105 protein-coding genes and 6 tRNA genes (2 of these 111 only partly in view) are annotated in these 110,538 nt (G+C 71.4%); 33 read left to right on the top strand and 78 right to left on the bottom strand.

The features are described from left to right. The 15 genes from ACZ63I_RS30170 to pgsA form a co-directional block, all read right to left on the bottom strand. Positions 1 to 2,175: the 5' portion of a RelA/SpoT family protein gene (locus ACZ63I_RS30170; RefSeq protein ID WP_469342401.1), read on the bottom strand. It extends 480 nt beyond the left edge of the window; 2,175 of the gene's 2,655 nt are visible here — the first part of the coding sequence; its start codon is at positions 2,173 to 2,175; its stop codon lies beyond the left edge, outside the window. 158 nt (positions 2,176 to 2,333) lie between these two features. Beyond that, the gene (locus tag ACZ63I_RS30165) at positions 2,334 to 2,879 is read right to left on the bottom strand and encodes an adenine phosphoribosyltransferase (protein WP_469342400.1); all 546 of its coding nucleotides are present in this window, start codon (positions 2,877 to 2,879) and stop codon (positions 2,334 to 2,336) included. After that, positions 2,876 to 4,006, bottom strand: coding sequence for a protein translocase subunit SecF (gene secF, locus ACZ63I_RS30160; protein WP_469342399.1), 1,131 nt, complete (start codon positions 4,004 to 4,006; stop codon positions 2,876 to 2,878). The genes ACZ63I_RS30165 and secF overlap by 4 nt, the downstream gene beginning before the upstream one ends. A gap of 1 nt (position 4,007) precedes the next feature. Beyond that, complete coding sequence (secD, locus tag ACZ63I_RS30155) at positions 4,008 to 5,786, bottom strand: protein translocase subunit SecD (protein ID WP_469342397.1); 1,779 nt, start codon at positions 5,784 to 5,786, stop codon at positions 4,008 to 4,010. Positions 5,787 to 5,939: 153 nt separating this feature from the next. Continuing rightward, positions 5,940 to 6,449, bottom strand: a complete 510-nt coding sequence (gene yajC, locus ACZ63I_RS30150) for a preprotein translocase subunit YajC (RefSeq protein ID WP_469342395.1) — start codon at positions 6,447 to 6,449, stop codon at positions 5,940 to 5,942. Positions 6,450 to 6,614: 165 nt separating this feature from the next. Beyond that, positions 6,615 to 7,694: a Holliday junction branch migration DNA helicase RuvB gene (gene ruvB, locus ACZ63I_RS30145; RefSeq protein WP_469342394.1), complete on the bottom strand. Its 1,080-nt coding sequence runs from the start codon at positions 7,692 to 7,694 to the stop codon at positions 6,615 to 6,617. Between the two features lie 22 nt (positions 7,695 to 7,716). Continuing rightward, a complete protein-coding gene (gene ruvA / locus ACZ63I_RS30140) occupies positions 7,717 to 8,340 on the bottom strand; it encodes a Holliday junction branch migration protein RuvA (RefSeq protein WP_469342393.1) in 624 nt (207 codons plus the stop codon). After that, a complete protein-coding gene (gene ruvC / locus ACZ63I_RS30135; protein WP_469342392.1) occupies positions 8,337 to 8,888 on the bottom strand; it encodes a crossover junction endodeoxyribonuclease RuvC in 552 nt (183 codons plus the stop codon). Before ruvC ends, ruvA begins: the two co-directional genes overlap by 4 nt. A gap of 110 nt (positions 8,889 to 8,998) precedes the next feature. Beyond that, positions 8,999 to 9,751 carry a YebC/PmpR family DNA-binding transcriptional regulator gene (locus ACZ63I_RS30130; protein WP_469342390.1) on the bottom strand — a complete coding sequence of 251 codons (753 nt, stop codon included), beginning with the start codon at positions 9,749 to 9,751 and terminating at the stop codon, positions 8,999 to 9,001. Between the two features lie 62 nt (positions 9,752 to 9,813). Further along, complete coding sequence (gene pdxT / locus ACZ63I_RS30125) at positions 9,814 to 10,386, bottom strand: pyridoxal 5'-phosphate synthase glutaminase subunit PdxT (RefSeq protein WP_469342445.1); 573 nt, start codon at positions 10,384 to 10,386, stop codon at positions 9,814 to 9,816. Positions 10,387 to 10,396: 10 nt separating this feature from the next. Further along, positions 10,397 to 11,299 (bottom strand): pyridoxal 5'-phosphate synthase lyase subunit PdxS, encoded by a 903-nt coding sequence (gene pdxS, locus ACZ63I_RS30120; RefSeq protein WP_469342389.1) that lies wholly within the window; start codon positions 11,297 to 11,299, stop codon positions 10,397 to 10,399. A 98-nt stretch (positions 11,300 to 11,397) separates the two neighbouring features. Next, positions 11,398 to 11,943: a hypothetical protein gene (locus ACZ63I_RS30115; RefSeq protein ID WP_469342387.1), complete on the bottom strand. Its 546-nt coding sequence runs from the start codon at positions 11,941 to 11,943 to the stop codon at positions 11,398 to 11,400. A 490-nt stretch (positions 11,944 to 12,433) separates the two neighbouring features. Further along, positions 12,434 to 13,600 carry a glycosyltransferase family 4 protein gene (locus ACZ63I_RS30110; protein ID WP_469342385.1) on the bottom strand — a complete coding sequence of 389 codons (1,167 nt, stop codon included), beginning with the start codon at positions 13,598 to 13,600 and terminating at the stop codon, positions 12,434 to 12,436. After that, complete coding sequence (locus ACZ63I_RS30105; protein ID WP_469342384.1) at positions 13,597 to 14,523, bottom strand: phosphatidylinositol mannoside acyltransferase; 927 nt, start codon at positions 14,521 to 14,523, stop codon at positions 13,597 to 13,599. The genes ACZ63I_RS30110 and ACZ63I_RS30105 overlap by 4 nt, the downstream gene beginning before the upstream one ends. Beyond that, the gene (gene pgsA / locus ACZ63I_RS30100; RefSeq protein ID WP_469342382.1) at positions 14,520 to 15,206 is read right to left on the bottom strand and encodes a phosphatidylinositol phosphate synthase; all 687 of its coding nucleotides are present in this window, start codon (positions 15,204 to 15,206) and stop codon (positions 14,520 to 14,522) included. Before pgsA ends, ACZ63I_RS30105 begins: the two co-directional genes overlap by 4 nt. Positions 15,207 to 15,510: 304 nt before the next feature. On the opposite strand from pgsA, the gene ACZ63I_RS30095 reads away from it, so the two are divergent. After that, entirely contained in the window at positions 15,511 to 17,166 is a 1,656-nt protein-coding gene (locus ACZ63I_RS30095; protein WP_469342381.1) for a hypothetical protein, read from the top strand. Positions 17,167 to 17,214: 48 nt separating this feature from the next. On the opposite strand, the gene ACZ63I_RS30090 is transcribed toward ACZ63I_RS30095, so the two are convergent. After that, entirely contained in the window at positions 17,215 to 17,778 is a 564-nt protein-coding gene (locus ACZ63I_RS30090) for an HIT family protein (protein ID WP_469342379.1), read from the bottom strand. Between the two features lie 66 nt (positions 17,779 to 17,844). Here ACZ63I_RS30090 and ACZ63I_RS30085 point away from each other — a divergent pair, with 66 nt between their 5' ends. Then, a complete protein-coding gene (locus tag ACZ63I_RS30085; protein ID WP_469342378.1) occupies positions 17,845 to 18,510 on the top strand; it encodes a potassium channel family protein in 666 nt (221 codons plus the stop codon). Between the two features lie 33 nt (positions 18,511 to 18,543). Here the strand turns inward: ACZ63I_RS30085 and thrS are convergent, their stop codons facing one another. Further along, positions 18,544 to 20,526, bottom strand: a complete 1,983-nt coding sequence (gene thrS, locus ACZ63I_RS30080) for a threonine--tRNA ligase (RefSeq protein ID WP_469342377.1) — start codon at positions 20,524 to 20,526, stop codon at positions 18,544 to 18,546. A 190-nt stretch (positions 20,527 to 20,716) separates the two neighbouring features. Here thrS and ACZ63I_RS30075 point away from each other — a divergent pair, with 190 nt between their 5' ends. Next, complete coding sequence (locus ACZ63I_RS30075) at positions 20,717 to 21,445, top strand: exonuclease domain-containing protein (protein ID WP_469342375.1); 729 nt, start codon at positions 20,717 to 20,719, stop codon at positions 21,443 to 21,445. Between the two features lie 49 nt (positions 21,446 to 21,494). On the opposite strand, the gene ACZ63I_RS30070 is transcribed toward ACZ63I_RS30075, so the two are convergent. The 3 genes from ACZ63I_RS30070 to ACZ63I_RS30060 form a co-directional block, all read right to left on the bottom strand. Continuing rightward, positions 21,495 to 21,566 (bottom strand) — tRNA-Val (locus ACZ63I_RS30070). Positions 21,567 to 21,687: 121 nt separating this feature from the next. Beyond that, positions 21,688 to 21,759 (bottom strand) — tRNA-Val (locus tag ACZ63I_RS30065). A 26-nt stretch (positions 21,760 to 21,785) separates the two neighbouring features. Then, the gene (locus ACZ63I_RS30060) at positions 21,786 to 22,340 is read right to left on the bottom strand and encodes a TIGR02611 family protein (RefSeq protein WP_469342373.1); all 555 of its coding nucleotides are present in this window, start codon (positions 22,338 to 22,340) and stop codon (positions 21,786 to 21,788) included. A gap of 190 nt (positions 22,341 to 22,530) precedes the next feature. Between ACZ63I_RS30060 and ACZ63I_RS30055 the strand changes: the two genes are divergently transcribed. Then, entirely contained in the window at positions 22,531 to 22,944 is a 414-nt protein-coding gene (locus tag ACZ63I_RS30055) for an SsgA family sporulation/cell division regulator (protein ID WP_003959770.1), read from the top strand. A 193-nt stretch (positions 22,945 to 23,137) separates the two neighbouring features. Continuing rightward, positions 23,138 to 23,707 carry a CGNR zinc finger domain-containing protein gene (locus tag ACZ63I_RS30050; RefSeq protein ID WP_469342372.1) on the top strand — a complete coding sequence of 190 codons (570 nt, stop codon included), beginning with the start codon at positions 23,138 to 23,140 and terminating at the stop codon, positions 23,705 to 23,707. 3 nt (positions 23,708 to 23,710) lie between these two features. Here the strand turns inward: ACZ63I_RS30050 and ACZ63I_RS30045 are convergent, their stop codons facing one another. Together ACZ63I_RS30045 and ACZ63I_RS30040 are read right to left on the bottom strand one after the other, a co-directional pair. After that, positions 23,711 to 23,863, bottom strand: a complete 153-nt coding sequence (locus ACZ63I_RS30045) for a hypothetical protein (RefSeq protein WP_198533320.1) — start codon at positions 23,861 to 23,863, stop codon at positions 23,711 to 23,713. A 200-nt stretch (positions 23,864 to 24,063) separates the two neighbouring features. Then, positions 24,064 to 24,507 carry a hypothetical protein gene (locus ACZ63I_RS30040; RefSeq protein WP_469342444.1) on the bottom strand — a complete coding sequence of 148 codons (444 nt, stop codon included), beginning with the start codon at positions 24,505 to 24,507 and terminating at the stop codon, positions 24,064 to 24,066. Positions 24,508 to 24,701: 194 nt separating this feature from the next. Here ACZ63I_RS30040 and ACZ63I_RS30035 point away from each other — a divergent pair, with 194 nt between their 5' ends. Continuing rightward, entirely contained in the window at positions 24,702 to 25,211 is a 510-nt protein-coding gene (locus ACZ63I_RS30035; protein ID WP_469342371.1) for a DsbA family protein, read from the top strand. A gap of 9 nt (positions 25,212 to 25,220) precedes the next feature. On the opposite strand, the gene ACZ63I_RS30030 is transcribed toward ACZ63I_RS30035, so the two are convergent. Then, positions 25,221 to 26,060: a GNAT family N-acetyltransferase gene (locus ACZ63I_RS30030; protein ID WP_469342369.1), complete on the bottom strand. Its 840-nt coding sequence runs from the start codon at positions 26,058 to 26,060 to the stop codon at positions 25,221 to 25,223. 58 nt (positions 26,061 to 26,118) lie between these two features. Next, positions 26,119 to 26,940 (bottom strand): aminotransferase class IV, encoded by an 822-nt coding sequence (locus tag ACZ63I_RS30025; protein ID WP_469342368.1) that lies wholly within the window; start codon positions 26,938 to 26,940, stop codon positions 26,119 to 26,121. A gap of 190 nt (positions 26,941 to 27,130) precedes the next feature. Here ACZ63I_RS30025 and ACZ63I_RS30020 point away from each other — a divergent pair. The 4 genes from ACZ63I_RS30020 (at position 27,131) to ACZ63I_RS30005 (ending at position 27,978) form a co-directional block, all read left to right on the top strand. Beyond that, positions 27,131 to 27,203 (top strand) — tRNA-Gly (locus tag ACZ63I_RS30020). Positions 27,204 to 27,239: 36 nt separating this feature from the next. Beyond that, positions 27,240 to 27,313 (top strand) — tRNA-Cys (locus ACZ63I_RS30015). Position 27,314: 1 nt separating this feature from the next. After that, positions 27,315 to 27,386 (top strand) — tRNA-Val (locus tag ACZ63I_RS30010). Between the two features lie 76 nt (positions 27,387 to 27,462). Then, positions 27,463 to 27,978: a hypothetical protein gene (locus ACZ63I_RS30005; RefSeq protein WP_469342367.1), complete on the top strand. Its 516-nt coding sequence runs from the start codon at positions 27,463 to 27,465 to the stop codon at positions 27,976 to 27,978. 102 nt (positions 27,979 to 28,080) lie between these two features. On the opposite strand, the gene ACZ63I_RS30000 is transcribed toward ACZ63I_RS30005, so the two are convergent. From ACZ63I_RS30000 to ACZ63I_RS29990, 3 genes are all read right to left on the bottom strand, one after another. Then, positions 28,081 to 28,602, bottom strand: a complete 522-nt coding sequence (locus ACZ63I_RS30000; protein ID WP_469342366.1) for a hypothetical protein — start codon at positions 28,600 to 28,602, stop codon at positions 28,081 to 28,083. Positions 28,603 to 28,714: 112 nt separating this feature from the next. Continuing rightward, positions 28,715 to 30,568 carry an FG-GAP-like repeat-containing protein gene (locus ACZ63I_RS29995; protein WP_469342365.1) on the bottom strand — a complete coding sequence of 618 codons (1,854 nt, stop codon included), beginning with the start codon at positions 30,566 to 30,568 and terminating at the stop codon, positions 28,715 to 28,717. A gap of 67 nt (positions 30,569 to 30,635) precedes the next feature. Beyond that, positions 30,636 to 31,355 carry a hypothetical protein gene (locus tag ACZ63I_RS29990; protein ID WP_469342364.1) on the bottom strand — a complete coding sequence of 240 codons (720 nt, stop codon included), beginning with the start codon at positions 31,353 to 31,355 and terminating at the stop codon, positions 30,636 to 30,638. Positions 31,356 to 31,771: 416 nt separating this feature from the next. On the opposite strand from ACZ63I_RS29990, the gene ACZ63I_RS29985 reads away from it, so the two are divergent. From ACZ63I_RS29985 to ACZ63I_RS29970, 4 genes are all read left to right on the top strand, one after another. Then, positions 31,772 to 32,872: a hypothetical protein gene (locus tag ACZ63I_RS29985; protein ID WP_469342362.1), complete on the top strand. Its 1,101-nt coding sequence runs from the start codon at positions 31,772 to 31,774 to the stop codon at positions 32,870 to 32,872. A gap of 40 nt (positions 32,873 to 32,912) precedes the next feature. Continuing rightward, positions 32,913 to 33,395: a hypothetical protein gene (locus ACZ63I_RS29980; protein WP_469342361.1), complete on the top strand. Its 483-nt coding sequence runs from the start codon at positions 32,913 to 32,915 to the stop codon at positions 33,393 to 33,395. 26 nt (positions 33,396 to 33,421) lie between these two features. Next, complete coding sequence (locus ACZ63I_RS29975; RefSeq protein WP_469342360.1) at positions 33,422 to 34,453, top strand: RICIN domain-containing protein; 1,032 nt, start codon at positions 33,422 to 33,424, stop codon at positions 34,451 to 34,453. Between the two features lie 286 nt (positions 34,454 to 34,739). Then, positions 34,740 to 34,811, top strand: a tRNA-Val gene (locus ACZ63I_RS29970). Positions 34,812 to 34,868: 57 nt separating this feature from the next. Here ACZ63I_RS29970 and ACZ63I_RS29965 read toward each other — a convergent pair. The 4 genes from ACZ63I_RS29965 to ACZ63I_RS29950 all read right to left on the bottom strand — a co-directional run bounded on the left by ACZ63I_RS29965 (position 34,869) and on the right by ACZ63I_RS29950 (position 37,141). Then, positions 34,869 to 35,156 carry a TFIIB-type zinc ribbon-containing protein gene (locus ACZ63I_RS29965; protein ID WP_469342359.1) on the bottom strand — a complete coding sequence of 96 codons (288 nt, stop codon included), beginning with the start codon at positions 35,154 to 35,156 and terminating at the stop codon, positions 34,869 to 34,871. A 68-nt stretch (positions 35,157 to 35,224) separates the two neighbouring features. Further along, positions 35,225 to 36,226 carry a phosphotransferase gene (locus ACZ63I_RS29960; RefSeq protein ID WP_469342358.1) on the bottom strand — a complete coding sequence of 334 codons (1,002 nt, stop codon included), beginning with the start codon at positions 36,224 to 36,226 and terminating at the stop codon, positions 35,225 to 35,227. Between the two features lie 184 nt (positions 36,227 to 36,410). Beyond that, complete coding sequence (locus ACZ63I_RS29955) at positions 36,411 to 36,617, bottom strand: hypothetical protein (RefSeq protein ID WP_469342357.1); 207 nt, start codon at positions 36,615 to 36,617, stop codon at positions 36,411 to 36,413. 254 nt (positions 36,618 to 36,871) lie between these two features. Continuing rightward, positions 36,872 to 37,141 (bottom strand): hypothetical protein, encoded by a 270-nt coding sequence (locus ACZ63I_RS29950; RefSeq protein ID WP_469342356.1) that lies wholly within the window; start codon positions 37,139 to 37,141, stop codon positions 36,872 to 36,874. Positions 37,142 to 37,346: 205 nt separating this feature from the next. On the opposite strand from ACZ63I_RS29950, the gene ACZ63I_RS29945 reads away from it, so the two are divergent. Then, positions 37,347 to 38,780 carry a serine/threonine-protein kinase gene (locus tag ACZ63I_RS29945; RefSeq protein ID WP_469342443.1) on the top strand — a complete coding sequence of 478 codons (1,434 nt, stop codon included), beginning with the start codon at positions 37,347 to 37,349 and terminating at the stop codon, positions 38,778 to 38,780. Between the two features lie 71 nt (positions 38,781 to 38,851). On the opposite strand, the gene ACZ63I_RS29940 is transcribed toward ACZ63I_RS29945, so the two are convergent. The 8 genes from ACZ63I_RS29940 to ACZ63I_RS29905 all read right to left on the bottom strand — a co-directional run bounded on the left by ACZ63I_RS29940 (position 38,852) and on the right by ACZ63I_RS29905 (position 50,340). After that, on the bottom strand, positions 38,852 to 39,679 hold the full coding sequence (locus tag ACZ63I_RS29940) for a TrmH family RNA methyltransferase (RefSeq protein WP_469342355.1): 828 nt from the start codon (positions 39,677 to 39,679) through the stop codon (positions 38,852 to 38,854). Positions 39,680 to 39,683: 4 nt separating this feature from the next. Continuing rightward, a complete protein-coding gene (gene cobA / locus ACZ63I_RS29935; RefSeq protein WP_469342354.1) occupies positions 39,684 to 40,934 on the bottom strand; it encodes a uroporphyrinogen-III C-methyltransferase in 1,251 nt (416 codons plus the stop codon). A gap of 1,154 nt (positions 40,935 to 42,088) precedes the next feature. After that, complete coding sequence (gene cobT, locus ACZ63I_RS29930) at positions 42,089 to 45,118, bottom strand: nicotinate-nucleotide--dimethylbenzimidazole phosphoribosyltransferase (RefSeq protein WP_469342353.1); 3,030 nt, start codon at positions 45,116 to 45,118, stop codon at positions 42,089 to 42,091. A gap of 357 nt (positions 45,119 to 45,475) precedes the next feature. Beyond that, positions 45,476 to 46,696, bottom strand: coding sequence for a precorrin-6y C5,15-methyltransferase (decarboxylating) subunit CbiE (cbiE, locus tag ACZ63I_RS29925; RefSeq protein WP_469342351.1), 1,221 nt, complete (start codon positions 46,694 to 46,696; stop codon positions 45,476 to 45,478). A 229-nt stretch (positions 46,697 to 46,925) separates the two neighbouring features. After that, positions 46,926 to 47,603 (bottom strand): GNAT family N-acetyltransferase, encoded by a 678-nt coding sequence (locus ACZ63I_RS29920; protein WP_469342349.1) that lies wholly within the window; start codon positions 47,601 to 47,603, stop codon positions 46,926 to 46,928. 103 nt (positions 47,604 to 47,706) lie between these two features. Further along, a complete protein-coding gene (locus ACZ63I_RS29915; RefSeq protein ID WP_469342348.1) occupies positions 47,707 to 48,567 on the bottom strand; it encodes a MetQ/NlpA family ABC transporter substrate-binding protein in 861 nt (286 codons plus the stop codon). Positions 48,568 to 48,625: 58 nt separating this feature from the next. Then, complete coding sequence (locus ACZ63I_RS29910) at positions 48,626 to 49,297, bottom strand: methionine ABC transporter permease (RefSeq protein ID WP_469342347.1); 672 nt, start codon at positions 49,295 to 49,297, stop codon at positions 48,626 to 48,628. Then, entirely contained in the window at positions 49,294 to 50,340 is a 1,047-nt protein-coding gene (locus ACZ63I_RS29905) for a methionine ABC transporter ATP-binding protein (RefSeq protein WP_469342345.1), read from the bottom strand. Before ACZ63I_RS29905 ends, ACZ63I_RS29910 begins: the two co-directional genes overlap by 4 nt. Before the next feature lie 412 nt (positions 50,341 to 50,752). Between ACZ63I_RS29905 and ACZ63I_RS29900 the strand changes: the two genes are divergently transcribed. After that, positions 50,753 to 51,112, top strand: a complete 360-nt coding sequence (locus ACZ63I_RS29900) for a hypothetical protein (RefSeq protein WP_469342343.1) — start codon at positions 50,753 to 50,755, stop codon at positions 51,110 to 51,112. After that, a complete protein-coding gene (locus ACZ63I_RS29895) occupies positions 51,109 to 51,600 on the top strand; it encodes a hypothetical protein (protein WP_469342442.1) in 492 nt (163 codons plus the stop codon). The genes ACZ63I_RS29900 and ACZ63I_RS29895 overlap by 4 nt, the downstream gene beginning before the upstream one ends. 26 nt (positions 51,601 to 51,626) lie before the next feature. Here ACZ63I_RS29895 and ACZ63I_RS29890 read toward each other — a convergent pair whose 3' ends face one another. The 3 genes from ACZ63I_RS29890 to ACZ63I_RS29880 all read right to left on the bottom strand — a co-directional run bounded on the left by ACZ63I_RS29890 (position 51,627) and on the right by ACZ63I_RS29880 (position 54,062). After that, positions 51,627 to 52,139, bottom strand: coding sequence for a GNAT family N-acetyltransferase (locus tag ACZ63I_RS29890; RefSeq protein WP_469342342.1), 513 nt, complete (start codon positions 52,137 to 52,139; stop codon positions 51,627 to 51,629). A 37-nt stretch (positions 52,140 to 52,176) separates the two neighbouring features. Then, positions 52,177 to 52,743 (bottom strand): sigma-70 RNA polymerase sigma factor region 4 domain-containing protein, encoded by a 567-nt coding sequence (locus ACZ63I_RS29885; RefSeq protein ID WP_469342341.1) that lies wholly within the window; start codon positions 52,741 to 52,743, stop codon positions 52,177 to 52,179. Positions 52,744 to 52,895: 152 nt separating this feature from the next. Next, positions 52,896 to 54,062, bottom strand: a complete 1,167-nt coding sequence (locus tag ACZ63I_RS29880; RefSeq protein ID WP_469342340.1) for a glycerophosphodiester phosphodiesterase — start codon at positions 54,060 to 54,062, stop codon at positions 52,896 to 52,898. 243 nt (positions 54,063 to 54,305) lie between these two features. Between ACZ63I_RS29880 and ACZ63I_RS29875 the strand changes: the two genes are divergently transcribed. Next, entirely contained in the window at positions 54,306 to 54,977 is a 672-nt protein-coding gene (locus ACZ63I_RS29875) for a lysophospholipid acyltransferase family protein (protein WP_469342339.1), read from the top strand. 222 nt (positions 54,978 to 55,199) lie between these two features. Here the strand turns inward: ACZ63I_RS29875 and argH are convergent, their stop codons facing one another. Continuing rightward, the gene (argH, locus tag ACZ63I_RS29870) at positions 55,200 to 56,627 is read right to left on the bottom strand and encodes an argininosuccinate lyase (protein ID WP_469342338.1); all 1,428 of its coding nucleotides are present in this window, start codon (positions 56,625 to 56,627) and stop codon (positions 55,200 to 55,202) included. A gap of 102 nt (positions 56,628 to 56,729) precedes the next feature. After that, the gene (locus tag ACZ63I_RS29865; protein ID WP_469342336.1) at positions 56,730 to 57,923 is read right to left on the bottom strand and encodes an argininosuccinate synthase; all 1,194 of its coding nucleotides are present in this window, start codon (positions 57,921 to 57,923) and stop codon (positions 56,730 to 56,732) included. 117 nt (positions 57,924 to 58,040) lie between these two features. Here ACZ63I_RS29865 and ACZ63I_RS29860 point away from each other — a divergent pair, with 117 nt between their 5' ends. Together ACZ63I_RS29860 and ACZ63I_RS29855 are read left to right on the top strand one after the other, a co-directional pair. Continuing rightward, the gene (locus ACZ63I_RS29860) at positions 58,041 to 58,253 is read left to right on the top strand and encodes a hypothetical protein (RefSeq protein WP_469342335.1); all 213 of its coding nucleotides are present in this window, start codon (positions 58,041 to 58,043) and stop codon (positions 58,251 to 58,253) included. A gap of 37 nt (positions 58,254 to 58,290) precedes the next feature. Further along, positions 58,291 to 59,001, top strand: a complete 711-nt coding sequence (locus ACZ63I_RS29855) for a L,D-transpeptidase family protein (protein ID WP_469342333.1) — start codon at positions 58,291 to 58,293, stop codon at positions 58,999 to 59,001. A 48-nt stretch (positions 59,002 to 59,049) separates the two neighbouring features. On the opposite strand, the gene ACZ63I_RS29850 is transcribed toward ACZ63I_RS29855, so the two are convergent. From ACZ63I_RS29850 to argC, 5 genes are read right to left on the bottom strand one after another with little or no spacing between them, the layout of a single operon-like run. Then, a complete protein-coding gene (locus tag ACZ63I_RS29850; protein WP_041991516.1) occupies positions 59,050 to 59,586 on the bottom strand; it encodes an arginine repressor in 537 nt (178 codons plus the stop codon). Positions 59,587 to 59,593: 7 nt separating this feature from the next. Then, entirely contained in the window at positions 59,594 to 60,793 is a 1,200-nt protein-coding gene (locus ACZ63I_RS29845) for an acetylornithine transaminase (protein ID WP_469342332.1), read from the bottom strand. Next, complete coding sequence (argB, locus tag ACZ63I_RS29840) at positions 60,790 to 61,698, bottom strand: acetylglutamate kinase (RefSeq protein ID WP_469342331.1); 909 nt, start codon at positions 61,696 to 61,698, stop codon at positions 60,790 to 60,792. The genes ACZ63I_RS29845 and argB overlap by 4 nt, the downstream gene beginning before the upstream one ends. Then, positions 61,695 to 62,879, bottom strand: coding sequence for a bifunctional glutamate N-acetyltransferase/amino-acid acetyltransferase ArgJ (gene argJ / locus ACZ63I_RS29835; RefSeq protein WP_469342329.1), 1,185 nt, complete (start codon positions 62,877 to 62,879; stop codon positions 61,695 to 61,697). The genes argB and argJ overlap by 4 nt, the downstream gene beginning before the upstream one ends. Further along, positions 62,876 to 63,904 carry an N-acetyl-gamma-glutamyl-phosphate reductase gene (gene argC, locus ACZ63I_RS29830; protein WP_469342327.1) on the bottom strand — a complete coding sequence of 343 codons (1,029 nt, stop codon included), beginning with the start codon at positions 63,902 to 63,904 and terminating at the stop codon, positions 62,876 to 62,878. Before argC ends, argJ begins: the two co-directional genes overlap by 4 nt. Positions 63,905 to 64,160: 256 nt before the next feature. Here argC and rox point away from each other — a divergent pair, with 256 nt between their 5' ends. Then, entirely contained in the window at positions 64,161 to 65,585 is a 1,425-nt protein-coding gene (rox, locus tag ACZ63I_RS29825; protein WP_469342326.1) for a rifampin monooxygenase, read from the top strand. 173 nt (positions 65,586 to 65,758) lie between these two features. On the opposite strand, the gene ACZ63I_RS29820 is transcribed toward rox, so the two are convergent. Continuing rightward, the gene (locus tag ACZ63I_RS29820; protein ID WP_469342325.1) at positions 65,759 to 66,184 is read right to left on the bottom strand and encodes a VOC family protein; all 426 of its coding nucleotides are present in this window, start codon (positions 66,182 to 66,184) and stop codon (positions 65,759 to 65,761) included. Positions 66,185 to 66,375: 191 nt separating this feature from the next. Here ACZ63I_RS29820 and ACZ63I_RS29815 point away from each other — a divergent pair, with 191 nt between their 5' ends. Continuing rightward, a complete protein-coding gene (locus ACZ63I_RS29815; protein ID WP_469342324.1) occupies positions 66,376 to 66,729 on the top strand; it encodes a YciI family protein in 354 nt (117 codons plus the stop codon). 94 nt (positions 66,730 to 66,823) lie between these two features. Then, positions 66,824 to 68,065 (top strand): RNA polymerase sigma factor, encoded by a 1,242-nt coding sequence (locus ACZ63I_RS29810; protein WP_469342323.1) that lies wholly within the window; start codon positions 66,824 to 66,826, stop codon positions 68,063 to 68,065. A gap of 16 nt (positions 68,066 to 68,081) precedes the next feature. Here ACZ63I_RS29810 and ACZ63I_RS29805 read toward each other — a convergent pair whose 3' ends face one another. Continuing rightward, a complete protein-coding gene (locus ACZ63I_RS29805) occupies positions 68,082 to 68,291 on the bottom strand; it encodes a hypothetical protein (RefSeq protein ID WP_469342322.1) in 210 nt (69 codons plus the stop codon). Between the two features lie 43 nt (positions 68,292 to 68,334). Here ACZ63I_RS29805 and recQ point away from each other — a divergent pair, with 43 nt between their 5' ends. Continuing rightward, entirely contained in the window at positions 68,335 to 70,308 is a 1,974-nt protein-coding gene (recQ, locus tag ACZ63I_RS29800) for a DNA helicase RecQ (RefSeq protein WP_469342320.1), read from the top strand. Positions 70,309 to 70,365: 57 nt separating this feature from the next. Here recQ and ACZ63I_RS29795 read toward each other — a convergent pair whose 3' ends face one another. Continuing rightward, positions 70,366 to 70,941 (bottom strand): histidine phosphatase family protein, encoded by a 576-nt coding sequence (locus tag ACZ63I_RS29795; RefSeq protein WP_469342318.1) that lies wholly within the window; start codon positions 70,939 to 70,941, stop codon positions 70,366 to 70,368. A gap of 129 nt (positions 70,942 to 71,070) precedes the next feature. Then, positions 71,071 to 72,504, bottom strand: coding sequence for an aminotransferase-like domain-containing protein (locus tag ACZ63I_RS29790; RefSeq protein ID WP_469342316.1), 1,434 nt, complete (start codon positions 72,502 to 72,504; stop codon positions 71,071 to 71,073). Here ACZ63I_RS29790 and ACZ63I_RS29785 point away from each other — a divergent pair. Next, the gene (locus ACZ63I_RS29785; protein ID WP_469342314.1) at positions 72,503 to 73,414 is read left to right on the top strand and encodes a DMT family transporter; all 912 of its coding nucleotides are present in this window, start codon (positions 72,503 to 72,505) and stop codon (positions 73,412 to 73,414) included. The two genes, ACZ63I_RS29790 and ACZ63I_RS29785, sit on opposite strands and share 2 nt — an antisense overlap. Positions 73,415 to 73,441: 27 nt before the next feature. Here the strand turns inward: ACZ63I_RS29785 and ACZ63I_RS29780 are convergent, their stop codons facing one another. Next, positions 73,442 to 74,446 carry an Lrp/AsnC family transcriptional regulator gene (locus tag ACZ63I_RS29780; RefSeq protein ID WP_469342312.1) on the bottom strand — a complete coding sequence of 335 codons (1,005 nt, stop codon included), beginning with the start codon at positions 74,444 to 74,446 and terminating at the stop codon, positions 73,442 to 73,444. A 279-nt stretch (positions 74,447 to 74,725) separates the two neighbouring features. Here ACZ63I_RS29780 and ACZ63I_RS29775 point away from each other — a divergent pair, with 279 nt between their 5' ends. Both ACZ63I_RS29775 and ACZ63I_RS29770 read left to right on the top strand, forming a co-directional pair. Further along, the gene (locus tag ACZ63I_RS29775; RefSeq protein WP_469342310.1) at positions 74,726 to 76,156 is read left to right on the top strand and encodes an MFS transporter; all 1,431 of its coding nucleotides are present in this window, start codon (positions 74,726 to 74,728) and stop codon (positions 76,154 to 76,156) included. Positions 76,157 to 76,208: 52 nt separating this feature from the next. Then, the gene (locus ACZ63I_RS29770; RefSeq protein ID WP_469342309.1) at positions 76,209 to 77,453 is read left to right on the top strand and encodes a metal-dependent hydrolase family protein; all 1,245 of its coding nucleotides are present in this window, start codon (positions 76,209 to 76,211) and stop codon (positions 77,451 to 77,453) included. Between the two features lie 61 nt (positions 77,454 to 77,514). Here ACZ63I_RS29770 and ACZ63I_RS29765 read toward each other — a convergent pair whose 3' ends face one another. Genes ACZ63I_RS29765 through ACZ63I_RS29750 form a run of 4 tightly spaced genes read right to left on the bottom strand, consistent with a single transcriptional unit; the run spans position 77,515 to position 82,400 of the window. Continuing rightward, positions 77,515 to 78,675, bottom strand: a complete 1,161-nt coding sequence (locus ACZ63I_RS29765) for an XdhC family protein (protein WP_469342308.1) — start codon at positions 78,673 to 78,675, stop codon at positions 77,515 to 77,517. After that, entirely contained in the window at positions 78,668 to 80,836 is a 2,169-nt protein-coding gene (locus ACZ63I_RS29760) for a xanthine dehydrogenase family protein molybdopterin-binding subunit (RefSeq protein WP_469342306.1), read from the bottom strand. The genes ACZ63I_RS29765 and ACZ63I_RS29760 overlap by 8 nt, the downstream gene beginning before the upstream one ends. Then, positions 80,833 to 81,825: an FAD binding domain-containing protein gene (locus tag ACZ63I_RS29755; protein WP_469342305.1), complete on the bottom strand. Its 993-nt coding sequence runs from the start codon at positions 81,823 to 81,825 to the stop codon at positions 80,833 to 80,835. The genes ACZ63I_RS29760 and ACZ63I_RS29755 overlap by 4 nt, the downstream gene beginning before the upstream one ends. Next, positions 81,822 to 82,400, bottom strand: coding sequence for a (2Fe-2S)-binding protein (locus ACZ63I_RS29750; protein ID WP_469342304.1), 579 nt, complete (start codon positions 82,398 to 82,400; stop codon positions 81,822 to 81,824). The genes ACZ63I_RS29755 and ACZ63I_RS29750 overlap by 4 nt, the downstream gene beginning before the upstream one ends. Positions 82,401 to 82,568: 168 nt before the next feature. Here ACZ63I_RS29750 and ACZ63I_RS29745 point away from each other — a divergent pair, with 168 nt between their 5' ends. Next, positions 82,569 to 83,177, top strand: a complete 609-nt coding sequence (locus ACZ63I_RS29745; protein ID WP_469342303.1) for a TetR/AcrR family transcriptional regulator — start codon at positions 82,569 to 82,571, stop codon at positions 83,175 to 83,177. A gap of 49 nt (positions 83,178 to 83,226) precedes the next feature. On the opposite strand, the gene ACZ63I_RS29740 is transcribed toward ACZ63I_RS29745, so the two are convergent. Beyond that, on the bottom strand, positions 83,227 to 84,480 hold the full coding sequence (locus tag ACZ63I_RS29740) for a glycoside hydrolase family 10-like protein (RefSeq protein ID WP_469342302.1): 1,254 nt from the start codon (positions 84,478 to 84,480) through the stop codon (positions 83,227 to 83,229). Positions 84,481 to 84,667: 187 nt separating this feature from the next. On the opposite strand from ACZ63I_RS29740, the gene ACZ63I_RS29735 reads away from it, so the two are divergent. Continuing rightward, positions 84,668 to 85,525 (top strand): 3-hydroxybutyryl-CoA dehydrogenase, encoded by an 858-nt coding sequence (locus ACZ63I_RS29735; RefSeq protein WP_469342441.1) that lies wholly within the window; start codon positions 84,668 to 84,670, stop codon positions 85,523 to 85,525. 15 nt (positions 85,526 to 85,540) lie between these two features. On the opposite strand, the gene ACZ63I_RS29730 is transcribed toward ACZ63I_RS29735, so the two are convergent. After that, positions 85,541 to 87,052 carry an FAD-dependent monooxygenase gene (locus ACZ63I_RS29730; RefSeq protein ID WP_469342301.1) on the bottom strand — a complete coding sequence of 504 codons (1,512 nt, stop codon included), beginning with the start codon at positions 87,050 to 87,052 and terminating at the stop codon, positions 85,541 to 85,543. Between the two features lie 95 nt (positions 87,053 to 87,147). Here ACZ63I_RS29730 and ACZ63I_RS29725 point away from each other — a divergent pair, with 95 nt between their 5' ends. Then, positions 87,148 to 87,756: a TetR/AcrR family transcriptional regulator gene (locus ACZ63I_RS29725; protein ID WP_469342299.1), complete on the top strand. Its 609-nt coding sequence runs from the start codon at positions 87,148 to 87,150 to the stop codon at positions 87,754 to 87,756. A gap of 7 nt (positions 87,757 to 87,763) precedes the next feature. Here the strand turns inward: ACZ63I_RS29725 and ACZ63I_RS29720 are convergent, their stop codons facing one another. The 12 genes from ACZ63I_RS29720 to infC form a co-directional block, all read right to left on the bottom strand. After that, complete coding sequence (locus ACZ63I_RS29720; protein ID WP_469342297.1) at positions 87,764 to 89,161, bottom strand: amidohydrolase; 1,398 nt, start codon at positions 89,159 to 89,161, stop codon at positions 87,764 to 87,766. Then, complete coding sequence (locus ACZ63I_RS29715; RefSeq protein ID WP_469342295.1) at positions 89,154 to 90,404, bottom strand: threonine synthase; 1,251 nt, start codon at positions 90,402 to 90,404, stop codon at positions 89,154 to 89,156. The genes ACZ63I_RS29720 and ACZ63I_RS29715 overlap by 8 nt, the downstream gene beginning before the upstream one ends. Positions 90,405 to 90,553: 149 nt before the next feature. Next, positions 90,554 to 91,084: an NUDIX hydrolase gene (locus tag ACZ63I_RS29710; RefSeq protein WP_469342293.1), complete on the bottom strand. Its 531-nt coding sequence runs from the start codon at positions 91,082 to 91,084 to the stop codon at positions 90,554 to 90,556. A gap of 51 nt (positions 91,085 to 91,135) precedes the next feature. Continuing rightward, positions 91,136 to 92,476 (bottom strand): transcriptional regulator, encoded by a 1,341-nt coding sequence (locus ACZ63I_RS29705; RefSeq protein ID WP_469342292.1) that lies wholly within the window; start codon positions 92,474 to 92,476, stop codon positions 91,136 to 91,138. A 267-nt stretch (positions 92,477 to 92,743) separates the two neighbouring features. Then, positions 92,744 to 93,841 (bottom strand): PP2C family protein-serine/threonine phosphatase, encoded by a 1,098-nt coding sequence (locus ACZ63I_RS29700; RefSeq protein ID WP_469342290.1) that lies wholly within the window; start codon positions 93,839 to 93,841, stop codon positions 92,744 to 92,746. A gap of 184 nt (positions 93,842 to 94,025) precedes the next feature. Next, positions 94,026 to 96,536, bottom strand: coding sequence for a phenylalanine--tRNA ligase subunit beta (gene pheT, locus ACZ63I_RS29695; RefSeq protein ID WP_469342289.1), 2,511 nt, complete (start codon positions 96,534 to 96,536; stop codon positions 94,026 to 94,028). Then, a complete protein-coding gene (gene pheS, locus ACZ63I_RS29690) occupies positions 96,536 to 97,663 on the bottom strand; it encodes a phenylalanine--tRNA ligase subunit alpha (RefSeq protein ID WP_041991474.1) in 1,128 nt (375 codons plus the stop codon). Before pheS ends, pheT begins: the two co-directional genes overlap by 1 nt. Positions 97,664 to 97,775: 112 nt before the next feature. Further along, positions 97,776 to 98,858, bottom strand: a complete 1,083-nt coding sequence (locus tag ACZ63I_RS29685; RefSeq protein WP_469342287.1) for a sensor histidine kinase — start codon at positions 98,856 to 98,858, stop codon at positions 97,776 to 97,778. A 157-nt stretch (positions 98,859 to 99,015) separates the two neighbouring features. After that, a complete protein-coding gene (locus tag ACZ63I_RS29680) occupies positions 99,016 to 99,858 on the bottom strand; it encodes a TrmH family RNA methyltransferase (protein WP_469342285.1) in 843 nt (280 codons plus the stop codon). A 143-nt stretch (positions 99,859 to 100,001) separates the two neighbouring features. Next, positions 100,002 to 100,388, bottom strand: coding sequence for a 50S ribosomal protein L20 (gene rplT / locus ACZ63I_RS29675; RefSeq protein ID WP_041991468.1), 387 nt, complete (start codon positions 100,386 to 100,388; stop codon positions 100,002 to 100,004). 100 nt (positions 100,389 to 100,488) lie between these two features. Continuing rightward, positions 100,489 to 100,683, bottom strand: a complete 195-nt coding sequence (gene rpmI / locus ACZ63I_RS29670; RefSeq protein ID WP_041991465.1) for a 50S ribosomal protein L35 — start codon at positions 100,681 to 100,683, stop codon at positions 100,489 to 100,491. A 126-nt stretch (positions 100,684 to 100,809) separates the two neighbouring features. Further along, a complete protein-coding gene (gene infC / locus ACZ63I_RS29665; protein WP_078863721.1) occupies positions 100,810 to 101,493 on the bottom strand; it encodes a translation initiation factor IF-3 in 684 nt (227 codons plus the stop codon). Between the two features lie 352 nt (positions 101,494 to 101,845). On the opposite strand from infC, the gene ACZ63I_RS29660 reads away from it, so the two are divergent. Then, complete coding sequence (locus ACZ63I_RS29660; protein WP_469342282.1) at positions 101,846 to 102,247, top strand: DUF1844 domain-containing protein; 402 nt, start codon at positions 101,846 to 101,848, stop codon at positions 102,245 to 102,247. A gap of 21 nt (positions 102,248 to 102,268) precedes the next feature. On the opposite strand, the gene ACZ63I_RS29655 is transcribed toward ACZ63I_RS29660, so the two are convergent. From ACZ63I_RS29655 to ACZ63I_RS29645, 3 genes are all read right to left on the bottom strand, one after another. Continuing rightward, complete coding sequence (locus ACZ63I_RS29655; RefSeq protein WP_469342281.1) at positions 102,269 to 103,000, bottom strand: SseB family protein; 732 nt, start codon at positions 102,998 to 103,000, stop codon at positions 102,269 to 102,271. Positions 103,001 to 103,089: 89 nt separating this feature from the next. Further along, positions 103,090 to 104,250, bottom strand: coding sequence for a type VII secretion-associated serine protease mycosin (gene mycP / locus ACZ63I_RS29650; protein ID WP_469342280.1), 1,161 nt, complete (start codon positions 104,248 to 104,250; stop codon positions 103,090 to 103,092). Continuing rightward, positions 104,247 to 105,410, bottom strand: a complete 1,164-nt coding sequence (locus ACZ63I_RS29645) for a hypothetical protein (protein ID WP_469342278.1) — start codon at positions 105,408 to 105,410, stop codon at positions 104,247 to 104,249. Before ACZ63I_RS29645 ends, mycP begins: the two co-directional genes overlap by 4 nt. A 193-nt stretch (positions 105,411 to 105,603) precedes the next feature. Here ACZ63I_RS29645 and ACZ63I_RS29640 point away from each other — a divergent pair, with 193 nt between their 5' ends. Continuing rightward, positions 105,604 to 106,806, top strand: coding sequence for an amino acid deaminase/aldolase (locus ACZ63I_RS29640; protein ID WP_469342277.1), 1,203 nt, complete (start codon positions 105,604 to 105,606; stop codon positions 106,804 to 106,806). A 39-nt stretch (positions 106,807 to 106,845) separates the two neighbouring features. On the opposite strand, the gene ACZ63I_RS29635 is transcribed toward ACZ63I_RS29640, so the two are convergent. Genes ACZ63I_RS29635 through ACZ63I_RS29625 form a run of 3 tightly spaced genes read right to left on the bottom strand, consistent with a single transcriptional unit; the run spans position 106,846 to position 110,387 of the window. Continuing rightward, a complete protein-coding gene (locus tag ACZ63I_RS29635) occupies positions 106,846 to 107,637 on the bottom strand; it encodes a 3-oxoacyl-ACP reductase (RefSeq protein WP_469342275.1) in 792 nt (263 codons plus the stop codon). A gap of 6 nt (positions 107,638 to 107,643) precedes the next feature. Next, on the bottom strand, positions 107,644 to 109,014 hold the full coding sequence (locus ACZ63I_RS29630) for an aldehyde dehydrogenase family protein (protein ID WP_469342274.1): 1,371 nt from the start codon (positions 109,012 to 109,014) through the stop codon (positions 107,644 to 107,646). 8 nt (positions 109,015 to 109,022) lie between these two features. Continuing rightward, positions 109,023 to 110,387 carry a glutamine synthetase family protein gene (locus tag ACZ63I_RS29625; RefSeq protein ID WP_469342273.1) on the bottom strand — a complete coding sequence of 455 codons (1,365 nt, stop codon included), beginning with the start codon at positions 110,385 to 110,387 and terminating at the stop codon, positions 109,023 to 109,025. A 99-nt stretch (positions 110,388 to 110,486) separates the two neighbouring features. On the opposite strand from ACZ63I_RS29625, the gene ACZ63I_RS29620 reads away from it, so the two are divergent. Beyond that, positions 110,487 to 110,538, top strand: partial view of a FadR/GntR family transcriptional regulator gene (locus tag ACZ63I_RS29620; RefSeq protein WP_469342440.1) — the 5' end (the start) only. Its footprint extends 665 nt past the window's final position; the window shows 52 of its 717 coding nt (coding positions 1-52); its start codon is at positions 110,487 to 110,489; its stop codon lies off the right edge, out of view.

Raw genomic sequence — 110,538 nt, 5'->3', positions numbered from 1 at the left:
GCGGCCGTGCGACGGCGGTTCGCTCTCGGCGAGGTCCTCGTTGGCGGCCTCCTCGCCGCCGAGCGCCTGCACCAGCTTGTGCACGACGCCCTGCGCCGCGACATGGCCCTCGCCGATCGCCGCGTACAGCGACGAGATGTCGGGGTAGCGCATCTCGTGCGCGAGGGTGACCAGCGAGTCGCCGGTGAGGATGCGCTGGATCGGCAGGTTCTGCTTGCGCATCGCCTTGGCGATGGCGTCCTTGCCCTGCTCGATCGCCTCGTCGCGGCGCTCCTTGGAGAACCAGCCGCGGATCTTGTTCCTGGCCCGCGGCGACTTGACGAAGCCCAGCCAGTCGCGCGACGGGCCGGCGCCGGACGCCTTGGAGGTGAAGACCTCCACCAGGTCCCCGTTGTCGAGGGTCGATTCGAGCGGTACGAGCCGTCCGTTGACCCTCGCTCCTATCGTGCGGTGGCCGACCTCCGTGTGCACCGCGTACGCGAAGTCGACGGGCGTCGCGCCCGCGGGCAGCGCTATCACGTCGCCCTTCGGCGTGAACACGAAGACCTCGTTGCGCGACAGGTCGAAGCGCAGCGACTCCAGGAACTCGCTGGGGTCCTCGGTCTCCTTCTGCCAGTCGAGCAACTGGCGCAGCCACGCCATGTCGTTGACGGTGTCCTGGCCGCCGACCTTGCTGGTGGACCTGGGCACGTCGGTGCGCACCTTGGACGCGCCGGCGACGGCCTCCTGCTTGTACTTCCAGTGCGCCGCGATGCCGTACTCGGCGCGGCGGTGCATGTCGAAGGTGCGGATCTGCAGCTCGACGGGCTTGCCGTTGGGGCCGATGACCGTCGTGTGCAGCGACTGGTACATGTTGAACTTCGGCATCGCGATGTAGTCCTTGAACCGCCCCGGCACCGGGTTCCACCGGGCGTGCACGGTGCCGAGCGCCGCGTAGCAGTCGCGGACGGTGTCGACGAGGACGCGGATGCCGACCAGGTCGTAGATCTCCGCGAAGTCCCGGCCGCGGACGATCATCTTCTGGTAGACGCTGTAGTAGTGCTTCGGCCGTCCGGTGACGGTGGCCTTGATCCGGGCGGCGCGCAGGTCCGACTGCACCTCGTCGGTCACTATGGCCAGGTACTCGTCGCGCTTGGGCGCCCGTTCGGCGACGAGCCGGACGATCTCGTCGTACATCTTGGGGTAGAGGATCGCGAAGGCGAGGTCCTCCAGCTCCCACTTGATGGTGTTCATGCCGAGCCGGTGGGCCAGCGGCGCGTAGATCTCCAGCGTCTCGCGGGCCTTCTTCTCCTGCTTCTCCCGCTTGAGATAGCGCATGGTGCGCATGTTGTGCAGCCGGTCGGCGAGCTTGATGACCAGGACCCGGGGGTCCTTGGCCATGGCCACGACCATCTTGCGTACGGTCTCGGCCTGCGCCGCCTCGCCGAACTTGACCCGGTCCAGCTTGGTGACCCCGTCGACGAGGAGGGCGACCTGCTCGCCGAAATCCTTGCGGAGGGTGTCCAGGCCGTACTCGGTGTCCTCGACCGTGTCGTGCAGCAGGCCCGCCATCAGCGTGGCGGGGTCCATGCCCAGCTCGGCGAGGATCGTCGTGACGGCGAGGGGGTGGGTGATGTACGGGTCGCCGCTCTTGCGCTTCTGCCCGCGGTGCCAGCGCTCGGCGACCTGGTAGGCGCTCTCGATCTGGCGCAGCGTGGCGGACTCGATCTTGGGGTCGTTGCCCCGCACGGTGCGCAGCAGCGGCTCCAGCACCGGGTTGTACGGCGACGAGCGCTGCACGCCGAGCCTGGCGAGCCGGGCCCTGACGCGGTTGGACGAGCCGCCGGTACGCGCGGGCGCGGCCGTATCCGGCTTCGGGGCCGTGACGGGCGTGGGCGGGACGGGCGGGGCCTTGGCGGCCGGGGGCGCCGGCGGCTGCGCCTCAGCGGGTTTCGCGGCGGGAGGCGTCTCGGCCGGGGGTGTCGCGGCCGGCGGTGCCGCGCCCTGCGCGGTGGGCGGCTGCGCGGGGTCGGCGGGCGCCGGGGTGTCCGCCGGGGCCCCCTGCGCCGGGTGCTGGGCGCGCTCCGCGTCGGGCGCTGCCGCCGGCTTCTCCTGCGGCGCGTCCGATGCCTTCGTCGCCCGGTTCTCGTGCTCGTCGGGCGTTGCGGCGGCCAGTGGCTGGGCCTCGTCTGGCAAGAGCGCTCCTCGTGCGGATCCGGGTCCCCCGGTCAGGCCCGAACCTCCATGGTATCGACCCTGGGCATTCCGCTCGCCCCGGGACTGGAGGGATTGCACAACACAGGACGGGCGCCCGGTGTTCCCGGGCGCCCGTCCTGGTGTGTGCGAGAGGTCGGTCAGACCGTGATCAGGGCCTCCAGCGGGGCCCCGCGCAGGGCCGGCTCCAGCCGGGCGCGGCCCGCGAGGAAGCCGAGCTCCAGCAGGACGGCGACGCCCACGACCTCGGCGCCCGCCCGCCTGACCAGCTCAAGCGACGCCTCGGCCGTACCGCCGGTGGCGAGGACGTCGTCGATGACGATGACCCGGTCACCCTCGGCCAGGTCCTCGGCGTGCACCTCGATCTCGGCGCTGCCGTACTCCAGCTCGTACGTCTGCGACAGCGTCGCTCCCGGCAGCTTCCCCGCCTTGCGTACGGGGATGAAGCCGAGCCCGGCCCTGACGGCGACCGGGGCGGCGAGGATGAACCCGCGCGCCTCCAGGCCGACGATCTTCGTGGCGCCCTGCCGGGCGCACACCTCGGCCAGCGCGTCGGTGAGCGCGGAGAACGCCTTGGGGTCGGCCAGCAGCGGGGTGATGTCCTTGAACACCACCCCCGGCTTGGGGTAGTCCGAGACGTCACGGATGCGGCTGAGCAGCAGCTCCCGTGTGCTGTCGTCGGTCATCGGCGCCGCCCCGATGGCCGCCCGTTGTTGCGGTTGCGGCTGCGCGGGCCCGTGACCGATCCGGCGGCGGCAGGCGTGGCACCGGCCGGGTCGCCGTCCGCGGGAGCGTCGTCGTCCGTGCCGTAGTCGGTCTGCTCGATCGACTCGCCCTTGGCGGCAGCGGCCGCCCGCTTGGCGAACACCCGCTTCTTCAGGGCCTTCATCTGCGGCTCGCTCTCCTTGAGGTCCGCCACCAGCGGGGTGGCGATGAAGATCGAGGAGTACGCACCGGCGGCGAGGCCGACGAAGAGGGCCAGCGAGATGTCGTTCAGCGTGCCGGCGCCGAGGAGGCCGCCGCCGATGAACAGCAGACCGGCCACCGGGAGCAGGGCGACCACCGTGGTGTTGATGGACCGCACCAGCGTGCCGTTGATCGAGCGGTTGGCGACCTCGCTGAAGGTCCAGCGGGACTGCTTGGTGATCCCCTTCGACTGCTCCTTGAGACTGTCGAAGACGACGACGGTGTCGTAGAGCGAGTAACCGAGAATGGTCAGCAGACCGATCACCGTGCCCGGTGTGACCTCGAAGCCGACGAGGGCGTACACACCCACGGTGATGGTGAGGTCGTGGATCAGCGCGACGAGGGCGGCTACGGCCATCCGCCACTCGAAGGCGATGGCCAGATAGATCACCACCAGGACCAGGAAGATCCCCAGTCCGGTCCACGCCTTGTTGGCGACCGACTCTCCCCAGCTCGGCCCGACCAGGTCGGCGGCGATCTTGCTCTCGGGGACGTTCAGGTCCTTGGAGAGTTCCGTCGTCACGGAGGCGGAGTTCTGCGGGTTCAGGTCGCTGACCTGGATGCGCAGACCGTCGCTGCCGAGCTTCTGGACCACGACCTCATGGCCGGGGGCCGCCGCCTCGGTGTCGGTCTGGGCCTTGGCCACCGAGGTGGTCGTGTGCTGAATGGTGAAGACAGCACCGCCCTTGAACTCGATGCCCATGTTGAGACCGCGCACCGCCAGGCCGACGATGGCCGTGATGGTGATCAGGATCGAGATCCCGTACCAGATCTTGCGCTTCCCGACGAAGTCGTAGCCGACCTCGCCACGGTAGAGCCGGGCGCCGAATGCACCGAGTCGCGACATCTCACGCCTCCTTCGGGTGGTCGGTGGGGCCGCCGGTGCGGCGGGTGCGGCGCAGGGGCGGCTTGGCCCCGAGACGCTTCGGGTCGAGACCCGACCACGGGCTGCCGCCGGAGAAGAACTTGGTGCGGGCGAGGAGCGTCATCACCGGCTTGGTGAAGAAGAACACCACGACCACGTCGAGGATCGTGGTCAGGCCGAGGGTGAACGCGAAGCCCTGCACCTTGCCGACCGTGACGAGGAACAGCACGGCTGCGGCGAGGAACGACACGAAGTCGGAGACCAGGACCGTGCGCCGGGCGCGCGGCCAGGCGCGCTCGACGGCAGGACGCAGGGTCCTGCCCTCTCTGATCTCGTCCCTGATCCGTTCGAAGTACACGATGAACGAGTCCGCCGTGATACCGATGGCGACGATCGCACCGCAGACCGCCGGCAGGTTCAGCGCGAAGCCGATACCCGGGCCGAGCAGCGACATGATCACGTACGTGAGGATGCCGGAGGTCAGCAGGCTGAGCAGCGCGATCAGCGACAGACCCCGGTAGTAGGCCACCAGGTAGATGATGACCAGGGCCAGTCCGATGGCGCCCGCGATCAGCCCCGCCTGGAGCTGCTCGGTGCCGAGCGCGGCGGTGACCGTACTGACGCTCTCCTCCTTGAAGGAGAGCGGCAGCGCGCCGTACGAGAGCACGTTGGCGAGGTCCTGAGCGGACTGCTGGGTGAAGCTGCCGGAGATCTCGGCGCTGGCGCCGAGGGTCTGGCTCACCGAAGGCGCCGAGACGACGTTGCCGTCCAGCACGATGGCGAACTGGTTCATCGGCTGCTGCTGCTTCGAGAGCTTCGTGGTGATCGACTGGAACTTCTTCGTGCCGCCACCGGTGAAGTCGAGGGTGACGATCCACATGCCGCGCTGCGGGTCGAGGACGCCCTTGGACTTGGCGACGTCGGTGCCTTCGAGCTCGGCCGGGCCGAGGACGTACTTGGCCCACTGCTTGTCCGAGTCCTGGCCGCAGGCCACGATCGTGTCCTTGGGCGCGGAGCTCTGGTTGACCGTGGTGCGCTGGGCCTTGCTCGTGCAGTTGAGGTTCTCGAACTTCTTCTGCAGAGCGGCGGTGGCCGGGTCCGGCGGCGTTGTCGCGGCCGGGGCGCTCGGGTCGGCCGCACCCGGGGTGGGGGTCGGCGAGGGCGCCTTCTTCAGGGCGCCCGTGACGGCGCGGCCCTGGGTGGTGGCGCTGGACGACGGCGACGCCGAGGACGACGCCTTGTCGCCCGACGTGCCGGCGGAGGACTCGGCGCTCGGCTTGCCGCTCGGGGAGCCGCTGGGCGATCCGCTCGGTGAGGCGCTGGGCGAGCCGGACGGCTGGGGCGCCGTCGGGGCGCCCGCCGCGACGGTGAGCACCGGCCGGAAGTACAACTGGGCCGTCTGCCCGACCTGGTCGCGGGCCTGCTTCTCGTTCGTCCCCTTGGGGATGTTCACGATGATGTTCTTGGAGCCCTGGGTCTGAACCTCGGCCTCCGAGACCCCAAGACCGTTGACACGCCGGTCGATGATGCTGACCGCCGTGTCCATGTTGGTCTTGTTGATCGCGTTCGGCTTGCCCGGCGTGTTCTTCGCCTCAAGCGTGATGCTCGTGCCGCCCGCGAGGTCGATCCCCAGCCGCGGCGTGACATGACCGGACCAGAACATCCCGCCCGTGAGGGCGACCATGACGATCAGGAACAGTGTCAGGGTGCGGCCCGGCTTGCCCCGCCCCGCCTGCCCTCGGCCCTTATTAGGTGCTGCCACCTTCTCGTTTCTCCCTGTCCAACCGCCCCTCGCCCGGTATGCGCCGGAGCGGCCACGAAGTGTTGTGGGGACCTGCCCCCGCAGTAATCGGCAGGGTCCGTGCACCGCTGAGGGCCGCAGGACGGCCCGCGCTCGCGGTAGTCGCGGACGGGACTACTTCGCGTCGGCCTCGCCGTCGGCCTTGCTGTCCTTGGCGTCCGCCTCGGCCTTCACCTCGGCCTTGGCGGCCTTCGGCTCGGGCTCGGCGTCGGCCGCCTCGTCGTCCTCGGGCTTCTTGCCGAGGTCGATCTTGGCCGTGGCAGGGGTGTCGCCGGCCTCGGTCAGGGAAGAAGCGTCGTCGGGGACGATCGCGCCGTCACCGAGAGCGTCCTGGGAGGGCTCTTCGCCGTGGACGATGCGGTTGTACTCCTCGTCGTCCATGACGGCGCCGATGGCGTTCTTGGCGTACACGGCGTGGACTCCGGGAGCTACCTCAAGGAGGACCATTTCGTCGTGCACCTCCTTGACGGTGGCGTACATGCCCCCGATCGTGCGGACGCCGATGCCGGGCTGCATGTCGTTGCGCATCGACGCGGCCGCCGCTTGCTTCTTCTTGGCGGACCGGGTCATCAGGAACATGGCCCCGATGAGCACGATGAAGGGGAGGATGGTCACGAGACTCACGGGAGGGAACTTCCTTCGCACGACCGCGTTGTCGAACGGCCTTGTATACGGGGGTGGGCACACCGGCCCGGAAGGGCGGCATCGGCGGAGTCTAAGCGAGTCCGCATCATTGGAACAACGCCCAGCATCGCACCGGGGTTCCTCGGTTGGCGAGAGCGATCTCCGTCACGCCCCGAAGAGACCCTGTTGTCCGCTTGCGCCCGGTGCCTGCTGCGGGGGTGTGAGACCCATGTGCGCCCAGGCGGCGGGGGTCGCGACCCGGCCGCGCGGGGTGCGCGCGAGCAGTCCCTCCCGTACGAGGAAGGGCTCGGCGACCTCTTCGACCGTCTCCCGCTCCTCCCCCACGGCGACCGCAAGGGTCGAAAGTCCTACAGGTCCGCCGCCGAACAGCTTCAGCAGCGCCTGGAGCACGGCCCGGTCGAGGCGGTCGAGACCGCGGGCGTCAACCTCGTAGACCTTCAGGGCCACGGCGGCCACCTCACGGGTGATGAAGCCGTCGGCCTTGACCTGGGCGTAGTCCCGTACCCGGCGCAGCAGGCGGTTGGCGATACGGGGGGTGCCCCGGGAGCGGCCGGCGATCTCGGCGGCCCCCGCCGCGTCGATCTCCAGATCGAGCAACTGCGCCGAGCGGTGCAGGACCCGCTCCAGCTCGACGCTCTCGTAGAACTCCATGTGCCCGGTGAAGCCGAACCGGTCGCGCAGCGGCGGCGGCAGCAGCCCGGCCCTGGTGGTGGCGCCGACCAGGGTGAACGGCGGCAGCTCCAGCGGGATGGCGGTGGCGCCTGGGCCCTTGCCGACGATCACGTCGACCCGGTAGTCCTCCATGGCCATGTAGAGCATTTCCTCGGCGGGCCGCGACATCCGGTGGATCTCGTCGAGGAAGAGGACCTCGCCCTCCTGGAGTGAGGAGAGGATCGCGGCGAGATCGCCCGCGTGCTGGATGGCGGGGCCCGAGGTGATCCGGATCGGCGCGTTCATCTCGGCGGCGATGATCATGGACAGCGTCGTCTTGCCGAGCCCAGGCGCCCCGGAGAGCAGCACGTGGTCGGCGGTCGCGCCGCGCGCGAGGGCCGCCTTGAGCACCAGGTCGAGCTGTTCACGGACCCGCTCCTGGCCGACGAACTCGGCGAGCGACTTGGGCCGCAGGGCCGCCTCGACGGCCTGGTCCTCGCCGTCGGCGGACGGGGCGACGAGCCGCTCGGCCTCGTCCGCCGTCGTCTCGCTGCTGCTGTCGTCCCAGCTCACTGAAGTACACCTCGGGGTCGGCTCAACGGGTTCGGTTCAGGCTCTGGAGCGCGGCGCGCAGCAACTGCGGCACGGGCGGCTGCAGTCCTTCGGCGACGGCGGCCTCGGCCTGCGGCGCGACCAGCGCCACCGCCTCGTCGGCCTCGCGGGTGGCGTAGCCGAGGCCGATCAGCGCGGCGTGGAGCTGATCGCTCCAGGACGCGGAGACGGCCGTCCCGATGCCCTGCCCCCTGCCGGAGCCGACCGGCTCGCCGAGCCGGTCCTTCAGTTCGAGCAGCAGCTTCTGGGCGCCCTTCTTGCCGATGCCGGGCACGGCGGTGAGCGTCTTCTCGTCGCCCGTGGCGACCGCGACGCGCAGGGTGTCCGGGGTGTGCACGGCGAGCATCGCCTGGGCGAGCCGGGGCCCGACGCCGCTCGCGGTCTGGAGCAGTTCGAAGGTCTGCCGCTCGTCGTCGTCGGCGAACCCGTACAGCGTCAGGGAGTCCTCCCTGACGACCAGTGAGGTGGCGAGCTTCGCCGGCTGTCCGACGCGCAGTTCGGCGAGGGTGCCGGGGGTGCACTGCACGGCCATGCCGATGCCGCCGACCTCGATCACGGCCGTGGTCGGGGCGAGAGCGGCGACGGGGCCGCTGACGAAGGCGATCATCGGGTGACCTTACGTACGGAGGCGGGGATACGGGACGGGCGGGCCGCCGCGTGCGCCTGCTGGAGGCGGTTCATGGCGGGGGCGCGCCAGATGTGGCAGATGGCGAGCGCCAACGCGTCGGCGGCGTCGGCCGGCTTGGGCGGCGCCGCGAGCCGCAGCAGCCGGGTCACCATCGCGCCGACCTGCGCCTTGTCCGCCCGGCCGCTGCCGGTGACGGCGGCCTTGACCTCGCTGGGGGTGTGCAGGGCGACGGGGATGCCGCGGCGCGAGGCGCACAGCATCGCGACGGCGCTCGCCTGGGCCGTGCCCATGACCGTACGCACATTGTGCTGGGCGAACACCCGCTCCACCGCGACGAGTTCGGGCTTGTGCTCGTCCAGCCAGGCCTCGATGCCCTGCTCGATGGCGACCAGCCGCATCCCGATCTCCGCGTCGGCGGCCGTGCGCACCACGCCGACACCCAGCATCGTCAACGGCCTGCCCGCCACGCCCTCGACCACTCCGACACCGCACCGGGTCAGCCCGGGGTCAACGCCCAGCACCCGCATCGCACGCCTCCCCTTCAGTCGCTGATCAGCACAGTATCTGTCACGACTGACAACGCGACGGGCCGACGGGCGGGCGCGTCCCCCCGTCGGCCCGTCGGCATGAGGCCGCGTCAGGCGTCGACCTTCTCCATGACTTCGTCCGAGACGTCGAAGTTGGCGAAGACGTTCTGCACGTCGTCGCTGTCCTCCAGCGCGTCGATCAGCTTGAAGATCTTGCGGGCGCCCTCTTCGTCCAGCTCGACCTGCATGGTCGGGACGAAGTTGGCGTCGGCCGAGTCGTAGTCGATGCCGGCCTCCTGGAGCGCCGTCCGGACCTGCACCAGGTCGGTGGCCTCGCTGAGCACCTCGTAGGTCTCGCCGAGGTCGTTGACCTCTTCGGCGCCCGCGTCCAGCACGGCGCCGAGCACGTCGTCCTCGCCCAGTTCGCCCTTGGGGACGATGACGACGCCCTTGCGGTTGAAGAGGTACGAGACGGAACCGGGGTCGGCCATCGAGCCGCCGTTGCGGGTCATCGCGACCCGCACGTCCGAAGCGGCGCGGTTGCGGTTGTCGGTGAGGCACTCGATGAGGACGGCGACACCGTTGGGGCCGTAGCCCTCGTACATGATCGTCTCGTAGTCGGCGCCACCGGCCTCAAGGCCGGCGCCGCGCTTGACGGCCGAGTCGATGTTCTTGTTGGGCACCGAGCTCTTCTTCGCCTTCTGGATGGCGTCGAACAGCGTCGGGTTGCCCTCGACATCGGCGCCGCCGGTGCGGGAAGCGACCTCGATGTTCTTGATCAGCTTCGCGAAGAGCTTGCCGCGCTTGGCATCGATCACGGCCTTCTTGTGCTTCGTCGTAGCCCATTTAGAGTGGCCGGACATCTGCCTGTCTCCTTCGCGTAACCAATCCTGCTCCGTTCGGCAGAGATCCTACCGGGACGGCGTCACCGGCAGGCGCGCACCATATCCGCGAAGAACCCGTGCAGCCGGTGATCACCCGTGAGTTCCGGGTGGAACGACGTCGCAAGGGCGTTCCCCTGCCGTACGGCGACGACATGGCCCCCGTGCTCGGCCAGCACCTGGACCTGCGCACCCACCGATTCCACCCACGGCGCGCGGATGAAGACACCCTCCACGGGACCGACCCCTGCGACGTCCACGGCCGCCTCGAACGACTCGTTCTGCCGTCCGAACGCGTTCCTGCGGACGATCATGTCGATACCGCCGATGGTCTCCTGACCCGAGCGCGGGTCGAGGATCTTCTCCGCCAGCATGATCATCCCCGCGCACGTGCCGTAGACCGGCATCCCGGCCCGTACCCGCTCACGCAGCGGCTGAAGCATCCCGAAGAGCACGGCCAGCTTCGACATGGTCGTGGACTCACCGCCCGGCACGATCAGCCCGTCCACCTCGGCCAGCTCCTCCGGCCGCCGCACGGTCCTGGCGACGGCGCCGACCTCCGCCAGCGCCGCCAGATGCTCGCGGACGTCGCCCTGGAGCGCCAGGACCCCGATCAGGGGCGGCTGTTCACCAGCCACGGTTCGCGAAGTGCTCGGCGTCGGACAGGGTGTCGAGGTTGATACCGACCATGGCCTCGCCGAGGTCACGCGAGGCGTCCGCGATGATCTTCGGGTCGTCGAAGAACGTGGTCGCCTTGACGATCGCCGCCGCGCGCTTGGCCGGGTCGCCCGACTTGAAGATGCCGGACCCGACGAAGACGCCCTCGGCACCGAGCTGACGCATCAGCGCCGCGTCCGCCGGGGTCGCCACACCGCCCGCCGAGAACAGCACCACGGGCAGCTTGCCCAGCTCGGCGACCTCCCGGACGATCTCGTACGGCGCGCGCAGCTCCTTGGCCGCCGCGTACAGCTCATGGCTGTCGTACCCGCGCAGCCGGGCGATCTCGTTCTTGATCTGCCGCAGATGCCGCACGGCCTCGACGACGTTGCCGGTCCCGGCCTCGCCCTTCGACCGGATCATGGCCGCGCCCTCGGCGATCCGCCGCAGCGCCTCACCCAGGTTGGTCGCGCCGCACACGAACGGCGTCGTGAACGCCCACTTGTCCGAGTGGTTGACCTCGTCGGCCGGCGTCAGCACCTCCGACTCGTCGATGTAGTCGACGCCGAGCGACTGGAGGACCTGCGCCTCCACGAAGTGCCCGATCCTGGACTTGGCCATGACCGGGATCGACACCGCCCCGATGATCCCCTCGATCATGTCCGGGTCGGACATCCGGGCCACCCCGCCGTCCTTGCGGATGTCGGCGGGCACCCGCTCCAGAGCCATCACGGCCACCGCGCCGGCGTCCTCGGCGATCTTCGCCTGCTCCGGCGTGACGACGTCCATGATCACGCCGCCCTTGAGCTGCTCTGCCATGCCGCGCTTGACGCGTGCGGTGCCGGTTTCGGGGGTCTGGGGGCTGGTGGACACGGAACGACCTCACTGGACTGGGAACAATAGGACTCCCCCAAGAGAACGCCGGGTCACCGGTCCACAGCAAGGGCCACCGGTGAGCCGGTGGATCCTTCTCAGCTTACCGGCCGGGCCGCGAGCGCGATGGGCGGCTCGTCGTCCATCTCGAACGTCGGCGAGAACGGTGCGTGTCCTGCGAGCCGGAACCAGCGCACCTTGCGGTGCCGCCGCAGCGCGCGGGCGGCGCGCACGGCGTCGTTGTGGAACAGCCGCGCCATCGGTACGCGCCGCACAGCGGCGGCGAGTTCGTCGGCCGCCTCCTCGCCACCGGGCGCCGCCCGCACGGCCTCGACCTGCTCGGGCTCCCCGAACACGGCCCGCAACGCCTGACTCAACTCGCTCTCGGCCACCTCCCGCTGCTCCTCCTCGGCCTGCCGGGCGGCGTGCGTGGCCTCGTACAGGACGAGCGAGGCGGCGGGATCGAGCAGCCCGGACGTAGCCAGCTCCTGCGCGACGGACGCCCGCCGCAGCAACTGCGCGTCCAGGGCGGCGCGGGCGGCGTCGATACGAGCATGCAGCCGATCGAGCCGCCCGGCGGTCCAACTCAGGTAGAGCCCGATGGCGATGGCGATACCGACGATCCAGATGATGGTTTGCGTCACGTGCGCAGGCTAGTCGCCGTCCGGGGTGCGGGTGGTGGTTGCGGTTGTCGCCGGGGGCCGTTCCGGGATGGTGTCCTGCGCTGCACGATTTACGGCGCGTGCGCCCGGACGCAGAGCGAACGCCGGGATGCGCCGCAAATCACGCTTTACGCTCCGGACACCACCCCTGCACGACCCCCTTCAGCCCCCGGGCCCGGATGGGGTGCTATCGGCCACCGGCGGCAAGGGGCCGGGCACCCACGACAGGGACGTATCGCCGGCCCGCACGCACCCACAAGCCGCGCCCACGCGGACGAGTGCATGGGACCACCGGCGGGAGGGGGCCGGGGCCGCAGGAGGGGGGTGTCCGGACGTAAAGCGTAGGAGCGCTAGCGATCGAGCAGTCCGGACACCCCCCTCCGGAGGCCCCGGAACCCGGCACCAGACACACGCGGCGCAGCCAAGAACGCAACCCCCGCCGGACGGCGACACCGCAACCAAGACCCGCTACCTAATCCCGCGCCGCCAACCCGAAGCGCGCCCTGAAGCCCGTCGTCCTCTCGTCCGTCGCCACCGACGCCGCGCCGTCCGTCACCGTCTCGTACACGGCCAAAATATCCGCGCCGACCGTCGACCAGTCGAACCGCCGCACATGCGCGCTCCCGCGCTCCCGCAGTTCCGCGCGGCGCGCCGCGTCGCCCAGCAGCCGGATCGCCGCGTCCGCCAGCGCGTCCGCGTCCTCGTTCGCGAACAGTTCGCCCGCCGCGCCCTGGTCCAGGACCTGGGCGAACGCGTCCAGGTCGCTCGCCAGCACCGCCGCGCCCGCGGACAGCGCCTCGACCAGGATGATGCCGAAGCTCTCGCCGCCCGTGTTGGGCGCCACGTACAGGTCGAGGCTGCGCAGCAGGCGCGCCTTGTCCGCGTCGCTCACCATCCCCAGGAACTCGACCTGCCCGCGCAGCGGCTTGGGCAGGGACTCGACGGCTTCCTTCTCGTCGCCGCGCCCCGCCACGAGCAGCCGCGTCTCGGGGTAGGCCGCGAGGATCTTCGGCAGGGCCTTCATCAGGACCGGCATCCCCTTGCGGGGCTCGTCGATGCGGCCGATGAAGCCGATCGTGCCGCCCTGCCACGCCGGGTTGGGCTCGGCGTCGGCGAAGAAGTCGACGTCGACCCCGTTGGGGATGACGACGGCGTCGCCGCCGAGGTGTTCGACCAGCGTCCGCCGCGCGTACTCGCTGACGGCGATGCGCGCGCTGATCTTCTCCAGCGCGTTCTGCAGGATCGGGTACGCCGCGATCATCGCGCGTGAGCGCGGGTTGGACGTGTGGAACGTCGCGACGGTCGGACCCGTCGCCGCCCAGCAGGCGAGCAGGCCGAGGGACGGCGAGGTCGGCTCGTGGATGTGTATGACGTCGAACTCGCCGTCGTGCAGCCAGCGGCGCACGCGGGCGGCCGAGAGGAAGCCGAAGTTCAGCCGGGCGACCGAGCCGTTGTACGGGACGGGGACCGCGCGCCCCGCGGAGACGACGTACGGCGGCAGCGGGGTGTCGTCGTCCGCCGGGGCCAGTACGGACACGCTGTGGCCCAGCCGGATCAGATGCTCCGCCAGGTCCCTGATGTGGAACTGGACGCCGCCGGGCACGTCCCACGAGTACGGGCAGACGATGCCGATCTTCACGCGGGCCGCCCCTCGGCCGAGGCCTCGCGCGGTTCGAGGTCCGCGACCCACAGCCGTTGCAGCATGTGCCAGTCCTCCGGATGGTCGGCGATCCCGCCGGCGAAGACATCGGCCACCGCCTGTGCCATGACAGACGTCTTTTCCGCGCGGGTACCTGTCTCCGGTACGTCCACGGGCGGATGGACCCGGCCCCGCATCACCGGCGATTCGTCGTACCAGAGGGTCACCGGCAGCAGCAGCGCGCCGGTCTGCTGGGCCAGCAGCGCGGGGCCGGCCGGCATCCGGGCCGTGGCGCCGAAGAAGTCGACCTCCACGCCGGACGCCGACAGGTCGCGGTCGGCGACGAGGCAGACCAGGCCGCCGTCGCGCAGCCGCCGGGCGAGCGTGCCGAACGCGGCGCCGCCGGTGTGCGGCAGCACCTCCATGCCGAGGCTTTCGCGGTAGGCGACGAACCTGTCGTACAGCGTCTCCGGTTTGAGCCGTTCGGCGACGGTCGTGAAGGGCACCCCGAGGCAGCGGGTGACCCAGACGCCCGCGAGGTCCCAGTTGGCCAGGTGGGGCAGTGCCAGGACGACGCCCCGGCCTGCGGCCAGGCCGTCCCGCAGGTGGTGGAGTCCCTTGGGGTCGAAGCCGGCGGCGGCGCGCTCGTCGCTCCAGCTCGGCAGCCGGAACGACTCCATCCAGTACCGCATGTACGAGCGCATGCCGGCCTTGGACAGCTCGGCGAGCCGCTCGGGGCCCGCGTCGGGCACGACGCGCGCCAGGTTGGATTCGAGCCGTTGGACGCTTTTGCCGTGCCGCTTCCACGCGGTGTCGGCGATGGTCCTGCCGAGGGCGACGGCGGCGGGCTCGGGGAGTTTCTTGACGGTGCCCCAGCCCAGTCCGTACAGCGCGTCGGTCACCCGGTCGCTCGCGCCGCTCATGACGTGGTCTCACTCCCCCGTCCGGTGCCGGCGGAGGCCGCCGCTGCGGCCGCGTCCGCCTCTTCGGACTCCCTGCGTACGGTGATGACCCGCTGGGCGAGCGTCACGGCGCTGCCCGCCGCGACGATCCACAGCGCGATCGGCAGCAGGATCTCGATCCCGGGGACCCCGAAGGTCCGGTGGAATCCGGCGAGTCCGGCGGCGACCAGGGAGATCACCAGGCGCTCGGCGCGCTCGACGAGGCCGTTGACGGCGACCGGCAGGCCGATGGCCTCGCCGCGCGCCTTCGTGTACGACACGACCTGGCCGCTGGCGAGGCAGAAGATCGCGACGGCGCACAGCATGTTGTTGTCGCCGCTGCCCGCGTACCAGAGCGCGAAGCCGCCGAACACGGCCCCGTCGGCGACCCGGTCGAGGGTCGAGTCGAGGAACGCGCCCCAGCGGCTGGAGATGCCGGCCTGCCGGGCCATGTTGCCGTCGACGAGGTCGGAGAAGACGAAGACGGTGGCGACGATCGTGCCCCAGAAGAACTCTCCACGAGGGAAGAAGACCAGCGCGCCCGCCATCACTCCGGCTGTGCCGATGAGCGTGACCGCGTCGGGGCTGACCCCGCGGCGGAGCAGAAACGCGGCGAACGGTGTGAGGACACGCGTGAAAAATGCACGCGCGTACTTGTTCAGCATGGCCTTCCCGACGGTCGGTGGGCCGCGCGGCCCCGACGGCCACCGGCTGGCCCATCGTAGCCACGACCGGCGGGCTCCACCGCCGGGTACCCGCCCCATGCGTGGCGTCGCCGCGAGGCCGTGCCGGGCGGGTTGGCCGAGAAGCTACGGATACGGGTCGTGAACGGGGCGTAGTCGGGGCCGTACCTGACGCGGGAGCCGTGCCCCCGCTACCCTTGGGGTGCCCAGCTCAGCAGGTGTGCAGGGGCTGCTGGTTGGGAAAAGGCCGCACAGCGGATCCTGGCGGCGGACAGTGGGGGCGGCAGTGGCGAATGACGGTTTCGACTTCAGCCCGGGAGCGCAGGTCCCGCTCACGGGCTCGGCCGGGCAGACGGCGGCCACCCATGCCCTGGCGTCGGCCGCCTACCGGGACAGTCCGGTCGAGGAGATCCTCAAGGCCGACAACGAATGGCACAAGTCGAGCGTGTCGAAGCCCGCGTTCAAGCTCTTCACACCCAATCTCGGCGAGGCGTTCTCCCGGGCCGTCCAGGTCCGGATGCTGGGCGGGGCGCGTGGGGCGCTCATCCAGTCGTTCGGTACGGAGCCGCAGACGGTGGTGGAGCACTGCCTCGCCGCCAACCGGATACGCAAGGAGCGCGACCAGAAACTGACCCTGGTGACGCTGGTGTTCGGGGTGGTCTTCCTGCCGGGGCTGCTGGTGTGGCTCGCGGTGTTCCAGCTCCGCAGGAGCCTGTCGGGGGCGAAGAACAAGGGCGCGGGCGCCATCGGCATGCTGCTGCTGGTGGCGGTGGCCGTGCTGGCGGTGCTCTTCCTGGTGAAGCTGCCCTTCAACGGGGTGGCCGGCTGGTACATACGCGGCGCTGTGCTGGCCCCGGTCATCGGCTGGGTGATCGCCAAGCGGATCTGCGAGGCGACGGCGCAGGACCTGCGGGTGCGCTGGGCGGACCTGCTCTCCGGCGGCGGCATCGGCGCCAAGATCCCCGAGGCGGTGCCGGGGCACCCCAACGAGATATCCCGTGAACAGCTCCGCCAGGGGCTGCAGAAGCTGACGGCCGAGCAGCATTCCAACGTCGTCTTCTACGCGGGGCCCAAGGGCATCCTGGGGATGGGCACCCGGTGGGGAAGCTGGCAGCTCGCCGAGCAGCTCGTGCCCAAGGACCCCACCAAGGAGATCCACGGCTTCCGGAGCTGGGACGTGATACGCGCGATCCATGACCAGATGAAGCTGCTGGAGCGCGGCCCGCTGAACACCGGCGGCTTCCCCACCCCTTCGGTCAAGCACTGGATCGTCTCGCCCGTCGGCGAGGGCGCGGGATCGGTCTCCCGGCCCGAGGGGCAGGATGTCGAGGCCTTCCAGATCAAGGGCCACGAGATACAGCGCATCTGCAACCACCAGCAGTTCGGCAGCGGCAACCGGCACTATCTGGGCGTCCAGTTCACGCTCTGGGACGGCCAGTTGGTGATCACGATGATGATCACCGTGACCGTGCTGCACGAGACGCTGCGCATCGAGGTCACCGGACACGCGCTGGGCCCGGTGCACTCGCTGTTCACCAGCAAGCCGTCGGCGAAGACCGTCACCACCTCCAAGACCGTCAAGTTCTGGGAGACCACGACCAGGAACCTGCCGCTGGTCGACTCGAACGAGGTCGTCAGGCTCGCGGTGCGCGCCCCCCTCGTCTGGTACCCGGCGGTCCTCGACCACCTCGGCGGCAAGCTCACCCTGCCCGAGCCGTTCGGCCCGCGGCACGCCTGGGCCGACCAGCCCTGGCGGCACCGCTTCATGGCGGACGACGCGATGCGCGCGGCCACACCCGTGCTGCGCGTCGCGCACAACGCGGCCATGCGGGTCCTGGAGGAGCACGGTGTGGACACCGCCAACTTCGGCAACCGCGCGGGCTTCCTCAGCGGTGCGGTGCAGGACCCGGCGCCGCGGAAGGTCGACACGTACGACGCGTGAGAGCGGAGCCGGGCTGCCTTCGTACGGGGCGGGCAGCGCCGGCCCGGGTCAGGAGCCGGTCGGCCAGGCTTCCGCGAGCATCGTCCGCGTGTCGGCGAGCAGTTGGGGCAGCACCTTCGTATGCCCGACGACCGGCATGAAGTTGGTGTCGCCGCCCCAGCGCGGCACGACGTGCTGGTGCAGATGCGCGGCGATGCCCGCGCCCGCCGACGCGCCCTGATTCATGCCGATGTTGAAGCCGTGCGCCCCTGAAGCGGTCCGCAGCGCGGTCATCGCCCGCTTGGTGAACGCGCCCAGCTCGGCGGTCTCCGGGTCGTCCAGCTCGGTGTAGTCGGCGACGTGCCGGAAGGGCACCACCATCAGATGGCCGCCGTTGTACGGGTAGAGGTTCAGCACCGCGTACACCCGCTCGCCACGGGCGATGATCAGGCCGTCCTCGTCCGACTTCGCCGGGAGGGAGCAGAACGGGCAGCCGTCGCCGGCCTCGGGCCCGGTGGGCTTGTTCTCACCCTGGATGTAGGCCATCCGGTGGGGCGTCCACAGGCGCTGGAACGCGTCCGGGGTCCCCACTCCGATCTGCTGCTCCGGCTCAGTCGTCATGCAATGCAGCATATGACTTCGCCCCGCCGAGGCGTGTCGTCGGCCCCGCACCCGGCGGCGCACCGCGATGCTGGGCCGATGGATGTCCCGAGCGGCCCCGACCGGCAGCGCCGCTGGGAGCAGCGCATGGAGATTCCGCTGCTCCTGGCCTCGCTGGTGTTTCTCGCCTGCTACGCGGTACGGGTCCTCGCGAACGACGCCGACCGGTTCTGGCGGGCTCTCGCGCTGATCCTCGCCCTGCTGACCTGGGCGCTCTTCCTGGGGGACTATCTGGTGCGGCTGCGGCTCAGCCGCCAGGGCGCCGGATTCCTGCGCACGCACTGGCTGGACACGGTGGTGGTGGTGCCGCCGCTGCTGCGTCCGCTGCGGATCGTGAGCACGTATCTGGCGGTGCAGCAGCGCAGGGACCGACCGCGCTTCAGCCTGTACGGGCGGGTGATGGTGTACGCCGGTCTTTCGGCCCTGCTGCTCACCTTCGCCGCCGCGCTGGCCGTGTTCCAGCAGGAGCGCGGTGCGCCCGGTGCCACGATCCGCACCTTCGGCGACTCGGTGTGGTGGGCGTGCTCGGCGATCACGACGGTGGGGTACGGCGACGTGACGCCGGTGACCCCGTGGGGGCGGGTGATCGCGGTGGGGCTGATGGGCTGCGGTCTGGCGCTGCTGGGGGCGGTGACGGGTTCGTTCTCGTCCTGGCTGATCCAGGTCTTCCGGCGGGAGGACGAGGCCGGGCCCCCGACGGGTTGATCTCCGTCGGGGGCCCGGCCGGGGCCGGCGGGGTCAGACCTGGACCCGGCGCTCCACCACGTCGAGGATCTCGGCGATCGCCTCGTCGCGGGGGATGCCGTTCTTCTGCGTCCCGTCGCGGTAGCGGAAGGACACGGTGCCGCCCGTCATATCGTCGTCACCGACGATGATCATGAAGGGCACCTTCTGCTTCTGGTGGTTGCGGATCTTCTTCTGCATCCGGTCGGACGACGCGTCCACGTCGATCCGCAGGCCCTTCTTCCTGGCCTCGGCGGCGAACTCCTGGAGGTACGGGACGTGCCCGTCGCCGACCGGGATACCGACCGCCTGCACCGGGGCCAGCCAGGCGGGGAAGGCGCCCGCGTAGTGTTCGAGCAGGACGCCGAAGAACCGCTCGATGGAGCCGAACAGGGCGCGGTGCAGCATGACGGGCTGCTGCCGCGAGCCGTCGGCCGCGGTGTATTCGAGGCCGAAGCGCTTGGGCTGGTTGAAGTCGACCTGGAGGGTCGACATCTGCCACGACCTGCCGATCGCGTCCTTCGCCTGCACGGAGATCTTCGGGCCGTAGTACGCGGCGCCGCCCGGGTCGGGGACCAGCGGCAGCCCCTGCTTCTCGGCGGCCTGCCGCAGCGCGTCCGTGGCCTCGGCCCAGTCCTCGTCCGAGCCGATGAACTTGTCCGACTCCGGGTCGCGGGTGGACAGTTCCAGCTCGAACTCGTCGAGGCCGTAGTCGCGCAGCAGGTCGAGGACGAACGTGAGGAGCGTGTCCAGTTCCTGCGGCATCTGCTCCTTGGTGCAGTAGATGTGCGCGTCGTCCTGGGTGAAGCCGCGCGAGCGGGTCAGGCCGTGCACGACGCCGGACTTCTCGTAGCGGTAGACCGTGCCGAACTCGAAGAGCCGCAAGGGCAGTTCGCGGTAGGACCGGCCGCGCGACTTGAAGATCAGGTTGTGCATGGGGCAGTTCATGGCCTTGAGGCGGTAGTTCTGCCCGTCGAACTCGATGGGCGGGAACATGCCTTCCGCGTAGTGCGGCAGGTGCCCGGACGTCTCGAAGAGGTGCTCCTTCGAGATGTGCGGGGTGTTCACGAACTCGTACCCCTCGTCCTCGTGCCGCTTGCGCGAGTAGTTCTCCATCTCCTTGCGGACGATGCCGCCCTTGGGATGGAAGACCGCGAGGCCGGGGCCCAGCTCGTCGGGGAAGGAGAACAGGTCGAGTTCGCTGCCCAGCCTGCGGTGGTCGCGGCGCTCGGCCTCGACGAGGAAGTCGAGATGCGCCTTCAGCTCGTCCTTGGACGGCCACGCCGTGCCGTAGATCCGCTGGAGCTGCGGGTTCTTCTCGCTGCCCCGCCAGTAGGCGGCGGCGGAGCGCATCAGCTTGAACGCCGGGATGTAGCGGGTGGTGGGCAGGTGCGGACCCCGGCAGAGGTCCTTCCAGCACAGCTCGCCGGTCTTGGCGTCGAGGTTGTCGTAGATCGTCAGTTCGCCCGCGCCGACCTCGGCCGAGGCGCCCTCGGCCGCGTCGGCCGCGTTGCCCTTGAGGCCGATCAGCTCGATCTTGTACGGCTCGTCCGCCAGCTCGGTCCTGGCGTCCTCGTCGGTGGTGACCCGCCGGGAGAACCGCTGGCCGCGCTTCTGGATCTCCTGCATCTTCTTCTCGACGCGCTTGAGGTCGTCGGGGGTGAACGGCTCGGCGACGTCGAAGTCGTAGTAGAAGCCGTCCTTGATGGGCGGGCCGATGCCGAGCTTGGCGTCGGGGAACAGCTCCTGCACCGCCTGCGCCATCACGTGCGCCGTCGAGTGCCGCAGGATGTCGAGCCCGTCCTGGGAGGAGATCTCGACAGGTTCGACGACTTCGCCGTCGGCGGGCTCGTACGCGAGGTCCCGCAGCCGGCCTTCGACGCGGGCGGCGACGACGGTGCGCTCGCCGGGGAAGAGGTCGGCCGCCGTAGTGCCCGTCGTCACCACGCGCTCTTCCCGCTCGGAATCGCGTTGGATGATCACACGGACGTCTGACACCGGTCTCTCCTTAACCACGGGGCGCGACAGCGGACACTGCGCTCGTGCCCGATCGTACCGAGCCGGGCGGGCCGCCCGCGCAACGGATGACGGTGGCCGTAAAGGGCGCGTACCGCACGACCTGTCCGGGTATCACCGATCTGTGCAGAGCGGGAACGCCATCTGCCTTTGACGCACGAGGAGTTCAGGAATGACGTGTTGGTACGAAGGGCCGTTGGCCGCATTCGACACCGAGACGACGGGCAGCGACGTCGAAGGTGACCGGATAGTCTCCGCCGCCCTCGTCGTCCAGGACGACGCGCAGGCGGCGCCCCGGGTGACGCGCTGGCTGGTGGACCCGGGCGTGCCCGTGCCCAGGGCCGCCTCCGACATACACGGCCTGACCGACGACTTCCTGCACCGCAACGGCCGTTGGCCGGCCCCCGCGGTCGCGGAGATGGCCGGCTCGCTGGCCGACCAGTGCGCGGCTGGCCGACCGCTGGTGGTGCTGGACGCGCCCTTCGACCTGACGCTGCTCGACCGCGAGCTGCGCCGGCACCGGGCCTCCCGGCTGGCCCGCTATCTGGACAGGACGCCGGTGGCGGTGGTCGATCCGCGCGTCCTCGATCTGCACCTGGACCGCTACCGCAAGGGCCACCGCACGCTCCCCGAGCTGTGCGCCAGGTACGGGATCGCGCTGGACGAGGAGCCGGACGCGGCGGCGGGCGCGCTGGCGGCGCTCCATCTGGCCCGTGCGGTGGGCCGCCGGTTCGCCGTACGCCTTGAGCGGCTGAGCGCTGCCGAACTGCACCGGCTGCAAACGGCCTGGCACGCGACGCAGCAGCGCGGCCTGCGCACCTGGTTCACCCTCACGGGCACCCGGCCCCCGGCGGCCCCCGGCTGGCCGCTACGGCCCGAACTCCCGGCTGCGGCAGCCTGATCCGGACGCAAGAAGGCCGGTCCGCCAATGACGGACCGGCCTTTCCCGGTGGGCGATACTGGGTTCGAACCAGTGACCTCTTCGGTGTGAACGAAGCGCTCTCCCACTGAGCTAATCGCCCGGGAACGGACTGAACCATACAGGCCGCGACGGCTTCCCTCCAAACCGAATCCGGCCCGACGACCACCGGCACGACGAAGGCCCCGAAGACCTGTTGGGGTCTTCGGGGCCTTCATGCCGGGTGGGCGATACTGGGTTCGAACCAGTGACCTCTTCGGTGTGAACGAAGCGCTCTCCCACTGAGCTAATCGCCCCGACGCACGGCACACATTACCCGATGTCACTGCTTGATCTTCCACGGCATGACGACGCCGAACTTCCAGAGGTAGATCCCGACCAGCACGGCGATGATCACGACGCCGACGCTGGTGAGGATGATGTTGCGGCGGCGGACCTCCGGCTCCATCGCGCGGTGTGCCGCCTCCGTCACCTTGCGCCTGGTCCAGCGCAGGACGAGCTGGGCCCAGACGAACTCGGTCGCCCAGATCGCCATGCCGCCGAAGATGACCAGCCAGCCGGGGCCGGGCAGGGGCAGCAGGATGATCCCGCCGACGACGACGGCGAGACCGACGACGAAGACGCCGACCTGCCAGCTCAGGTGGAGCGTGCGGGAGCGCTTGATGAAGTCCGGCGCGCGGGAGCCGAGCCCGGGGTGCTCACCGGCTCCGGCGTCCGCCTCGCCGGCCGTGCCGACCGCCGCGCCGTCGGCCGCGCCGTCGGACGCCGCGCCGTCGGACGCACCGCCCGCCGCGCCGGCCGCCGTTTTGTCGTCCGTGCGCACCGGCTGTGTCTCCTCCGCCACCACGAGCCCCCGTTCGTCACTCTCCGCATGCATGTACGCCAATCTACCCGAACCGGCCGGTTCACTGGAATGGCCGAATGACCCTGGGTAACACACCGCCGAACGGGTTACCTGAAGGGCCACAAAACGGGCAGAGGGGTTTACAACGGCACTGTAGGTGGCATGTCGATTTCGCCGACGTGCGAATCCCCGAGCGCACACTGAGCGAAAGGCCCTGGCGCTTATGAACACCACGGTCAGCTGCGAGCTGCACCTGCGCCTCGTTGTATCGAGCGAGTCCTCACTGCCTGTACCCGCGGGCCTGCGGTATGACACGGCCGATCCCTATGCCGTGCACGCCACCTTCCACACCGGAGCCGAGGAGACGGTCGAGTGGGTCTTCGCCCGCGACCTTCTCGCCGAGGGGCTGCACCGGCCCACCGGCACCGGCGACGTCCGAGTCTGGCCGTCCCGCAGTCACGGTCAAGGCGTCGTCTGCATCGCGCTGAGCTCTCCGGAGGGCGAAGCGCTGCTTGAGGCCCCTGCTCGGGCCCTGGAGTCGTTCCTCAAGCGGACCGACGCCGCTGTGCCACCCGGCACCGAGCATCGCCACTTCGACCTCGACACCGAACTCTCACACATCCTGGCCGAGAGCTGAGCCAGGCCGAGGGCCGCTCGGCGCCGTCCGACTCGGGGAGACGGCGCCGCACGGACAACCGCATACGGAGCACGACGGCGCCGGCGCCGCGGAACCCACCGCGGCGGCGGCGCCGCCGCGTTCCGGGCGGCAGCGGATAGAGTTCTGCGGGTTCGGCGGGCGCACAGGCCCGCAGCCGCCCAGGGAGCGAATCGTGCTCATCCCACACGACACCCGCATCGCCCTCACCACCGTCGTCGACCTGGTGAACAGTGCCCCGCAGGAAACCGCGGACGGCATCCCGGCGGACGGGCTCGCCGACACCGAGGCGCTGTACGCGTTCGTACGGGACCATCTCATCAGCGGGGTCGACGAGCTTCGCGAGAGCGATCTGCGGGCCGTGCAGGACGTACGCACCCGCTTCACGGAGGTCTTCGCGGCACCGGACGCCGCCGTAGCGGCCGAGCTGCTGAACAAGCTCGTGGCGGCCGCCGGGACCACGCCGCAGCTCACCGACCACGACGGCTACGACTGGCACGTCCACTACTTCACGCCGGGTGCGTCGGTCGCCGACCATCTCGCTGCCGACTGCGGCATGGCACTGGCGTTCATCGTGGTGGCCGGTGAGCAGGAGCGGCTGCGCCGCTGCGAGGCCCCGGACTGCGGGCGCGCGTTCGTCGACCTGTCACGCAATCGGTCCCGCCGCTACTGCGACAGCCGCACCTGCGGCAACAGGCTGCATGTCGCCGCTTACCGAGCGCGCCGCAAGGAAGCGGCCGGCTGAGCGTCACAGCAGGAAAAGATCGTGTACAGCCGCGAACAGCAGCAGCGAAGCGATCACCGTGAGGAAGATCATCAGGGGCGGCTGGGAGAGCGCGAAGAGGCAACCGCGCTGCTCATCGGTGGGTGCGGGTGTTTCGTCCCGTGAGGTATCGAGCATCTCGGACCGATAATGACGCAGCCCCAGGGGTGCTCATGACCAACACACCCCATACGAGCGGGAGTTCATCATATCCCGTGGATGCGGTCCGGAATGTGGGCACAATGCCCCATCCCGCGCGGCCCCGCGGCCGCCGTCAGGTCGTCGTCAGGCCGCCGTCCGGCGCTCTTCCCGGGTCGGATTCCGTGCTTCTTCCCGGGTCAGATCCCGTGCTTCTTGAGGATGGCCTCGATGTCACCGAAGTCGTCCTCGCTCGCCGATCGCGGCTTCCCCTTCGGCTGGGCGGCCGGCTTGGCGGCCCCGCCGAGCGAGGGCGCCGACGCCGCCGGCGCGACGGCGTCCCGCTGCGCGGCCCTGGCGGCGGCCTTGCGCTCCTTGCGGGTGCCGCCGGTGCGCCGTTCGATCGCTCTGGTCAGCATGAACAGCAGCCAGGCGACGGCCAGCACCACGAAACCGGACCACGCCGTCACGCTGAAGGCCGTGTGCGCCAGCCATTTGACGACCCCGGTCATCACGAGCCCGACCGGGACCAGCGAGTACGCGGCGATGCGCGTCGCCCTCAGGAAACGCTTGCGGTACGCCGTGATCGCGGCGATGCCCAGGCCCGCCACAGACACCGCGGAACAAATGGTCTCGGCAATCATCCGGTCCTCCAGGCAGCGCCCGCCGCCGTCGGTCATCGAAAAGGCTGGTCGGAAAAACTCGTACTGCCTCCATCCTGCACCTGGTACCCGGTCCGGGGCCACGGGCGGAGCCCCCCTCTCAGGGACATATCGGGGACGCGGTCCTCCCCAGGTCCCGGTCGGAGCGGCTCTCGTCCTGCTGGGAGACTGACCCCATGAGCGACTCCTCCACCCGCCGTCCCGTCGTCCTCGACGTCTGGTGCGACCTCCAGTGCACCGACTGCCACAGCGCCCTGGCGGACATCGCCGCGCTCCGGGCCCGTTACGGGGACGGCATCGAGCCCCGGCTGCGGCACTTCCCGCTGGACAAGCACCGGCACGCCTTCGCCGCCGCGCAGGCCGCGGAGGAGGCGGCCGAGCAGGGGCGCGGCTGGCCGTACGTGGAAGCCGTACTGGCCCGTACGGCGGAGCTGGCGGCCACCGGCGAGCCAATGCTGGTGGAGATCGCCCGCGCTCTTGGCCTGGACGCCGAGGAGTTCGACACGGCGCTGATCGACGGGCGGCACATCTTGGCCGTCGACGCCGACCAGGCGGAGGGCAAGGCGATCGGGGTGACGGGCACTCCGACGTACGAGGTGGGCGGGGAGCTGCTCGACGGCGGCAAGAGCCAGGAGGGGCTGCGCGAGCGGATCGAGGAGATCGTGGACCGGCTCCTGACCGCTTAGAGAAGCCGCCTAGAGAAGCCGCTTGAAGAAGTTGCGGCTGGTCGTGGCGTATCCGAGCGACTCGTAGAGCCGCACCGCCGGGGTGTTGTCGGAGAAGACGTGCAGGCCGATCAGGGACGCCCCGCTCTCCCCCGCGATCCGCTCGGCGACGAGCATCAGCGCGCGGCCGTACCCCTTGCCGCGGCGGTCCTCGGCGACGGCCACGTCGTACACGTACGGCGCGCGCTCACCGGGCCGTACCTCTCGCTCCGCGACCCAGACATGGCCGACGGCCTCGCCGTCGGCGACCAGGACCCACATCGAGACGCCGGGGGTGTCGAGACCTGCGGGCAGGCTCTCGCGGTGGCTCGCCTCCGACTTGGCGCGTGCCTGCTCCGGGGTCGCGCCCCGGGCGATCCATTGCCCGGCGAAGGCCTCGTGCGCCTTGACCAGCCAGTCCTGGAACTCGGCCGGGGTCATCGGGCGCGCCTCGACGCCTGCGGGCAGCTCGGGCGGCTCGGAGGCCAGTTCCTTGACCATGTTGCGGCTGCGTTCGGCGTAGCCGAGGGCGGCCAGCGTACGCAGCGCGGGGACGGCGTCGGCGGGGGCCGCCGCCAGCACCTGCTGGCACCCCCAGCCGCGCAGCACCTCCTCGGCGGCGAGCGCGGCGACCGTACCCCTCCCCCGGCCGCGGTCGGGTTCGTCGATGTGCAGCGCGTGGACGACACCCACGGTGGAGCCGAAGCCCGGGTCGGTGCCGAGTTCGATCAGCCCTACGGGTCTGCTGTTGACGCAGACCTGGTAGGTGCGTGACTGGGCGCCGTCGCCGGTCTGCTGAAGCGGCCCGGTCGGCCGCAGGGTCGTGGTCATCACCGGAGTTCTACCCGCAGCCGAGGCCGACGTCATCTCTTTTGGTGTCCACCGCTTCTTACGGGTCCAGATCGGCACCGGACCGCTCGTCGAACACGCGCATCGCCTTGGCGGTCACCGGGCCGGGGGCGGTGGGCAGTTCGCGGCTGTCCACCCGGTGGACGGCCTGTACGTCGCGCAGGCTCGACGTCACGAAGATCTCGTCCGCGCTGTGCAGGACGTCGAGCGGCAGGTCGGTCTCCCGGGCGCCGGACCATTCGGCGACGAGCGCGCGGGTGATGCCGGCGAGGCAGCCGGAGGCCAGCGGCGGGGTGTGCAGTTCGCCGTCGACCACGACGAAGACGTTGGATCCGGTGCCCTCGCAGAGCTGCCCGACGGTGTTGGCGAACAGCGCTTCGGACGCGCCGTGTTCGTGGGCCACGGCCAGCGCCATCACGTTCTCTGCGTACGAGGTGGTCTTCAGCCCGGCCAGCGCGCCGCGTTCGTTGCGCGTCCAGGGGACGGTGACCACGGCGGTGGTCTCGGCGCGCGGCTCGGACTCGGCGAGCGCGACGACGAGGGACGCGCCCGCGTCGCCCCGCGCGGAGCCGAGCGGCGCGAGTCCGCCGGTGTAGGTGATGCGGAGCCGGCCGAGCGCGGCGGGATTGGCGTCGAGCACGGCCGTACAGGCGGCCCGGACCTCGTCGAGATCGGGCTCCGGCAGCCCGAGGCCGCGGGCGGAGCGGGCGAGCCGGTCGAGGTGGCGGGTCAGCGCGAACGGCCGCCCGTGCGTGGTCTTGACCGACTCGAAGATGCCGTCCCCCACGGTCAGCCCGTGGTCGAGCACCGACACCTGCGCGGACTCCGCGGCCCGCAGCCCGCCGTTGACCCAGATCATCATCTGTCCGGTTCTCCTCACGCTCGCCTCGTACCCCTCCGACGCTACCCCGAGTGGCCCCCACGTGATCGGCGGACCACCCGCGGCTGAACGCGAGCCAGCACGCTGCGTAAACGCGTTTTTGTGCTGGACCGGGAATCCGCTAGAGTTCACCACGTCGCCGGGCCACGCAAAACGGACCGGGAAGCGGCACGCGGACGTAGCTCAGTTGGTAGAGCGCAACCTTGCCAAGGTTGAGGTCGCCAGTTCGAACCTGGTCGTCCGCTCGATTGTGGGGGATCTTTCCCGGGCCCCACACTCCAGGTGGAGTGGCCGAGAGGCGAGGCAACGGCCTGCAAAGCCGTCTACACGGGTTCAAATCCCGTCTCCACCTCCAAGGACGATTAGCTCAGCGGGAGAGCGCTTCCCTGACACGGAAGAGGTCACTGGTTCAATCCCAGTATCGTCCACACAGCTCAGGGGCTGTTTCCCAGCACGGGAGACAGCCCCTGAGGCGTTTTCTCCGCTTGCACCGGCCGGATGCGCATGTCACCCAAGCTCAGCAGCCGGTGGGGAGAGGTTCTAGCCTCTCCTCGCATGGAGTGGATATCGCCAATCAGCACCGCACTTGGCGCGGTGATCGGGATCGGCTCCACCTTGCTCACCGATCGGGCGAGGTGGCGCAGGGAGCGCGCCGGCCAGGACCCCGACGTGCGACGGCAGTTGTACGGCGACTACACCGCGGCGCTCTCCCGGATGCGGACGGCACTCAACGAGTCCACCGTGGCGGACATCCCGGTGGGCGAGCGTCCTGAGCGGATGCGTGAACTGTTCTTGGCGCCCGGTGCGTACGAGATCCGCCACCAGTTGGCCATCATCGCGCCACCGGAGGTCGTGAAGGCCGCACGGTCGGCGTTTGTGGTCCTGAGGGATACCCGGGACCTGCTGGTGGCAGGCCCCGTGCCGGACGCCGCGGCGTACACGGCGTTGGAGGAAAGGTTCGACACCGCGATCGCCGAGCTTCGCAACGTCATGCGCCGAGATCTCGGCGCGGCCACGTGATCACGGGTCGGGCCGTGGCCACGCGCTACGACAAGCTCGGCGTCCGCTATGAGGCGACCGTCCTCGTCGCTGCCATGAGCGAGTGGTTGTGACCCTCGGTCGTCACTCGGCGGGATCCACGTTCCATGCCGTCGGCAGGTCGCTGCCGCAGAAGACGCAGACGAAGTCGTCCTCGCGGACGATGTTGTGCTCATGGCAGTCGGTGCACCGCCGGAACACCACCTCGTGGGTGAAGCCGGAGGGCCGCTGAAGCTCTACAGCATCCAGAGCGCGGGCGACCTCGACCCAGGAGGTGACGTCCGGGCAGTACCCGGTGGATTGGTTACTGACCTCGCACACGGTCCACCGGCCTGCCTCGCGCGTGAAGCTGATCTCGCCGGCACTGAGGACCATGTCTCCGCCGGCGCAGGCCACGTGCTCGCTTCGTCGCGGCGCCAGCCGAAGCGCACCGTCCATACCGACGACGAACGTGAACGGTTCGGCCAGCTCCGTCGCCGATTGCTCCACGATCCAGCCATCGAAGTCAGCCGCCGAGCCGATCCGGTACCCGCCGTCACCAGGCCGGACGGCGGTCTTCAACTCGACCGGCCCCACATATCGATAACTCCGCCCCCGCCCACTCACGTCAGCCAACCTAGAGCACTTCCGACACACGCCCCGGGCCGCGCCTCGGGTCGCGGTGACGGGGTTCGCCCGCCGAGGGAGAGCCACCGGCCGCGAAGGTGTCCTGCGAGGGTTATCGGGTCCTGAAGCGGCGGAAGAGGTTTCGGGCCACGTACACCCCCGGGCCGCCGAAGCCGACGATGTCGACGCGGCCGTCGCCGGTGATGTCGGCCAGGAAACGGGGGTGCCGGTCGACCCGCCAGCCGCCTGCGTCCTCGTTGTGTCCGAAGCCCCGGCATACCAGTTGGGCCTGCTCGAACCGGCCGTCGCCGCGGTTGTGCGACACCCAGACCCCTTCGTTGCCGAAGCCGACGATGTCGGGGGTGCCGTCTCCGGTGACGTCGGCGAGGAACCGCGGGTGCTTTTCGCTCGTCCACCCCTGGGCGGTCCCGAAGTCGTTCAGAACGAGCTTCGGGGGCCCGAACGTGCCGTCGCCGCGCCCGCGTGACACGACGACGCCCAGCGGCCCGAACCCTACGAGGTCCGGCGCCTGGCCACCGGTGGTCCTGAGCAGGAAGCGGGGGTGCTCCTCGACCGAGCTCCACCCTTGGTCGGTCCCGAAGTCGTCGAGGATATAGAGGGGTTCGGCGAAGACGCCTTCCTCGTCCTGGAGCGATACCCACACGCCGTCGTCGTGGCAGCCGATCACGTCCAGCCTGCCGTCACCGGTGGTGTCGGCGAGGAACCGCGGATGCTTGTCGGCGAGCCAGCCACCCGCCTGTTCGCCGTGTCCGAACGCCGTGAGGACCGGCTCGTCGCCGAGTGGTGCGAACTTTCCCTCCTCGTCCTGGAGTGACACCCACACGCCGTCGTCGTGGCAGCCGACCACGTCCAGCCTGCCGTCACCGGAGGTGTCGGCAAGGAACCGCGGATGCCTGTCGGCGAGCCAGCCACCCGCCTGTTCGCCGTGTCCGAACGCCACGAGGACCGGCTCGTCGCCTAGTGGTGCGAACGTCCCGTCCTCGTCCTGGAGCGTTACGCGGACGCCGTCGGCAGCGAGTACGACGACGTCGGGTCTGCCGCTGCCCGTCGTGTCCGCGAGGGTCCACAGGTCCTCGGGGCTCGCGGAGGGTACGGGTGGGTGCAGTACGCGGTCTTCGTCCTCGAACGTACCGTCGCCCCTGCTGGACGACGTCACGGCGCCCTGCGCGGTCTTGAGTCCGACGATGTCCTCGCGCCCCGCTCCCGTGGTGTCGGCGAGGAACCGCGCACCGGTCCCGGCCCACCAGTTCGGCTGCCCGCCGGGCGGGCGGCAGGTCCCTTCGCTCTTCCACTCCCCGGCGTCCTCGTCGCTCCCGAACTGCTCTGCGACGAGCAGCATGTTGCTGAAGGAGGGCGTCGCGCCGGGTGCCGGCCGCAGTGCGGTCGAGGGCGCCGGCCGCCAGGACCGGCGGCCGTTCCAGTGGGACAGCGCTGCCCAGTCCAGCACGGGGTCACTGATGCGCTCGGGCTCGGCCGGCACGAACCGCCACCGTTGGCCCTCCGCGCTGGCGTCGTGCTCGCGCAGGACGACCCGGGTGCCTTCCGCGCCGGGCTCGTCGAGATCGAGATCGAGGACGCTGCCATCGGTCACGCCCTCGATGACGTAGAGGCCCGCTTCGCCCTCGACGGGAACGACGTGCCATCGCTGGCCCTGACTGCCGGTGGCGGCGTCCGACTGCCGGACACCGCGGTCGGTGGCGGCGGGGTTGTCGAGTACCTGGCCGCTGACCGCGTTGCGGATCACGTATGCCGGGTGGTCCTCTGCTTCCTCGCCTTCCGTGTCCTGCACCGGGGCGAGCTGCCACTGCTCCGGGCTCGGGCCGCCCTCGGGGAAGTCACGGACGACGAGCGTCCCCTCCGCGCTCGGCGCGGCCTCGGTGCCGAGGGGCGTCCCCGTGGCGGCGTTGACGATCTCCAGCTTCAGTTCTTCGACGGGCACGGGCATCGTGGTGCCCCCTCCAGGTGGTGCGGGCGTTGGCTCGGGACGGCTTCGGTGCGGCGGTGGGCGCGGATCACGTGAAGACGTGGTGGTAGGGGACGTTCCACTCGCTGGGCAGCCGCGGGTAGAACGTGTTGATGACCGTCCCCGTGAAATCGCCGCCCCAGTTGTAGGTGACGCGCACCTCGCTGTCGGCCGTCACCGCGTGGTCCTTGAACCCGAGGATGACGTCGGGGTGGGTGATCGGCACGAAGGTGATCCCGCCCCAGGGCGTCACCGTGACGACCCAGAGCTGGGTGTCCTCGGGTGCGCCGTTCTTCCCGCGCCACTTGTCGCCGACCTTGTCGGGCAGACCTACCTGGACGGTGTCGGCCGTGCTCTTGGGGGCTTCCTGGTGGACGGTGATGCGCCTGCGGCGCGGCTTCGGCGCACCGTCGTCGCCGCGCCCGGCGTCGGCTTCGGCCGCACCGGCGGGGTCGGGCGGGACCTGGCCAGCGGCGCTCTCGATGAAGTACAGCGGCCGCTGCCCGAAGAAGCCGGCGGGGGTGACGTACCAGAGGTGGCCCTGGGCCTCCTTGGTGTCCGGGTCCAGCGCGGTGGCCAGTTTGACCCCCTTGTCGTGGCTCTCCTCCTTCAGTTCGGCGGGCCGGAGGTAGCCGCCGTTGAAGGCATGGACGAGCATGACCGGCCGATTCTCGAGCAGTGCCGCCACGATCGCGTTGTCGTAGCTGTTCACCGCCACCGGTCCGCCAACCACCAAATTCGACATGGTCGTGCGCTCTTGGGTGTACATCGCGGAAACCTCACCTGTTCCGATGTGGAGAAATACGCGTCGGTCGCTCAGTTCAGTGCTTTATCGCGCGGAATTTCCGCAGGCTCAACCGCCCTATTTCCAGGAGGCTGCGAAAATGATGAGACGGCCGAACCGGATACCTTCACCTGCATCGACACTGACATCGCAGGACCAGCAGGCAGGACGGTCGGAGGGTATTGGACTGTGCCGGATTGCACTTCAACGTACTGGCGTGCCGAGCGAGTTGAGAACCCTTGCCGATCATTGTCACCCGATTGGATGAATGCACCAGAGTCACCGTTTAGGGGGTGGAGTCCACGGTAATTTTCACTGCCGGGACACGCGCAGATTGCAGATTAATGTTGCCGATCTGTCGTTCACCGAGCCCATTTCGACCGACCAGCCGAGGATGGGGAATGCCTTCCAACGCGTACAACCTGGAACGGGCCAAGCGTCAGCCGCTGACGAAGAGGAATTTGCGGGAACTCAATATCGAGCAGACCTGGCAGTCCATCCTTGACCACCCCAACCTGGTCTACGTCGACGACTACGGAGTGCGGCACAAGCCCGTCGGCTTCTCCCTGAACAAGTCGAGCTTCGGCGCTTTCCCCGGCTCCGCGTTCAAACTGGGCTGGCTCGCGTACATGAACCTCGGGGAGCCGCTGATCGAGGAGCGGCGCAACGTCGGCCAGCCCCCGCCCGACACGTTCTCCTCGCGCACGTATGTCAACCGCAGCGAGACCGCCACGATGAAGTTCACCGACTCGGTCCAGTTCACCGTGTCGAACGAGGTGACCTGGACGCTCCAGGGCGAAGCCCAGCTCACCTTCGGCGGAAGCGTCGGCGCGGAACTCCAGCTCCAGCTCCAGAACCATCTCCAACTGGACCTCCAGGCGCAGCTCGGGACACAGCTTGAGAACGGCATGGAGAACAAGGTCACGAACCTCGTGACCAACGAGAACAGCAAGGACGACACCGGGTCCGACACCGAGAACGGTACCGAGAACGGAGTGGCGAACTCGGTGGCGAACTCCGCGTCGAGCTCGGTGACGACCTCAACAGCCTTCACGACCACGGGCAGCGCCACCGGCAGTGCGGAAGTCAACGCCCAGTTGATGCTGGGCATCCTGGCCTCCGTCGGCGGCACTCTGACCACAAGCTGGGCTTCGAACTCGCAGATCGAGGGTGAGGTCCCGCCGGGCTCCCGTGTGGAGACCATCGTCACGCAGCGCCGGACCCGCAAGCAGTACACCTACGAGATCCCGGTGACCTTCTCCGGGTTGCTCGCGGTGAAGTACGACGTACCGGTGGCGGTCCTGTCTCCCCCGCAGTCGGGGGAGTACCCGGGCCTGGAGTACGTGGTCGCCCGGGATCTCGGCGATATCGACCTGGCGGGCGGCAACGGCTTCCGTATGACGGGGCTGGCCGAAGTCGTCTCCGCCCTGGAGGCCCATCACACGATGTTCGACGGCGAGAGCCTGACCGGCAGCGACCGAGAGCTGCACAAGCAGCCGTGAGCAGGCGGTGGTACCGCCACGACGATCAGAGGTGACGACCATGGTGTTCGACAACATCTTCGGTTTCGCGGGCCAGGGCGCGGGGCTGTTCTCAGTGACCACCGACGGGACCAAGCCGCAGCCGGGCGCGGGCGTCGACTTCGAGGACGCCAACGACGACACGTACGACGACACGAGCACAAGCCTGTTCACCAGCTCGATCCATGGAGCCAACTCCCGCGCGAAGGTCGTCCAGGAGCAGTCGCCCGAAGCGCGGGCCATCCTCGGCTTCCTCGGCTCCTTCATCCAGACCACCCAGGCGTCGGCCGGCACGCAGGCCACGTACGCCCAGAACCCCGGTTCGGTGGCCTCCGCGGCTTCCGCCGGCATGCAGGAGTCGAGCGCGACGGTCACAGAGCACAGCGGCCTCAAGAAGAACGAGGACCTGGAGGACATGCCGAAGAAGAGCGACTTCTCCAAGCCCCCCAAGGCAGCCAAACCGACCGCTGAGGACCCGGCGGCCCCCAACGACAACCACGCGTAGAAGCCCCGTCAGTGAACGGTGAAGGGATGACGATGAGCACTGCCCAGCAGACAGCCACCACCGGCGAGGAATCCGCCCCTGCGATCACCACGGCCGCGGGCACCGGGGTGGCAGGGTTCGCAGGAGACAACGGGCGCGCCGTCGCAGCTCAGTTGAGACATCCGTACGAGGTGGCGGTGGACACCGCCGGGGCCCTCTACGTCTCCGAGTACAACAACCACCGGATCCGGAAGGTCGCGCCTGACGGGAAAATCACCACTATTGCCGGCACAGGCGCCAAGGGCTTCAGCGGTGACTGCGGACCCGCTGTCTCGGCCCAGATGAACAACCCGCGGGGGATGACGGTGGACAGCATGGGCGCCGTCTACATCGCCGAGTACAACAACCACCGGATCCGGAAGATTACGCCCGACGGCAAGATCAGTACGTTCGCCGGTACCGGCACAAAGGGCTTCAGCGGGGACGGCGGCCCGGCCGCTTCGGCCCATTTGGACAGCCCGACCGGACTCGCGGTGGACCGCGGCGACAACACCCTTTACATCGCCGACCACGTCGGCCACAGGGTCCGGAAGGTCGCACTGCCCAAGAGGGCCGCCCTGCCCGACTCAGGCACGGTGGTCACCTGGGCCAACGTCCGCAGCAGGCTGCGGATGGCCGTCCACCGCGAGTCCACCAAGGACGGAGCCGAGATCCACCAGGCCCTCGCCATCCCCAGGGAACACCAGCAGTGGCGACTCGTCGCCGCCGGGCAGGAAGACGGCGAAACCCTTTACACCATCGAGAACGTGCGCAGCGGCAAGGTCCTGGAGATCACCGACGAGCACGAGACGCCCGGCGCGATGCTCACGCAACGCACCTACGAGGGCGACGACGCACACCATCAGCAGTGGAAACTGATCCCGGTCAGCTCCGCGAGCGACACCCCGGCGGTGTACGAGATCGCCAACCGGAACAGCGGCCTGCTCCTACGGGTCGACACCAACGCCCGCACAGCGATCAGGCAGCACAAGCCGGAGGGCGACCACCGGGAACGGCAGTGGCAACTGCTCCCCGTGTGACCGGTCGAGGAACGATCGGAACGAAGCAGTCGCGCGGCGGGCAGGATGCACTCCATGACGGAGTACTCGTGACCGACGGCGTTGATGAGCGCCACGGTTGCGGTCAGGCCGGGTGTCGCGCCGGCTGGCGGGGGCACGCCTGTCGGGTGCCGCGAGTGAGTAGCTAACTGCGTGACAACGGGGGCGTACAGCGGCGGACGGGGGCGTACGGGCGGCGGACGATCATGGATTTGCGGTCGGGGGGCGGGGCGTGTCAATATCTCTTCACCGGCCCAAACAGCCGCCCGCGCGATTAGCTCAGCGGGAGAGCGCTTCCCTGACACGGAAGAGGTCACTGGTTCAATCCCAGTATCGCGCACAGCAAGAAGCCCCCGGTCGCCGCTGCGGCCGGGGGTTTCGTTGTGGTGCGGGAGTGTCAGGACGAGAAGAGCATGTGTCCGAAGCTCTTCTTGTGGTGGTGGCCGCCGTAGTGGCCGCCGCCGTGCGGGGCGCCCCAGGCCGGGGCGTGGCCGGCGGCCGGGTAGGGCTGCGGGGGCATCGGCTGCTGCATGGGCGGCTGCTGGGACCACTGGGACTCCAGGCGGGTCAGCGTTTCGAGCTCCCCGTAGTCGAGGAAGATCCCCCGGCAGCCACTGCACTGCTCGATCTGTATGCCATTGCGGTTGTATGTGTGCATCGCTGCATGACACTTGGGACACTGCATCGTCGGCTCAGCTCCTCGCCGTTCGTCGAGTGCCACCGGAACGAGCGCCCGGCGACAATCTGTTCACTTTACGACGACGCCGCTGACCTCAAGTCGGTTGCGAGGGCACTGATCCGGGCGCATGAGTCGATCATCAGCTCCTCCACCTCGTCGAGTTGTCTGCCCTCGTCCTTCGCCCTGACGACGGCCAGCGCCGCGCCCTGGACGGTCAGCGCGCGGGCGGCGGTGTCGAGTTGCGGCCAGGGGTCGCCGTCGGCGGGTACGGCGGGGCCGTCCGCCGCGCGGTAGGCGCCGAGGAAGCGGTGCCAGATGTCGGGCGACAGCAGCCCGGCCGCGTACCAGGCCGCCGGGCGGCCCAAGTCCCAGGCGGGGGCGCCGATACCGAGATCGTCCACGTCGATGAGGAGCCACGGGCCTTCGGCCGGGTGGCGTACGAACTGTCCCAGATGCAGATCGCCGTGGCACAGCGCCCCCGCCCCCGGACCGCCCATCGGGCTCTCGCCGCGCGCCCAGCCGGGCAGCAGCGCCCACGCGCGCTCCACCGGGGCCGCGGCCGGATGCGGTCCGGCCGCCCGCATCCGGGCGACGGCCCTGGCCGCCTTCACGGGGCCGCGCATCGCGGGCAGCGGGCCCGGCAGGGCGGCGGGCGGTACGGAGTGCAGCCGGGCGATCAGCGCCCCCGCCTGCTCCCAGGGGGCGGCGTCCGGGTCGTCGGGGTCCACGGGGGTGCCGTACGGCCAGGCCGTCACGAGTCTGCCCCGTACGGCCTCGGTGCCGGTGGTCAGAGGTGGCAGAGGCAGTAGGGGTGGCAGGGGTGACAGCAGGATTCCCTTCAGCAGCGGGTGCGCCGCCACCGCCAACCGCGCCCGGTGCTCCGCCGGGTCCGTGTCCTCGGCGTGCGCCTTGGCCACGGCCTCCCCGTGGCGTACGACCACACCGTCCGGCCTGTCCGCCAGCACCGCCCCGTCCCGGCCGCCGGCCTCGCACGCCCCGCAGCGCTGCCCGGCGAGCTGCCCGTGGGCGGCCTCGCGGGCGACGCCGGCGAGTTGTGCTGCGACGGACGTGGTCATGGTGTCCCCCCGGAGACGGCTCGTGTCCCGCGCCGAGCGTAGACGGCCGGGCGCGGACAGCGCGATGGCCGGTCAGCTCCCCAGCTAACCGGCCAAACGCTGCCGTCCGCCGCACCCCCGTCCCCACGGGGCTGTTGGCCGGATGTCCCCGACCCGGGCCGCTCTCCCGGGTCCAGGGCGCCGCTCAGCGCCCCAGCATCACGCCCACGGACGACGCTTGTGTGACTACCGCGTCCCAGCCGCCGAAGGCGACCGCGAGCAGAGCCGCCAGGGGAAGCACCATGAGCGTCGCCACCAGCGGGTGGCGCGTACCGGACGGGCGCGTGCCGAACGCGGCGAATGCCTTGCGTCCCTGCGCGCGGATCGGAGTCCGCGCTGCCGTGTCCGCCATGGTCCCTCTCCTGTCGAGATTCAACGGCCTGTGGTGATCCGACAGCCCGTCGTAATCCAACGGCCTGTCGTGATCCAACGGCGGCGGGTGTCTGACCTCGGGGGACGAGTGCTGCACCCGCCGCTTGACCTCAACATTAGGGATCCGGGGACGCCCGGTCGTCATGCCCGCGTACCGATTGGCTGGCCTCCAGGAGGATGAGTGGCCCGGCGGCCGCCTACTCCCCTGGGTGGAGAGGCGGCCCGGGACACCCGCTATCCGTTGGGGTCTTCCCTGAGAGGGCGCTCCAGGGGGCGCTCCGACGAGTCCTCCCTGGGGACCGGCTGCTCGACGAGCGCGAGGACGCGGGTGGCCATGAAGCGGGCCGTACGCACCACGGACCCGTTCCGGGTGACTTCACTCACTTCCACCACCCCTCTGCGCACCGCTGTCTCCACCCTGCGGCCCGCTCTGCTAGCCACCACTTCGTACGTCCGTGTCGTGTCACCCGCGTCCACGACTATCTCCACCCGGTCACCCTTCACGATCCAATCCCCCTTGTGCGACGGACCATTGAGATCTGGCGCGGGCCGTAAGGGGCGTGGATCCGTTGCCCCCTGACCACTCTTCAATTCTCCCACCGGGCACTGACAATCGATCCGGATGCGAGGGCGCGGCCTATGAGCGCACCGGGGTGCGGGTACGTAAGCTGTGCCACGTCACACGGACGACCGGGCAGCGGGGATGGACATGGCGATGATGCGGCTCCGGCGCGAGGACCCGCGTGTCGTCGGTTCGTTCAGGCTGCACCGGCGGCTGGGCGCGGGCGGCATGGGTGTCGTCTATCTGGGTTCGGACCGGCGCGGCCAGCGGGTCGCGCTGAAGGTGATCCGACCGGATCTGGCGGAGGATCAGGAATTCAGATCCCGCTTCGCGCGCGAGGTGTCGGCGGCGAGACGGATCAGGGGCGGCTGTACGGCCCGGCTGGTGGCCGCCGACCTGGACGCCGAGCGTCCGTGGTTCGCGACCCAGTACGTGCCGGGGCCCTCCCTGCACGACAAGGTGGCCGAGGAAGGGCCCCTGTCGGCCGCCGAGGTGGCCTCGGTGGGGGCCGCGCTGTCCGAAGGGCTGGTGGCGGTGCACGAGGCCGGGGTGGTCCACCGCGACCTCAAGCCGTCGAACATCCTGCTGTCCCCGAAGGGCCCGCGCATCATCGACTTCGGCATCGCGTGGGCGACGGGCGCGAGCACGCTGACCCATGTCGGCACGGCGGTCGGCTCCCCCGGCTTCCTGGCGCCCGAGCAGGTGCGGGGCGCGGCGGTGACCCCGGCGACGGACGTGTTCTCGCTGGGCGCCACGTTGGCGTACGCGGCGACCTCCGATTCGCCCTTCGGACACGGCAGTTCGGAGGTCATGCTCTACCGGGTGGTGCACGAGGAGGCGCAGCTCCACGGGATGCCGGACGCGCTGGCTCCGCTGGTGCGGGCCTGTCTGGCGAAGGACCCGGAGGAGCGGCCGAGCACGCTCCAGCTTTCGATGCGGCTCAAGGAGATCGCGTCCAGGGAGGCGCAGGGCCTGTCGGGCGGCCGGCCGCCGGCCCAGCGCGAGCGCTCGGAGCTGGACCAGCCGACGGGGCGGATGCCCCAGCCGTACACGGAGCGCCATCCGCAGCCGGCGCCGGGCCCGGCCCCCGGGCCGCGCCCGCTGTCGCAGCGCGGCCCGGCGCCGCGTACGGGCGGCTCACGCCCGCAGCAGCCCCGTAACGCCGGGCGCGGCGAGGGATCGCGTACGGGTGAGGGGCGGGGCGGCGAGGGCCGGCCGGTGGAGGGGTGGCAGGGCGACGGGCGTGGCAGCGACGGGCGTACCGGCAGCTCGCGTACCGGCGGCTCGCGGGGCGGCGTGCCCCGGACGGGCGATCCTCGGCACGAGCCGCGGCATACCGACTCGCGGCACGGCGATCCGCGTCATGAGCCGAGGCATACCGACTCACGGCACGGCGACTCGCGGCATGGCGACTCGCGGGCCGGTGATTCGCGCGCGGGCAACCGGCACAGCACCGCGCCGCGTTCGACGTCGTCCGGGCGGCGCCCCGCCAATCCTCGGCTGCTGCGCCAGCGGCTGATCGTCTTCGTCGTGGTGACGCTGATCGTCGCGCTGGGGATCTGGGGCGCGCAGCAGCTCTGAGCCGGGGTGAGCGTCCCGAGCGTTCGGGGCCGGGGCTTTTCGGCTCGTTCAGGGCCGGGCTGTCGGCTCGTTCAGGGCCGGGTCGCGTAGAAGACCACCGCCGAGGCGGCCGCCACGTTGAGGGAGTCGACCCCGGCTTCCATCGGGATGCTGACGTGCTCGTCGGCTGCGGCGAGGGCGCCCCTGGTGAGGCCGTCACCTTCCGTGCCGAAGACCAGGGCCAGCTTCTCGGCCTTCCGTGAGACGAGTTCGTCCAGGGTGATCGCCCGGTCGCTCAGGCAGAGCGCGGCGACGAGGAAGCCCGCCGAGCGCAGGATCTCGACGTCCCCCGGCCAGGACTCCAGTCGCGTCCACGGCATCTGGAAGACGGCCCCCATCGAGACCTTCACCGACCTCCGGTAGAGCGGGTCGGCGCAGCGCGGCGTGAGGAGAACCGCGTCGACACCGAGCGCTGCGGCGTTCCTGAAGGCGGCGCCCACGTTGGCGTGGTCGACCAGGTCCTCGAAGACGGCGATACGCCGGGGGGTGGACCGGGGGGCGCGCCCGGGGGTGGGTCCTTCGACCGTTTCGGCCACCGTGGGCAGCGGCTTGCGCTCCATGGAGGCGAGCGCTCCGCGGTGTACGTGGTAGCCGGTGACCTGTTCGGCCAGCTCCGGGCTGACGACGTACACCGGGGCTTCGGTGTCGACGTCCCGCATCACCTCGACCCACTTGGCCGACAGCAGCATCGAGCGCATCGGGTAGCCGGCCTGGACGGCGCGTTTGATGACCTTCTCGCCCTCGGCGATGAAGAGCCCTTCGGCGGGTTCGCGTCTGCGGCGCAGCGCGACGTCGGTGAGCCCGGTGTAGTCGTACAGCCGGGGGTCGTCGGGGTCCTCGACGGTGATCAGCTCGGCCATGGGGTCAGCGGCCTCCGCCGAGCGCGAGGACGTCGCCGAGGGCCACGACGTCGCCGATGACGATGACGGCCGGCGGGCGTACCGCTTCGTCCCGTACGACGTCGGCGACGGTCGCGAGTGTCGCGTCCACCCGGCGCTGGGCGGACGTCGTGCCCTCCTGGACGAGCGCGACGGGGGTCTCGGGCGGCTTGCCGTGCGCGATCAGCGCCTGGGCGATGGCGCCGATCTTGTCGACGGCCATCAGCAGCACGAGCGTGCCGCGGAGCCGGGCGAGCGCCGCCCAGTCGACGAGTGACCGGTCGTCGTCGGGGGTGACATGGCCGCTTACGACGGTGAACTCGTGGGCGACGCCCCGGTGCGTGACGGGGATGCCGGCGGCGGCCGGCACGCTGATGGAGCTGGAGATGCCGGGCACGACGGTGCAGGCGATGCCCGCGTCCGCGAGGGCCTGCACCTCTTCCATGCCCCGGCCGAAGACGAACGGGTCGCCGCCCTTGAGCCGTACGACGGCCTTGCCGGCCTTGGCGTGCTCGATCAGCGCCGCGTTGATCGCCTCCTGGGCCATGGCACGGCCGTACGGGATCTTGGCGGCGTCGATCACCTCGACGTGCGGGGGCAGTTCGTCCAGCAGGTCGCGCGGGCCGAGCCGGTCGGCGATGACGACGTCCGCCTCGGCGAGGAGCCTGCGGCCCCGGACGGTGATCAGGTCAGGGTCGCCGGGACCGCCGCCGACGAGGGCGACGCCGGGGGTGCGGGCGCGGTGGTGGGGCGCGGCGAGGGTGCCGTCGCGCAGCCCCTCGACCACGGCGTCCCGTACGGCGGCGGAGCGGCGCGGGTCGTGCCCGGTGAGCACGGCGACGGTGACGCCTTCGCTGCGGCCCGTGGCCGGCGTCCAGGCGGTGGCGGCGTCGGCGTCGTCGCTGCGGACGCACCAGGTGCGGGTACGTTCGGCCTCGGCGGACGCGGTCCGGTTGGCGGCGGGGTCGCTCGAAGCGACCAGCGCGTACCAGGTGTCGGCGAGGTCGCCCTCGGCGTACCGGCGCCGCTCCCAGCGGATCTCGCCGGCCTCGGCCATCGCCTCGACGGAGGGGGTCGCTGACGGCGATACGAGCACGACGTCGGCGCCGGCCGCGATGAGCGCCGGCAGCCGCCGCTGCGCGACCTGCCCGCCGCCGATGACGACGACGCGCCGCCCGGCCAGGCGGAGTCCGACGGGATAGGCGGGGTGCGTCGCGTGCTCGGCGTGCTCGGCCATGTCGGTAGGGGCTCCTCGGGCGGGGTGCGGTGGTACGGGGTGGTGAACGGGCTGGTGGGACGGGGTCGCCCCCGGCGACAACCTTACGGGCGAGCCGGGCCGTGTCCCCCACCCCGCCCCTCCCCGAAACCGGGGGCAGGCCCCCGGGCCCCCGGGAGGCGGGGCTGCGGCCGCTGCGGCCTGCGGGTGCGGGGCGGCGGAGCCGCGGGTGGCCGGTCCCCTGGTCGACGGGTCATGTCCCCCACCCCGCCCCTTCCCGAAACCGGGGGCAAGCCCCCGGACCCCCGGAGGGAGGCGGCTGACGCCGTCCCTGCGGAAATCTGGTCAAGGCCCGGAACCAACGGGCCGAGGCCCGGGGCCGGCGCCGGTGGGCGGGGCCAGTGCCGGGCTCGGGGACCGGGGCCGGTGAGCGGGTCTTGTGGCCGTCGGCCACGGGGCTGGTGCCCCGAGGTCCCCGTCCCTGCGGAACCTGGCCAAGGCCCGGGTCAACGGGCCGAGGGCCGGGGCCGGAGTCGAGGCTCGGGCCCGGCGCCGGTCCCAGGGCCGGGCCGGGGCCGGTGGGCAGGGCTCCGTGGCCGCTGGCCACGGGGCTGGTGGCCCGAGACCCCCGTCCCTGCGAAACCTGGCCAAGGCCCGGGACCGGGGCCGGTGGGCGGTCCCCATGCCCGTCGGCCACGGGGCTGGTGCCCCCGAGGTCCCCGTCCCTACGGAACCTGGCCAAGGCCCGGAATCGACGGACCGAGGCCCGGGACCGGCGCCGGTCTCAGGGCCTCGGCCGGTGGGCGGGTGTCCTTGGCCGTTGGCCACGGGGCTGGTGGCCAACGGCGCCCGTCCCTGCGGAATCCGGGCCGAGGCCCGAGCCCGGGACAGGTAGGCGGGCCCCCGTGGCCGTTGGCCACCGTGTCGCGGGCCGATGGCCTGCGAGCGGGTGGCCAGGACCGTGACCGACGGCGGGCGTTCGTTGCTCTGGACCGGGTTCCGAGACGAGGCCAGCGGCGGAACCCGGGGGCGGGGCTGGCCCCCGTCAGCCTGGGGCGCCGGCACACGCCGCAGATCGCGAACCTCCCGCCCCCGCGAGAGCCTGCACATCGGCGGAACCCGGGGCCTTGGCCGGGGGCGCCTGTCCCGGAAGCCAGGCGCCCAGCGCCCGGTCGCTACTTTTCCGTTACTCCCGCCGAGTCGAACGTCGCCACCTCGTGCATCGCCCGTGCCGCGCTCTGGATCACCGGGAGGGCCAGTAGCGCGCCCGTGCCTTCGCCCAGGCGGAGGTCCAGGTCGACCAAGGGGCGCAGGCCGAGTTTGTTGAGGGCTGCTACGTGGCCCGGTTCCGCGCTGCGGTGGCCCGCGATGCAGGCTGCCAGGGCTTCCGGGGCGATGGCTCGCGCCACCAGGGCTGCCGCGCCCGCGCTCACTCCGTCCAGGATCACCGGCGTACGCATCGACGCTCCGCCCAGCAGGAAGCCGACCAGGGCCGCGTGTTCCAGGCCGCCGATCGCGGACAGGACGCCGATCGGGTCCGCCGGGTCCGGGCGGTGGAGGTCCAGGCCGTGGCGTACGACGTCGATCTTGCGGGCGTGCGTCTCGTCGTTGATGCCCGTGCCGCGTCCCGTCACCTCCGACGGGTCGCAGCCGGTGTACACGGAGATCAGCGCGGCCGACACCGTGGTGTTCGCTATGCCCATCTCGCCCGTGATCAGCGCCTTGTTGCCCGCCGCCACCAGGTCGCGCGCCGTCTCGATCCCGACCTCGATCGCCTGAAGGACCTCCTCGCGGCTCAGCGCGGGGCCCGTCGTGAAGTCGGCCGTTCCGGCGCGTACCTTGCGCGGCACCAGGCCCGCCGTCGCGGGCAGTTCGCTCGCCACGCCCACGTCGACGACGCACACCTCAGCCCCGACCTGCGTCGCGAACGCGTTGCACACCGCGCCGCCGCCCAGGATGTTGGCGACCATCTGGCCGGTGACCTCCTGCGGCCACGGCGTGACGCCCTGGGCGTGCACCCCGTGGTCCCCCGCGAAGATCGCAACTGCCGCGGGCTCGGGGATCGGCGGCGGGCACATCCGCGACAGCCCGCTGAGCTGCGCGGAGATGATCTCCAGCATGCCGAGCGCGCCGGCCGGCTTCGTCATCCGCTTCTGCCGCTCCCACGCCTCCCCCAGCGCCTTGGCGTCCAGCGGCCTGATCGTGGCGACCGTCTCGGCGAGCAGGTCGTGCGGGGCCTCGCCCGGCAGGGCCCTGCGGCCGTACGTCTCCTCGTGGACGACCCAGGACAGCGGGCGCCGCTTCGACCAGCCCGCCTGCATCAGCTCAGGCTCGTCGGGGAACTCGTCCACGTACCCGACGCACAGATACGCCACGACCTCCAGATGCTCGGGCAGTCCCAGCGCCCGCACCATCTCGCGCTCGTCGAAGAAGCTGACCCAGCCGACCCCGAGTCCCTCGGCGCGCGCCGCGAGCCACAGGTTCTCCACGGCCAGGGCCGAGGAGTACGGCGCCATCTGCGGCTGCGTGTGCCTGCCGAGGGTGTGCCGGCCGCCGCGCGTCGGGTCCGCGGTGACGACGATGTTCACCGGGGTGTCGAGGATCGCCTCGATCTTCATTTCCTTGAACTGCTTCGCCCGCCCCTTGGGCAGCGACTTGGCGTACGCGTCGCGCTGACGCTGCGCCAGCTCGTGCATGGTCCGCCGGGTCTCGGCGGAGCGGATCACGACGAAGTCCCAGGGCTGCGAGTGGCCGACGCTGGGCGCGGTGTGCGCGGCCTCAAGGACGCGCAGCAGCACCTCGTGCGGTACGGGGTCGGAACGGAAGCCGTTGCGGATGTCGCGCCGCTCGCGCATGACGCGGAGCACCGCGTCGCGCTCCACGTCGTCGTAACCGGGCGCCGCGTCCGCCGGTCGCGTCGCTTCCGGCTCCGGCTCCGGCTCCGGTTCTGGTTCCGGTTCTGGTTCCAGCTCGGGCGCCGGCGTCGGCTCGGACGCCGGCTCCGGCTCGGGTGCCAGCTCCAGTTCGGGCTCCGGTACGGGCTGAACTTCGGCCTGAGGTTCCGGTTCCGGCTCGGCCGCCGCTTCGGGTACAGGTTCCGGTTCCGGTTCCGGTACGAGCTGAAGCTCCGGTGCCGGTTCCGGTGCGGGTACGACGTCGGGTGCGGGTTCCGGTTCCGGCTCGGCAGCCTGGGCCACCGGCTCGGGCTCTGGTTCGGGCTCCGGTGTCGCCGTCGGTGTCGGCTCCGGGATCCACGGTGTCCCGCCCTGCGCCGGCAGCGGCTCTTCGCGCGGGATGTCCAGGTACTCCGGGCCCGTGGTGGGCGGGCCCTGCTGCTGGGTCCGTACCGGGGGGGTGTACGCGGGAGCGTTCCCCGCAGGGCCGCGGTCGGCCAGCGAGCGCACCACGCCGCCCGTCGGGGCCGGCAGGGCGGGGCCCATGTGCAGCGGGCGGCGCGGCGGCTGCGGCGTCACCGGGGGCGCCACGGGCGCGGGGGCGGGCTCAGGTGCGGGAGCCGGTACGGGCTCCGGGGCGGGCGCGGGCACCTCCGCCACCGGCTCGGGTGCGATCGTCTCCGGTGCGATCGTCTCCGGTGCGACCGGCTCGGGTGCGATCAGCTCGGGCTCCGGGGCCGCCACCGGCTCCGGCTCGGCCGGCGCCGCCTGCGGGACCCGTACGTCGCTGAGGTCCAGCGAGCCGGAGTGCCGGCCCCCCGCCTCATGCGCGTCCGCCGGTACGTGCGGCTGTACGTGCGTCTGGTACGCGTACTCGGGCTGGTGGAATTCCTGCTGGTGCTGGAACCCCTGCTCAGGATGGACCTGAGGCTGCGTCGGGACCGGCGCCGCGGCCGGCTGTTCTATCTGCGGGGCGACGGGGGCCACCGGCGGCACGGGCACCTGCGGCGCGGCCTGCGCCGCGTACGCGCCGTGGTCGACGGGCATCGCAACCGGGGCCTGGACCTGCACCGGAACCTGGACCTGGACCTGGACCTGCTCGGGCCCGGGGCCCGGCGCCTCCGGCGCCACGGGCTGGGGGTCGCTCCACCCGCCCTGGGCGCTCGGCATCAGCAGCAGGTCTTCGTCCTCGGTGACCGTCTCGGAGGGGGACAGGTAGGTGTACGCGCCAGGAGCAGGGATGCCCTGCTGCTCCACCATGCCTGCGTGCTCCGGCTGTCCCTCGCCCGGAACCTGGCCGGTGTCGGTCATGCGTACCCCTCGCCCATTGGTTGTGCTCCTTCAGCCCTGCACCGGGGCGCCCGAAACGCGGCGCTTCGGCTGCCCGTCAACAACAACGAGCGTGGGCGCCGCGCGGCACGAACGGCCCGCGGCTCTCACGTATTCTCGCGGGCTTTCGCAGCCGTGGGGGGATGATCCGCCACGGCAAACTGTGGACTGCGCCACGTCGCGCGTCCCCCGGTTCGGCTCTACCACATCAGGGTCCAAAACGGGCCCCTTTTCCGGACATTGACGAACGAAGCGACGAACGCCCGGCTGCGGTACAACGGTCGGTCAGCCTACCCCGCGCCGTCCGGGCGCGGGGTCAGGGGGCCGCTGATGGACGTATCAGGAAGTGCCGTCCGGGCGCCGGGCCGCGACCAGGAAGACGACGGTGCGCTCGCGCTCCGACCAGTCGCCGGTGTCGAGGTCGACGGACTGCAGCAAGGTGCAGTCCACTTGGTAGCCGCCCTCGGTCAGCGCGGTGCTGATCGCCTCGGCCTCGTCCCGGGTGGCCGCGTGCGTGACGATACGTTCCGGCCTGCGGTCGGCGCAGGCGACGACGACGTCGAGACCGCCGCCGCCGATCCGTACGACATCGGGTTCGGGCAGCCGCTCCAGGACGTGCGGGGCCGCGCCCTCGACGACCTGGAGCTGGACGCCGGCCCTGCGGGCGGCGGCGGCCGTGCTGGCGCAGGCGCCCGGTTCGGAGTCGACCGCGATGACGGCGGCGCCGAAGCCGGCCGCCTCTGCGGCCACGGCGCCGGTGCCGCAGCCGATGTCCCAGACGAGGTCGCCGGTACGGGCGCCCAGCCGGGCCAGTTGGGCGGCGCGCAGCCAGGTCGACTCGCTCTCGTCGAGGTCGATGCCGTACTCCTCGGCGGGCAGCGCCCAGCCCCGCCGCGCCGGTGGGTAGTTGGGGTCGCGCCCCGCGGCCCAGCCGGCGACCGGGGAGGGCGCGGTGCCGATGCCGCCGATGACGATCACGACGTTGGGGTCGTGCCAGACGTGGTCGGCGACCGTGTCGGAGGTGAGGACGGTGACCGTTTCGCGGGTGGTGCCGAGTTCCTCGCAGATGACGAAGGTGCGGTGCACTCCTTCGAGGAGCAGGGCGAGTTCGGCGGGTCCCGCGCCGGGCGAGGTGAGGACGGCGACCTTGGTGTGCGCCCGGCACACGTTGACGACGCGGCGGAGCGTACGGCTGTGGGCGACGACGACCTGGGCGTCGTCCCACGGCATGCCGGCGCGGGCGAAGGCGGCGGCCACGGCCGAGACGGCGGGGACGACTTCGACCTCTAGTCCGTGTTCGGGGGCGCGCAGGGTGCGGACGACGCCGAAGAACCCGGGGTCGCCGTCGGCGATGACGACGGCGCTGCCGCGGTGTCCGGCGATCCGGCGGGCGGCGAGATCTATGCTGCCGAGTCTGATCCGCTCCGCTTCGGCGGGCACTTCGGGGATGGCCAGGTGGTGGGCGGCTCCGGCCACCAGGGTGGCGGCGGAGAGGGCGGATTCGGCCGCAGGCGTGAGGGGCGAGCCGTCCCAGCCGATCACTGTGACGCGGTCGGCCATCGTTGTCAGTCTCCCGGTAAGTCGTCGTGCGGCGTCATGAGTTGTCGTGAAACGGTGTGCTGCGGTGTACGGCTGCGTGCGGATGTGTGCGGCGGTCCTGGCCGTCGTGCGCCGGAGCGCGACCGGCCTGCGGGCGATCATGCTAGGTGGTGCCCGCCGGGCGGTGCGTACCGGGGCGGTCGGATAGTGCGTGCGGCCCGAGGCGACCCGAAGTGGCTTGCGCGCGCGGTCAGTTCCAGTCGGTGAACGAGGCGTAGCCGCCCGCGTCCGCCATCTGTTCGGCGACCCCTTCGAGATCCTCGGGGAGCAGGCTCCACACGATCAGGTCGGTGCGGATGTCGGCCCAGCCGCCGTCCTCGGTCTGCGTACGCACTATCCAGGCGTTGCGCAGGACCCCTTCGCTGATGCAGCCGATCTTCTGGGCGACCTGCTGGGCCGCCGTGTTGTCGGCGGCGGTGCGCAGTTCGATGCGCTCGAACTTCTGGTCGCGGAACAGCCACTGGGCGACGGCCAGCACCGATTCCGTCGCGTATCCCTCGCCGCGCGCCCAGGGGGCGGTGAGATAGGCCACCTCCGTGGCGCGCAGCCGCCAATCGGTCTCCTGGAGCCGGACGACACCGACGAGCCGCTGCGTGAGGAATTCGGTGACGGCGAACACGATGCCCCGCCCGGCCGTCCGTTCCTCCGGCGCGATCCGGCGCACCCACTCCTCCGCGTCCCCCGCCGTGTACGGATGTGGCACCGACGACCAGGCCGTGACCTGCTCGTCGTTCATCATCTCGATGTGCGCCGGGAGGTCCGCCGTTTCGAAGGAGCGCAGCACCAACCGCTCCGTGCTGATGGAAACGTCCGGAAAGGTGGTAGTCATGCCAGCTCCATGCCTCAGTCCGTCGTAAATGCACAGCATGCAGCATCGGGTGGCGAATGTGCATGGCCGGGTCCGCCCGGATGGGCGCGCCCCGCACACACGGGTGTGTACGGGGCGTCGCCGTCATGCACGGTACGTCGGCTCAGCCCGCCGCGCCGAAGCTCGGGACGACCGAACCGTCGTAGGTGTCGTCTATGAACTTCTTCACCTCGGGGGAGTTGAGCAGTTTCGCGAGCTTGACCACGCGCGGGTCCTTCTCGTTGCCCTCCTTGACGGCGAGGAAGTTGGCGTACGGGTTGCCTTCGCTCTTCTCCAGGGCCAGTGCGTCCTGGGCGGGCTTGAGCTTGGCCTCAAGGGCGTAATTGCCGTTGATGACGGCCGAGTCGACGTCGTTGAGCGCGCGGGGCAGGGTGGCGGCCTCCAGTTCCTTGAACTTCAGCCCCTTGGCGTCCTTGATGTCGGCGAGGTTCCCTTCGGCGCCGACGCCGTCGTTGAGTGTGATCAGACCGTTTTCGGCGAGCAGCTTGAGCGCGCGGCCCTCGTTGGTGGTGTCGTTGGGGATCGCGATGCTCTGCCCCGGCTTGATGGCCTTCAGCCCGTCGAGCTTCGTGGAGTAGAGGCCGAGCGGCTCCAGGTGGACGTTGACGACGGGCACGATGTGGGTGCCGTTCTTCTTGTTGAAGTCGTCCAGATACGGCTTGTGCTGGAAGTAGTTGGCGTCGACCTCGCCCTTTTCGGTGGCGGTGTTGGGCAGGACGTAGTCGGTGAACTCCTTGACCTGGAGCTTCAGTCCGGCCTTCGCCGCCAGGTGGTCCTTGACGAAGTTCAGGATGTCGGCGTGCGGGGTCGGCGAGGCGGCGACGACCAGCGGCTCGGACGTGTCCGGCTTCCCCTCCCCCGCCGTCGTGGAGCCGGGATCGGACGAGGTGCCGCAGGCGCCGAGCGCGAGGGCCAGGGCGGCGGTGGCTGCGACGGCGGTGGTGAGCTTGAGGTTGACGCGCATGGGAGATGCCTCGTTTCTGACAGGTGTCTTATGGATATGGGGATGTGGGGATGTGGGGTCAGGAGGTCGTGCGGACGCGGCGCGCGAGGAGCCGTACGGCGATGTCGCCGATGAGCTGGATGACGGTGACGATCACGATCAGCACCACGACGGTGGCGACCATGAAGCCGTTCTCGAAGCGCTGGAATCCGTAGGTGACGGCCTTGGAGCCGAGTCCTTCGCCGCCGACGGCGCCGGCCATGGCCGAGTAGCCGATGAGCGCGATGACGGTGGTGGTGACGCCGGAGACGAGCGAGGGCAGCGCCTGCGGCAGCAGCACTTTGCGGACGATGGTGGGGATGGACCCGCCCATCGACTGCACGGCCTCGACGAGGCCGTGGTCGACCTCGCGGACCGCCGTCTCGACGAGCCGGGCGAAGAAGGGGATGGCGCCGATCGCCAGCGGCACGATCATGGCCGTGGGTCCGATGAAGGTGCCGACGACGAACGTGGTGAACGGGATCAGCGCGATCAGCAGGATGATGAACGGCAGCGAGCGGCCGATGTTCACGATCACGCCGACCGTCTTGTTCACGGGGGCGTTCTGGAGCAGGCCGCCCTTGTCGGTGAGGACCAGCAGGATGCCGAGCGGCAGTCCGCCCAGGACCGTGACGAGCGTCGACCAGAGCACCATGTAGAGGGTGTCGAGCGTCCCCTGGGTGAGCAGGGGCTGCATCTGCGACCAGGTCATCGGGCACCGTCCTTGACCAACTGGGCGGGGATGCCGGTGACGTTCTCGACGTGCAGTCCCCGCTCGCGCAGGAAGCCGACGGGTACGACGTTGTCCTCGTAGCGGCCGGGCAGCTCGATCCGGATCCGGCCGACCTGCCGGCCGTGCACCGTGCGCAGCGCGGCGCCCAGGATCGCGATGTCGATGTTGTACGTACGGGACAGCCGGGAGACGATGCCGCGCTCGTCGGACTCGCCGTTGAACGTGATGTCGAGGACCGTACGGCCGTCGTCGGAGGCCGGTCCTTCGACCGGGTACAGCTCGCGCGCGAGCTGCGATCCGGTGGTGGCGAGCAGCGCGTCGACCTTGCCGGACTCGACGATCCGGCCGCGGCTCATCAGCGCCGCCGAGTCGCAGATCGTCTTGACGACCTCCATCTCGTGGGTGATGAGCAGCACGGTCAGTCCGAGCTGCTGGTTGAGGTCGCGCAGCAGGGCGAGGATCGAGCGGGTGGTCTCGGGGTCGAGTGCGCTGGTCGCCTCGTCGGAGAGCAGCACCTTCGGCTTGCCCGCCAGGGCGCGGGCGATGCCGACCCGCTGCTTCTGGCCGCCGGAGAGCTGGGCGGGGTACGCCGCGGCCTTGTCGGCGAGGCCGACCAGGTCGAGCAGTTCGCCGGCGCGCCGCTGCCGGTCCTTGCCGGAGTGGCCGAGGATCTCCAGCGGCAGTTCGACGTTGTCCCGCACGGTGCGTGACGACAGCAGGTTGAAGTGCTGGAAGACCATGCCGATCGAACTGCGGGCCCGGCGCAGTTCCTTGCCGGCCCGCCGACCGCGCCCCGCGAGGGCGGTGAGGTCCTGGCCGTCGACGGTGACCGTGCCGGACGTGGGGCGTTCGAGGAGGTTGACGCAGCGGATGAGGGACGACTTCCCGGCGCCGCTCTGGCCGACGACACCGAACACCTCCCCTTCGCTGACATGGAGGTCGACCCCGTCGAGCGCGGTCACCTCACGGCTGCGGGAGGGGCCGGACCGGTAGATTTTGGTCAGACCTGTCGTGGTGATCACAGGAGTTGTCCATCACTGTCCGGTGCGCGGCCGCAGGTCGGCCGGGCACGAGGGGGGTACAGGGAAAAGGGCGCCAGGACACGGCGGAGCCGGGTCGGGCCGGGGGTGGTGCGCGTGCTCGGACGCTCAGGTGCCGCGAGGGAAACCCTCAGGGGCCGGTGGAAATCCTCAGGAGCGGGGGAAATCCTCGGGAGCGGGCGTCACGAAGGGCGCGTCAGAAGGCGCACATTCGACACATACAACGAGCACCGGGCGTAACGATCGCCTCGGTCGCGGAAACGCGGTTGCTCGTCGTGGTCATGGCTCAAGTAAAGCAGACGTCAAGGACAAGGTCAGGGGTGTCCGCATAGCGGACAGTCGGGAGCCAGGGGCGCGCGCCGGGGCCCGGCCGGGCCGTAATACGCTCATGCGCATGCTTGACGTCCTGACGATCGCGGTGTCGGTGGCCGCGCTCGCCCTCGCCGCATGGTGCGGATTCGCCGCATACCGGGATCAGCCGACCAAGGACTGGCACTTCATCGGCATGGCCGTGGTGTCCCTGCTCGCGCTGGTCCAACTCGTGGTGGGAATCGTGCAGTTGGCACGTGGCGAGCATGCGGACGACGGATCCGTGATCTTCGTCTCGTATCTGGTCGGCGCCGCGCTCGCGGTGCCCGCCGCCGGTTTCCTCTCACTGACGGAGCGGACCCGCTGGGGCTCGGTGACGGTCTCGGCGGGCGCGATCGTCCTGGCGGTGCTGGAAGTACGGCTGTACGACATCTGGGGAGGCTGACGGTGACGCTGGAGGATTCCACGAGCGGGGAACCGGGCACCACGAGCGGAGAACCGAGGACCAGGCTGGTCAAGGGGCCCGGACTGCTGCTCGTCTGGTTCTACGGGGTGATGTCCGTCGGGGCCGTCTCGCGGTCGGTCTACCAGATCGCCACGGACTTCGAGCGGGCGCCGCTGGCGTACTCGCTCTCGGCTGTCGCCGCCGTGGTGTACGCGTTCATCACGTACACCCTGGTGCGCGGCGGGGAGACCGCCCGCAGGGCGGCGCTGGTCTGCTGCGGCCTCGAACTCGTCGGGGTGCTGACCGTGGGCACGTGGACGCTGGCCGATCCGTCGGCCTTCCCCGACGCGACGGTCTGGTCGGACTACGGCATGGGGTACGTCTTCATCCCCGTACTGCTGCCGATCACCGGGATCCTGTGGCTGCGCAGGTCCCGTCGGGGCCAGGACCTGTCGGGCCCTGACCCCGTCGACCCCGTTGACGGCTGAGGTGGATGTCGGCGGGCGGAGTGCGCTCAGGCGCTCGCCGCGTACGCGGTGGCGGCGCCCTGTGACGCCTCCTTCTCCAGGGTGACGAGGGTCAGCCGCGGACCGACCAGCTCCCTCGACACCGGCAGGTAGCCGCGGCTGCGGTACAGCCGCAGATTGCCCTCGCTGCGGTGGCCGGTGAAGAGCTGGAAGCGCCTGGCCGCCGGGGCCGTGGCGAACTCGCCCTCGATGGCGTCGAGGAGCCGGCCGCCCAGGCCGTGCCGCTGCATCCTCGGATGGACGATGAGTTTCACGATGCGCACCGTGCCCTGCTCGTCGACCGCTCCGCGCACCGATGCCACGATCTCGTCGCCCAGCCGGGCCACCAGGCCGTGCCCTGCGTCGAGTTCGGCCCGCAGATCCTCAAGGGTCTGGGTGAGCGGTTCGATGGTGTAGTCGCCGTACAGCTCGGCCTCGTTCTGGTAACACAGGTACTGCAGCTTCAGGATCTGCTCCGCGTCCTGTGCTCTCGCCGCTGAGATGGTCACGCTCATGCCCATGTGTGCATGCCTCCCGCTCACCTGTTCCGCCGGTTGTCTACCGCTCCTTTCCCCGTTGTTCAGGAGCTGCAACCTCTGCCGCCAGCATTCTGCGCAGACATCCCAGGCACCGGGAACGCATCGGCCCCAGACTTCCCTGTGAGATAGCCAACTCCCCTGCGATTTCGCGGTAGGTGGGGTCCTTCGGCGACAACATCGCAGTCAGTAGCCCGGGGCAACGCCCTGGTGTGCGGACAACGGCGGAACGAAGTGTTCTGCGCCACTCCGCGCGTAATGCGCTGTGTTCAGGCCCGGCGTCGGGGTCGGTGGCCGGATCCGGCCGCTCCGGCGCGTAGGGCAGCTCGTGCGCCGCCGTACGCCGGGTCCTGCGCGCCTCGGCGCGTACGGCCGACCGTACCCAGCGGGCCGTGTCGGACGGCGGTCCGGCGGCGGCCAGCCGCTCCAGCAGCCGTACCCAGACGGCCTGTTCGAGATCGCGCGGTTCGGTGGCCGCCCAGTTGGCTTCGGCCGTGGCCTCGGCGCTGACCAGCGGGGACAGCGCGCTGACGAGCGCGGCTGCGGCGCGGTGCGGACCGTAGGGGAGGCGGGTGTCGGCGACTGTCATGCCTGGCGGGACGCGGCGGCGGCCGGCGCCGGTTGCCCCCGGTGCGGGCAGTCACCCGACCGGGGGCATCTCGTGGCGCGCGGCTGACGGCCCGGCGCCCCGGCATCGGCGCCCCGGCATCGGCTCAGCGGCTGAGGATCAGCGGCTCAGGCTCAGCGGCTGAGGAAGTCCGCCCTGGCGAGCACGCCGGTGTCGGCGTTGTCGGTGAAGACACCGTCGATGCCGGTCTCGAAGTACCGCTGGAAGGCGCCGAAGGCGTCCCCGTACGCGTTCGGGTCGGTGCCGCGGCGGAAGTCCGCGGGCAGGAAGGTGTTCTCGTTGCGCATCGTGTAGGGGTGCAGGATCAGCCCCTTGGCGTGCGCGTCCCGGACGAGGGTGGTCGGGGACGTCAGCTTGCCCGTCGCGTCCTTGGGGATGATCAGGTCGAGCGTGGGGCCGATGCCCTGCGCGAACGAGGCGATCCACTTGAGCCCCGCCGGCTTGACGAGGTCGTCGACGCCCCGGGGGTCGCCGGTAGCCTTGAAGTCCCACGGCCGGCTGCCCGCCGCGTCGAGCAGTACGACGCGCGGCGCCGAGACCAGCTCGGCCATCCGCTTCATGCTGGTCGGCTCGAACGACTGGAGGAAGACCGGGGCGTTCGCGTGGTCGCGCCCGTACCGGCGCAGCAGCTTCGCGAACCGCTCCTCCAGGCCGAGGCCGATGCCCCGGAAGTAGGTGGGGTGCTTGGTCTCGGTGTACAGCCAGACGGGCCTGCCGCGGCGGCGGCCCGCGTCGTCGGCCCAGCGCAGCACCTCTTCGTAGGTGGGGATCTCCCAGTGGCCGTCGTAGAGGGTGTTGTGCGGCCGGTTGGCGGGGATCCGCTCCTTGGCGCGCAGCGTCTTCAGCTCGGCCAGGGTGAAGTCCACGGTGAACCAGCCGGTGGTGCTGATCCCGTCGATGACCCGGGTGGTCTTGCGGGACGCGAACTCCGGGTGGTCGGCGACGTCCGAAGTGGCCGTGATGTCGGGCTCGTGACGGCAGACCAGATGGCCGTCCTTGGTGGGTACGAGGTCCTGCTCGATCACGTCGGCGCCCATGTCGAGGGCGAGCTGGTACGAGCCGAGGGTGTGCTCCGGGCGGTAGCCGGCGGTTCCCCGGTGGCCGACGATCGTCGGCACGGGCAGCTTCGGCCGGGCGGGCCCGTGGCCGCCGTTGCCGTGCCCGGCCGGCTGCGCGGCGGCCGTACCGGCGACGGCGGGCACCGCCACGGCCGCCGAGCCCAGCACAGCGGCGCCCAGTACGGTCCGCCGTCCGGGTGTGTTGCGCGCACCCTGCGTCATGAATGCTCCCTCGTGTGATGTCCGTGGGGTGCCGTGTGATGTCCGGCACCTGTCAAACGCGCCCGAGCGTAGGCGGATACGTCTTCGGCACGGGGGACCCTGGACGAACACGGCGGAAACAGCCCCCGACACCGCGTATTCGGCACCGGCCCGACGTGCGCCGTGCGGTCCCCCGCGAGTAACGTGCTCACCTGCATAGACTTGGCCGGTTATCCCTGCCCGTTCCCGACACCGGAGGACCCGTTGTCCCGCTTCGCGCTCATCAAGGCAACGCTCGGAACGCTCGTGCGCCTGATGTTCCGTACACGGGTGGAAGGCGCCGAGAACATTCCCGGCAGCGGGCCGGTGATCCTGGCCGGCAACCATCTGACGTTCATCGACTCGATGATCCTGCCGCTGGTCTGCGACCGGCAGGTGTTCTTCATCGGCAAGGACGAGTACGTCACGGGCAAGGGGCTGAAGGGCCGCGTGATGGCTTGGTTCTTCACCGGCACCGGCATGATCCCGGTGGACCGCGACGGCGGCAGGGGCGGCGTCGCCGCGCTGATGACGGGTCAGCGCGTGCTGGAGGAGGGCCGGATCTTCGGCATCTACCCGGAGGGCACCCGCTCCCCCGACGGCCGGCTCTACCGGGGGCGTACGGGTATCGCCCGGCTGACGCTGATGACGGGCGCGCCGGTGGTGCCGTTCGCGATGATCGGCACGGACAAGCTCCAGCCGAGCGGCAAGGGCCTGCCGCGCGCGGGCAAGGTGACGGTGCGCTTCGGCAAGCCGATGGAGTTCTCCCGCTACGACGGCATGGAGCGCGACCGCTATGTGCTGCGCGCGGTGACGGACTCGGTGATGACCGAGGTCATGCGGCTGGGCGGGCAGGAGTACGTGGACATGTACGCGACGAAGGCGAAGGCCGCGTAGCGGCTGTCCGGGGCCCGGACTTCCGGGCCGCGCCCGGCGTCCGGAGCACCGGCGCGGGCATCATCCCGCCGGAGGGCTGACGGGGCGTTTCGGCTACTGGACCGCTGGGCGCCGTGACCGGACGCCGCCCGGACGCGCCGACACGCCGAAACGCCGACCAGTGCGTCTGGTCGGCGTTTCGGCGTCCGGCCGGTATGTCGGCGTCCGGGCGGCGGGCCGCCGTCAGTCCTTGGCTGTCGCCCAGGCGTGCTGGATCACCAGGTCCGCCTTCAGTTCGGAGAGCTGGACGGCCACCGCCGAAGGCGCCGTACCGCCCCTGCCGTTGCGGGACGCGAGCGAGCCCGCGACGTTGAGCACCGAGCGCACGTCGGGCGTGAGGTGTTCGGAGATCTTGGCGAACTGCTCGTCGGTGAGCTGGTCCAGCTCGATGCCGCGCGCCTCGCACTCCTTGACGCACTCCCCCGCGACCTCGTGCGCGACCCGGAACGGCACGCCCTGCTTGACGAGCCATTCGGCGATGTCCGTCGCGAGCGAGAAGCCGGCCGGGGCCAGCTCCTCCATCCGGGTGCGGTTGACCGTCAGCGTCGCCATCATGCCGGTGAACGCGGGCAGCAGGACTTCCAGTTGGTCGCAGGAGTCGAAGACCGGCTCCTTGTCCTCCTGGAGGTCGCGGTTGTACGCGAGCGGCAGGGCCTTCAGCGTGGCGAGCAGCCCGGTGAGATTGCCGATCAGCCGGCCCGACTTGCCCCGCGCCAGCTCGGCGATGTCCGGGTTCTTCTTCTGCGGCATGATCGACGAGCCGGTGGAGAACGCGTCGTGGAGCGTGACGAAGGAGAACTCCTTCGTGTTCCAGAGGATGACTTCCTCGGCGATCCGGGACAGGTTGACACCGATCATCGCCGTGATGAAGGCGAATTCGGCGACGAAGTCGCGTGAGGCCGTGCCGTCGATGGAGTTGCCGACCGAGCCGCGCTCGAAGCCGAGGTCGACGGCGACGGCCTCCGGGTCGAGCCCGAGCGACGAGCCCGCCAGCGCGCCTGAGCCGTACGGGGAGACGGCCGTGCGCTTGTCCCACTGCCGCAGCCGCTGCGCGTCCCTGGACAGCGACTGGACGTGCGCGAGCACATGATGGGCGAACAGGACGGGCTGCGCGTGCTGGAGGTGCGTCCTGCCGGGCATGGCGACGCCGTGGTGCGTCTCGGCGAGTCCGACGAGCGCGTCCTGGAGGTCGGCGATCAGACCGCCGATGATCCGGCCGTGGTCGCGCAGATACATCCGGAAGAGCGTCGCGATCTGGTCGTTGCGCGAGCGGCCGGCGCGCAGCTTGCCGCCGAGGTCGGGGCCGAGCCGCTCCAACAGGCCGCGTTCCAGGGCCGTGTGGACGTCCTCGTCGGCGACGGTACCGACGAACGAGCCGTCGGCGACGTCGTCCTCCAACTGGGCGAGCCCGGCCAGCATGCGGGTCAGTTCGTCCTGGGAGAGCAGCCCCGCCTTGTGCAGCGCGCGGGCGTGGGCGCGCGAGCCCGCGATGTCGTACGGCGCGAGGCGCCAGTCGAAGTGCACCGAGGCGGACAAGGCGGCCAGCGCCTCGGAAGGACCGTCGGCGAACCGGCCGCCCCAGAGCCGGACATCCCCGTTTTTGCTGCTCACTGCTGCTCCTCGGAAGGCGTGGGAAATGAGGCGCCTCCCCGCCGCTGGGACGGGGAGGCGGCTGTCCTGTTCGGTCGCGTCGGCGTCAGGCGCGTACGCGGGTCAGGCGAGGTCGCGCTTGGCGGCGATCTTCGACGAGAGGCCGAAGATCTCGATGAAGCCCTGGGCCTTGGACTGGTCGAAGGTGTCGCCCGAGTCGTAGGTGGCGAGGTTGAAGTCGTAGAGCGACTCGGGGGACTTGCGGCCCGTGACGACGGCGCGGCCGCCGTGCAGCGTCATCCGGATCTCGCCCGTGACGTGCTGGTTGGCCTCCTTGATGAAGCCGTCCAGGGCGCGCTTGAGCGGCGAGAACCACAGGCCGTCGTAGACCAGTTCGCCCCAGCGCTGCTCGACCTGCCGCTTGTAGCGGGCCAGTTCGCGCTCGACCGTCACGCTCTCCAGCTCCTGGTGCGCGGTGATCAGCGCGATGGCGCCCGGCGCCTCGTACACCTCGCGGGACTTGATGCCGACGAGCCGGTCCTCGACCATGTCGATCCGGCCGATGCCCTGGCCGCCGGCCCGCTGGTTGAGCTGCTGGATGGCCTGCAGGACGGTGACGGGCTTGCCGTCGATCGCGACCGGGACGCCCTCCTTGAAGGAGATGACGACCTCGTCGGCCTCGCGCTGCTCGGCAGGGTTCTGCGTGTACTCGTAGATGTCCTCGATCGGACCGTTCCAGATGTCTTCGAGGAACCCCGTCTCCACGGCGCGTCCGAAGACGTTCTGGTCGATGGAGTAAGGGGACTTCTTGGTGGTCGCGATCGGGAGGTTCTTCTCCTCGCAGAAGGCGATCGCCTTGTCCCGGGTCATCGCGTAGTCGCGGACGGGGGCGATGCACTTCAGATCGGGACCGAGCGCGGAGATACCCGCCTCGAACCGCACCTGGTCGTTGCCCTTGCCGGTGCAGCCGTGCGCGACGATGCCCGCGCCGTGCTTGTGGGCGGCGGCCACGAGGTGCTTGACGATGGCCGGCCGGGAAAGGGCCGAGACCAGCGGGTAGCGGTCCATGTAAAGGGCGTTGGCCTGGATCGCCGGGAGGCAGTACTCGTCGGCGAACTCGTCCTTGGCGTCGGCGACCTCGGCCTCGACAGCACCGCAGGCGAGCGCGCGCTTGCGGATGACGTCCAGGTCCTCGCCGCCCTGGCCGACGTCCACGGCAACGGCGATGACCTCGGCGCCCGTCTCCTCGGCGATCCAGCCGATGGCGACGGAGGTGTCCAGGCCGCCCGAGTAGGCGAGTACGACGCGCTCGGTCACGGGTATCTCCTTACGATGCATTCACTGATGGGTATAACTATGCAGTGGTCCGTATGCTTTGTCAAAACCGCCGAAAATGATCGGCGCCCTCAGCTCTGTCCGCCCTGGGCTCCGGCCATGCAGAGCTGGGAAGAACGGGATCTGACCGACGCGGCGACCTGGGTCGATGTCGACCAAGAGGTACGGATCGAGCACGGGTACGAACAACCGCACGCCCGGCCCGCCGCCGTCGACGCGCTGTGCCACCGCGACGGGCGGTCGGCCGCGTACCGTCCGGATCCCACGCTGCGGGCCCGCAGGACCGGGCCTCACCCGTACGGGGTCGGCTGAGGGGCCGTCAGGGGTGTGGCGGGTTACCGTCCTGAGCATGCGTACCGGACTTGTGCTCGGCTCCGTCCTGCTCGCCCTCGCCACCACCACGGGCGTCGGCCCCGCCCCCGTAGCCCCCGAGGCGGCGCTACCCGAGCGGATGGCGGACACCGGCGGCGGCAGCCAGCTCATCACCGCGCAGGCCCCGGACACCGGGTCCACCACCGGCAAGCTGTCCTGGTGGGACCTGCGCGAGGGCCGGTGGGTCGAGGCGGGCTCGGCGGACGCGCGCTTCGGGTCGGGCGGGCTCGTGGACGGCGAGCGGCGCGTCCAGGGCACGTCCACCACGCCGACGGGCCTCTACGACCTGCCGTACGCCTTCGGCATCGCGCCCGCGCCCGCCGGGACGCGGTTCGTCTACCGGCCGGTGGGCGACGACTCCTGGTGGTGCGAGGACAACGAGTCGACCGCGTACAACCGCTGGACCGAAGGGCTGCCCGCCGACTGCCGCGCCGCCGAGGCCGAGCATCTGTCCGAGTACACCGAGCAGTACGCGCGGGCACTGGTCGTCGGCTACAACTACGACACCCCGGTGCACGGCAGGGGCGCCGGGATCTTCCTGCATGTGAACGGCAAGGGGGCGACCGCCGGCTGTGTGTCCGTCCCGGCCGACGCGATGAGCGCGATCCTGGCCTGGGCCGATCCGCGCCGCTCCCCGCACATCGCGATGGGCACCGAGTCGGGTGCGACGGCCCTCACCCGCTACTGACCACCAAGGCCACCAAGGCCGCCCCCGCGCTGTCCGGGGGCGGTGCGGTCAGCGGGGGTTCTGGGCCAGCTTGAGCAGATGGTCGGCGAGCGCCTGGCCGCCCGCCGGGTCCCTGCTGATCAGCATCAGCGTGTCGTCGCCCGCGATCGTGCCGAGTACGTCGCTCAACTCGGCCTGGTCGATGGAGGACGCGAGGAACTGGGCGGCGCCCGGCGGGGTGCGGAGCACGACGAGATTGGCCGAGGCCTCGGCGGAGATGAGCAGTTCGGCGGAGAGCCTGCGCATCCGCTCCTCCTTCGCCGATTCGCCGAGGGGGGCGTGCGGGGTGCGGTAGCCGCCCTCGCTGGGCACGGCGTAGATCAGCTCACCACCGGTGTTGCGGATCTTCACGGCGCCCAGCTCGTCCAGGTCGCGGGAGAGCGTCGCCTGGGTGACGCTCAGTCCGTCGTCGGCGAGGAGCTTGGCCAACTGGCTCTGGGAGCGCACCGGCTGCCGGTTGAGGATGTCCACGATCCGGCGGTGGCGCGCCGTGCGCGTCTGCGGTACGGACTGCCCGCCCTGCTCTGTTTCCGGGGCCTCGGTCATCGTCGTCTCATTCTCCGGCTCTTCCGTTCCCGTACGCGTCGTCGAGGATGCCGGGCAGGGCCCTGAGGAACTCGTCCACCTCTTCGTCGCCGATGATCAGCGGCGGCATCAGCCTGATCACGTCGGGGGCGGGCACGTTGACCAGGAGGCCGGCGTCCTGAGCCGCCCGCTGCACCTGGGGCGCGAGCGGCTCGGTGAGCACGATACCCAGCAGCAGGCCCGCGCCGCGGACATGGGACACCAGCGGGTGGCCGAGCCCTTCGACGCCGTCGCGCAGCCGCTCGCCGAGCCGCTTGACCTGGTCGAGCACCCCGTCGGCCGCGAGGGTGTCCAGCACGGCGAGCCCCGCCGCGCAGGCGACCGGGTTGCCGCCGAACGTCGTCCCGTGCTGGCCGGGCTTGAGCAGGTCCGCCGCCGGGCCGAAGGCGATGGTCGCGCCGAGCGGCAGCCCGCCGCCGAGCCCCTTGGCGAGGGTGACGACATCGGGCTCGACGCCCTGGTGCGCCTGGTGCTCGAACCAGTGGCCCGTCCTGCCGACACCCGTCTGCACCTCGTCCAGGACGAGCAGGGTGCCGGTGGCGCGGGTGATCTCCCTGGCCGCCTCCAGATAGCCCTTCGGCGGCACGACCACGCCGAGTTCGCCCTGGATCGGCTCGATGATCACGAACGCGGTGTCGGTGGTGACGGCGGCGCGCAGCGCCTCGACGTCGCCGAACGGTACGTGGGTGACGTCGCCCGGCAGCGGCAGGAACGGGGCCCGCTTCGGCTGCTGGCCGGTGAGGGCGAGCGAGCCCATCGTGCGGCCGTGGAAGCCGCCTTCGGTGGCGACCATGTGCGTACGGCCCGTCAGCCGGCCGATCTTGAAGGCCGCTTCGTTGGCCTCGGCGCCCGAGTTGCAGAAGAAGACCCGGCCGGGGCGGCCGAACGCCTGGATGAGCCGCTCGGCGAGGGCGATCGGCGGTTCGGCGATGAAGAGGTTGGAGACATGGCCGAGGGCCGCGATCTGCTTCGAGACGGCCTCGACGACGGCGGGGTGGCCGTGGCCCAGCGCGTTGACGGCGAGACCGCCGACGAAGTCGGTGTAGCGGTTGCCGTCCGCGTCCCAGAGGGTGGCCCCTTCGCCGCGTACGAGGGACAGCTTCGGCGTGCCGTAGTTGTCCGTCATCACGCCTTGCCAGCGCTGTACGAGTGCGTCGTTGGCGGTCACTGAACTCCCCCTGTGTCCGGTCCGTCCGGCACGACCATCGTGCCGATTCCCTCGTCGGTGAAGATCTCCAGCAGGATCGAGTGCGGCACCCGCCCGTCGATCACGCGGGCCGTGGAGACGCCGCCCCGCACGGCGTGCAGACAGCCCTCCATCTTGGGCACCATGCCGCTGGAGAGGTCGGGCAGCAGCTTTTCGAGCTGGGTGGCGGTGAGCCTGCTGATCACGTCGTCGCTGTTCGGCCAGTCCTCGTACAGGCCCTCGACGTCGGTGAGGACCATCATCGTCTCGGCGCCGAGCGCCGCGGCGAGCGCGGCCGCCGCGGTGTCGGCGTTGACGTTGTAGACGTGGTTGTCCTCCGCGCTGCGCGCGATCGAGGAGATGACGGGGATCCGGCCGTCGCCGAGCAGCGCCTCGATGGCGCCGGTGTCGATCGCGGTGATCTCGCCGACCCGGCCGATGTCGACCATCTCGCCGTCGATGAGCGGGCGGTGCTGGGTCGCCGTGATGGTGTGCGCGTCCTCGCCCGTCATACCGACGGCGAGCGGGCCGTGCTGGTTGAGCAGCCCGACGAGTTCGCGCTGGACCTGTCCGGCGAGCACCATCCGTACGACGTCCATCGCCTCGGGTGTGGTGACGCGCAGCCCGGCCTTGAACTCGCTGACCAGCCCGTGCCGGTCGAGCTGGGCGCTGATCTGCGGGCCGCCGCCGTGCACGACGACGGGCTTGAGGCCGGCCTGCCGCAGGAAGACGACGTCCTGCGCGAAGGCTGCCTTGAGGTCCTCGTCGACCATGGCGTTGCCGCCGAACTTGATGACGACGACCTTGCCGTGGTGGCGGATCAGCCAGGGCAGGGCCTCGACGAGGATCTGCGCCTTGGGCAGTGCGGTGTGCTGTCGGGTGCTCATGAGCTGTACGCGCTGTTCTCGTGGACGTAGTCGGCGGTGAGGTCGTTGGCCCAGATCACGGCGGAGTCGCCGCCCGCCGCCAGATCGGCGGTGATCTTCACCTCGCGGTAGCGCATGTCGACCAGCTCGCGGTCCTCGCCGACCGCGCCGTTCTTGCAGACCCAGACGCCGTTGATGGCGACGTTGAGCTGGTCGGGCTCGAAGGCGGCGCCCGTCGTGCCGATGGCGGAGAGCACCCGCCCCCAGTTGGGGTCCTCGCCGTGGATGGCGCACTTGAGGAGGTTGTTGCGGGCGATGGAGCGGCCCACCTCGACGGCGTCGTCCTCGGTCGCCGCGTTGATCACTTCGATCCTGATGTCCTTGGAGGCGCCTTCCGCGTCCCCGATGAGCTGCCGCGCGAGATCGGCGCAGACCGTGCGGACGGCCTCGGCGAACTCGTCGTACGGGGGTGTCACCCCCGCGGCGCCCGAGGCGAGCAGCAGCACGGTGTCGTTGGTGGACATGCAGCCGTCGGAGTCGACGCGGTCGAAGGTGGTACGGGTGGCGGCGCGCAGCGCGGTGTCGAGCGCGGACGTCTCCACGTCGGCGTCGGTGGTGAGGACGACCAGCATGGTGGCGAGTCCCGGCGCGAGCATGCCGGCGCCCTTGGCCATGCCGCCGACGGTCCAGCCCTCGCCGCCCGCTACGGCGGTCTTGTGGACCGTGTCGGTGGTCTTGATGGCGATGGCGGCCTTCTCGCCGCCGTGCTCGGAGAGGGCCGCGGCGGCCTTCTCGACGCCGGGCAGCAGCTTGTCCATGGGGAGCGGAATGCCGATCAGGCCGGTGGAGGCGACGGCGATCTCACCCGCGCTGTGCTCGGCCGGGCCGGTGGCGGTCAGCACGTCGGCGGTCAGCACCTCGGCGACCTTCTCGGCCGTGGCGTGGGTGTCCTGGAAGCCCTGGGGTCCCGTACAGGCGTTGGCGCCACCGGAGTTGAGGACGACGGCGGTGATCGCACCGCCCTTGACGACCTGTTCGGTCCAGAGGACAGGCGCCGCCTTGACGCGGTTGGAGGTGAAGACACCGGCCGCCGCTGTGCGCGGCCCGGTGTTGACCACGAGGGCCAGGTCGGGGCCGCCGCTCTCCTTGATTCCCGCGGCGATGCCGGCCGCGGTGAACCCCTGCGCTGCGGTGACGCTCACGGTGCCACTCCGATCGTGGAAAGTCCGGTGTCCTCGGCGAGCCCGAGGGCGATGTTCATGCTCTGCACCGCGCCGCCTGCGGTGCCCTTGGTGAGGTTGTCGATGGCGCTGATCGCGATGACGCGCCCGGCGTCCGGGTCGTGGGCGACCTGGATCTGAACGGCGTTGGAACCGTAGACGGACGCGGTGGCCGGCCATTGGCCTTCGGGCAACAGACGGACGAACGGTTCGTCGGCGAAGGCCTTGGTGTAGGCGTCCCTGATGCCTTGCGCCGTGGTGCCGGGCGTGGCCTTGGCGGAGCAGGTGGCGAGGATGCCGCGCGGCATGGGGGCGAGGGTCGGGGTGAAGGAGACGCTGATCCGCTCCCCCGCGGCGGCGCTGAGGTTCTGGATCATCTCGGGGGTGTGCCGGTGGCCGCCGCCGACGCCGTACGGGGACATGGAGCCCATGACCTCGGAGCCGAGCAGATGGGGTTTGGCCGACTTGCCGGCGCCCGAGGTGCCGGAGGCGGCGGTGATCACGGCTTCCGGCTCGACGAGACCGGCGGCGTACGCGGGGAAGAGCGCGAGCGAGACGGCGGTGGGGTAGCAGCCGGGGACGGCGACGCGCCGGGTCCCGGCGAGCGCCGCGCGGGCCCCGGGCAGCTCGGGCAGCCCGTACGGCCAGGTGCCGGCGTGCGGCGAGCCGTAGAACCGCTCCCAGTCGGCGGCGTCCTTCAGCCTGAAGTCGGCGCCCATGTCGACGACGAGCACGTCGTCGCCGAGCTGCTCGGCGACGGCGGCGGACTGGCCGTGCGGCAGGGCGAGGAAGACCACGTCGTGCCCGGCGAGCGCGTCGGCGGTGGTGGGCAGCAGCACCCGGTCGGCCAGCGGCAGCAGATGCGGCTGGAGCGAACCGAGGCGCTCGCCCGCGCTGGAGTGTCCTGTGACGGCGCCGATCTCGACCTCGGGGTGGCCGAGGAGCAGGCGGAGCAGTTCCCCGCCCGCGTACCCGCTCGCTCCCGCCACCGCTGCACGTACAGCCATCGAAAACCCTCCTCGGTAAGGGCATGACTATACGTTCGACCGCAGCTTTATGCAACGTAGGCCAAAAGCAAAGGCAAGGAGATAAGCCACTCCTTGCCACACCCAAGGTATAGCGCACGGGGGGCCTTGCGGCAAGGCCCCGGGTGTGCCGCAGAATGGCCCGCCTGGGCAGGGAACCTGAGGGAATCTCCCTCTTTACGACTGTCTGCGGGACTTTGCTCCGACCAAGTGCGTGACTTTGCTATGGGGGAATTTCATGATTGACGTGATCATCGCCGGTGCGGGACCGGCCGGGATGATGCTGGCCGGCGAGCTGCGGCTGCACGGCGTGCGGGTGGTCGTGGTGGAGAAGGATGCCGAGCCCGCCGCGTTCATCCGCTCGCTGGGGCTGCATGTGCGCAGCATCGAGGTGATGGACCAGCGCGGGCTGCTGGAGCGGTTCCTCGCGGAGGGCCGGCGGTATCCGCTCGGCGGGTTCTTCGCGGCCATCGCCAAGCCGGCGCCCGAGGGGCTGGACACGGCGCACGGCTATGTCCTCGGCATTCCGCAGCCGATCATCGACCGGCTGCTGGCCGAGCGCGCCGTGGAGCTGGGTGCGGAGGTCCGGCGCGGCTGCGAGCTGGTCGGGCTGAGCCAGTCCGCCGAGGGGGTGAGCGTCGAGCTGGCCGACGGTACGGAGCTGCGCGCGCGGTATCTGGTCGGTTGCGACGGCGGCCGCAGTACGGTGCGCAGGCTGCTCGGCGTCGGCTTTCCCGGCGAGCCGTCCAGGACCGACACCCTGGTGGGCGAGATGGACGTGGCCGCCTCCGCGGAGGAGATCGCCGCCGTGGTGGGTGAGGTCCGCAAGACCCATCTGCGGTTCGGCGTCGGTCCTTTCGGGGAGCACCGGTTCCGTGTCGTCGTACCGGCGGACGGGGTGGCCGGCGACCGCTCGGTCCCGCCGACCCTCGACGACTTCAAGCGGCAGCTACGGGCGTACGGCGGCACCGACTTCGGGGTGCACTCGCCGCGCTGGCTCTCCCGCTTCGGCGACGCCACCCGGCTCGCCGAGCGCTACCGCACCGGCCGGGTACTGCTGGCGGGCGACGCGGCGCACGTCCACCCGCCGGTGGGCGGCCAGGGCCTGAACCTCGGTGTCCAGGACGCGTTCAACCTCGGCTGGAAGCTGGCGGCCGAGATCAACGGCTGGGCGGCCGAGGGGCTGCTGGACAGCTACCACACCGAACGGCACGCGGTCGCCGCCGACGTGCTGGAGAACACCCGCGCGCAGATGCAGCTCATGTCCCCGGACCCCGGCGCGCAGACCGTACGCAGACTGGTCGCCGAGCTGATGGACTTCGACGAGGTGAACCGGCATCTGACCGAGAAGATCATCGCGATCGGGATCCGCTACGACTTCGGCGACGGGCACGAACTGCTCGGCCGGCGGATGCGGGACGTGCCGCTGAAGCGCGGCCGGCTCTACGAGTTGACGCGCGCGGGCCGCGGACTGCTGCTCGACCAGACGGGACGGCTCTCGGTCGAGGGCTGGTCGGACCGGGTCGACCATGTCGTGGACGGCGGGGAGGAGCTGACCGTACCGGCGGTGCTGCTGCGACCGGACGGCCATGTGGCGTGGGTCGGCGACGACCAGCGGGAGCTGACGGACAGCTTGCCGAGGTGGTTCGGCGCCGCCGCGTAGGTCTCTGGTCCCGGTCAGGGCCGAGGTCCCGACCGGCCGATCTTCAGGGATCAGCCTGCGGCGTCCGGCCGGGTGCCAGGCGTTGCGGGCCCGGGTCGGGGGGCGCGTCGGCCGCGCGTACGACACGCGCGGCCAACCCGCCCGCGCTCGTGGCGCGGCCCGCGCGGGGGCGGTCAGGTGACCAGTTCGCCGATGCCCAGCAGGTTTCCCTCGCTGTCGTGGAACCACGCGCCGCGTTCGCCGCGGGCGCCCTTGCTCGGGTAGTTGCCCCCGATCTCGGCGATTCCGTTCCGCGTACGCAGGCCCGGCGCGTCGACCTCCTCGAACGTCACACCGCGCCGCTTCAGTTCCGACACGACCGCTTCCAGGTCGGCTACCTCGAACGCCATCTGCGTGAAGGTGCCGGGCGAGGCTCCCGTCGACTGGAAGAGGACGAAGTCCACTCCCCCGCCGCGGTACAGCAGCCCGCCCGGCCGTTCGTCCACGGGGCGCAGGCCGAGCGTCTCGGCGTAGAAGCGGCGGGCCCGGTCCAGGTCCTGGGCGGGCAGCCGCGTCGCCACGCGTGCGCCGGCCAGCGGATCGTCGTCGTGTGCGGTCATGTCTCCACTGTGCCGCGCGCGGCGGGGCGCCGCACTGCGCCGCCGGGGGCCCGCCGGTGGGGTCCCGGTGGCCCGCCGGGAACATTCGCCGAAGAATTTCCGGTGGGGGTGTCGATCCGGGCCCCGCCCGTTCGACGCAAGGGTGAGAGGCGGGCACAGGTCCCGTCGTCGTTTCCGACCGAGGAGTCGTCATGCCGCGCTTTCTGACACTGGTACGTATCGAGGAGAAGTACTCCCCCGCCGACATGGGCCCCGAGGCCGGGGCGCGGATGGGGGCGCTGTTCGAGGAGATCACCAAGGCCGGCGTCATGCTGGACACGGCCGGGCTCACCTCGTCCGCCGAGGGCACCCGGGTCACCAGGTCCGGCGGGGAGTTCAGCTACACCGACGGGCCGTTCACCGAGACGAAGGAAGTCGTCGGCGGCTACGCCATCCTCCAGGTGAAGGACAAGGCGGAGGCGATGGAGTGGACCAAGCGGTTCCTGGCCTGCCACCCGGACGACTGGACCGTCACCTCCGAGGTCCGCCAGATCGACGAGGGCTGACCGCCGGCAGGCCAACCGCGGGCCCCGCGTACCAGCGCGCATCGCAGGGGCCCGCGGTTGCCCCGTCCCCGCCCTGCTGTTCTGATGGGTTGCCGTGACGGCAGCAAGCGTGGCGGAGACGGTCGAAGCGGTGTTCAGGATCGAGTCCGCGCGGATCATCGCGAGCGTCACCCGGGTGGTACGGGACGTCGGCATCGCCGAGGAGATCGCGCAGGACGCGCTGGTCGCCGCCCTGGAGCAGTGGCCGCAGACGGGCGTGCCGGACCGGCCGGGGGCCTGGCTGACGGCCACGGCCCGGCATCGCGCGATCGATCTCGTACGCCGCAAGGAGACGTACGCGCGCAAGCTGGCCGAGGTCGGCAGGACGCTGGAGGACGCGCCGCCCGCCGAGCCCCCCGACGTGGACGACATCGACGACGACCTGCTGCGGCTGATCTTCACCGCCTGCCATCCCGTGCTGTCGACCCAGGCCAGGATCGCGCTGACCCTGCGGCTGCTCGGCGGGCTCACCACGGAGGAGATCGCCCGCGCCTTCCTCGCCTCCGAACCCGCGGTCGCCCAGCGCATCGTCCGGGCGAAGCGCACCCTCGCCAAGGCCGGGGTGCCCTTCGAGGTCCCCGGCGCCGCCGACCGGCCCGGCCGGGTCTCCTCGGTCTGCGAGGTCATCTACCTGATCTTCAACGAGGGGTACTCGGCGACGGCAGGCGACGATCTCGTACGCCCCGCGCTGTGCGAGGACGCGCTGCGGCTGGCCCGGGTGCTGGCGGGGCTGATGCCCGACGAGCCGGAGGTGCACGGCCTCGCCGCGCTCCTGGAGTTTCAGGCGTCCCGTATCGCGGCCCGTACGAACCATGACGGCGAGCCGGTCCTCCTCGCCGACCAGGACCGCTCCCGGTGGAACCGCGTGCTCATCCGGCGCGGCATCGAGGCGCTGCACCGCGCGGGCGGCGGCCCGTACTCGGTCCAGGCGGCCATCGCCGCCTGCCACGCGCAGGCGGTCCGCTACGAGGACACGGACTGGGACGCGATCGCCGCGCTGTACGGCCGGCTGATGACGCTGACGCCGTCCCCCGTGGTGGAGCTGAACCGGGCGGTCGCCGTGTCGAAGGCGCAGGGGCCCGAGGCGGGCCTCGCACTGGTGGACGCCCTGGCGGCTGGCCCCGACCTGAAGGACTACCACCTGCTGCCGAGCGTCAGGGGCGATCTGCTGGAGCGGCTCGGCCGTACGGACGAGGCGCGCGCCGAGTTCGAGCGGGCGGCTTCGCTGACCCGTAACGCCCCCGAGCGGGCACTGCTGCTGGCGCGGGCCGCGCGGACCGACCCACGCCGTCGCTGACTAGCTGACTAGCTGACTACTCGGGGGACTGCGCGGTGGGCCGCAGGTCCGTCGCCGTACCCGCCGGGGCGAGGCCGTCGCGGGCGAGGAAAGCCAGCGCCTCGTCGGCGAGGTCGCGCCGGCCACTGTCCGCGCCGAACGCGTGGCTGCGCCCCTCGAACAGCTCAAGCGCGTACGGCGGCGGCGTTCGCTCACCCTTTCCACCACGGGATTCGCCGCCGGGCACCGGGCCGTCGGACCGACCGCGCCGACCCTCGTAGAATCGCCGGATGAGCGCTCCCGACACCGGTCCAGAAGCACCCGAGGCACCCGGTCCTTCCCCGGTGCCCGACGAGACGAGCGAGGCGCTGCGGGTCCTGCACCGGGTCTTCGGCTACGACTCCTTCCGGGGCAGCCAGCAGGAGATCATCGACCATGTGGTCGACGGCGGCGACGCGCTCGTCCTCATGCCGACCGGCGGTGGCAAGTCGCTCTGCTACCAGATCCCCGCGCTGGTGCGCAAGGGCGTCGGCGTGGTCGTCTCGCCGCTCATCGCGCTCATGCAGGACCAGGTCGACGCGCTCAGGGCGCTCGGGGTGCGGGCCGGGTTCCTGAACTCCAGCCAGGATCTCGACGAACGGCGGCTGGTGGAGGCCGAGTTCCTCGCCGGTGAGCTGGATCTGCTCTATCTGGCGCCCGAGCGGCTGCGGGTCGACGCGACCGTACGGCTGCTGGAGCGCGGCACGATCTCGCTGTTCGCCATCGACGAGGCGCACTGCGTGGCGCAGTGGGGGCACGACTTCCGGCCCGACTACCTCGCCCTGTCGGCGCTGCACGAACGCTGGCCCGACGTGCCGCGTATCGCGCTGACCGCGACGGCGACCGAGGCCACGCACACGGAGATCGCCTCGCGGCTGAAGCTCCAGGACGCCCGGCACTTCGTCGCCAGCTTCGACCGGCCCAACATCCAGTACCGCGTCGTACCGAAGGACGACCCGAAGCGCCAGTTGCTGCAACTGCTGCGCGCCGAGCACCCCGGCGACGCGGGGATCGTCTACTGCCTGTCGCGCGCCTCGGTGGACAGGACCGCCGAGTTCCTGGTGAAGAACGGGGTCGACGCGCTGCCGTACCATGCGGGTCTCGACGCCCGTACCCGCGCCACGAACCAGTCGCGCTTCCTGCGCGAGGACGGTCTGGTGATGGTCGCGACGATCGCGTTCGGGATGGGCATCGACAAGCCTGACGTCCGGTTCGTCGCCCATCTCGACCTGCCGAAGTCCGTCGAGGGGTACTACCAGGAGACCGGGCGGGCCGGGCGAGACGGGCTGCCGTCGACGGCCTGGCTGGCGTACGGCCTCCAGGACGTGGTCCAGCAGCGGAAGATGATCGACACGTCCGAGGGCGACGCCGCGCACCGGCGGATGCTGAGCGCCCATGTCGACGCGATGCTCGCGCTGTGCGAGACGGTCGAGTGCCGCAGGCGCCAACTCCTCGCCTATTTCGGCCAGCAGAGCGCGGGCGACACCTGCGGCAACTGCGACACGTGCCTGACCCCGCCGGAGTCGTACGACGGGACGGTGCCGGCGCAGAAGCTGCTGTCGACCGTGGTGCGGCTGAAGCGGGAGCGCAACCAGAAGTTCGGCGCGGGGCAGATCACGGACATCCTGCTCGGCAAGAAGACGGCGAAGGTCATCCAGTTCGACCATGACGCGCTCAGTGTCTTCGGTATCGGTACGGAGCTGCGTGAGGCCGAATGGCGCAGTGTGGCGCGGCAGTTGCTGGCGCAGGGGCTGATCGCCGTCGAGGGCGAGTACGGGACGCTGGTGCTCACGGACGACAGCGGCGAGGTGCTGGGCGGCCGCAGGCCCGTCGTGCTGCGGCGCGAGCCCGAGAAGGCGGCGAAGGCGGCCAAGGCGGCGCGTGAGAAGACCCCCAGGCAGCGGGCGGCGCCCGTCGATCTGCCGGCCGGGGCCGTGCCGGTGTTCGAGACGCTGCGGGCCTGGCGCGGTGCGACGGCCAAGGAGCAGGGCGTACCGGCGTACGTGATCTTCCACGACGCCACGCTGCGCGAGATCGCGGTGCTGTCGCCGTCGACGCTGGAGGAGCTGGGCACGGTGAACGGGGTGGGCGAGAACAAGCTGGCGAAGTACGGCCAGCAGCTCCTCGACACGCTGGGCGGGGTGGATGCGGGTCCGGCGGACGACCCCGGCGAGCCCAACGACCCCCGCGAGCCCGACGAGCCTGACGACCCCGAGGCGGGCTGAGCCCCCACGCGGGCTGAGCCCCGAGGCGGGCTGAGCTTCGGGCGCCGCTGGTCCTGGTCAGACGCCCGCGTCGAGCCGTACCACCCAGCGGCCCGGACCGCCGTTCAGCGTGACGGTCGACAGCGGGCGTACGTCGAAGGACCAGTAGGTGTGGGGCGGCGCCTTGAGCGCGTAGACGAGCGCCGCCCGTACGACGGCGGGTTCGGCGACCGCCACGATGGCAACGATGTCATCGGCGGGCCGGGTGTCCAGCCAGTTCCCTATCCGCGCGATGAAGGCGAGCAAGGGTTCGCCGCCGTGCGGCGAGGCGCGCGGGTCGGCCAGCCAGGTCTCGACACCGGCCGGTTCGCGTGCGGCGACCTCGGCCAGGGTGAAGCCGCGCCAGCGGCCCATGTCGCAGTCCCGCAGGGCGGGTTGGGCGAGCGGTGCGTAGCCGAGGGCGTCGCCGGTCGCGCGGCTGCGGAGGGTCGGCGAGCAGTAGCGGAGATCTGCGGCGGCCAGCGGGACCAGGGCGTGTGCGACGAGTTGCATCTCGTGCCAGCCGGCCCGGCTCAGCGGACGGTCGTCGTCGAAGCGCTCGTCGTACAGGTCCGAGTTTCGCGCGGCGGTGACCAACGTGACCCGAACACTCATGGCCAGGATCGTCGATCCGAAAGCCACGCTGGTCAAGGGGGGCTCGATGGACAACCATGGAATGCTTCCGGACGTTTTCCCATGACGTCGGCATATCCCAGGAGATGGCGTTGACGGGATCCTGAACGGTCAGCCGAGCGCCTCGTCGCAGGCGGTGCGCAGCCGCCGTACGCCTTCGGTGATCTCCGCCGTACCGGCCACGCCCGCGAAGCTCACGCGCAGGTGGGGTGCGGGCGGCTCGGCGCTGAAGTAGGGGCGGCCGGGGGCCACGGCGACGCCGGCGCGCAGCGCCGCCGAGACGACGGCCTGCTCGTCGCTGCCGTCCGGGAGGCGGAGCCAGAGGTGGTAGCCGCCGGCCGGGACGTGCGGCAGGGCCAGTTCGGGCACCTCGGTCCTGAGCGCGGCGACCATGGTGTCCCTGCGGAGCTTCAACGCCGTGTGGACGGAGCGCAGATGGCGGCTCCAGGCGGCTGAGCCGACGAGTTCGATGGTGGCTTCCTGCAGTGGCCGCAGTACGAAGAAGGTGTCGACGACATGGATGGCCCGCAGCCGCTCCATCACCGGGCCGCGGGCGGCGAGTACACCGATACGCAGGCTGGGGGCTGTCGCCTTGGTGAGTGAACTGACGTGCACGACCACGCCCTCGGGGTCGTCTGCGGCGAGCGGCCGGGGCAACGGACCTGATTCCTGGACCAGTTGGCGTACGAAGTCGTCCTCGACCACGAAGGCACCCGCGGCCCGCGCGATGCGCAGCACCTCGGGGCGGCGGGCCGCGGAGAGCACGGCGCCGGTGGGGTTCTGGAAGAGCGGCTGGCAGACGAAGAGCCGGGCGCCGGTGGCTTTGAAGGCTGCTTCGAGCAGTTCGGTCCGTACTCCCTCGGCGTCGACCGGGACGGGGACGGGCCGCAGCCCGGCCGCCCTGGCGATGGCCAACATGCCTGGATAGGTGGGGGATTCGACGAGGACGGGCGAGCCGGGCGGCGCGAGCGCGCGGAAGGCGGTGGTCAGCGCGGACTGGCCGCCTGCGGTGACGAGTACGTCGGCTGCGGTGCAGCTCTCGCCGATGCCTCGGGCGAACCAGGCGCGCAGTTCGGGGACGCCTTCGACGGGCGGCCGTCCCCAGGCGCCGGGCCGCCGCCCCGCCCTGGCGAGCGCCGCCGCCATGGCCTGTTCGGGCTGGAGCACGGAGTGCAGATAGCCGCTGTTGAACTCGATGACGCCGGGCGCGGGCGCGGCGAGGGTGACGAGCACGCCGGAGGCGTCGACCGACCGGGGCACGGCGTCGGTCGCCGCGTCGGCGCTGAGGGCGACCTCCTGCCAGGAGGTGTCACCGAGCGGCGGGGGCGCGGCCCTCGGGTGGGCGCGGAAGACCCCGGCGCCCGGACGGCTGACGACGAGCCCCTCGGCGACGAGCCCGGCGAGGGCGCGGGAGACCGTCACCGGGGAGACCCGGTAGCGCTCGACGAGCGCCCTGCTCGATGGCAGTTTTCCACCAGGTGAGTAGCGGTCCAGCTCCTGGCGTAGCGATTTCGTCAATTCGGCCACACTGCTACCCTCATACATGACAACACAGGATAGCGCTACTCGCCCCGCTTCGATAGCAGTCGAGGGCGGTGGCGCCCGCGGCGGCACCCTGCTCGCCGCGCTCGGGGTGATCGCCTTCTCCCTCACCTTCCCCTCCACGGTGTGGGGCCTGGAGAGCTTCGGCCCCTGGTCACTGGTCACGCTGCGCAGCACGCTCGCCGCCCTGGTCGCGGGCGGCTTCCTGCTGGCGCTGCGGGTGCCGCTCCCGGCGCGGGAGCACCGGGGCGGGCTCGCCGTCGTCGCGGGCGGGGTGGTGATCGGCTTTCCCACCCTGACGACGCTGGCGCTCGGGTCGGCCACGTCCGCGCACACCGCTGTCGTGGTGGGACTGCTGCCGCTGACGACCGCCGTGTTCGCCGCGCTGCGCACCGGCCGGCGGCCTTCGCGTACGTTCTGGGCGGCGGCGCTCGTCGGTGCGGCCGTCGTGGTGGCCTTCGCCGTGCAGCAGAGCGGCGGCCGGCTGTCCGTCGCGGATCTGTACACCTTCGGCGCTGTGCTGGTCTGCGCGGCCGGTTACACCGAAGGGGGCAGGCTGGCCCGGGAGATGCCTGGCTGGCAGGTGATCGGCTGGGCCCTGGTCGGCTGTCTGCCGTTCGCCGTGGTGGGCGCCGTCGTCGCGCTGCCCTTCGAGCCGGTGCGGCTGACGGCGCACGGGGTGACAGGGCTGGTGTGGGTCGCGGTGGGCTCGACGTTCTGCGGCCTCTACGTCTGGTACCGGGGCATGGCGGCGATCGGCGTCGCCCGCGCCAGTCAGCTCCAACTGGCGCAGCCGCTGCTGACGTTGGCCTGGTCGGTGCTGCTGCTCGGCGAACACCTCACGGTGGCGGCGCCGGTGGCGGCGGTCGCCGTACTGGCCTGCATCGCGGTCACCCAGCGCGCCAGGGCCTGAAGATGTGACGGCACGTCAGAATCGTTGTCACGCAAGGGCGTTCACGGACACGAAGCCGATCGCCCGGCCCGCCGGATCCAGCAGCCGTCCCATCAGCTTCACCGTGCGCAGCACCACCGCACGGTCGGCGATCCGCAGATGGGGCAGTGCCGTGACCAGGCGCACCTCCAGCGCCTGGGCGTCCATCAGCGAGGAGACCCAGGCCGTGGCGATGAGGTTCTGCGGCCCGGCAAGGCCCAGGCACTGCCTGATCTCCGGAATCTTGGCCAAGTCCCTTGCCGTAGCGTCCAGTTGCTCGGCCGGTACGGTGCCGAAGAACGTGACGGCGACGGGTGAGCCGGAGAGGGAGCGGGCCAGGTCGCAGCGGAGGACCAGCCGGCCCGACTCCAGCAGGCGGTTCAGCCTGCGGCTCACCGTGTTCACCGAGACCCCCAGCAGCGCGGCGAGTTCGCTGAGCGGCATGCGCCCGTTCTCGCCTATCGCCGCGACGAGTTCCGCGTACTGGGGCGGCTGGCGCGCGTCCCCCAGGGCCGACCGGCGGGAGGCGGCCAGCAGGTCCCGCTGCGAGCGGCTCAGACTCGTCAGCCGCCACACACTGCCTTCCGTGTAGCTGCGGGTGGCCATGTGCGCCCGGGTCGACGTGATGCCGGGAATCGCGCCGAGCCGGTCCACGATGTAGCCCGAGAGCGCGCCGAAACTCGTGGCCATGGCTGTGATCAACAGGTCGCGGCCGCCCGCCGTGTGCTCCACCGTCAGCACGTGCGGATCCGCCGAGAGCAGCTCGGCGACCGCCGCCGCCTGGCCCGGCGCGCAGTCGATCTCGATCATGGCACCGGCGTCGGAGCCGCCGTACGGGTACGCCGTCACCCAGGCGTGGCCCGCGGCGCGCAGCCGCTCCCAGCGCCGGGCCACGGTCGCCGCGTCCACGTCGAGGGCCTTCGCCAGCTCCGACCACGGGGCGCGCGGATTGATCTGCAGAGCGTTGACCAGGGCCAGGTCGAGTTCGCTCAGGGAGGGTGGGTTTTCGGTCACCTGGAGTCCGTCCCGAGAACGCGGGCTGGGAAAAAACAGCATTCGATCTCTGGTGATGACAGGGACAAGCAATTCGATGGAGCTTCCTCGGCGGAGATTAGCATCGCCGTACTCCATCAGATCAAGCCACATCCGAGCCTCCGAGGTACCGCGTGCAGCAGCCCGCCGCCTGACCTCAGGCCCGCAGGGACCCGCCACCGCAGGCTCCGCGCAAGCCCACGTCCCACCGAACCGCCGCGCCCGCCCGCGTGTGCGCGGCCATGCCCAAGTGGAGAACCCATGTCGCGTATCCAGCCCACCGCGGGCTCCGGAGCGCCCGGCCTCGGCGGCGTCCGCGTCACCGCGGTCGTCGGTTTCCTGGTCTTCGTCGAGCTGACCAGCGGCATCATCCAGGGGATGATGCCGAGCCTGTTGCCCGAACTCGGCTCCGTCCTGCACGTCGGCGCAGGCGACCTGAACTGGGTCAACGCGGCGCAACTGCTGGCCGCCGCCGTCTCCGTACCGGTGTTCGGCCGCCTCGGTGACATGTACGGCCACCGACGGCTCCTGCGCATCGCCGTTCTCCTGCTCGCCGTCGGGTCCGTCCTGGTCGCCTGGTCGCCGTCCTTCGAGGTGCTGCTGGTCGGCCGGGTCCTCCAGGGTCCGCTCGCCGCGCTGCTGCCGCTGGAGATCGGGCTGGTCCGCGACCGGCTCGACAGCGCGGGCGCCCGCAGCGCGATCGCCATGCTCGTCGGGGCGCTGACCTTCGGCGCCAGCGCCGGGGTGGTGATCGCGGGTCTGCTCCGCGAGGTCGTCCCGTCCGTGCACGCCGTGCTCTGGATCCCGGCCGCCGTCACCGTGCTGTGCGCCGGCGTCGTCTTCTTCCTGGTGCCCGAGTCGACGACCCGCGCGCAGGGCAAGGTCGACTGGGCGGGGGCCGGGCTGCTCAGCGTCGGACTCGCCACCCTGCTGCTCGGCATCTCGCAGGGACCCAAGTGGGGCTGGACCGACACCTTCACGCTGGTCCTGTTCGCGGTCGCCGCTGTCGCCCTCACCGCCTGGGTCCTGGTCGAACTGCGCGTGGCCGAGCCGATCGTCGACATCCGGCTCTCCGTGCGGCGCACCCTGTTCCCCGTGTACGCGGCGAGTTTCCTGCTCGGCACCGCGCTCTTCGGCGCCCAGACCGCCCTGGTCCTCTTCGTCTCGTCCCCCGGCGACAAGCTCGGGTACGGATTCGGCTACGACGCCCTCGGCATCGCCTGGCTGACGCTGCCGTCCGGCGCCGTGGCGTTCATCGCCTCGCTCTTCGCCCCCCGGCTCTTCCGGCTCGTCGGCGGACGCGGCGTCCTCGCGCTCAGCGGGGTCCTCATGGCGATCGGCTATGTCGTCCTGATCCTCAACCACGGCGAACCGTGGCAGTTCGTCGTCGTGAACGTCATCGTCGGCGCGGGCTTCGGCCTGGCGCTCAGCGCCATGCCCGTCCTGATCGTCGACTCCAGCCCGAAGGAGCGCACGTCCGTCGCCACCGGCATCTACAACACCGCCAAGACCGTGGGCGGTTCGGTCGCGGGAGCGGTCTTCGCCGCCATCCTCACGGCCATCACCTTCAAGGGCACCGAGATCCCGACCGTCGACGCCTACGTCACCGTCTGGTGGTGCTGCGCCGCGGTCTCGCTCCTGGTCGCCGTCTCGGCCGCGGTCGTGGCCCGACCCGGCAAAGCCCTCGCCTGACCACGGCTCCGGCCGCCCCGCAACTGTCCGTTCCAGGAAGGAAAACCGACACATGCCTGCCCCCACCACCCCCGTACTCCTGCACAACGGCCTGCTCATCGACGGCACCGGGGGTGAGCCGGTAGGCGACGGCGCCGTGCTCGTCGAGGACGGACTCGTCCGCTGGTCGGGCCGTACGGCGGACTGCTCCGTACCGGCCGGAACCCGGCGCGTGGACGTACGCGGCGACGCGATACTCCCCGGCTTCATCGACTGCCACGTCCATATGGCCGCTCCCGGCACGGCGCTGAGCCACGCCGAGATCGCCACCATGCCGCACAGCCTGCTGACCTTCCTGTCCGGACCCCGGATGCGGCAGACCCTCGAAGCCGGCGTCACCACCGCGCGTGACCTCGGCGGCGCCGACGCCGGGCACCGGCGGGCCGTCGAGTCAGGGCTGCTGGTCGGTCCCCGGCTGGTGATCGCGGTCGCCATGCTCAGCCCGACCGGCGGGCACGGCGACTTCCGTACGGGCAACGACAGCCGCCCCAACGCCAACCCCATGGGGCAGTTGGCCGACGGGATCGCCGAGTGCCGCAACGCCGTCAGGAACGTGCTGCGGCAGGGCGCCGACTGCGTCAAGATCGCGGCGACCGGCGGGGTGTGGAGCCCCACCGACCAGCCCGACGACGACGGCTTCCTGGAGGACGAGATCCGCACGATCACCCAGATCGCCGCCGGTCACCGGGGGAAGAAGGTCGCCGCCCACGCCCAGGGCCGCGACGGGATACTCAACGCCGTACGGGGCGGGGTCGCCAGCATCGAGCACGGCTACGAGATCGACGACGAGGCCATCGACCTGATGCTGGCGAAGGGCACCTTCCTCGTCCCGACCCTCACCACCGCCAACACCGACCCGGACCCCGGGAAGGCGGCGCCCTGGGCGTACGCGAAGAAGAAGCACTGGCAGGAGGTGGCCCGGCGGCACATTCCGCGCGCCGTCGAACGCGGTGTGCGGATCGCGATGGGGACCGACTGCGGCATCGCCGAGCACGGCACCAACCTGCGCGAACTCGGCCACCTGGTGGAGTGCGGCATGACCCCCATGGGCGCGCTGCGGGCAGGGACCGGCGAGGCGGCGGAGCTGCTGGGGCTGGCGGCCGAGATCGGCACCCTGGAGCCCGGCAAACGGGCCGATGTCGTGATCGCCCGCGGCAACCCGCTCGAAGACATCGGCTCCCTCGGCGACCCCGGGAACATCCTGCTGGTCATGAAGGACGGCGTCGCCCACAAGGACGTCACCGGGCTCACCGCCTGAGCCGCCGCCCGCCGGCCTGCGACCCGGCATCCACGTCAACTGACCGGTCCCGGCGGACTGTTCAGGCCGTCGCCCCCCACAGGTCCCGGTGGATGGGCTCCGCCCGGCCGGTCAGCGGCAGGCCCGTGCCGCCCCGCCGGGCCGCGACGATCTCGGCGGCGATGGACAGGGCGGTCTCCTCCGGCGTACGGGCGCCGAGGTCCAGGCCGATGGGCGAGCGCAACCTGTCCAGCTCTGCCTCGCTCAGCCCCGCCTCGCGCAGCCGTCGGACCCGGTCCTCGTGCGTACGGCGTGAGCCCATCGCACCGACGAACGCGAACGGCATCCGCAGCGCTTCCACGAGCAGCGGCACGTCGAACTTGGTCTCGTGCGTGAGGACGCACACCACCGTGCGCCCGTCGGTCGCGGTACGCCGCAGATAGCGGTGCGGCCAGTCCACGACCACCTCGTCGGCCTCGGGGAAGCGGGCCTCGGTGGCGAAGACGGGCCGTGCGTCGCACACGGTCACGTGATGGCCCAGGAACTTTCCCGCCCGCACCAGCGCGGCGGCGAAGTCGACCGCGCCGAAGACGATCATGCGGGGCGGCGGGACGCTGGTCTCGACAAGGAGGGTGATCCCGCCCGGACAGTGCGACCCGTCCTCGGAGACGGTGACGGTGCCGGTGCGGCCGGCCTCCAGCAGGGCCCGGGTCTCGGCCACGGCCGTACGGTCCAGCTCCGGGTGGCCGCCGAGGCCGCCCTCGTCGGCGCTGTCGGCACCGGCGCTGTCGGTATCGGCGCCGTCGGCGCGGACGAGCAGGGCCCGCCCGAGCAGCTCCTCCGGACCGCGCACCACCCGGGCGAGGGCGGCAGGCTCGCCGCCGGCCGCCGCGGCCAGCGCGGCCCGCAGCACCGCCCGCTCGGGCGAGTGGGAGCGGACCGGGGTGACCAGCACGTCGATGGTCCCCCCGCAGGTCAGCCCGACCGCGAAGGCGTCCTCGTCGCTGTAGCCGAACCGTTCGCGCACGGGCCGGTCGTCCTGGAGGGCCCGTTCGCAGAGTTCGTAGACGGCGCCCTCCACGCAGCCGCCGGACACCGAGCCGATCGCCGTGCCCGCGCTGTCGACGGCGAGGGCGGCGCCGGGGCCGCGCGGCGCGCTTCCGCCGACGGAGACGACGGTGCCGACGGCGAACTCCCGGCCCTCCTCCAGCCAGCGGTGCAGCTCGTCGGCGATGTCAAGCATGCGCCGCTCCCCTGCCCGGCGGGGTCGCCCCGGCCGGGTCTTCGACCGACGCCGTCAGTACGCGGTCGGGTCGGATCGGCAGGTTCCGGTGGCGTACGCCGGTGGCGTGCCAGACCGCGTTGGCGACGGCGGCAGCCGCGCCCACGATGCCGATCTCGCCGACGCCTTTGATGCCGACCGGGTCGTCCGGGTCGTCGTCCTCCACCCAGTCCGCCTCGATGTCCGGGACGTCCGCGTGCGTGGCCACGTGGTAGCCGGCGAGGTCGGGGGCGTAGTGGCGGCCGGTGTTCCGGTCACGGACCGCCTCCTCGTGCAGGGCCATGGAGATGCCCCAGGTCATACCGCCGAGGAGCTGGTTGCGGGCGGTGAGCGGATTCACGATCCGGCCGGCGGCGAAGATGCCCAGCATGCGGCGCACCCGGATCTCGCCGGTGGCGACGTCCACGGCGACCTCCGCGAACTGGGCCCCGAAGGAGTGCCGTTCCTTCTTCGCGAGCGCACCGAGGACCTCGGTGGTGTCGGACCGGACGGTGATCCCCTCCGGGGGGATGTCCGGGGCCACCGCGAGCCGTTCCCGCAGCTCGGCGGCTGCGGCTGTGACCGCCCAGGCCCACGAGCGGGTGCCCATCGAACCGCCGGCGATCATCGCGGGGCCGAAGTCGCTGTCCCCGATCCGGACCCGGACCCGTTCGGGCGCGGTCTCCAGCGCGTCGGCGGCGATCAGGGTGAGGGCGGTGCGGGCGCCGGTGCCGATGTCGGCGGCGGAGATCCGTACGGTGAACGAACCGTCCGCCTCCGCCGTCGCCAGGGCGGTGGAGGGCCTGGCCCCGGCACCGAAGGACGCGGCTGCCGTGCCGGTGCCGAGCAGCCAGCGTCCGTCCCTGCGCACGCCGGGACGCGGGTCGCGGTCCGCCCAGCCGAATCTGCGGGCGCCCTCGTGGAAGCAGGCCGCCAGGTTGCGGCTGCTGAACGGGAGCCCGGAGACGGGGCCGGTCTCCGGCTCGTTGCGCAGACGCAGCTCGATCGGGTCGATGCCGCAGCGTTCGGCGAGTTCGTCGAGGGCCGACTCGATCGCGAACGATCCGGGGGCCTCGCCCGGTGCGCGCATCCAGGTCGGGGACGGCACGTCGAGTCGCACGACGTGGTTGGCCGTGCGGTGGGCCTCGGCGTCGTACATCACCCGGGCGACACTCGCGCTGGGCTCGACGAACTCGTACACGGTCGACGTCCGGCTCAGCGAACGGTGCTCAAGGGCGCGCAGCCGGCCGTCCCGGTCGGCGCCGAGCCTGACCCGCTGCGCGGTGGGGCTGCGGTGCCCGGTCAGCGAGAACATCTGACGCCGGGTCATCACCACCCGTACCGGGCGCCGCAGGACGGTGGCGGCCATCACGGCGGACACCTGGTGGGCGCGCAGGCCCTTGCTGCCGAAGCCGCCGCCGATGTGCTCGGAACGCACCCGCACCGAGGACTCGTCGAGCGAGAACATCTTGGCCAGCTCGCCCTGGATCCAACTGGCGCCCTGGTTGGAGTCGACGACCTCCAGCCGGCCGGCGTCCCACAGGGCGGTCGCCGCGTGCGGCTCCATCATGCCGTGCTGCTCTTCGGGGGTGGTGTACTCCGCGTCCATGACGACGGCGGACGCGGCGAGCTGGGCCGCCAGATCCCCCTTCTCCGTCACCGCCGGCATCGGTCCCTCGACGGAGTAGGCGCCGGGGTGGTCGGCGGTGAGCGCGGTGTCGTGCGGCTCCTCGTCGTAGGTGACAAGGAGCGTTTCGGCGGCCTCCCTGGCCTCCTCGGAGGTGGTGGCGACGACGAGCGCGACCGGCCAGCCGGCGCACGGCACCCGATCGTCCTGGAAGACGGCGGCGGTGAGGTCGGGACGTCCCAGCATGCCGACGTAGTCGGTGTTCAGGCGCGGTGCGTTGCCGTGGTGCAGCACGGTGAGCACGCCCGGCATGCCGAGCACCGGGGCGCTCTCGACCGAGCGGATCCGGCCGCGGGCGACGGTCGAGAGGACCAGCCAGCCGTGGGCCAGTTCGGCGAAGGGGATCTCTCCCGCGTAGCGGGCCGCGCCGGTGACCTTGTCCCGGCCCTCCACGCGGGTGTGCGCGACGCCGACAGCCCCTCGCAGCCCGGCGGCTCCTGGTGTGGTGATCGTCATCGGACGTCCCTCTCGGCGAGTTCGGTCAGGACGGTGACCACCAGGTTGCGCATGAGGGTCACCTTGTATCCGTTGTCGGGCAGCGGCCTGGCGGCGGCGAGTTCGGCGTCCGCCGCGGCGGCGAAGGTCTCCCCTTCGGCCGGTGCCCCGGTCAGGACGGATTCGGCCGCGCGGGCCCGCCAGGGCCGGGAGGCGACGGCACCGAAGGCCAGCCGTGCCTCACGTACGAAGCCGTCCTCGATGTCCAGCGCGGCGGCGACGGAGCCGATGGCGAAGGCGTACGAGGCGCGTTCGCGCACCTTGCGGTAGCGGGAGCGGGCGGCGACCGGAGCCGGCGGCAGGCTGACGTGGGTGATCAGCGCACCGGGCGGCAGGGCGGTCTCCAGGTGCGGAGTGTCGCCGACCGGGAGGTAGAAGTCGGTGATCGGCACCTCGCCCGGCCCTTCGGGGGTCTCGTAGGAGACCACGGCGTCGAACGCCGTCAGTGCCACGCCCATGTCGGAGGGGTGCACCGCCACACAGTGGTCGGAGGCGCCGAGGACGGCGTGGTTGTGGTGCTCGCCGCTGACGGCGGGGCAACCGCTGCCCGGGGTGCGCTTGTTGCAGGGTTTGCTCACGTCGGAGAAGTAGCCGCAGCGGGTGCGCTGGAGCAGGTTGCCGCCGACGGTGGCCATGTTGCGCAGTTGCCCGGAGGCGCCGGCCAGTACCGCCTGGGTCAACGCCGGGTAGCTGCGGCGGATTTCGGGGTGGGCGGCGAGGTCGCTGTTGGTGATGGTCGCGCCGATGCGCAGGCCGCCGTCCGCGGTGCGCTCGACCCGGTCCAGCGGTAGTCCGCGGATGTCGACCAGCCGGCCGGGACGTTCGACTCCGGTCTTCATCAGGTCGACGAGGTTGGTGCCGCCGCCGAGGAACCGCGCGTCGGGGGCGGCGGCGAGCAGGGCGACCGCGCCGGCGACGTCGTCGGCGCGCTGGTAGCCGAACTCCTTCATACGGATGCCTCCTTGACTGCTGCCGTCCGGCTTTCCTCGCCCGCCGCTGCCGCGCGGCTGACGGCCTGGACGATCGAGACGTAGGCGCCGCAGCGGCACAGGTTTCCGCTCATGCGCTCGCGTATCTCGGCGGGCGTCAGCGGCGCCGGCCCCGCCTCGGGGCCTACGTCGTCGGTGACGGCGCTCGGCCAGCCGGCGGCGTGCTCCTCGATGACGGCGACGGCAGAGCAGATCTGGCCGGGGGTGCAGTAGCCGCACTGGTAGCCGTCGAGGTCGAGGAACGCCTGCTGGACGGGGTGGAGTTGGTCGCCCTCCGCCATGCCTTCGATGGTGGTGACCTCGCGCCCTTCGGCCGCGACCGCGAGGCTCAGGCAGGAGACGACACGACGCCGGTCGACCAGGACGGTGCAGGCACCGCACTGCCCCTGGTCGCAGCCCTTCTTGGTGCCGGTGAGGTCGAGGCGCTCGCGCAGGACGTCGAGCAGGGTGGTGCGGTGGTCGACGGACAGACGGTGCTTCTCGCCGTTGATGTGCAGAGTGATCTCGCTGGAAGTCGACGAGGGAGCTGGGTCCATGGTCAGCCTTCTCTGTGTCCGGTGACAAGGAACTGGGGGCTGTAGGCAGCAGCACCCGACGCTAAGGTGACAGCTAACCGGACTGCTGTCCTTGTACACGCAAACTAACGGACAATTGTCCGGTTGACAAGGAAGGGATGTCGACCGGGAACTCGCCGAGGAGGACGTGTGCCCCAGCCGAAGAAGGACACTCCTCTGCGTTCGGACGCACAGCGCAACCGCGAACGCATCCTGCGGGTCGCGACGGTCGAACTGACGCTGCGGGCGGACGTCCCGCTGAGCGAGATCGCCAAGAAGGCCGGTGTCGGCCAAGCCACGTTCTACCGCAACTTCCCGCACCGCGAGGCGCTGGTCCTTGAGGTCTACCGCTACGAGATGCAGCAGGTCTCAGAAGCGGCGACCGAACTGCTGGACACGCGCGCACCCGAACAGGCCCTGCGCGAGTGGATGGACCGCCTCGCCGGATTCGCCATGACGAAGGCCGGCCTGGCCAACGCGATCCGGCTGGTCACCGGCGCACCGGGCGGCCCTGCCAAACCGGGCCCCACCCCGATGACGGACGCTGCCCGAATCCTGCTCCGCGCCAACGAGGAGGCCGGCACCGTCCGCCCCGGGGTGACGCTGGAGGACTTCTTCCTGGCCATCGCCGGCCTCTGGCAGATCGATCCGCACGAGGACTGGCAGCCGAGGGCCGCCCGGCTCCTGGACATCGTCACGGACGGACTGCGCGCGGGGGCGCCCGGCCGGGACCGGACCACCGGCGACCGGACCAGGTGAACCCGCCCCTTTACCGCCTTCCGCGGTGCTGGTAGCGCTCGGCTACCGCCTACCGCCTACCGCGATGCTGGTAGCGCTCGGCGACCCGGGTCATCGCGCCGAGGGGGTCACCGGCCACCTGGGCGGCGGAGAAGTAGACGTTCCCCTTGACCTCCGGGTGCCGCGCGCAGAGGTCGAGGTGGCGGGTGAGTTCGGCCGGGTCCTGCCACTGCGCGGGCTGGGCCGGATCCCCCACCTTGTACAGCGCCTCACCGATGTACAGGTCGACGCCCGTGCCCCGTACGGCGGCGGCCCACCAGTCCAGCAGCTTGGCGTAGTCGGCGGCGGCGAAGCCGATGTTCCAGTAGAGCTGCGGGACGATCTGGTCGATCCAGCCCTCCTTGACCCACTTGCGGGTGTCGGCGTGCAGGTCGTCGTAGGTCTGCACGCCGCCGCTGGTGTCCGAGCCGAGCGGATCGCTCGACGCGTTGCGCCACACCCCGAACGGGCTGATGCCGAAGGGCAGTTCCGGCTTGACGGCCTTGATACGCGCAGCCGTCTCGCGCACCAGCGCGTCCGTGTTGTGCCGCCGCCAGGCCGCCCTGTCGGGGAAGCCGCCGCCGTACCGCCGGTACGCGGCGTCGTCGTCGAAGGTCTGCCCGGCGACCGGGTACGGGTAGAAGTAGTCGTCCCAGTGGACGGCGTCGATGTCGTAGCGCCGGACCGCGTCGAGCATCGCGTCCTGGACGAAGCGCCTGACCTCGGGCAGGCCCGGGTTGTAGTAGAGCTTCCCGCCGTACGGCAGCGCCCACTCGGGGTGCACCCGCGCCGGGTGCCGGGGCGCCAGGGCAGCGCGGTCGGTGCTGTTCGCGACGCGGTACGGGTTGAACCAGGCGTGCAGTGCGAGACCGCGCGCGTGCGCCTCGCGCACGGCGGTGCCCAGCGGGTCCCAGCCGGGGTCCTGGCCCTGGGTGCCGGTGAGCACCTGGGACCACGGCTCGTACGGCGAAGGCCACAGCGCGTCGGCCGTGGGCCGCACCTGGAAGATCACGGTGTTGAGCCCGCGCGCCGCCGCCGTGTCCAGCAGGCTGAGCAGTTCGCTCCGCTGCCGGGCGGCCGGCAGTCCCGGCTTCGACGGCCAGTCGGCGTTGGCCACGGTCGCGAGCCACATCCCGCGCATCGGCCGCCGGGGCGCCCGCCGTCCCCGCGGCGCCGCCGCAGGCCGTACGAGCGCGTCCCCCGCGACGGCGTCCCCCGCCGTGAGCAGGGCTCCGGCCGTACCTGCAACGGCCGTCACGAACCCTCGTCTGCCGATTGTGCGCATGTCCTGCCCCTTGTGTGCTTCCGCTTACGTCCGCCGGTCCTCGCTCGTGCCGCTCCCGCAGAGCATGCCCGCCCCGGGCCGCGAGCCCAAGAACACCGCGCGGTAACGTCGTGGCCCGGACAGGCCCGGAACCGTACGGGGACCTGCCGGAACACGGACCAGCGAAAGGCACGACGTGACCGACACCCTGAGCGATATCACCCGCGTCGGAGTGGTGGGCTGCGGCCAGATGGGCGCGGGCATCGCCGAGGTCGCCGCGCGCAGCGGGCTTGAGGTACGGGTCGCCGAGACGACGGGCGAGGCCCTGGAGATCGGCCGCACCCGGCTGCACAACTCGCTGACGAAGGCCGCCGAACGCGGCAAGATCACCGCCCACGAGCGTGACTCGGCGCTCGACAGGATCAGCTACACCACCGATCTCGGCGAGTTCGCCGACCGCGATCTGGTGGTCGAGGCGGTCGTGGAGAACGAGCAGGTGAAGACGGAGATCTTCCAGGTCCTCGACCAGGTGGTGACGCGCCCGGATGCGATCCTGGCCTCCAACACCTCGTCGATCCCGCTGGTCAGGCTGGCCGTGGCGACCTCGCGGCCCGACCAGGTGATCGGGATCCACTTCTTCAACCCGGCGCCGGTGCAGAAGCTGGTCGAACTGATCCCCGCACTCACGACGTCCGACGAAACGATCCGCCGCGCCGAGGCCGTGGTCGGCGGCGTCCTCGGCAAACACGCGATCCGCGCCCAGGACCGCTCGGGCTTCGTGGTCAACGCGCTGCTGATCCCGTATCTGCTCTCCGCGATCCGGATGTTCGAGTCGGGAATCGCGAGCCGCGAGGACATCGACAACGGCATGGAACTGGGCTGCGCCCACCCGATGGGCCCGCTGAAACTCTCCGACCTGATCGGCCTCGACACGGTGGCCTCGGTAGCGGACTCGATGTACGCGGAGTACAAGGAACCCCTGTACGCCGCTCCCCCCCTACTCCAGCGAATGGTCGACGCAGGCCGCCTGGGCCGCAAGTCGGGCGCGGGCTTCTACCCGTACTGACCGACCCGGCGGGGCCTAGGCGCCCAGCCAGCGTTTCAGGGCCGCTGGCAGGCCCGTGGTGCTGCCGTCGGACGATGCCCAGGCCACGAAGCCGTCGGGGCGGATCAGCAGGGCGGTCGCTTCCGTCGCTTCGGAGGGGGTTCTGAGCAGGGTCAGGCGGTCGGCATACGGTTCTGTCAGGGGCGGTAGGCGGTCGTCGCCCGTCAGGTCGACCAGCAGGGTGCGGCCGTGGTGGGTGTGGTCGGCCAGGTGGGTGCCGTCGGCCAGGCGGAGGGCGGGGGCCGTCGCGCCTGCCAGGGGGTGGGTGTCGCCGAGGTCGTAGCGCTGCCAGAGACCGGAGACGCGGCGTGCGTAGTACGTCGCTCCGTCGCGGGTGCCGAGGAAGTCGGTGACCACGCCGCGCAGCGCGCTGCTGTAGGGGTCGCCGCGCATCACGCCCACCTGCGCGCGGGTCCAGTCGAGCACCCAGGCGCCGATCGGGTGCCGTTCGGTGGTGTAGGTGTCGAGCAGTCCTTCGGGGGCCCAGCCGCGTACGGTCGCTGCGAGCTTCCAGCCCAGGTTGACGGCGTCGCCGATGCCCAGGTTGAGGCCCTGGCCGCTGAAGGGTGAGTGCACATGGGCGGCGTCGCCGCACAGGAGCACCCGGCCGCGCTGGTACGTCGTCGCCTGCCGGGCGTTGTCCGTGAAGCGGGTGCCGGCGGTGACGTCCGTGACGCGGACGTCGGCGCCGCTGACGCGCCGCAGGCTGGTCTCCATCTCGGCCGCCGTGACCGGGGCCTCCCGGTCGGCCGGCGGGCCGTCCAGCTCGACGGTGCGTACCCGGCCCGGCTTGGGGCCGTAGACGTAGACGCCGGTGGGCGTGTGCTGCCAGCCCGGCGCCAAGGCCTCCGCGCCCTCGATCGTGCCGACCGCCTGGCGGAAGGTGATCCCCGGGTCGGTGCCGGGGAAGTCGAAGCCGCCCTGCCGGCGGACCAGGCTGCGGCCGCCGTCGCAGCCGACGAGCCATGCCACGCGTACGTCACCGCCGTCCAGATGGACGGTGACACCGGTGTCCGCCGCGTCGAAGCCGCGCACCTCGACGCCGCGCCTGACCTCGACGCCCAGCTCGGCGGCGCGCCGGTCGAGGACCCGCTCCACATCGGCCTGCACGGTCTGCACGTACCAGGCGGGGCCACGGCCGCGCAGGTCGGGATGGGCCAGGTCGACGGGGCCCGCGGGGACCTGGATCCCGCCGAAGTGACCGACGGAGGGCGGCAGTTCGGCCGCCCCCTGGAACGGCTGCGGCGCCGCCGGTGCCGCCACGGCCGCGAGCAGCCCGCGCCGGTCGAAGGCCTCGGCCGACGCGGTGTTGATCGCACCCGCCTTCAGCGCGGTGTCGATCTCCGTCCGCCGCTCCACGACCAGCACCCGGACCCCCGCCAGCCGCAGCTCGGTCGCGAGCATCAGGCCGACGGGCCCGGCGCCCGCCACGAGCACGTCGTACTCCGTGGGCCCGGTGTCGGGGGGCGGCGGCGCGTTGACTGACATCTGATTTCCTTCTCTCTGCCGGGCGGGGTGGCCGAACTGGGGTTACCTCACTAAGTTAAGTCAGTAAGTTAAGTTACGCAACGGAGTGGGGTCACATGCCGAGGACCGGAGAGCGGGGCGGGCCGCTGACGCGGGCGAGGATCTCGGAGGTCGCGACCCGGCTGTTCCTGGAGCGCGGGTACGACACGGTCACGGTCGCCGAGGTCGCGCGGGAGGCCGGGGTGTCGAGCGTGACGGTGTTCAAGCACTTCCCGCGCAAGGAGGACCTGTTCCTGGACCGCGCGGACGACGCCGTGGCGTTCCTGCGCTCGGCGGTGCGCGACCGCGCTCCCGGCGTCGGCGTGGTGACGTCCCTGCGCGACACGACCCTGCGGCTCGTCGACACCCGGCACGCGCTGTCCGGCGTCAAGGACCGGTCCATCCCGTTCTTCCGGACCGTCGCCGCCTCGCCCGCGCTGATCGCGCGGGCCCGGGAGATCGCCTCCGACCTGCAGCGGACCCTCGCCGACGAACTCGCACGCGACCCGGCCTTCGAAGGCGAAGGGGCGCTGTTCGCCGCCTTCTTCATCGCCGGTTACAGCACGGTGATGGTGGAGACCGCGCGCCGCCTGACCGCCGGGGAGCCGGCGGGCCCGGTGATCGACGACCACCGGGCCCGGCTGGAGCTGCTGTTCACCGCCCTGCGCGGCGCCTTCCCCGACTAGGCCCCGACTAGGGGGTGTCCGGCAGGCCGTCCAGCGCGCGGCGGACGAATCCTTCCAGCAGGGTGACGCCGAGCGGCAGCGCCGCCTCGTCGAAGTCGAAGCGCGGCGTGTGGTGGGGTGCGGCCAGGTCCGCTCCTACGCCGACGTAGCTGGCGTACCCGCCGCCGCGCTGGACCTGGCGCATGAAGGCGGTGGCGTCGTCGCTCGCCACCCCGTTCTCGGCGGACGCCGTCACCAGCCGCAGCGCCGCTGCCGCCGCAGCCGCCTCGACGAGTTCGACGGCGGGCCTGTCGGCGCGCGCCGTCGTGACGCCGCCGATCAGCTCGACGTCGACCCGCAGCCCGTACATCTCCGCCGCCCCGCGCAGCGCGGTACGGGCCCGCGCCTCCAGGTCCTCGTTGACGGACCCCTCGTCCGCGCGGGTCTCCAGCAGCATCTCGGCCCGGTCGGGGACGATGTTGCTGGAGGTACCGCCGCTGATCCGGCCGACCCCGACCCGGGTCTCATGGCCGGGGACACGCGGCAGCCCGTGCACGGCGAGCGTGGCGGCGGCGGCGCCGAGCAGGGCGCTGCGGCCCTCGTGCGGGGCGAGCGACGCATGGGCCGAGACGCCGTGGAAGACCGCCCTGAGCTTGGAGTTGGCGAGCAGGCCGTCCAGGGACGAGGCGACGGTGCCGGTGGGCAGGCTGAGGCCGAGATGGGCGGCGATCAGTACGTCGATGCCGTCGGCGGCCCCGGCCGGCACCATGGCGCGCGCTCCTCTGCCGCCCTCCTCGGCCGGCTGGAAGATCAGCGTCACCGACCCTGCGGGCGGCGGGTCGGCGGTCAGCCGCTCGGCGAGTTCGACGGCCATGCCGACATGCCCGTCGTGGCCGCACGCGTGCATGACCCCGTCGTGCACGGAGCGGAACCCCTCGCGTGCGGGGAGATGCGTGTCGTCGGCGGACTCCAGGATCGGCAGGGCGTCGATGTCGGCGCGCAGGGCGACCGCCGGTCCCGGCCGGGCGCCCGGCAGCGTCGCCACCACGGCCGTATGACCACCGCGCAGCGCCGCCAACTGCCGCGTATCCGCGCCCGATTCGGCGGCGCGCCGGTACGCGGCGTCGAGTTCGGCCGGGTCCGGTACACCGAGCCGGTGTCCTGACGAGATGACGTCGGTGCCGGTGCGCACCCGCCAGCCCAGCTCGGTGAGGCGCGCGGCAATCAGACTGGCGGTGCGGAATTCGGTGAAGCCGGTCTCCGGATGCCGGTGGATGTCGCGCCGCCAGCGCACCGCCGTCGAACCGGTCCCGCCCGTCGAACCGGTCCCGGCCGTCAGGTCCCGCGTCGGGTCACTCCCGCCCGTCGAACCGGCCCCGGCCGTCAGGTCACTCGTCGGGTCACTCCCGGCCGTCGGGTCACTCACTGTCGGACCACGGTTCGCCCGCGGCCGGAATGCGTCCGTCGACCGGCAGCGTGGGGACGTCCACCGGCACCGTCTCCGGGTACTTCAGCCCGGCGCCGGTGTTCAGTACGACCACGTCCTCGTCGCCGCGCAGCCAGCCGGACTCGCGCAGCTTGTCCACGGCGGCGAAGCAGGCGGCGCCCTCCGGGCAGATGAACATGCCCTCGGCGCGGGCGAGATCGCCCTGGGCCGCCAGCAGTTCCTCGTCGGTCACGGCGATGGCGGTGCCTTCGGTGGCCCGTACGGCATCCAGGACGAGGAAGTCGCCGAGCGCCTTGGGGACGGTGATGCCGAAGGCGACCGTGTGGGACTTCGCGGGCGCCACACTCTCGGTGTCGCCGCGCTCGTACGCGTCCACGATCGGCGCGCAGCCCGCCGCCTGGACGGCGACCAGGCGCGGCAAGTCACCGGTCAGCCAGCCCAGTTCGCGCATCTCCAGGAGCGCCTTGTAGATGCCGATGATGCCGACACCGCCGCCGGTCGGATAGAGGATCACATCGGGGCAGCGCCAGCCGAGCTGCTCCGCGATCTCGTAGCCCATGGTCTTCTTGCCTTCGAGCCGGTAGGGCTCCTTGAGGGTGGAGACCTCCTGGTAGCCGGTGCGTTCGCGGACGGCGGCGGCGACGATCTTGCCCGCGTCGCCGATCAGCCCGTCGACCAGGTACAGCTCGGCGCCCGCGACGACGCACTCGGTGCGGGTGATCTCCGGGGCGTCCACGGGCATCGCGATCAGGCTGCGCATCCCGGCCCGCGCGGCGTAGACCGCCCAGGCCGCGCCCGCGTTGCCGTTGGTCGGCATGGCGATGCCGGTCACGCCGAGTTCGGCGGCGCGTGAGACGCCGACGGCGGCGCCGCGCGCCTTGAAGGTGCCGGTGGGGATCAGCCCCTCGTCCTTCATCCGCAGTCCGGGTACACCGAGTCGGGCGCCGTAGCGGGGCAGGTCGAGCAGCGGGGTCATCCCCTCGCCGAGGGTGACGACATGGCGCTCGTCCCGTACGGGCAGCAGCTCGCGGTAGCGCCAGAGGTCCGGTGCCCGGTCGGCGATCTCCTCGCGTTTCACGGACGCCTTGACCCGGTCCAGGTCGTAACGGGCCAGCAGCGGGGCCCCCGCTTCGGACGTCCCTTGCAGCACGTCGGCGTCACTGACGGCGCCGGTCCTGGAGCATTCGAGATGGGACAGAGCGGAGAAAAACGCTGCCGACATGGGGGTCCTCCCGGATCAAGACGCAACGGCGGGGCCCGGACACCGTATCCGGCCGTCCGCCGGCGCCGGAGAGGCAGGGCGCCGGCGGACGGTGTCGTGTCGGGTCACCCGCGCTGCTCGGGACACCCGGAGTGGTCAGGCGGTCCGGACTACCCCAGCCGTATGTGATGGAGCATCAGCAGCGCGGCAGCCATGTTGGCCGCCGGGATCTCACCGCGTGCGAGGAGCGCGGGCACCCGGCTGAGCGGCACCCACTCCCGGCGTGAGGACTCGAAGTCGTCCTCGGGGTGCCCGACGTACGTCGCGCTCTCCGACCAGTAGAGATGGTGCCGGGCATCGGTCAGGCCGTTGGACGGCTCGACGGTGAGCAGGTGTTTGAGCGCGCCGGGGCGCCAGCCGGTCTCCTCCTCCATCTCGCGCGCCGCCGCGCTCTCGATGTCCTCGCCGTCCTCCACCACACCCGCTGCCAGCTCCCAGCCCCAACTGTCGGTGATGAAGCGGTGCCGCCAGAGCAGCAGCACCTCGTCGGCCTCGTTGACCGCCGTCGCCACGGCCACCGGGCGCAGCCGGATGAGGAAGTGGTCCAGATGCCGGCCGTCGGGGAGTTCGACGTCCGCCAGATTCACCTCGAACCAGCGGTTTCCATAGACGTGTGTTTCGCTTAGTTTCGTCCACTGCACGTTTCTGCCACCTTTCGACAAGTTGATGGCAGAGTCGCAGCAGTGGCCTTTCTACAGCGGCACGCGCAGTGCGCCGTCGATGAGTTCGGCCGTCTCCTCCGCGTCCGTGCAGCCGCTGGCGACGAGTTGTTCGCGGACCGAGCGCAGCCGGTCGCGCAGCCGCTGCGACTCCATGCCCCTGGCCCGCTCGGTCATTTCGACCGCCGTGCGCGCCGCGCGGTCCGGTTCGCCCTGGCGCAGCTCGATATGGCTGAGCATCGCGAGCCGGTGCACCCGGCCCCGGTCGTGTGCCGGGGTGTCCACGGCCGCAGCCGCGTGCGCGCGGGCGGCCGGCAGATCGCCGAGGCTCAGCAGCGCCTCCGCCACCTGTACGTTGACCAGGCCCGGCTGGACGTAACCGGTCTCGTCCGGCTCGTACCCCGGTCTGATGCGCTCCGCCGCCTGCTCCGCGCGCCTGATCCGTTCCAGGGCGCCGGCGCTGTCGCCCAGACACGCGTACGACTTGGCCTGCATCGCGTACAGGTCGGCGGCGAGCGCGGGCGTGATCTGCCGCCCGGCCGCCCGCAGCGCCGCCTCGGCGAAGGCCACGGCCTGGCGGTACTCGGCCCGGTACAGCGACTGGTTGACGAGCAGCGCGATCACATAGGCGCCGAGGCCCCGGTCGCCGCTGGCCTTGGCGAGGCGCAGCGCCTGGTGGAAGTAGCGCTGGGCGAGGCCGTGCGCGTCCGAGTCGTACGCGCAGATCCCCGCGACGGCGACCAGCCCCCCGGCCGCGCGGTGCAGTTGACGGCCCAGCGCGTCGCTGTACCCGCCGCGCAGCAGCGGCGCCGTCTCGGCGTTGAGGAAGCCGACGATCCTGGCCCGGGTCACCACCCCGCCCGCCCTGCGGTACATCAGTTCGTAGTGGGCCCTGGCCGCCCGCAGCAGCTCTATGTCCTCGGGCGAGACCTTGGTGGGGCCGCTGCGCGAGACGTCGCCGTCCTCCGGCGGGTTCTCCCACTCCCATACCGGCAGCACGGCGGGCGTGCCGGTGACGGCCGGCGCGTCCACGACATGCGGCCGCCGCTGCATGTCGGAGCGCCACAGCGCGGTGGCCCGCTCCACGAACCCGGCCAACGGGGTGGCTTCGGCACCCGGCGGCTCGCCGGGCCGGCCGAACCCGATGTCGTCCAGGGCCAGCGGGCGGCGCAGCCGCTCGCTCAGGACCGCGCAGATCAGGTCCGGCACCTCGCCGCGCGGCCGCTGCCCCTTGAGCCAGCGCCCCACGGCCGTGTGCTCGTACCGCAGGGACAGACCCCTGTCCCGGCCGGCCTGGTTGACCCGCGCGGCGAAGCCGGCATGCGAGACGCCCGCCTCGTCGAGCAGCGATTCCAGCAGAGTGTTGGGCTGCATATCCCCCTCCGGTGGCTCGCAGGACCCCGCCCCCGCACGGCGCCCGCAGGACGGCGTTCACACGGGGTGTGAACGTAACGCCCGGATCCGGACAGTGTGCGCTCTGCCGGTGCCGCGCGGGGGCCGGTTGACTGAATGCCGTCGGCCGGGCCGCCGGCTCCCCCTCGTACCGTGCGGCGGCCTGTGACCGCACCGTCCGTCCTGCCGACCTGCCCGACACTCCGCGGCAGGCGGACGGCGCGGTCGGCCGTGCAGCCAAGTGAGCCACTAGGGATGGGAGGGTGTCGGACGGGTGCGGCGCAGCTCCGACTCAGCGGACTGCGCCGGTACCCGCGCACGGTCGTTGCACAGCACCAGCAGCGCGATGTCGTCGGTGACCTGACCCCCGGTGTGCCGCAGCAGAGCGGTGTGCACCCGCCGTACCAGCGCGGCGGGTGAGAGCGGGGCCTCCCCTGCCGAGGCGGCCAGCACGGCCTCCAGACCGAAGAACCGCCCGGCGTGGTCACGGGCGTCCGTCGCGCCGTCCGTGTGCAGGAACAGCGCCTCGCCCGGCAGCAGCCGGCCGCAGTTCTGCACGGGTACGTCGGCGGGCAGCGGAATGGCGCCGAGCGGCGGCAGCGGCTCACCGGAGGCGAGCGGCGTCACCTCACCGCCGATCCTGCGGGGCCACGGATGACCGCAGTTGACGGCCAGCACCTCGGCGTCCGCGCTGATCTCCAGCAGCAGTACCGTCACGAACTCCTCGGCTGCGGGGCACAGCAGCGCGTCGGCCGCCGTCGGACACTCCTGCCCGGCCCGCCTGCGCACCTGGCGCTGGTGCGCCCGCTCCAGTCTGCGCAGCACCCCGTCGAGCGCCGGTTCGTCGTACGCCGCCTCCCGGAAGCAGCCGAGGACGGCGGCGACCGCACCGACGGCGGGCAGCCCGTGGCCCCGTACGTCCCCGATCACCACCCGCACGCCGAACGGGGTGACCAGCACCTCGTACAGATCGCCGCCGATGTCTGCCCCCCGGGTCGCGGAGAGCTGTCCTGCGGCGAGGGTCAGCCCGTCGAGCTGCTCCGGCAGCGGTCTGAGCAGTACGTCCTGCGCGGCCCGCGCGATCGCGCGTAACTGCCGCAGCTCGCGCACCGGGCCGTGCCGCACCCCGGCCACCACGCACGCGGCGGGGAGCAGGCAGGCCGCGCAGGCCGCGAAGCGCTGGACCAGCCCGCCGTGGTCCTCATCGGTCGGCGGGCCCAGCAGCTCCCAGCCGAACACGGAGGCGAGCCACAGGCCCGGGACGAGGTAGACGAGGGCGCGCCAGAGGGACGACGGTCCGGCGGCGGATTCCCCCGCCGGTCTGGCTGCTGTCCTGGTACGGATCATGGCCCGCCCCTTCGGCTGAGTGGCCGGATCGATTGTGTCGATCACCGGGCCCGGTGCGGGCCCTCCACCAGGAGTTCTCACTCGAACGAGTGAGGAGCGGATCCCTGGCTTGCGGATCCGCTCCTCGGTACTCCGCCCGTCGGCCGTCGGCCGACGGCCGACGGGCGCTGTCAGGCGCGGACCGTCAGGCGCCGCGCAGTACGGCGCCCGTGCGCTCGGCCGCCAGCGCGACCGCGGCGTCACGCGCGGCCGACGCCTCGTCGACGGTCAGCGTCCGGTCGGCCGCCCGGAACCGCAGGGCGTAGGCGAGGGACTTGCGGTCCGCACCGAGCTGCTCGCCGGTGAACACGTCGAACAGCCGGATGCCTTCGAGCAGCGGTCCCGCGCCCTCGCGCAGCGCCCGCTCCACGTCGGCGGCCGGCACCTCACGCCCGACGACCAGCGCCACGTCCTGGGTCGCCACCGGGAAGGTGGAGATCCTGGGCGCCCGCAGCGGTCCCGCCCCGGCCCGCTCCAGCAGGTCGAGATCGACCTCGGCGGCGCTGGTGCGCTCCGGCAGGCCGAGTGCCTTCACGGCGCGCGGATGCAGCTCGCCCGCGTGGCCGACCAGGGTCTCCGTGCCGTCCACCGTCGCGAACAGCGCGGCGCACCGGCCGGGGTGCCAGGGCTCGTGCTGGTCGGCCCGTACGACCAGTTCGGCGCCCGCCTCACGGGCGATCGTGCGGGCCGCCTCCACGGCGTCCGCCCAGCCGGCCGGGTGGCCCTTGCCCCACCAGCCCGCCTGCTCGCGCGCACCGGCCAGCACGACGGCCGCACGGCGCGGCTGGCGCGGCAGCGCGGCGTCGAGCGCGGCGATCTGCTCGTCGGTCGGCCGCCGGTCGACGGGCAGCCGGACCGGCACCGTCTCGTCGCCGGTCGGCCGGAACACCGGACCCGTCTCGAACAGCGCCAGGTCGTGCGAGCCGCGGCCGTCGTTGCGGCGCAGCGCCCCGAGCAGTCCGGGCAGCAGCGTCGTGCGCAGCGCGGGCTCCTCGTCGGAGAGCGGGTTGGCCAGGTGGACCGTACGGCGGCGCGCGTCGTCGGCCGGCAGGCCGAGCTGGTCGAGTACGGCGGCGCCGATGAACGGGTAGCTCAGCGCCTCGACGTAGCCGGCGCCCGCGAGGGCCCGGCCGACGCGGCGGTGCAGCCGCTGCCGCTCGGTGAGGCCGCGGCCCGCCGGCGGGGTGGGCAGCGTGGAGGGCAGGTTCTCGTACCCCTCCAGCCGGATGACCTCTTCGGCGAGGTCGTTGGGCGCGTCGAGGTCGGGCCGCCAGGACGACACGGTCACGACGAGTTCGTCCTGCCCGTAGACGTCGCAGCCGATCTCCTGGAGCCGCCGTACGACGGTCTCCCTGCCGTACTCGACACCCGCGACGCGGTCGGGGTGACGGGCCGGCATGCTGATCGTGTGCGGCGCCGACGGCGCGATGACCTCGGTGACGCCGGCCTCCGCCGTACCGCCGCCGAGCAGCACCAGCAGATCGACGGTCCGCTGCGCCGCCGCCGCGGTGGCCTGCGGGTCGGAGCCGCGTTCGAAGCGCTTGGACGCCTCGGAGGACAGCTTGTGCCTGCGGGCCGTACGGGCGATGGAGATCGCGTCGAAGTGCGCCGCCTCGATGACGACGTCGGTCGTGCCGCCCGTCTCACCGCCGTCGGCGATCTCCGTGTGGGCGCCGCCCATCACCCCGGCGAGCCCGATGGGGCCCCGGTCGTCGGTGATGACCAGGTCCTGCGGGTCGAGCACCCGCTCGGTGTCGTCGAGGGTGGTGATCCGCTCACCGGGCTGCGCGCGGCGCACCCCGATGGGCCCTTCGAGCCGCGAGCGGTCGTAGGCGTGCAGCGGCTGGCCGATCTCCAGCATCACGTAGTTGGTGATGTCGACGGCGAGCGAGATGGGCCGCATCCCGGCCTTCTGCAGCCTGCGCCGCATCCAGATCGGCGACTGCGCCTCGGGGTTGAGCCCGGTGACCGTACGGAGCGTGAGCCGGTCGCAGCCCATCGGGTCGGAGACCTTCGCGCCGTATCCGGACGCGCTCGGCGCCGGTACGTCGATGAGCGCCGGGTCGCGCAGCGGCAGCCCGTACGCGATGGCGGTCTCGCGGGCGATGCCGCGCAGCGAAAGGCAGTAGCCGCGGTCGGGCGTGACGGCGATGTCGAGGACCTCGTCCACCAGCTCCAGCAGCGCGACGGCGTCCGAGCCGACCTCGTGCTCGGGCGACAGCACGATGATGCCGTGCGTGCCGTCGTCGCCCATGTCCAGCTCGTCACTTGAGCAGATCATGCCGTGCGAGGTCTTGCCGTACGTCTTGCGCGCCGAGATGGCGAAGTCGCCGGGCAGCACGGCGCCGGGCAGGACCACGACGACCTTGTCGCCGACGGCGAAGTTGCGGGCGCCGCAGACGATCTCCTGCGGCTCGCCGGTGCCGTTGGCGGTGCCGACGTCGACGGTGCAGAACCTGATGGGCTTCTTGAAGCCCTCCAGCTCCTCGATGGTGAGCACCTTGCCGACGACGAGCGGGCCCTTGAGCCCCGCGCCGAGCTGCTCGACCGCCTCGACCTCAAGCCCTGCGGAGACGAGCCGCGCCTGTACGTCACGGCCGGTCTCCGTCGCCGGCAGGTCGACGTACTCCCGCAGCCAGGAAAGCGGGACGCGCATCAGATCTCCATCCCGAACGGCCGGGTGAACCGGACGTCGCCCTCGACCATGTCTCGCATGTCTTCGACATTGTGGCGGAACATCAGCATCCGCTCGATGCCGAACCCGAAGGCGAATCCGCTGTACTTCTTGGGGTCGACACCGCAGGCGACGAGCACCTTGGGGTTGACCATGCCGCAGCCGCCCAGCTCGATCCAGCCCTCGCTGCCGCAGGTGCGGCAGGGCCGGTCGGGGTTGCCGACGGAGTCGCCGTGGCAGACGTAGCAGACCATGTCCATCTCGGCGGACGGCTCGGTGAACGGGAAGTAGTTCGGCCGCAGCCGGGTCGTCACCTCGGGCCCGAAGAGCGCCTGCACCATGTGGTCGAGGGTGCCCTTGAGGTCGGCCATGGTCAGGCCCTCGTCGACGGCGAGCAGCTCGATCTGGTGGAAGACCGGGGTGTGCGTGGCGTCCAGCTCGTCCGTGCGGTAGACCCGCCCGGGGCAGACGACGTAGACCGGCGGCTCCCGGTCGAGCAGGGTGCGCGCCTGGACGGGTGAGGTGTGCGTGCGCAGCACGACGCCCGACTCGTCGCCCTCGGTGCCCGCGGGGCCCTGGACGAAGAAGGTGTCCTGCATCTGCCGGGCCGGGTGGTCGGGCACGAAGTTGAGCGCGTCGAAGTTGAACCACTCCGCCTCGACCTCGGGCCCTTCGGCGACCTCGTAGCCCATGGCGACGAAGACGTCGGCGACGCGCTCCATGAAGGTGGTGAGCGGATGCCGGGCGCCTGCCGGTACCCGGTCGTAGGGCAGTGTGACGTCCACCGCCTCCTCGACCAGGACCCGGGCGTCGCGCTCGGCCTCCAGCTCGCTCTGCCGGGCGGCGAGCGCCTTGCTGACGGCGCCGCGCGCCTGGCCGACCCGCTTGCCTGCCTCGGCCTTGGCCTGGGGCGGCAGCGCGCCGATCTCCCGGTTGGCGAGCGCGAGCGGTGAGGTGCCCGAGGTGTGCGCGGTCTTCGCGTGACCGAGCGCTTCGAGATCGCCCGCTGCGGCGAAGGCGGCGAGCGCCTCGTCCCGCATCCGGTCGATCTCTTGCGGTTTCAGTGCCTCGACCTCGACTGGGTCGTACGACTTGTTGGGTGCCGACATCTCTTCCCGTACTTCCGGTTGGCTGGCGAAACGACCCTGGCTCGCAGAGGACGCGAAAGCGCCAAAGGTCGAGTCTAAAGGTCGTACGGAGTGACGAAGCCCGTGGGCGTGCTCAGGTCAGATAGGCCGGAGCGCCGACGGGCAGGATAAATCGGAACTCGGCGCCGCCGCCGGGGCCGCGCCCCACGGTGATCGTCCCGCCGTGCGCCTCGACGATCCCCTTGACGATGTACAGGCCGAGGCCCGTGCCGCCGCGTTTGCTGCCCCGCCAGAAGCGGGTGAAGACGCGGCCCATCGACTCCTCGGGGATGCCGGGGCCTTCGTCGCACACGGTGACGGCTGTGCCCAGCTCCGTGGTCATGGCGCTCTCCACCGGGTCGGCGGTCGGGTCGAGGGGCGCGGGGCCCACCTCAATGGTGACGGTTCCCTCGCCGTGGCGCACCGCGTTTTCCAGCAGGTTGCCGAGGATCTGGTCGATCTTGTCGGGATCGGCCCACAGATCGGGCAGCGGCTGCCGCATCCGGACGAGGAAGCGGTCCGGCGCCTGGCCCGAAGCGGTGTGCGCCTGTACGTGGCGGCCGACGGCCGCTGCCATGTCGACCGGCTGGCGGCGCACCTCCAGGCGGCCCGAGTCGATGCGGGAGATGTCGAGCAGTTCGGCGATCAGCCGGGTCACCCGGTTCGCGTCGGCGTCGACGGTCTCCAGCATCAGCCGCTTCTGGTCGTCGGTGAACCGCTCCCACTTGGCGAGCAGCGTCGCGGTGAAGCCTTTCACCGAGGTGAGCGGCGAGCGCAGCTCGTGCGCGACGGTGGCGATCAGTTCGGCGTGGCTCAGTTCGGTCCGTCTGCGCGCCTCGGTGCCGCGGAGGCAGACGACGAGTCTGCGGACGGGTCCTGTGGGGTGCGTACGGACGTAGCGGACCGAGACGAGGACCTCGCGGCCGCCGGGCAGCAGCAGATTGCATTCGGGCTGGCCCGACCGGATGGCGAGCCCGCCGTACGGATCGGTCAGCGTCCACCAGCGGCGGCCCTTCAGGTCCTCCAGCGGCAGCGCCTGCTCCAGCGGGCGGCCGATCGCCTCGGCGCACGGTAAGGCGGTGATGCGGGCCGCTGCCGCGTTGAAGCTGATCACCTTGCCTGTCTCGTCGGCGACGACAAGGCCGTCGGGGAGATCGTCGGGGTCGATGGCCGGCACGTCGTATCCCCTTCCGGATCAGCGGATCGGGCATCTGTCGGACTGCGGTGGGCTGCGGTGGGGCTTGTCTCGGGCTGCGGGTCGGGCTTGTCCCGGCTGCGGTCGGGCCGCGGGTCGGGCTTCTTCGGAGGCGCAACAGTACTAGGCGCCGTCCTGCCTAGGGAGTTGTCTTGCGCTGGGCACGGGCGGAGGCGTAAAGACATACGGCGGCGGCGGTCGCGAGGTTCAGACTCTCGGCCTTTCCGTGGATCGGGACGCGCACGACGGCGTCGGCGAGCGCCCGCGTCTCGTCCGGCAGCCCCCACGCCTCGTTGCCGAACACCCAGGCGGTCGGGGCGCCCATCCGTCCCGCGTCCAGCTCGTCGTCCAGATCGCTGCGACCGGCCCCGTCGGCGGCCAGGATCCGGGCGCCCGCCTCCCGCAGCCCCTGGACGGCCTCCTCGACGGGGACGCCCACGGCCACCGGCAGATGGAAGAGCGAACCGGCCGACGCCCGCACCGACTTGGGGTTGTAGAGGTCGACGGACGCGTCGGTCAGGACGACGGCGTCGGCTCCTGCCGCGTCGGCGCAGCGCAGCACCGTACCGGCGTTGCCCGGGTCGCGTACGTGCGCGAGGACGGCCACGAGCCGGGGCCTCGCCCGTACGACCTCGCCGAACGGGGTGTCGAGGAAGCGGCAGACCCCGAGCAGGCCCTGCGGGCTGACCGTCTGGGACAGGTCGTCCAGGACGGCGTCGGCGGCGAGATGCACCCGGGCGCCGGTGTCGCGGGCCGCCTGGACGATCTCGGCGTACCGCTCCGCCGCCTCGGCCGTCGCGAACAGCTCCAGGAGCGTCGGCTCGCCGCCGGCCGACCGGTGGGCGACCGCTTCCCGTACGGCCTGCGGCCCCTCGGCGATGAACCGGCGCTCCTTGCCGCGGAAGGCCCGCTTGGCGAGCCTGCGGGCCGCCGTGACGCGCGCTGAGCGCGGGGAGATCAGCTCGGGGGTGGGGGTGCCCATGATGCGGCGGCTCTCACTTCTGGCGGGGCGGACGGCTGCGGGGGTGACGGCGACGGGTGACGGCTACCGGACGGGCCGGGAACGCACCGGACCCGCAGGCTCCGCCTGCGGGTCCGGTGACTGTGCTGAGTGCGCGAGCGCGGTCAGGCCGCGGCCTTGGGCGCGTTGACGTCGCTCGGAAGCGCCTTCTGGGCGACCTCGACGAGCGCGGCGAACGCGTTCGTGTCGTTGACGGCCAGCTCGGCGAGGATCTTGCGGTCCACCTCGACGTTGGCAGCCTTCAGACCCTGGATGAAGCGGTTGTAGGTGATGCCGTTGGCACGGGCAGCGGCGTTGATCCGCTGGATCCAGAGCTGACGGAAGTCGCCCTTGCGCTTCTTGCGGTCGTTGTAGTTGTAGACGAGGGAGTGGGTGACCTGCTCCTTCGCCTTGCGGTACAGACGTGAGCGCTGGCCGCGGTAACCGCTGGCTGCCTCAAGGATTGCCCGGCGCTTCTTGTGGGCGTTGACTGCGCGCTTGACGCGTGCCACTTGTTAACTCCTAGTAGCTGGGTCACGGTGGGACGTGGCCCGAGAACGGCATGGCCCCCGCAGGTCGGCGGGTGTGCCCTGTACTGGCCTAGGGCACGCCCTAGATGCCGAGAAGCTTCTTCGCCTTGGCGGCGTCTCCCGGGGCGAGCTCGACGGTGCCGGCGAGGCGGCGCGTCAGGGTCGAGGGCTTGTGCTCCAGGTAGTGGCGGCGACCGGCGCGCTGGCGCAGGATCTTGCCGGAGCCGGTGACGCGGAAACGCTTCTTTGCACCGCTGTGGGTCTTGTTCTTCGGCATGACGCCGTTCTCTCCTCGTCATTGGCGCCCCCTGCCGGTCCGGACGGGCCGGCAGGCACGAGACGCCTTCTCAATGGTGATGGGGTTCCGGACCGCGGTCCAGGGCGCCTGGTTGGCGCCCACGGATCACGCTTCGGAAGGTGCCTCGGCCTGGGCTTCGGCGCGAGCTTCGGCGGCGTCCGGGGACTCGTCGACATGCTCGTCGGGCGCGTAGCCCTGGCGTTCGGCCTTGCGGGCGGCCTGCGCCTCGCGTGCCTCGGCCATGGCCTCGGTCTTCTTCTTGTGCGGGCCGAGAACCATGATCATGTTTCGGCCGTCCTGCTTCGGGTTCGACTCGATGAACCCGAGGTCCTCGACGTCCGAAGCGAGCCGCTGGAGCAGTCGGAAGCCGAGTTCCGGCCTGGACTGCTCGCGACCACGGAACATGATCGTGATCTTGACCTTGTCACCCTGCTTGAGGAACCGGACGACGTGACCCTTCTTGGTGTCATAGTCGTGCGGGTCAATCTTCGGCCGGAGCTTCATCTCCTTGATGACCGTGTGCGCCTGGTTCTTGCGCGCCTCACGGGCCTTCATGGCCGACTCGTACTTGAACTTCCCGTAGTCCATGAGCTTGCACACGGGCGGACGGGCGGTCGCCGCGACCTCGACCAGGTCCAGGTCGTACTCCTGTGCAAGCTCCAGGGCCTTGGCAAGCGGCACGATGCCGACCTGCTCGCCACTGGGACCGACCAGTCGCACCTCGGGAACGCGAATCCGGTCGTTGATGCGGGGCTCGGCGCTGATGGATCCTCCTCGGTAGCACCACACGACTGCCTGGCAGACAGCCGCGTAACGTCTGTTTCGTCAGACCAACCGTGGCGGGACAACAAAAATGCCCCGGACGGGACACAGGCGGCAGCTCCGTGAATACCGGAACACCGCCGCGTCTACCGCGGGGCGTATCGGGCGGCTCCATCGTCCGTACGGAACGATGGGCGCCACCTGACCGGTGACCCGCCGCCGGATGAAGAAGGCGGTCAGGTGGGAGATCGGAGCCTCCACTTGTGGGCCGGACATACAGATGTCCAGCCGGTCGTCACTCCAGGTTAGCACCTCTCCCCCGCAGGAGCTAACCGGCCGCACGGGCGGGCCTCGCGCGCGTGGGGCCTAGGGTGTGGGCATGAGCGACGCGACCCCCTCTTCTTCCTCTTCTTCCTCGTCCCAGGACTCCTCGGAGCCCACGGCATCCCCCGACTTCGACGCCATGACACGCGACATCGCGGAGGTGCCCGCCGTCGAGGTGATCGTCACCGTCGCGGTGAATCTGATGAGCGCGGCGGCGGTGAAGCTCGGGCTCACCGAGGAGGGTGAGGAGCACAAGGACCTGGACGAGGCGCGCAAGCTGATCATGGCGCTGGCCGGGCTGATGGACGCGAGCACGACGGAGATCAGCTCGTTCCACGCCGCGCCGCTGCGGGACGGTTTGAAGTCGCTCCAGCTCGCGTTCCGCGAGGCGTCGGTCGTACCGGACGAGATCGGCCAGGGCCCCGGCGAGAAGTACACCGGGCCGGTCTACGGCTGAGGTCCCACAACTGCGCGTTCGTTACGGCCGTACGTAAAGAGGCTCGCCCGGTGGCGCCGACTCCGGCGGCAGCAGGGCCAGATCCAGACCGCGCACCAGCCGCGCCCTGAGCACCTCGTCGGCCGCCAGCGCCTCGGCGACCCTGCGGGCCGCATCGGCGGGCGGTGCTCCGCCGTCGAGTACGAGCGCGAGGGTGCCGTCCGCGCTGCCGGGGCCGAGATGGGCGCGCAGCACGGCGGGCTCGGCGGCCACGACCGACCGTACGGCCGCCGCGACGGCCGGGTCGGCCAGCGGGTCGGCGCTCACGCGGCCCTCGGCGAGCGCGCGCAGCGCGGCGCCGGTGAGCTGGTAGGTGACGGGGCCCGCCAGGTCGAGTACGAGCGTGTCGGCCCCCTCGTGCGCCGCCGCCTCCAAGGCCTGCCGCAGCGGTACGGCGACGGGCCTGGCCGCCGGGTCCCAGCGGGCCAGCGAGTCGGTCGACGTGAAGGCGGGCAGCGCGCGCCGGTCGCCGGCACGGAGCGTGGGGACCGCCATGTCACTGGTCTTCTCGCGGCGCAGCCCGTTCTCGTCCTCCTCGATCTCGCCGAGCACGGCGACGACGGGAACCAGCAGCCTGGCGCCGCCGAGCGCCGCGAGCACCTGCGGCTCGGCCGCCCGGTCGACGGCCCACGCGGCGAGCGCGGTGCTGAGCGCGGCGTCGGCCGTGCCGTCGTCGGCGGAGAATCCGGAGTCGGGGATGTTCTTGAGGGCCACGGGGTGAGCGTATCGGGGCGGTTCGCTGCCCAGCGGCGGAGGGACGGGCCGGCGGGCGGAGGGACGGGCCGGCCGGGCGGGGCCTGGGTTCAGCGGCCGAGTGAGTGGCGCCTGCCGCGCCACAGGACCACCGCCGCCGCCAGGAACAGGCCGCCGAGGCCGCCTGCGACCGGGGCCAGCCAGCCGGACGGTTCCGACTTCTTGCGCGGGGCGTCCGGGCCCGCGCCGAAGTAGCGCCGTGCGTAGCCGGCCGTCGTGTCTTGCGCGACCGGCTGCGCGGCGGCGTCCAGGGCCGCGGCCGGGTCGACGAGGCCGTAGCCGCGCGCGTCGTCGCGGCCGCCCTTGGGCGACTCGCGCGCGGTGTCGGCGAGGAGCCGCTTGATCTGCGCGGGGGTGAGCCCGGGGTGCGCCGAGCGGAGCAGGGCGACGGTGCCGGAGACGAAGGCGGCGGCGGGGCTGGTGCCCCAGCCTTCGTAGTACTTGCGGTCGGGGTCGGCGAGGACGACGTCGACGCCGGGGGCGCTGACCGTGGCGTACCAGCGGCGGGTGGAGAACGCGGCGTGCGTGCCGTACCGGTCGACCGCCGTCACGGCGATCACGCCGGGGTAGGCGGCGGGGTACGAGATGTGGTCGCCCTTCTCGCCGCCGTTGCCGGCCGATGCGACGACGACGGTGCCCTTGCCGAGCGCGTACTGGACGGCGTCGTCCTCGCCCCTCTCCGGGTGCGCGGACGCGCTGTCGTCGCCGAGGGAGAGGTTGATGACGTCGGCGCCGTGGTCGGCGGCCCAGCGGATGCCGTCGGCGAGGGCGCCGCCCTTGGAGTCGCGGGCCCGGTCCCGGGCCGGGTCGGAGCCTTCGAGGATGACCCGGACGGGCAGGATCTTGGCCTGCGGTGCGATGCCGAGCACGCCTTCCTCGTCGCCGGGCCCGTGGCCGTGTCCGGCGATGATGCCGGCCATTCCGGTGCCGTGCCGGGCCCAGGAGCGGTCGCCGCGCTCCGCGCCGAAGCCGATGAAGTCCTTGCCGGGGAGCACCTGTCCTTCGAGGTCGGGGTGGGTGCCGTCGACCCCGGTGTCGAGGACGGCCACGGTGACGCCGTGGCCCTGCGCGGTGCGCCAGGCCGCTTCGGTGTGCAGCGCTTCGAGCCCCCACTGCTGGTCGCGGAGCGAGTCGGCGTGGGCGGGCGCCGCCGGTACGAGGAGGGCGAAGGACGTCGCGGCGAGGGCGGCGGCGAGCCGGTGACGCCTCACTCGGCCGTCCCCGGGCTCGCCTCGACCGTCGTGCGCAGCCCGCGCTCGATACGGTCGGCGATGCCCTTGGCCTCCTGGCCGAGGCCCGCCTGGGCGACGTCCGAGGTGGCGCGGGCCGCCATGGCCTTGTCTGCGGGGAGCGGGCGGGCGACCTGGCGTCCGTCGGCGAAGCCGGAGACGGCGAAGACGACGACGGGCGCGTCGGTGAGGACGTTCACGGTCCAGCTCGCGCGCTGCCGGTCGCCGAAGGCCGTGGCGGTGGTCCCCGCGGCGGCGAAGGGGCGCGGCATCAGATCGGCCCGCTCGCCGAGGCGCTCCTTCTCGAACCGGGCCCGCAGGTCGTGCGCCGCCGGTGCGTCGGCCGCCGTGAAGACCAGCCCGACGGTGGTGACGCTGCTGGCGGTCGCGTCGGTGTAGGTGGCGCGCAGGACGCGCTCGCAGCCGACGGGGTTGAGCGTGCTGACGAGCAGCGGGTCGAGTGCGTTCGCGCACGGGCTGTCGGGGGCGACGGCGATCCGGGTCCAGGTGCGGTCGGCGCCGCCGGGTCCGGCCCCTTCGCCCTTGAGCGTACGGGGGAAGAGCGCGTCGACCGGGGTGCTGTGCCACAGGGCGCGCGCCGCGGTGAAGCTGGAGCGTTCGGCGGGTTCGGCGGCCGAGTCGCCGGTCAGCCAGCTCCCGGTGACGGCGCCGCCGATCAGCCCGAGGCCGAGGACGACGCAGGCCACGGCGGCGATGGTCCTGACGGGCCGTCGGCCGGGCACCGGGCGCAGCCGGGTGGTCAGTTCGGCCGGGGTCTCGGGCGGTACGGCCCAGGGGGCGCGGGAGGCGGGCAGGCCGTGCCGGGCGGCGGCGGTCGGCGATTGGTCCGGTGACAGGGGCAGCGACGGTGCCGGGGGCGGCGGGACGCGGAGCTGGGTGGTGGTCTCGGCCGAAGTCGGCGCCGCGGGAGGAGCCGTGGGCGGGACCGTGGGCGGGGCCGTGGGTGCGGCGGGTGGCGGGGCGGTGGGCCGCGGCGGCGCCGGCGGCTTGGGCGGCAGCAGCGCGTCCGTGATGCGGGAGCGGGGCTGCGGTACGGCGGGCGGCGGTTGGACTGTGGGCGGCACCGCGGGCGGCTCCGCGGGGCGGGGCGGTATGGAGGAGCGCCGCGCGTCGGTGCTCATCTGCCCCCCTGTGCAGTCCGGTCCGCTGTTCGGGCCGCGCCGATCCGCCTTGCCGGGCAGGCCCGTTCGAACGCCGCGTGTGCGTCACTCTACGGGTTGGACCACCCCCGGAGGGAACGGGTGGACCGGCCGGTGGTGATCTGCCCAATAGATCCCTCTACCGTCGGGTAATCCTGTCTGGCAAGCTCGGTCCATGACTCCGCGCGCCAGTGACAGGGCCCGGTACGACCGGGCCACCGCCTCTCTCGACGCCCCGTTCGCGATCGTCGACCTCGATGCCTTCGACGCGAACGCGGACGATCTCGTCCGGCGGGCGGCCGGCAAGCCGATCCGGGTGGCCAGCAAGTCCGTTCGCTCCCGTGCGCTGCTGGAGCGGGTGCTGGCCAAGGACGGTTTCGCCGGGATCATGTCGTTCACGCTGGCGGAGTCGCTGTGGCTGGCGCGCGCCGGTTTCGACGACGTACTGCTGGCGTATCCGTCGGCGGACCGCTCCGCGTACGCGGAACTGGCGGCCGATCCCAAACTGGCAGCGGCCGTGACGGTGATGATCGACGATCCGGCGCAGTTGGACCTGATCGATCTGGCCCGCGCGGGCGGTCAGGAGGAGATCCGGGTCTGTCTGGAACTCGACACGTCGCTGCGGATGTTCGGCGGCCGGGTCCGGATCGGCGCGCTGCGCTCGCCGCTGCGCGAGCCGGCCCAACTGGTCGAGCTGGCCCGCTCGGTGGCGCGCAGGCCGGGGTTCCGGCTGGTGGGCCTGATGGCCTACGAGGGCCATATCGCGGGCGTCGGCGACGCGATCGCCGACCGGCCGCTGCGCTCGCGGGTGATCAGGCTGATGCAGGCGACGGCCCGCAGGGAGCTGGCGGACAGGCGCGCCGCCGTCGTACGCGCGATCCGGGCGGTGGCGCCGGAGCTGGAGTTCGTCAACGGCGGCGGCACAGGCAGCGTCCAGCACACGGCAGCCGAGGAAGCGGTGACGGAGATCGCGGCGGGATCGGGCCTCTACGTACCGCGCCTGTTCGACAACTACACGTCGTTCACCGGCCGTCCGGCGGCCCTCTTCGCCCTGCCGGTGGTCCGCAGGCCGGGCGTCGGCGTGGTGACGGTCCTGGGCGGCGGCTACCCGGCGTCAGGAGCGGCAGGCCCCGACCGGCTGCCCGAACCGTACCTCCCGGAGGGCCTGCGCTACGACGCGCAGGAGGGCCCAGGCGAGGTCCAGACCCCCCTGCTCGGCTCCCCGGCGGACGACCTGCTGATCGGCGACAAGGTCTGGTTCCGCCATGCGAAGGCCGGCGAACTCTGCGAACGCTTCGCCACCCTGCACCTGCTGGAGGGCGACCGCGTGACCGCCGAGACCCCGACCTACCGGGGCGAGGGCAAGACGTTCCTCTGACGCGGCCACGCGCAGCCGTCCTCCTCTTCCCACCAGCGGCTACATCGGTGTGACGTAGGCGCCCGCGATGCCGCCGTCGACCAGGAAGTCCGTGGCGTTGACGAAGGACGCGTCGTCGCTCGCCAGGAAGGCGACGGCTGCGGCGATTTCGGTTGCCTCGGCGAAGCGGCCCACCGGGATGTGGACCAGGCGGCGGGCCGCGCGTTCCGGGTCCTTGGCGAACAGCTCCTGGAGCAGCGGGGTGTTGACGGGGCCTGGGCACAGGGCGTTGACCCTGATGCCTTCGCGGGCGAACTGGACGCCCAGTTCCCTGGACATGGCGAGCACGCCGCCCTTGGAGGCGGTGTACGAGATCTGCGAGGTCGCCGCGCCCAGTCGGGCCACGAACGACGCGGTGTTGATGATGGAGCCCTTGCCCTGGCGCCGCATGTAGGGGATCGCGGCCTTGCAGCAGAGGTAGACGGAGGTGAGGTTGACCTCCTGGACGCGGCGCCAGGCCGCGAGGCCGGTGGTGAGGATCGAGTCGTCGTCGGGCGGGGAGATGCCCGCGTTGTTGAAGGCGATGTCGACGCTGCCATAGGTGTCGTACGCCGTCTTGAACAGCGCCTCGACCTGTTCGGGGTCGGTGACGTCGACGCGTACGAAGGTGCCGCCGACCTCGTCGGCCGTGGTGCGTCCGGTGGTCTCGTCGATGTCGCCGCAGACGACGTGGGCGCCTTCGGAGGCGAGTCGGCGGGCGGTGGCGAGGCCGATGCCGCTGCCGGCTCCGGTGATGACGGCGGTGCGGCCGACCAGTCGGCGGCAGACGGCGTCCGTGGGGGCTTCGGTCATGGGTGCTCAGGCCTCCGTGCTGATGAAGACGTTCTTGGTTTCGGTGAAGGCGGTCAGTGCGTCGGGGCCCAGTTCGCGGCCGAGCCCGGACTGTTTGAAGCCGCCGAAGGGGGTGCTGTAGCGCACGCTGCTGTGCGAGTTGACTGACAGGTTCCCGGCGGCGACGCCGCGTGAGACGCGCAGCGCGCGGCCCACGTCGCGGGTCCAGACGGAGGCCGCGAGGCCGTGGTCGGTGGCGTTGGCGAGCCGGATCGCGTCCTGTTCGCCGTCGAAGGGCAGGACGACGGCGACGGGGCCGAAGACCTCCTGGACGGCGGCCGGTGAGTCGGCGGGGGCTTCGGTGAGGACGGTGGGCGGGAACCAGAAGCCGGGGCCCACGGGGGCGCTGCCGCGCAGCGCGGGCGCGCCGTCGGGGACGTAGGACCGTACGCGCTCCAGTTGGACGGCGGAGATCAGCGGGCCCATCTGGGTCGCCTCGTCGGCGGGGTCGCCGACGACGACGGCGCTCAGCGCGGGGGCGAGCAGGTCGAGGAAGCGGTCGTACACCTCGCGCTGGACGAGGATGCGGGTGCGGGCGCAGCAGTCCTGGCCGACGTTGTCGAGGAAGGACATCGGCGCCGTGGCCGCCGCCTGTTCGAGGTCGGCGTCGGCGAAGACGATGTTGGGGCTCTTGCCGCCGAGTTCGAGGGTGACGCGCTTCACCCGGTCGGCGCACTTCGCCATGATCTGCTTGCCGACGCGGGTGGATCCGGTGAACACGATCTTGGCGACGCCCGGGTGTTCGACGAGGGCGTTGCCCGCGATCTCCCCGGCGCCCGGCAGGACTTGGAGGAGATGGTCGGGAAGCCCTGCCTCCAGGGCCAGTTCGGCGAGGCGCAGCGCGGTGAGCGGGGTGGTCTCGGCCGGCTTGAGGATGACGGCGTTGCCCGCCGCGAGCGCGGGGGCCGCGCCCCAGCCGGCGATCGGCATGGGGTAGTTCCAGGGGACGATCACCCCGATCACGCCGAGGGGTTCGAGGAACGTGACGTCGATGCCGCCGGCGACCGGAATCTGACGGCCCGTCAACCGCTCGGTGCCGCCTGCCGCGTAGTCGAGCAGGTCGCGGAAGTTGCCCGCTTCCCAGCGGGCGTTGCCGATGGTGTGGCCCGCCTCGCGCACTTCCAGTCGGGCCAGTTCCTCGATGTGCGCGTCGACGAGCGCGGCGTAGCGGCGCAGCAGCCGCGCCCGGTCGGCGGGGGCGGCTGCTGCCCAGCCGCGCTGGGCGGCGGCGGCGCGGGTGACGGCGGCGTCCACCTGCGCGGGGGTGGTGGCGGGGACGGTGGTGATCGTCTCGCCGGTCGCCGGGTTGAGGATGTGGTGCGCGGTCGCAGGGCTCATGTCGGGCCTCACAGGCGTTCGAAGGAGCGGCGGAGCTCCCAGTCGGTGACAGCGGCGTCGAAGGCTTCCACCTCGACGCGCGCCATGTTGCTGTAGTGCGCGACGACTTCGTCGCCGAAGGCCGTCCGCGCGATCGGGCTGTTCTCCCACAGCTCGGCCGCTTCGCGCAGCGTCGTGGGGACGTGGGCGTAGTCGCCCTTGTAGGCGTTGCCCGTGCACTCGTCGGGGAGTTCCAGCCGGTTCTCGATGCCGTGGATCCCGGCGGCGACGAGTCCGGCGACGGCGAGGTACGGGTTGACGTCGCCGCCGGGCAGCCGGTTCTCGAAGCGCAGGGACGGGCCGTGGCCGACGACCCGCAGGGCGCAGGTGCGGTTGTCGTAGCCCCAGGCGACGGCGGTGGGCGCGAAGGAGCCCGGCTGGAACCGCTTGTACGAGTTGATGTTCGGCGCGTAGAGCAGGGCGAAGTCGCGCAGCGCGGCGAGCTGTCCTGCGAGGAAGTGGCGCATGACGGGCGACATGCCGCCGGGGCCTTCCCCGGCCATGGCGCTCGCGCCGTCGTTGTCCTGGAGCGAGAGATGGATATGGCAGGAGTTGCCCTCGCGCTCGTTGTACTTGGCCATGAAGGTGAGGGAGACGCCCTCCTGCACGGCGATCTCCTTGGCGCCCGTCTTGTAGACGGCGTGCTGGTCGCACGTGACCAGCGCCTCGTCGTACTTGAACGCGATCTCGTGCTGCCCGGGGCTGCACTCCCCCTTCGCCGACTCGACGGTCAGTCCGGCGCCCGCCATCTCGTTGCGGATGCGGCGCAGCAGCGGCTCGATCCGTCCGGTGCCGAGGATCGAGTAGTCGATGTTGTACTGGTTGGCCGGGGTCAGGTCGCGGTAGCCGCTGTTCCACGCCTGCTCGAACGTGTCCTTGAAGACGATGAATTCGAGTTCGGTCCCGGCGTGCGCGCTGTAGCCGTGCGCGGCGAGCCGCTCCAACTGGCGGCGCAGGATCTGCCGGGGCGCGGCCACGACCGGTGAGCCGTCGTTCCACGCGAGGTCGGCGACGAGGAAGGCGGTGCCCTCGTGCCAGGGCAGCCGGCGCAGGGTGCTCAGGTCGGGGCGCATGGCGAAGTCGCCGTAGCCACGGTCCCAGGAGGACATGGCGTAGCCGTCGACGGTGTTCATCTCCGTGTCGACGGCGAGCAGGTAGTTGCAGCCCTCGGTGCCGTGTGCCAGGACGTCGTCGAGGAAGAACGGCGCTGCGAACCGCTTGCCCTGGAGCCGGCCCTGCATGTCGGGGAAGGCCAGGACGACCGTGTCGATCTCGCCGCCCGCCACGAGGGCGCGCAGCTCCTCGACGGCGAGCGGTGCTGTGCGGTCTGCCACGGTACTGCTCCTTCGCTTCGGGTCAGCGACCCATAAGGTATGCGGGGAGACCATTGATTGGGAAGGGGAAACGGCGCCGTGGCGGACAACACCGAACCGATGGACGCACTGACCCCTGTGCTGCGGCCCGTGCGCGCCGGCAACGGATTCG

The sequence above is a fragment of the Streptomyces sp. NPDC087906 genome, assembly GCF_055584925.1.
The sequence above is the reverse complement of the archived record's forward strand: the minus strand, read 5'-3'. Positions and strand labels throughout refer to the sequence as shown.

What these genes read in the sequence shown, in the direction of transcription:
- rox (WP_469342326.1), top strand. Translation starts at nt 64,161, where the DNA reads ATGATTGACGTGATCATCGCCGGTGCGGGACCGGCCGGGATGATGCTG.
- ACZ63I_RS30085 (WP_469342378.1), top strand. Translation starts at nt 17,845, where the DNA reads ATGGATGTCCCGAGCGGCCCCGACCGGCAGCGCCGCTGGGAGCAGCGC.
- ACZ63I_RS29900 (WP_469342343.1), top strand. Translation starts at nt 50,753, where the DNA reads ATGCTTGACGTCCTGACGATCGCGGTGTCGGTGGCCGCGCTCGCCCTC.
- ACZ63I_RS29990 (WP_469342364.1), bottom strand. Translation starts at nt 31,355, where the DNA reads ATGTACACCCAAGAGCGCACGACCATGTCGAATTTGGTGGTTGGCGGA.
- ACZ63I_RS29755 (WP_469342305.1), bottom strand. Translation starts at nt 81,825, where the DNA reads ATGAAGGAGTTCGGCTACCAGCGCGCCGACGACGTCGCCGGCGCGGTC.
- ACZ63I_RS29995 (WP_469342365.1), bottom strand. Translation starts at nt 30,568, where the DNA reads ATGCCCGTGCCCGTCGAAGAACTGAAGCTGGAGATCGTCAACGCCGCC.
- ruvC (WP_469342392.1), bottom strand. Translation starts at nt 8,888, where the DNA reads ATGCGGGTGCTGGGCGTTGACCCCGGGCTGACCCGGTGCGGTGTCGGA.
- pheT (WP_469342289.1), bottom strand. Translation starts at nt 96,536, where the DNA reads ATGCGCGTCCCGCTTTCCTGGCTGCGGGAGTACGTCGACCTGCCGGCG.
- ACZ63I_RS29920 (WP_469342349.1), bottom strand. Translation starts at nt 47,603, where the DNA reads ATGCTGTGCATTTACGACGGACTGAGGCATGGAGCTGGCATGACTACC.
- ACZ63I_RS29645 (WP_469342278.1), bottom strand. Translation starts at nt 105,410, where the DNA reads ATGAGCACCGACGCGCGGCGCTCCTCCATACCGCCCCGCCCCGCGGAG.
- ACZ63I_RS30030 (WP_469342369.1), bottom strand. Translation starts at nt 26,060, where the DNA reads ATGACCACGACCCTGCGGCCGACCGGGCCGCTTCAGCAGACCGGCGAC.
- ACZ63I_RS29915 (WP_469342348.1), bottom strand. Translation starts at nt 48,567, where the DNA reads ATGCGCGTCAACCTCAAGCTCACCACCGCCGTCGCAGCCACCGCCGCC.
- ACZ63I_RS29985 (WP_469342362.1), top strand. Translation starts at nt 31,772, where the DNA reads ATGCCTTCCAACGCGTACAACCTGGAACGGGCCAAGCGTCAGCCGCTG.
- ACZ63I_RS30025 (WP_469342368.1), bottom strand. Translation starts at nt 26,940, where the DNA reads ATGATGATCTGGGTCAACGGCGGGCTGCGGGCCGCGGAGTCCGCGCAG.
- ACZ63I_RS29765 (WP_469342308.1), bottom strand. Translation starts at nt 78,675, where the DNA reads ATGCTTGACATCGCCGACGAGCTGCACCGCTGGCTGGAGGAGGGCCGG.
- ACZ63I_RS30055 (WP_003959770.1), top strand. Translation starts at nt 22,531, where the DNA reads ATGAACACCACGGTCAGCTGCGAGCTGCACCTGCGCCTCGTTGTATCG.
- cobA (WP_469342354.1), bottom strand. Translation starts at nt 40,934, where the DNA reads ATGGCCGAGCACGCCGAGCACGCGACGCACCCCGCCTATCCCGTCGGA.
- cobT (WP_469342353.1), bottom strand. Translation starts at nt 45,118, where the DNA reads ATGACCGACACCGGCCAGGTTCCGGGCGAGGGACAGCCGGAGCACGCA.
- pgsA (WP_469342382.1), bottom strand. Translation starts at nt 15,206, where the DNA reads ATGCTGAACAAGTACGCGCGTGCATTTTTCACGCGTGTCCTCACACCG.
- ACZ63I_RS29770 (WP_469342309.1), top strand. Translation starts at nt 76,209, where the DNA reads ATGCCTGCCCCCACCACCCCCGTACTCCTGCACAACGGCCTGCTCATC.
- ACZ63I_RS29855 (WP_469342333.1), top strand. Translation starts at nt 58,291, where the DNA reads ATGCGTACCGGACTTGTGCTCGGCTCCGTCCTGCTCGCCCTCGCCACC.
- ACZ63I_RS29795 (WP_469342318.1), bottom strand. Translation starts at nt 70,941, where the DNA reads ATGAGTGTTCGGGTCACGTTGGTCACCGCCGCGCGAAACTCGGACCTG.
- ACZ63I_RS29885 (WP_469342341.1), bottom strand. Translation starts at nt 52,743, where the DNA reads ATGACAGTCGCCGACACCCGCCTCCCCTACGGTCCGCACCGCGCCGCA.
- argC (WP_469342327.1), bottom strand. Translation starts at nt 63,904, where the DNA reads ATGGCTGTACGTGCAGCGGTGGCGGGAGCGAGCGGGTACGCGGGCGGG.
- ACZ63I_RS29820 (WP_469342325.1), bottom strand. Translation starts at nt 66,184, where the DNA reads ATGACCGCACACGACGACGATCCGCTGGCCGGCGCACGCGTGGCGACG.
- ACZ63I_RS29750 (WP_469342304.1), bottom strand. Translation starts at nt 82,400, where the DNA reads ATGGACCCAGCTCCCTCGTCGACTTCCAGCGAGATCACTCTGCACATC.
- ACZ63I_RS29980 (WP_469342361.1), top strand. Translation starts at nt 32,913, where the DNA reads ATGGTGTTCGACAACATCTTCGGTTTCGCGGGCCAGGGCGCGGGGCTG.
- ACZ63I_RS30005 (WP_469342367.1), top strand. Translation starts at nt 27,463, where the DNA reads ATGTCACCCAAGCTCAGCAGCCGGTGGGGAGAGGTTCTAGCCTCTCCT.
- ACZ63I_RS29785 (WP_469342314.1), top strand. Translation starts at nt 72,503, where the DNA reads ATGACAACACAGGATAGCGCTACTCGCCCCGCTTCGATAGCAGTCGAG.
- ACZ63I_RS29715 (WP_469342295.1), bottom strand. Translation starts at nt 90,404, where the DNA reads ATGTCGGCAGCGTTTTTCTCCGCTCTGTCCCATCTCGAATGCTCCAGG.
- ruvA (WP_469342393.1), bottom strand. Translation starts at nt 8,340, where the DNA reads ATGATCGCCTTCGTCAGCGGCCCCGTCGCCGCTCTCGCCCCGACCACG.
- cbiE (WP_469342351.1), bottom strand. Translation starts at nt 46,696, where the DNA reads ATGGCCGACCGCGTCACAGTGATCGGCTGGGACGGCTCGCCCCTCACG.
- ACZ63I_RS29680 (WP_469342285.1), bottom strand. Translation starts at nt 99,858, where the DNA reads ATGGGCACCCCCACCCCCGAGCTGATCTCCCCGCGCTCAGCGCGCGTC.
- ACZ63I_RS30165 (WP_469342400.1), bottom strand. Translation starts at nt 2,879, where the DNA reads ATGACCGACGACAGCACACGGGAGCTGCTGCTCAGCCGCATCCGTGAC.
- ACZ63I_RS30105 (WP_469342384.1), bottom strand. Translation starts at nt 14,523, where the DNA reads ATGAGCGGCGCGAGCGACCGGGTGACCGACGCGCTGTACGGACTGGGC.
- pheS (WP_041991474.1), bottom strand. Translation starts at nt 97,663, where the DNA reads ATGTCGGCACCCAACAAGTCGTACGACCCAGTCGAGGTCGAGGCACTG.
- ACZ63I_RS29705 (WP_469342292.1), bottom strand. Translation starts at nt 92,476, where the DNA reads ATGCAGCCCAACACTCTGCTGGAATCGCTGCTCGACGAGGCGGGCGTC.
- ACZ63I_RS29815 (WP_469342324.1), top strand. Translation starts at nt 66,376, where the DNA reads ATGCCGCGCTTTCTGACACTGGTACGTATCGAGGAGAAGTACTCCCCC.
- secF (WP_469342399.1), bottom strand. Translation starts at nt 4,006, where the DNA reads ATGTCGCGACTCGGTGCATTCGGCGCCCGGCTCTACCGTGGCGAGGTC.
- ACZ63I_RS29945 (WP_469342443.1), top strand. Translation starts at nt 37,347, where the DNA reads ATGGCGATGATGCGGCTCCGGCGCGAGGACCCGCGTGTCGTCGGTTCG.
- ACZ63I_RS30090 (WP_469342379.1), bottom strand. Translation starts at nt 17,778, where the DNA reads ATGCTGCATTGCATGACGACTGAGCCGGAGCAGCAGATCGGAGTGGGG.
- ACZ63I_RS29860 (WP_469342335.1), top strand. Translation starts at nt 58,041, where the DNA reads ATGCAGAGCTGGGAAGAACGGGATCTGACCGACGCGGCGACCTGGGTC.
- ACZ63I_RS30060 (WP_469342373.1), bottom strand. Translation starts at nt 22,340, where the DNA reads ATGCATGCGGAGAGTGACGAACGGGGGCTCGTGGTGGCGGAGGAGACA.
- rpmI (WP_041991465.1), bottom strand. Translation starts at nt 100,683, where the DNA reads ATGCCGAAGAACAAGACCCACAGCGGTGCAAAGAAGCGTTTCCGCGTC.
- ACZ63I_RS29975 (WP_469342360.1), top strand. Translation starts at nt 33,422, where the DNA reads ATGACGATGAGCACTGCCCAGCAGACAGCCACCACCGGCGAGGAATCC.
- ACZ63I_RS29640 (WP_469342277.1), top strand. Translation starts at nt 105,604, where the DNA reads ATGACTCCGCGCGCCAGTGACAGGGCCCGGTACGACCGGGCCACCGCC.
- recQ (WP_469342320.1), top strand. Translation starts at nt 68,335, where the DNA reads ATGAGCGCTCCCGACACCGGTCCAGAAGCACCCGAGGCACCCGGTCCT.
- ACZ63I_RS29700 (WP_469342290.1), bottom strand. Translation starts at nt 93,841, where the DNA reads ATGATCCGTACCAGGACAGCAGCCAGACCGGCGGGGGAATCCGCCGCC.
- ACZ63I_RS29955 (WP_469342357.1), bottom strand. Translation starts at nt 36,617, where the DNA reads ATGGCGGACACGGCAGCGCGGACTCCGATCCGCGCGCAGGGACGCAAG.
- ACZ63I_RS30035 (WP_469342371.1), top strand. Translation starts at nt 24,702, where the DNA reads ATGAGCGACTCCTCCACCCGCCGTCCCGTCGTCCTCGACGTCTGGTGC.
- ACZ63I_RS29725 (WP_469342299.1), top strand. Translation starts at nt 87,148, where the DNA reads ATGCCGAGGACCGGAGAGCGGGGCGGGCCGCTGACGCGGGCGAGGATC.
- ACZ63I_RS29880 (WP_469342340.1), bottom strand. Translation starts at nt 54,062, where the DNA reads ATGACGCAGGGTGCGCGCAACACACCCGGACGGCGGACCGTACTGGGC.
- ACZ63I_RS29890 (WP_469342342.1), bottom strand. Translation starts at nt 52,139, where the DNA reads ATGGGCATGAGCGTGACCATCTCAGCGGCGAGAGCACAGGACGCGGAG.
- ACZ63I_RS29960 (WP_469342358.1), bottom strand. Translation starts at nt 36,226, where the DNA reads ATGACCACGTCCGTCGCAGCACAACTCGCCGGCGTCGCCCGCGAGGCC.
- ACZ63I_RS29760 (WP_469342306.1), bottom strand. Translation starts at nt 80,836, where the DNA reads ATGACGATCACCACACCAGGAGCCGCCGGGCTGCGAGGGGCTGTCGGC.
- ACZ63I_RS29775 (WP_469342310.1), top strand. Translation starts at nt 74,726, where the DNA reads ATGTCGCGTATCCAGCCCACCGCGGGCTCCGGAGCGCCCGGCCTCGGC.
- ACZ63I_RS29850 (WP_041991516.1), bottom strand. Translation starts at nt 59,586, where the DNA reads ATGACCGAGGCCCCGGAAACAGAGCAGGGCGGGCAGTCCGTACCGCAG.
- ACZ63I_RS30040 (WP_469342444.1), bottom strand. Translation starts at nt 24,507, where the DNA reads ATGATTGCCGAGACCATTTGTTCCGCGGTGTCTGTGGCGGGCCTGGGC.
- ACZ63I_RS29940 (WP_469342355.1), bottom strand. Translation starts at nt 39,679, where the DNA reads ATGGCCGAGCTGATCACCGTCGAGGACCCCGACGACCCCCGGCTGTAC.
- ACZ63I_RS29790 (WP_469342316.1), bottom strand. Translation starts at nt 72,504, where the DNA reads ATGTATGAGGGTAGCAGTGTGGCCGAATTGACGAAATCGCTACGCCAG.
- ACZ63I_RS30045 (WP_198533320.1), bottom strand. Translation starts at nt 23,863, where the DNA reads ATGCTCGATACCTCACGGGACGAAACACCCGCACCCACCGATGAGCAG.
- ACZ63I_RS29910 (WP_469342347.1), bottom strand. Translation starts at nt 49,297, where the DNA reads ATGACCTGGTCGCAGATGCAGCCCCTGCTCACCCAGGGGACGCTCGAC.
- ACZ63I_RS30130 (WP_469342390.1), bottom strand. Translation starts at nt 9,751, where the DNA reads ATGTCCGGCCACTCTAAATGGGCTACGACGAAGCACAAGAAGGCCGTG.
- ACZ63I_RS29965 (WP_469342359.1), bottom strand. Translation starts at nt 35,156, where the DNA reads ATGCAGTGTCCCAAGTGTCATGCAGCGATGCACACATACAACCGCAAT.
- ACZ63I_RS29740 (WP_469342302.1), bottom strand. Translation starts at nt 84,480, where the DNA reads ATGCGCACAATCGGCAGACGAGGGTTCGTGACGGCCGTTGCAGGTACG.
- ACZ63I_RS29660 (WP_469342282.1), top strand. Translation starts at nt 101,846, where the DNA reads ATGAGCGACGCGACCCCCTCTTCTTCCTCTTCTTCCTCGTCCCAGGAC.
- ACZ63I_RS29730 (WP_469342301.1), bottom strand. Translation starts at nt 87,052, where the DNA reads ATGTCAGTCAACGCGCCGCCGCCCCCCGACACCGGGCCCACGGAGTAC.
- ACZ63I_RS29635 (WP_469342275.1), bottom strand. Translation starts at nt 107,637, where the DNA reads ATGACCGAAGCCCCCACGGACGCCGTCTGCCGCCGACTGGTCGGCCGC.
- ACZ63I_RS30075 (WP_469342375.1), top strand. Translation starts at nt 20,717, where the DNA reads ATGACGTGTTGGTACGAAGGGCCGTTGGCCGCATTCGACACCGAGACG.
- argB (WP_469342331.1), bottom strand. Translation starts at nt 61,698, where the DNA reads ATGAGCACCCGACAGCACACCGCACTGCCCAAGGCGCAGATCCTCGTC.
- ACZ63I_RS29630 (WP_469342274.1), bottom strand. Translation starts at nt 109,014, where the DNA reads ATGAGCCCTGCGACCGCGCACCACATCCTCAACCCGGCGACCGGCGAG.